Raw genomic sequence first — 114,675 nt, forward strand, 5'->3', positions numbered from 1 at the left:
CATGGTCAGGTCCCAACTTGCTCAATCAGGCTTGCGTGATAGCAAGAGGTTGGGGCCACCACAAGACAGCGGAGGCCGCAAACCAATCAGGTGTCAGTAAAGACCGCCAGTTGCCACATCGCCCTGGCTGGCGTTGGGTCCGACGGTGACGGTGTTCCCGGTCGAGGTTGTCACCTGACGACCCGAGCTGGCCTCTTCAAACAAAGGCAGATCCGATCCCATCGCAAATCCACCGTCATAGACACGGTCGATAAACCCATCGACACCATCGCGGAAATACTCGGCCACCACATAGTCACCGGTCGCCTCCGGTGGCAGGCGCGCGCCGCTGAACCGGTCAATCTTGATGAAATGACCACCCTCTGGAACCTCGAAAGGACCGCCGCCATATTTCTCGGTCGCGGTTTCCATAAAGCTTTGGAAAACCGGGCCGCACATGGTGCCGCCATAGGCTCCCCGCCCCATGGGACGCGGGCGGTCGTAACCGATATAGCAGCCCGCCACGATGTTCGAGGTAAAGCCGATAAACCACGCATCCTTCGAATCGTTGGTGGTGCCGGTCTTGCCGGCGGTCGGCACAGGCAGGTTCACAAAAGACGACGCCGTTCCACGATCCACCACACCCTTCATCATCGAGGTCAGCTGATAGGCGGTGATCGCATCCATGACCTGCCAACGGTCAGTGACGATGGTCGGCGACTCGTCCGGCTCCAACCAGGCCGAGTTGCAGTCCAGACATTCCCGGTCGTCGTGCCGGTAGATCGTCTTGCCGAACCGGTCCTGAATGCGGTCAACCAGAGTGGGTTCGACCCGCTCGCCGCCATTGGCAAACATCGCATAGGCTGCGACCATCTTATAGAGCGTCGTCTCTTCGGACCCCAGCGAGTTCGCAAGAAACGCCCCCATGCGGTCATAGACCCCGAACCGTTCGGCATAGCCCGCGACCACCGGCATCGTGACTTCTTGTGCCAGACGAATGGTCATCAGGTTCCGCGACTGTTCAATCCCGGTCCGCAAGGGCGTCGGACCGTAGAATTTGTTCGACGAGTTCTTGGGCCGCCACAGACCTTGCGGCGTGTTCACCTCAATTGGGGCATCCACAACGATGGTGGCAGGGCTATAGCCACTGTCCAGCGCCGCGGCATAGACAAAGGGTTTAAAGCTCGATCCCGGCTGGCGCTGTGCCTGCGTGGCGCGGTTGAACACCGAATCCTGATACGAGAACCCGCCCTGCATTGCCAGAACACGGCCCGAGTTTACGTCCATCGCAACAAAGCCACCCTGCACTTCGGGCACCTGACGGGCGGACCACTGGCCCTCTTCCCCGGCCATTACCAGAATGACGTCGCCGCGCTTGAAGTTGTCAAAGAAGTTACCTTGCATCCACTGGATGTCAGAGCGAGGAACGATGCCGTCAGCCGGGCCGTCCTCGATACCCACGGTCAGGGACTGATCGGCTACGTTCAGCACAACGGCCGGATACCATTGCGTCGGCAGTTCCACGTCGCGGGGGATTTCCATGATCGCCAGCGCCTCGCGCCATTGCGCTTCGTCTGCCAGGGCATCTTCGGTAATCACCTCACCCGTACCGCGCCATTTCCCACGTGATCGGTCGTATTTCTGCAGCGCCGTGCGCAGGGCCTTGGCGGCCTCGACTTGCATTTCCTCATCCACCGAGGCGCGGACGGTGAAGCCACCGGTAAAGAACTCACCCTCACCGAAATCCTCGCTCAGCTGACGACGGATTTCGTCGGTGAAATAGTCACGCGGCGGCAATGCGGTACGGAAGCTTTCGAAATCGCCGTTTTGGACCGATCGCAGCGGTTGCGCCACCTCGGCCTCATAGGTGGCCAAGTCGAGGTATCCGTTCTGATTCATCTCGCGCAGCACATAGTTGCGTCGCGCCAGCAGGCGCTCTTTCTCGCGCACCGGGTGGTAGTCTGAAGGCGCCTTGGGCATCGCCGCCAAGGTCGCCGCCTCATGCGGGGCCAGTTCCTGCAGTGTCTTGTTGAAATAGGTCTGCGCAGCCGCCGTCACACCATACGAGTTCTGCCCCAGAAAAATCTCGTTCATATAGAGTTCCAGGATCTGTTCCTTGTCCAGCGTATCCTCAAGTCGGGTGGCGAGGATAATCTCCTTGATCTTGCGCTCGGCGCGACGGTCGCCGGACAGCAGAAAGTTCTTCATCACCTGTTGGGTGATGGTCGACGCACCACGCACGTTTTCACCCTTGGATTTCACCGCCTCAACGCCAGCTGCGATGATCCCGCGCGGGTCATAGCCTTGGTGCGTGTAAAAGTTCTTGTCCTCGGCCGAGATAAAGGCCTGTTTCACCAGATCAGGGATTTCTTCTGAAGGCGTGAACAGGCGGCGTTCCTGCGCGAATTCGTCGATCAACTGACCCTCACCCGAATAGATCCGGCTAATCGTGGGTGGTTTATACTGCGCAAGTGATTCATGGCTGGGCAGGTCGCGCCCATACATCCAGAAGATCGCGCCAATCACCAGCGCGGCCATGAAAAACCCAAGGGTCACGAGGCTGAAGATCGCCCCAAAGATCGAAAATATGAAACGGATCACGTCACTGCCTTTTGCTCGCGGTGCCGCCTATATAGGGACGCCCGCGCGTTGGGTCAAAACACGATGCCCCATATTAGCCGTTTTGCGCCGTAGGGTCACTGGCCAATCAGGGATCGGCGGATCACATCCTGCTGACGCCAGACTTCAAGCCCGTCGCGGATGCCATGTGCCATACCCAAGCGCCACTCTGGATTATTGATGTTTTTCCAGTCTCTGGGACTGGACAGAAAGCCAAGCTCGATCAAAACCGAAGGGATGTCAGCTGCTTTGAGAACGGAAAACGAAGCGGTGCGGATCGGGTGGTTGTTCATCGGCCCGCCCTGCTGCGTCATGCCATTGGCCAGCGCTGCGGCCAGCGCATCGGTGCGCGGTTTGGTTTCCTGACGCGCCAGGTCCAGAAGAACATCGGCGACCTGATCGTCGGCCCCGCTAAGGTCGATGCCCGAGATCAGATCACCCCGGTCATGCCGCTCGGCCAGTTTGTGGCTGGCCACGTCCGAAGCCTCTTCCGACAGGGTATAGACCGCCGCCCCATGAGCGCGCCCTTCCGACAGGATATCTGCATGCAGTGAGATGAACACATCCACGCCCGCCCGGTGCGCCAGCGCGATACGGCGCTCCAGCGACACGAAATGATCATCGGTTCGAGTCAAAACGATCTCGTAGCCCCCCGTGCGCAAAAGAACTTCGCGTAATTCGCGGGCGAAGGTCAGCATCAGGGTCTTTTCGTCCAGCCCGTTTACCTCGGCACCCGGATCAATGCCGCCATGGCCGGGGTCCAGCATCACCCGCAGTGGGCGCAGGCCATCCGCCTCTTGATCTGGCGCGGACACCGAGGGTTCGGGCAAGTCCCACTCCGGTTGGCGGGGTGCTCCGGCGCTGGCGACAAACGTATCAAAGTCGGTTCCCTTCAAGTCAAGCGTCAGGGCCGCCGTCCCCGTTGCCTCTTCGATCCGCAAATCAGCGCTTTCGACCGCCAAGGGGGCGCCAAGGTCCAACACCATGCGCGACCATCCGGGGACATAGGCCCCGAATTGCACGCCACTGATCCGATCCGTCTGCAAGAAATCCGCATCTTTCAGCCCGGTCCAATCGACCTCCTGAAAGTCCAGAACCATCCGGTAGGGGTCGCGCAGCGTGAACACACGGTAGGGAACCCCTTGGCTGAGCCCAAGCTGCACCCGCACGCCCGAGCGCCCCTCATCCACGATGCGGCTTTCATCGGGCAACACACGGGCCAGCGCGCTAAGTTCATGCGCAACCGCAGCCCCCGTCAGCGCCCAGATCAGCACTATGGCGTAGAAAATCCTGCTCATGGCCTCAAGTTATCCCGAGATCGTTTGACCAGCAGACTAGCGCAGCCGCGCCGGTTTGTGAACGCTCTACCCCAAATTGCCCCGCTCGGTCATAAAGATGCGCAATCGGTCCAGCCCCTCACGGATATCAGAGGTGGAGCGGGCATAGGAAAAGCGCAAGGTGCCGTGGCCGCGTTCGGGATCGAAATCCAGACCGGGCGTGACGGCCACGCCGGCCTTGTCCAAAATCTCGGCCGCAAAGGCGCGGCTGTCGTCGGTTAGGTCGGATACATCGGCATAGACGTAAAACGCCCCGTCCGGTGGTGCGATATTGGTGAACCCGGCCTTGGGCAGACCTTCCAGCATCAAAGCGCGGTTCTGGCGGTAGACGTCCAGATTGGCTTGCAACTCATCCTCGCATTCCATCGCAGCCAGAGCCGCCACCTGACTGGCATGCGGCGCGCAAATGAACATGTTCTGGGCGATCCGCTCAACCACACGCACTTGATCCTCGGGCACGACCATCCAGCCGACACGCCAGCCGGTCATCGAGAAATACTTGGAAAACGAGTTGATCACATAGCATTCATCCGTCAGCTCCAGCGCGGTGACGGCTTTGGCCTCATATTCCAGCCCATGGTAAATCTCGTCGCTGATGAAGGATGCGCCCTGCCCCTGCGCCGCCTCGATCAGCGCGCCCATGGCCGCGTGGTTCAGCATGGTGCCGGTCGGGTTTGCAGGAGAGGCCACCATCAGCCCTTGCAGATCGAGCCCGGCGAAATCCGCAGGCACAGGCTGCAATCGGTTTTCAGGCGCGGTTGGCAAATCAACCGGAACCAAGCCCAGAGCCTTTAGGATCTGACGATAAGACGGGTAGCCCGGAGCGCCGATTCCGACGCGGTCGCCGCTGTCGAACAGGGCCGTGAACGCCAGCAGAAACGCGCCCGAAGAGCCCGGCGTCACGACAACTCGATTGGGATCTAGATCGACATTGTACCATTCACCATAAAGCTGCGCGATCCGCTGTCGCAGCGCGGGCATTCCAAGCGCCACAGTATAACCCAAAGGGCTGTCCTGCATGGCCTTCGCCAGTGCTTCGGTCGCGCCCTTGGGGGCTCCGGTTCCGGGCTGGCCGACCTCCATATGGATGATGTGGCGACCCGCCTCTTCGGCCTTTCGTGCGGCCTCCATCACGTCCATCACAATAAACGGATCGACGCCGGACCGGGTTGAGTTTCTCATGCCCATCTCCCATGTTGCTTGTATGGCTTTTGAGCGTGTATCCAGGCTGGCGTCAATCCCGGCCCTGTTTCTATGTGTGATGACTTGGTTCGTCAGCGCAGCTCAAACCAATGCGCAAAGCTTGATCCGCGACCCCGACATCGAAAACGGCCTACGTGAACTGGCCTTTCCTGTGCTGCGGGCCGCCGGACTGAACACCAATCGGGTGCAAATTCTGGTCGTTTATGACAGCACATTCAATGCCTTCGTCATCGACAACAACGCGATCTATCTGAACTACGGCCTGATCCTGTCCGTGGACACCCCTGAGATGCTGCAAGCGGTGATCGCGCATGAGGCCGCCCATATTGCCAACGGCCATCTCGCCCGCCGGTTCGAAAACCTGAAAGCCGCCAAACGCAATGCCGGGTTGGGAACAGCGCTTGCGCTGGCCGTTGCCGTCGCCGGAGGTGGTGAAGCAGCGGCAGGTATCGCTGCGGGCACCTCGAGCTCGGCTTTGCGCAGTTTTCTGGGGCACACACGGGCCGAGGAATCCTCGGCCGACCGCAGCGCAGCAAGCTATCTGCGATGGGCAGGTATTTCACCCAGCGGGATGGTTGCCCTGCACCAGAAATTCGTGGGTCAGGAGCTGCTGAGCGAGGCCAATCAGGACCCCTATATGCGCTCGCACCCCACCAACCGCGATCGTCTGCGCGCGGCCCAGACGTTTTTAGGGGAATTTGGCGCGTCTGCGGTCCCCAACGCGCAGGCAGAATATTGGTTTGCCCGCGTGAAAGGAAAGTTATCCGCCTTCCTGCGCGCGCCCTCGTGGACATTGCGACGCGCGAAAGAGGAAACCGCGCAAGACATTCGCCTGATGCGCGAGGCGGCGGCCCATCACCAGAACCGCAATCTTGCGGAGGCGAGGGGCGCCATTGACGGCGCCTTGGCCATTCGCCCCGACGATCCTTATTACTATGAACTGAAAGGCCAGATCCTGCTGGAAAACCGTCAGTTGCCCGAGGCCGTTGCGGCCTATGGTCACGCGATGGAGATGGCACCAAACAACGCCTTGATCCTTGCAGGCTTCGGTCGCGCGCTTTTAGCACAAGATCGGACGAAAGACGCCCTGCAAGTGCTTGAAAAGGCACGCGCCCGCGACCATCGCAACACTGGCTCTCTGCGAGATCTGAGCGTGGCATATGCGCGGGTCGGCAACACTGGCATGGCCTCAGTCGTTACGGCGGAAAGATATGCCTTGCAAGGCAAGCTTACCGATGCAGGTATTCACGCAAGACGCGCTCTCGGGCAACTACCCGAGGGTTCAACAGGTTGGCAACGGGCACAGGATGTGCTGATTGCCTCGGAAAACGCAAAGAAATCGAAAAGGAAACGGAAATGATCCTCAGACATGCTGCACCGGCCCTTCTGGGGCTTTCCCTGCTTGCCGCCCCGGCGCAGGCGTTGGACCTCAACACCATGAGCGATGCCGAGAGAGAGCAGTTCGGCGCGCAGGTACGTGCCTATCTTCTGGAAAACCCCGAGGTCATCATCGAAGCGATCAACATCCTTGAACAACGCAACGCTCAGGCCGAGGCCGCCGCGGATCAAGAACTGGTCGCAGTCAATGCCGACGAGTTGTTCAATGATGGCTACAGCTGGGTGGGTGGCAATCCCGATGGCGACATCACGCTGGTCGAATTCATGGACTACCGCTGCGGCTATTGCCGCCGGGCCGTCCCCGAAGTGGCCGAGCTGTTGTCCGAAGACGGCAATATCCGTCTGGTGATCAAGGAATTCCCGATCCTGGGCGAAGCCTCGGTGATCTCTTCGCGCTTTGCCGTGGCCACCAAGCATGTGGCGGGCGATGACGCTTATAAGCTGGTGCACGATGCTCTGCTGGACTTTGGTGGTGAGCCGAACGAGGTTTCTCTGCGCCGTTTGTCGGATGGTCTGGGGCTGGATAGCGATGCCATTTTGGCAGCGATGGACAGCGATCGTGTGACCGATGAGATCAACCAGACCCGCGAATTGGCGCGGCGGATGCAAATCCAAGGCACACCGTCCTTCGTTCTTGGCACCGAAATGCTGCGCGGCTATCTGACTGCCGACCAGATGCTGCAAATTGCAGACGCCGTGCGGGCTGAACAAGGCTAAGTTTAAACACAGGCGGCGCGCAATAGTGCGCCGCCCTATCCCTTACCGATCGGCTACAGCCATCGGAATTTCACGCAGCAATTTTCGCCGAAGGGCTGCGGCATAGTCCTCATACCCCGCCGCAATTTCCACAAAAGCGCCCTGCCCTGAAATGACGTGCTCGACGTAGTAGGCCAGCACCTCGGGCTCTGCCCCCTCGATCACCAGCGCATTCACGGTGACACCTTGCATCACCTGCATCTCGCGCGCGACATGGGGGCGAAAGCCGTTATTGTGTTTGCCGTCCCCTGACACATCTATGACGCGCCGACGGCAATCGGGCCCATAGTCGAACATCAACGCTCCGAACGCGACCGCCGGGCCTATGCCGGTTCCACCCGTTGCACTTCGAGGGGCCGCCAGAACCTCGGCAGCGATCGATTTCAACCCTGCCACCCCTTTGACCAGACGCCAGGCCGAAATCTGCGTCTGCTGGCGCGAGTCTGACCACTCATACACCATCAGGGCCACGCCACCGGGCTGGGCCGAAATCGCCGTTACAACGTCAGGGTCCAGCAAGGCAGCGGCGACGCCATCGCGTTGCAACTGATGTTCGGCCTCATCGACGCTGCCCGACACATCCAACGCAAAAGCCAATGCCAATTCACACGCGCGGGCCGCGCCGATGGAAGCGGTCCACATTAGTAGAACAAGGACGAGTGTAGCCTTCATAGGCCCGACTTGGCCCCAGAACGGCGGGACCTGTCAACACAGACCGGTTCACCCTGTCGAGAACACATCCCTCCCCTGAACCGCGCGCTTGTTGGGTTATTCCGCAGCCTCGGCCGCTGCGTCCAGTTCAGCCGCTTTCTTTTCGACCTGTTCAACGATGTGGTCGATCATCTGATCGTTGGACATCTTGTGGCTGGCCTTGCCCGCCAGATAGACCATACCCGAGCCCGCACCGCCGCCGGTAAAGCCAACGTCAGTCATCAGCGCCTCACCGGGGCCATTCACGACGCAGCCGATGATCGACAGGCTCATCGGCGTCTTGATATGCTCCAGTCGCTGCTCTAGCGCTTCGACCGTCTTAATCACGTCAAAGCCCTGCCGCGCGCAGGACGGGCATGAGATGATATTCACACCGCGATGGCGCAGGCCCAGTGATTTCAGGATCTCATAGCCCACCTTGACTTCTTCCACCGGGTCCGCGGATAGGCTGACGCGGATCGTATCGCCGATCCCCATCCACAGCAGATTGCCCAGCCCAATGGCGGATTTGATGGTGCCGCTGACCAGTCCTCCGGCCTCGGTGATACCCAAATGGATGGGAGCATCTGTGGCCTCGGCAATCCCCTGATAGGCCGCAGCCGACAGGAACACGTCACTGGCCTTCACGCTGATCTTGAAGTTGTGAAAGTCGTTGTCTTCTAGAATGCGGATATGTTCGAGCCCGCTTTCGACCATTGCCTCGGGGCATGGCTCACCATATTTCTCAAGCAGGTGCTTTTCCAGCGACCCCGCATTGACCCCGATCCGGATCGAGCAATTGTGGTCGCGGGCGGCCTTGATCACCTCCTGTACCCGCTTTTCGTCACCGATATTGCCCGGATTGATCCGCAGGCAGGCAGCGCCTGCCTCAGCAGCCTCGATGCCGCGTTTATAGTGGAAATGGATATCGGCCACGATCGGTACAGGGCTTTCGCGCACGATCTCTTTCAGTGCCTTTGACGACGCCTCATCCGGGACCGAGACCCGCACAATATCCGCCCCCGCCTCAGCTGCGGCCTGCACCTGCGCTACCGTCGCGGCCACATCCGTGGTCAGCGTGTTGGTCATGGTCTGAACTGCAATTGGCGCATCGCCCCCAATGGCAACGTCGCCAACCATGATCTGACGGGATTTGCGGCGATAGATGTTTCGCCACGGGCGCACGTGATTGAGGGACATGAGGGTCGGGTCCAAGACAGCCAGAGTTGCGCCTCTAGATAGTTTGCTTAACCCACTATCGCAATGGCTAGATCACTCGGACCCGGCAACGGGTTCCTGTGCCTGAAGCTCGGCAACCAAGCGTTTGAGCGCGCTGTTCTGCTCGGCCTCAAGATCGGCGACCGTGTAGTTTTCCGCCACGGCATCCTTGGACAAGACTACGCCTTTAGCCACGGTACCCGGCGCACCGACCGGGCCGAAATGTTCACCGTTCATCGAGAAATAGACCGACCCCGACGCGCCTGCGCGCAGTTGCGGTGGTTCTTCGGTCAGCGGAACCTCGAACGTGTTGCCTTGCTCGACCGTGCCCAGCGTGCCTTCGAAGATGACGCTGCCATCTGCGGCTGTCACGCGCATCCAAGACGGATTGACCGCGACGATCTTGAGCGTGGTGTCCAGTTGCTCGACCACTTGTGGCAGCACCGGGCGTTCAACAGTATGCACCTCGGCCACTTCAATCTGAGGCGGCTCGGGCGGCAGGAAAGTCCCTACCGTGCGCGGATCAAGGGTCGAGATCGGAGCATCACGCGCGACCAGAACCGGTACATCCAGCGCCTGTGGGCGATACAGACGATCCAGCGCCTCGACGCTGGGTGGTTCGATCTCAGCCGTGGTTTCAGTCGATATTGTTGCGCGGGCAACATCCAGAGGATCAAGATCGGACAAAACGACCGGCGCCTGTTCAACCGGGCTGACCTGAACCTGCTGTATTCTGTTCAGCACCGACCAGCCGCCATAGCCGATCCCGCAGATCACAGCCAGCAACACCAGCGATGAGCCGATGGCACGCGGATCGATCTGGCTGACCAGCGGTTCTTTTCCCGGAATATAGGGTGTATTTGGCGACATGAACGGATCATGGCCCATCGGGCCACGGGCAGGCAGCCCGCCTATAGGCTTGCGCACTACCGACGCTTGCGCAGACATGCCATGGGCCACTTCGAACCCACTTTCCTTGCAGAAGGCGGCAAAGGTTTCATCCGGGTTCATCCCCAGATAGCGTGCATAAGACCGCACATACCCGGCGATAAAGCCGGGTGTGTCAAAAGCGTCGGGGTTCGCTTCTTCAATCGCTGCGATGTAGGTGGCTTTGATCCGCAGTTCGCGTTGAACATCCAGAAGAGACTTGCCCATCGTCGCGCGTTCGCCGCGCATCATGTCGCCAAGTCGGACCTCATAATCGTCATAGCCTTTCGGCCGGACGTCACTGTCCTCATCCGATCCGCGCTGAGATCTGCGCCCAATCATTCCTGCTGCCCCATTCTGCCTACGCGTGTTTCACGCCAGAGCCGAATCATGCCTACCGATTCGTCTGCTACTTTTGTTAGCTTAAGCCTAACACGCTATGAACGCGTTGCACACTTTGGCGTGAGGTTAACCGGCGAGTTCGGCGCGATTTAGCGCACAATGTGACCAAAGTTCGTCCATCGCCTGCACCAGAGCGTTCATTTCATCCGGCCCGTGAACCGGCGATGGAGTGAACCGCAAACGCTCGGTTCCGCGCGGAACGGTCGGGAAATTGATCGGCTGAACGTAGATTCCATAGTCGTCCAGCAGCATATCGCTGAGCTTTTTGGTATGAACAGGATTGCCAACGATCACCGGCACAATATGGCTGCCATGGTCGATCAGCGGCAGGCCCAACCCTTTCAGTCGCAGCTTCAGGATTTTCGCCTGTGTTTGGTGCAGCTCACGCAGTTCCGGGGCAGTCTTCAGATAGGCAACCGAGGCCGCCGCACCCGCAGCAACGGCAGGCGGCAGCGACGTGGTAAAGATGAAGCCCGGCGCATAAGAGCGTACAGCGTCACACATTTTCGCACTTGCCGCGATATAGCCGCCCATCACACCAAAAGCCTTGGCCAATGTGCCGTTGATAATGTCGATCCGATGCGCAAGGCGATCCCGCTCGGTCACACCGCCACCGCGGGGGCCGTACATGCCAACCGCATGAACCTCATCAATGTAAGTCAGAGCACCAAATTCATCTGCCAGATCGCAAATTTCTTCGATCGGGCCGAAATCGCCATCCATCGAATAGACGGATTCAAACGCGATCAGCTTGGGAGCGGCCGGATCGTCAGCCTCCAGCAGTTCGCGCAGATGAGCGACGTCGTTATGACGGAAGATCCGCTTGGCGCCACCGTTGCGGCGCACGCCCTCGATCATCGAAGCGTGGTTCAGCGCATCCGAATAGATAATTAGACCAGGAAACAGTTTGGGCAGCGTGCTCAGCGTTGCGTCATTGGCAATATAGGCCGAGGTGAAGAGCAACGCCGCCTCTTTGCCATGCAGATCAGCCAGTTCAGCCTCAAGCTGCTTGTGGTAAACCGTCGTGCCCGAGATGTTGCGCGTGCCACCCGAACCGGCCCCTGCCGAATCCACAGCTTCGTGCATCGCGTTCAGGACAACCGGGTTCTGGCCCATGCCCAAGTAGTCATTGCCGCACCAGACGGTGATGTTCTGTGTGGACCCGTCCGGGCGCGTGTGTACCGCATGCGGGAAATGGCCGTTGCGACGTTCGATGTCGATGAAGGTCCGGTAGCGTCCTTCGTCGTGCAGCCTGGCAATCGCGGTATCGAGCTGAGCAGTATAGTCCACCGGTTTCTCCTTAAAAGCCCGGCCAATCCGCATTGACCGAACATCTTCCCCGACCCCGTTTTCATCCGACGCCGATATGGTCCCAAGTGATCGCACCATATAAGTGAGTCTGGGAATGCTTATTTGATTTGCATCAAATATCGCCTCACATCCTACCCGACAAGTAAACTTACGTCCAAGAAACGCGAGGAAACGACGCAGGGGGGCAGTCGCATGCGTCAGTTATTGCGCCTTTTTGACAGTAAACGGACTGGACGGCAAGGATCGCCCTGTTAGGGTGCCGCCAGAAATCCTTTTGGCCGGAGTCCCCCTCATGACGCTTGACGCAGTTCTCACCCGTATCGACGCCGATCTGCAAACCTCAATCGACCGGTTGATGGAATTGCTGCGCATCCCTTCGATTTCGACTGACCCGGCTTTTGACGCTCAAGTCAGCCAAGCTGCGGACTGGCTGGTGACCGACCTGAAAACCATCGGCATTCAGGCAGAAAAGCGCGAAACCACGGGCCACCCGATGGTCGTTGGGCATATCGGAGAAGATAACGACGCGCCGCATATACTGTTTTACGGGCACTATGATGTGCAGCCAGTGGACCCGCTGAACCTGTGGAACCGCGACCCGTTCGACCCGGCCATCGAAGACACCGACAACGGCCCCGTCATCCGGGGGCGGGGATCCTCGGATGATAAGGGACAGTTGATGACTTTTGTCGAGGCCTGCCGCGCCTGGAAAGCCGTTCACGGCACCCTGCCTTGCCGCATTACTTTTTTCTTCGAAGGCGAAGAGGAATCCGGTTCGCCCTCACTTGTGCCCTTCCTGCGCGAAAACGCGGCCGAGTTGAAAGCCGATCTGGCCCTGGTTTGCGATACCTCGATGGTGTCGCGTGGGGTGCCTTCAATCGCGTCTCAGCTGCGCGGGATGCTCAAGGACGAATTCACCATCGTCGGCCCCCGGATCGACCTGCACTCGGGCCACTACGGGGGACCGGGTCTGAACCCGCTGCGAGAATTGTCGAAGATTGTTGCCTCTTTCTATGATGACGAAACCGGTCGGGTTGCAGTCGACGGCTTTTATGATGGCGTCCACGAGGTTCCCGCTGACCAGTTGCGCCAATGGCAAGACTGCGGTTTCGACGAAGCTGACTATCTGAACTCCGTCGGCTATTCGCAACCGCATGGCGAAAAGGGCTATTCCACCCTTGAACAACAATGGGCGCGCCCGACACTCGAGGTCAACGGGCTTTGGGGCGGGTACAACGGTGCGGGGTCCAAAACGGTGATCCCCTCGCGCGCCCATTGCAAGATCACCTGCCGCCTTGTTGGCGATATGGACCCTGACGATCTGCGCAACAAAATCCGCAAACATGTGGAGGATCGCCTTTCGGCAGATGCAACGGTTGAATGGGATAACGACCTTGAAGGCGCCCCGGCATCGGTGATGAACCTGGATCGCCCCGAATTCGAGGCCGCACGCGGCGCGCTATCGGACGAATGGGGGCGCGAGGCTGTCTTCACCGGCATGGGAGGATCAATCCCGGTCGTCGGATATTTCAGCACCGAATTGGGGCTGGATTCCATGCTTGTCGGTTTTGCCAATGACGACGATGCGATTCATTCGCCGAACGAGAAATACGACGTAAAGAGCTTCCACAAAGGCATCCGGTCCTGGGCCCGTATCCTGGACGCACTGAGCAACTAGGGGTTAAGCGAGGCTCTGCCTCGCGCTCCGGGATATTTAAGGCCAGATGAATGAAGGATCCCCGCTTCATCTGGCTAAAAATATCCCGGGGGAGTCGCGGCTTGCCGCGGCGGGGGCAGAGCCCCCCCCTTCCCTTACATGTGGATCACGCGCCCATAGGCATCCAATACACTTTCATGCATCATCTCGGACAGCGTTGGGTGCGGGAAAACTGTGTTCATCAGATCTTCTTCCGTGGTCTCCAATTGACGACCGACTACATAGCCCTGAATCATTTCCGTCACTTCCGCGCCAACCATGTGCGCACCCAACAATTCGCCAGTTTTGGCATCAAAGATCGTTTTGATCATCCCCTCAGGCTCACCCAGGGCAATAGCCTTGCCGTTGCCGATGAAGGGGAAGCGGCCGACTTTGATGTCATAACCCAGTTCTTTGGCCTTGGCTTCTGTATACCCGACCGAAGCGACCTGCGGCTGACAATAGGTGCAACCCGCAATGCTCTCGGGCTTGACCGGGTGTGTGTGTTTACCTGCGATCAGTTCGGCGACCATCACGCCTTCATGACTGGCTTTATGCGCCAGCCAGGGCGCGCCGGCGATGTCCCCGATTGCATATAGCCCCTCGACACCGGTCCGGCAGAACTCATCTGTAACCACGTGGGTACGGTCGATTTTCACCCCTAAGGCCTCGAGCCCCAGATTCTCGACGTTACCGACAATACCAACAGCTGAGATGACCGTATCGAAATCGTGCTTTTCGACCTTGCCCTTCACCTCGATATGCGCGGTGACTTTGCCCTTGCCGCGATCAAGCTGCTTGACCATCGCTTTTTCCATGATGGTCATGCCCTGCTTGGTGAAGGCTTTTTTGGCAAAGGCGCTGATCTCGGCGTCCTCGACCGGCAGAACCCGATCCATCACCTCGACCACCGTCGTGTCCGCGCCCAGTGTATTGTAGAAGCTGGCAAATTCGATCCCAATTGCGCCTGACCCAATCACCAACAGCTTTTTCGGCATCCGGGGCGGTTGAAGTGCATGTTTGTAGGTCCAAACCAGATCGCCATCTGCCTCAAGACCAGGCAATTCGCGCGCACGCGCGCCCGTCGCTAGCACGATGTTCTTGGCCGTCAGGTCCTCGGTCCCTTTTTCGGTTTTGACCGAGACCTTGCCCTTGGCCGGGATCGTTGCCTCGCCCATCACAACGGTCACTTTGTTCTTTTTCAGCAGGTGACCAATGCCGCCTGACAATTGCGCCGCAACCCCGCGCGACCTTTTAACCACCGCATCCAGATCATACCCGATCTTGTCGGCCTTCAGACCAAAATCCTTGGCGCGTTCCATAAGGTGAAACACTTCTGAAGATCGCAGCAGCGCCTTTGTTGGAATACAGCCCCAGTTCAGGCAGATACCGCCCAGGTGCTCACGCTCGACAACGGCCGTTTTCAGACCGAGCTGCGATGCGCGAATTGCTGCTACATACCCGCCGGGCCCGGCGCCGATTACGATCAGATCAAAAGAGTGTGCTGCCATTGTTCCCTCTCGGCGCAGGTCGTTTCAGAGATTAGTTTACCATTAAACTAAATTCAAAAATGCATCAACAATATCGTCCCGCGGCAAAAGCGACGCAGGGTCAGCGCACAAGATACACGCTGTTTTCAGCCTATACCGCGCAAGACACAATGGCTAGAACATAGACGTCGGGCCCGCCCGGCACTCATTGATTGTATTGTATTGGAAGTTTCGACCATGGCCAGAACGCTGACTGACCTGTTGCTTGCCCTATTGAACGCGACCCTGATCCTGGTGGCCCTGTGCCTGTTTCTGGGGTGGAAGCTCGCCTCGACGGTTGACGATGTCACGACGACCCTCACGGAAAAGGTTCAAATCGTTGCTCCGCTGAAAGAAGAGGTGAAGGGAGTGCGTGGCGAATTGACCGCCCTGCGCAGTGAATTGTCGTCATTACAATCAGCGGCGGTTGTTGCAGACAGCGCCGTCGCCGCACAAATATCGTTGGCCTTGGCCAAGCTTGACCAGCTTGAAACCAAGCTGCAAACGTCACAGGCGCGTATCGCCGATCTCACTGAATCGCCGGACCACTTAATTAATACCGCCATAAACACGACGGCCGACGCAATCGCCGACCGCGTGATTGCCATTCGTGGCTGTGTGCCTTCGTCTTAGTTCGCGGCCTGCAATTCACGGACCGTTGCACCGTAGCCACCCATGTCCACATAGGCGGCTTCGGGCGCGGTCATGGGGCGCGACAAAGCCTCGTTCCGATAGGGGAAGCGACCGAACTGGCGGATCACTTCACGATGGGCCCGCGCGTGTAGCAGATTGCTGGAGTCCGAATTGATGTTCTGACACATCAACCGCACGCAGCGTTCCTGATCGCACAAGTTTTCCGAATGCATCATCGGTAGATAAAAGAATTGCCGTGCGGGTTCGTCGATCTTGAGGTCCCAACCCTTGTCCACCGCGCATTTCGCAGCCGTCAGAGCGGCGCGGTCCGATGCAAAAGCTTTAGCACTGCCTCGGAACATATTGCGTGGGAATTGATCCATCAGGATGATGTAAGCCAATGATCCGCTGGGATAGGTCAGCCATAGCGAGAATTTGCCCTCGCACGCCTGTTCCCATGTGGTCAGGAATTTTTCGCGGATTTCGGCATCAAGCGCCTCATCCTGCTCATACCACCCTTTGGGACCAACTTCATCCAACCAAAAACTCAGTACGTCTTCAGGCCCTGCCATTGCCCAATACTCCGTCTGTTCGCCTCCCCAGGGACGTAACGTCATTTAAGGGCGTTTTACAGATTTATGACAGTAACATATTGCAACATTTGCGCAATAATTCCGTGTTTCAGGCAACATCTTGCGTATCCTGATCGGCCTCGGCGGCTTCGATGGCCACTTCCTGCGCGACCTCGAACGCCACCGGAGAGGCGGTTGGATATAGCGGCGACATAGTGCCCGTCTCATCCACCGGAATAGCGGCGCGCTGTGTCATGCGGTACATGGCGTATCCGGCCAGGGCCACCAGCAGGGCGGCAATGATCAGGAAGAAGCCCGGAGGCCCAAAGATTGCGTCGCCCATCAGCCAACCGGTGATCAGCGGACCCGCGATTGCCCCCATACCGTTGATAAACACCAAACCGCCCGAAGCCGCTGCCATATCTTCATTGTCCAGAAAGTCATTCGCATGGGCAATCAGTAGCGAATAGAGCGGGTTCGACATGCCACCAATCACAAAGGCCGAGGCGAGCAGGATCGGAAAGACCGTCCCAAACAACATGGCCGTAACTGCGCCCCCCGCCCCGGTCAGAGCCACGAGCATGATCAGGAAGCGCCGGTCCATCCGATCTGAAAACCAACCCAGCGGATATTGCAGCAGCACGGCGCCCACGTAGAACGCGGCGACGAAGGTCGATATCTCGACCAGTGTCAGCCCGGCCCGTGCGCCGTAAACGGCCGCCATGCCGAACTGGGCCGAGAACACACCCCCCAGAAGGAACATGCCGATACAGCCCAGAGGTGAATTGCCCATCAACTCGCGCAGGGTCATTGGTTTGGTGCTGTCAAAAGCGGGCGTTGGAGAGATCGACAGCAAGATCGGAGCAAATGATACGGACACCAGGATCGAGGCGATGACAAAGGTTTCATAGCCTGACGGATCACCAATCAGAACCAGCCCCTGTGCAGCGATAATCCCCGTCATCTGCACAATCATGTAAAGTGACAGCGCTTGTCCTCGGTTCTCGTTATTGGCCGCATTGTTGAGCCAGCTTTCAGCGGTGACGTAAACGCCGGAAAAGCAGAACCCGATCACCATACGACCCAAAATCCATGCGATTTCATTGGTCAACAGCGGATACATGATCATCACCGCTGAAATGAAAGAGGCCAGCGCCGCAAAGACCCTTACATGGCCCACGCGGCGGATCATCTCGGGGGCAAGACGTGAGCCGCCCAGAAAACCCAGGAAATAGGCGGACATGACAAAGGACATCTCGAGGGTTGAAAACCCTTCGATCTCACCCCGCACGCCCAGAATTGTACCCTGCAGGCCGTTGCCAACCATCAGCAGGCCCATACCAAGAAGAAGCGCCCACGCGCTGGAAAGGACCTGAATCATTGGGGCCTCCGAGTTGAAGCGGTTTGACAGTTTCGATCAGTTTCAGATGAAAAGCGGCTTGGGTCGTGCTTGTCTACGACATTACCATGTTTTGATCCCGACACGCGACTTATTCCGGGATCAAAAGCGATGCATCGCCGTATGAGAAGAACCGATATTTCTGTTCAATTGCATGAGCATAAACATCGTGAATCCTGTCCTGCCCCATCAGTGCCGAGACCAGCATCAGCAAAGTGGATTTCGGCAGGTGGAAGTTTGTCATTAGCGCATCGGTGACGTGGAACTGGAAACCGGGATAGATGAAAATGTCGGTCTCGCCTTCCCACGGCGCGATTTCTCCGCTGCGCGCGGCGCTCTCGATCAGGCGCAAGGCGGTGGTACCCACCGGGATCACGCGGCCTCCGGCAGCCTTGGTGGCGCGTATCTGCTGCGCGGCCTCTTCGCTGACACGACCCCATTCGGCGTGCATCTTGTGGGTTGTCACATCCTCGACCTTGACCGGCAGGAAGGTGCCCGCGCCGACATGCAAAGTGACATGGCTGAACTCCACGCCACGCGCTTTAAGGGCCTGCATCAGCGCGGTGTCGAAGTGCAGTGATGCGGTCGGGGCTGCGACCGCGCCAGAATTACGCGCCCAGATGGTCTGGTAATCAGTCTTGTCCTGCTCATCCGCCGGGCGCTTGGCGGCGATATAGGGCGGCAAAGGCATCGCCCCGGCCAGTTCAAGCGCGGCATCAAAATCCTCACCCGTCAGGTTGAACCGCAGATAGGCCTGCCCCTCTTCGACCCGGTCCAGCGTCGCGCTGAGGTCGTCCGAGAACCGGATATCCTCGCCCGGTTTGACCTTTTTCAACGGTTTGATCAGCGCGGTCCACGTGCCATCCGCCTGCGGTTCCAACAAGGTGGCCTTGATCGCGGCCGAGACCGGCCCTTGCGCGCTGTTGCGGTGGCGGCGACCATTCAGCCGGGCGGGAATGACGCGGGTGTCGTTCAGGACAAGGCGATCCCCGGCCCGCAACCAGCCGGGAAGATCGAACACATGCGCATCCGAAATGGCATTGCCGTGCGCAACCAACAAACGCGCCGACGACCGAGGGGTCGCGGGCCGCGTGGCAATCAGGTCTTCGGGTAGATGGAAATCAAAATCGCTGAGTTTCATGCGGGCGCATTACAAGGCCCCGCTGGATTCAGCAACAACCCAATTTAGCGGTCCTCGCCGCGGGTCCCAGAGGCTGCTTTCGTGTTGTCCGATTTGACCGGCTGAGAATTCGGCCCGTCCGTCACTTTTGGCGGTGGTGGTCTAAGCAAATTACGCAAGAACAAAGGCGCAAGGCCCGACAAAGGGTTGACCGCAACCTTGGGCGCGGTGAGCGGACCGGTCAGGGAATAGTTGAACCCGATGACCCCTTCACCCTTTTTGGTCAACAGGCTGCCCACCGCGTTGACCAGGTATATTGGTGAAATCGCGCCGCGCAGGTTCAGCAGCCCATTCGCAAGGTCGACTGTTCCATCGAAGGACAGCCCCATTGAAGGACCAACCGCGCTGCCGCTGAGGACCTTGATCTCGGTCGGTGTGATGCGCATTCGGCTTTCAATTGTCGCAAAAAAGATCCCCTGCCCGGCCATTTCGTCAATCAACCCGACCAGGCTGATTGCGTTCAGCAGGGCCGCCATGGCGGGCGCATCGGTGATCCGCGTGTTCGAGATTTTCAAGTTGGCGTCATAGTCACTGCCGTTGCCGACCGGCTCCAGCGTCATGGTCAGTGTGCCGCCCCGCGCCTGTGTGATTACCCCGGCAGCGCGAAGCGCCTCGCCTGCATCATCCGAGATCAACTCGACCGCGCTGCGTGCACCGCGTGGAGTGATCGTCCCGCGTACCGGGGCACTGCCGTTGATCCGCGCAGTGAAGCCGCCCGTGACACCGCCCGTGGTACGGAAATCGCCCTTAAAGCCTGTCAATGCAATGCTTTCCGTCACTTGCAGCCGGTCCAGAACTACATCCAAGTTCGGCCCGTTCCCGGTCCCCCCGCTGCCGCTGCTACCGCCGCCGAAGGTGGCGCCACCCAGATTGACCACCCCGCCTTGCACCCGAATATCAGGCACCGAGGCGCCACGGCTGACCAACTCGGCCGGGACGGCAAGCCAATTGCCCAGATCGAACGAACTGAACTCGACTTTGTCGAATTCGCCATCCTCGCGGAATGAGATAGACGCGGTGCTGCGCAGCCCTGCCGCATCCAGTTTCAGCGTATTAACCCGCAGTTGATCGCCCAAGGTCGCGTCGAGCGTCATTTTGCCTTGAGCTTGCCGCCCCTTGCGCCAACCCAACTCGGGGATCGACAGCGCGACACCGACCAGATCCGAAGTCGCCGTCAGCGCGATCGGTTCACCCGCTCCAATTCCCAGATTGATATCGGCTGTACCCTGCCCGGTCAGCATCCCCTGAGGCAGGCCCGCCTTCAATTCGGTCATCAGTCGCGGGGACAGTTCAATCTCGCCCGACAGCTGACTGCGTTGCGGCTCGGTGCCACCGATGGGTTGGCGCCATGTTGCGTGCATGGGCACGTCGCCAAACAGACCATAGCCGCCAATTTCGACAGCAGTTTGATCGCCCGACAATGTCAATCGGTCGGCACTGACCGTAAAACCAGGAACCAGCCGGTCGCTTTTTAAATTGTCGATGTCACCGGTGAAATGAAACTCGGTATCTTCGAATTTCAGCCCTTTTATCAACGGCAAGGACAGCGTGCCCGACAGGCTGACATCACCCGCTGCTAAATCAACGGGCAAATTGGCCTTGCTTAGCAATTCCAGCGGCGGCAGGTCCAGAAGTGACAGCGCAGCAGTCGCCTTGCCCTTGGCTTTGATCCGGGCAATCGCAGGCGAATCCTTTTTGATCGACGTATCGGGGATGATGAAGGACGTCCCCGACGCATCGACCGCGCCCCCTTCGGGGGCCATTACCACCCCGCTTTCGGCCGAGGCGGTGAAGCGGTTTTCCAGGAGGCTTACCCGGCCTTGTGCGTCCTGAATGGGCGGCAGGGTCTTGGCAAATCTGATCTTCGCGTTGTCGAACCCGAAACCCAGATAGAGATCAGGTTTGGTTTCGGGACGGACCCGAAGCGAGAATTCGATGTCCGCGAAATCACCCTCATACAGGTTTTCAGACACCCATAGGCGGGGTTTGGGGGCCAAAATCTCGGGCCAGTAGTTCAAAAGCCGGTCCGAGGTCATCGTATCCAGATGCGCATCCAGAGACGCGACCCACCCGTCGGGTCGCCCAAGTAAGCGCCCCGAGGCCCGCAATGTGTGATCGGCATCCGTCAAGGTCAGTTGTCCCAAACGCAATTCGAACGGCAAAAGTTTCATCTGGAAATCCAGTTCGGCCCGTGCGGATTCCAACGATTCCGGAAACAGGCCGCCGGGATAGATGTCGATGCTGTTGAGCTGCAACTGAGCGGTCAGGCTTTCCAACGCACCGTCTTCGATGCCTTGCAGAAACGCCTTGCCCTCCGCCTGAATGGCTCCAAGGTCCGAGACCACGGACGCCTCGTTAAAATCCAGCACCTGCTGGCTTGGGTCATAGGTGAAATACGTCCGGGCAGACTCGAAGCGAATGGGTTTTGTCTCGGGCGTAGGCTGAACGGCCCCTGCGCCAAGGTTCAGGGTGGCAAACAGCGGGCCCAGCGCGGCTTGATCGTCGATGCTGCCCCGCAAGGACCCTGAAATCGGCGCTTTGAGCACTTGCAGCCAGGCTAGCGCAAGGCTTTGCCCAGCAATATCCTCGGAAGGTAAATCGGTGATCGAAAATCCGAATCTTGCCTGAGGACTACCCAGAAGACTGGTATAATTGGCCTCGATCGAGCTGGCATAGTCCCGCCCGGTCAGAACCGAAAAGCCGGTGGCAAGGCGCATTTCGTCACCGTCGCGTGTGACGGTAATGTGGCCGCCATCGAAAACCCAGGCCCTACCCAGTCGCAAATCCTGGTAGTCCAGCGTCAGCGATTGCAACTCGACCGACCGCAGACCCGACAGGATTGGCGACAGAAACACATCATCCGATTCCTCGATCAGTTCAGCTAGCGTCGGGGCCTGCTGCACCGGAGAGCTGCCGGACCCGACCGTCAGCGACAACGCCCCGTCCTTGTTGCGCGTCAGGGCTATCTGGGCATCTTGCAGGATGATGCGACGCGGGCGGATCTGGCCACGCAACAGGCCGCGCATAGACAGGCGCGTCCGCAAGTCGCCGACCTGCGCGATCTGCTGACCCGCCGCGTCACTGATCGTCACGTCACGTAACCTTAGCCGCGGAAGCCATTGTTCATTCACGAAAAACGTCGCATCACCGAACCGAACTTTCAGCCCGCCCAGCGTCTGATCCAGCCGTTTTTCAGCCTGCGTGCGCATCCATTGGGGCGCGTGTAACTGGTGACCGAACAGAAAGAACCAACCGGCGACAGCCAGCGCGCCAAGCATCAATGTAAAGCCAAGGGTCACATAGGCAACCAGCCGACGGCGCGACCTGCGACGCCGGGGTGTCTTGCTCTGGTCTGCACTTTTGTCGTCGTGCTGCACCAAATTGCTATCCACGCCTTTCAACCCGCTCGCACCGCCCTATGATCACGGGCAGCACTTAAAAACCTTTAGCGGAGTTTCCAATGCCCGACGTTACAGACATCGCCCCTGATTTCACTTTGCCTCGCGACGGCGGTGGCGAGGTCACGTTGTCAGACCTGCGCGGCGGTGCCGTCGTTTTGTTCTTTTACCCCCGCGATGATACGCCGGGCTGCACCAAGGAATCCATCGGTTTCTCGGAACAACTTCAGGCCTTTGCGGATGCGGGCGCTCACGTTTTCGGCATTTCGCGCGACAGCGTGGCCAAGCACGACAAATTCGTCGCCAAACACAGCTTGACCACGCCACTTTTGTCCGACGAAAGCTCGACCGTATGTGAGGATTATGGCGTGTGGGTTGAAAAGAACATGTATGGGCGCAAGTCGATGGGGATCGAACGATCCACTTTTTTGATCGACGCCGAGGGCAAGGTCGCCAAGGTCTGGCGCAAGGTCAAAGTACCCGGCCATGTGGATGAGGTGCTTGAGGCCGCCCGCGACCTCTGACCCCTTTTCTTGCGGTCGCCATCCGGTCTATGACGCAGTCCGATCAAGCGGAGAAAAACGGTGTCTAAAACCCTGACCCAGATGGCGACCGAAGTTCTGACGACCGCGGATGGACACGCAAAAACCGCGCTGTCCAAACGCTATGCCGCCGAATGGTTCGCCGCCCGCGGCGGGGATGCGCCCGCGATTGAAATCGGCACGGCGTCTCCGCCTTTGTCCCCCGCGCGCCCAGATAAGCCCGAGCTTCTGTCCCCGCGCGAGGTGCCCAAGCGCAAACCCGGCACCGAGGCGGGCCGGATCGCATTGTTGCATGCGGTTGCCCATATCGAACTGAACGCAGTGGATCTTCATTGGGACATCATCGCACGTTTCGGGCATGTCCCCATGCCCATCGGATTTTATGACGACTGGGTGAAATGCGCCAAAGAAGAATCGCGCCATTTCGAGATGGTCTGTGATTGTTTGGAACGCATGGGCAGCCACTATGGTGCCCTGCCTGCCCATGCCGGGATGTGGCGCGCCGCTGAAGACACCGCCGAGGACCTGATGGGCCGTCTGGCCGTCGTCCCCATGGTGCTCGAGGCGCGCGGGCTGGATGTCACACCGGGCATGATCGGCATCTTCCGCAAAGCTAAGGATGAGCACGCCATTGCCGCACTCGAGGTGATCTATGCCGAAGAGGTAGGACATGTGGCCTATGGCTCGAAATGGTTCCATTTATATGCCAACCATTTCGTTCCAGAGGAAGCTTCGAGCACCTAAATTCTTGTAAATTATTTAAAATATTCTCATCAGGTCAGGTTCTCTCTTCAAAAGACTTGCTCCATCACTTGGGATTACAGAACAAGTATTTTTCGGATGGAACTTTCGAAATGTGCCCATGTTCAAATATGCAGCGCCTATAAAAATATAATTTTCACAATGCTTTACAAGATTTGACGTTTTGGAAACAAAAATGACCGACAGCACTCAATGCCAATTAGTTAGGTGCTCGTTGCTGACTAGATTTGACTTACAGTCACGGACGGAGACTCAGATGGTCCCAACTACTTCAGGTGTCTTCATTTCTGGACTGCCAACGGCGGTATGTTTTCCGACCACTGGGAGGCGTAATACCCGGCCATTTCAGAGTGACTGGCACCTTGGCACGCGCGCTCTCCAAATAGCTGGCGTGTGCCGAGGTGCCTTGGTCCGTCAGGACCAATCGAAATTCCATTTCAAGAGTTGTCTTTGAGCTGATTTGCCTGCTCTGCGTCAAGCTATAGCTGTCATCGTTCACCTTAAGATTTCTGACATGATTGGTAAGCCTGCTGAGGCCGCTTGGACCCGTGCCTCCTAGTTGGTTTGGCTGTCGAGGTTGTTCCCTTCGATCACTTGCAGTTGCGGGCTCTCCGGTGATTCGCAGCGCTGGTCAAAACTGGCGCCGACAATGCTTAAAAAAGCGTTAGACCGGCAAAAAAATTTTAGGGGCTCATCGCCAAGAATAGACATTCGTAGGGCACTATCGCCTTTCTACTCTTATTTTATCCTTGGAACCAAGAACAGCCCTCTCATCTATCCATTAAGGAGCAAGAATAGTATAAGCGTCTGTTCTTGCTAAATATTTTAGACACCACCAAGCGCGAGAAAGTTGAAGATTGGCCCCCATTCGAGTATCGTTTGGAGACCATCCACTGCCTCGGAGAAACCCTTGAAGCCCATTTCAACAATAGGCCGACAACCTGTGAAAAAGACTCAAACTCGAGCTGGCGAAACCCGGTTTTCGATTTACCGTGAAGATGGCAGCATCGCTCTGTGGCCTTGGGCTTGGGTTGTCAGCGAGACACGTCAGCGGAACTACACCCCTGATACTATTTCCACTCGACTGTCTCACATCACCATTCTCGAACTTTGGGCAATTCACCGAGGTATCGACCTTTACACCATCATGCTAGATGGAGAATGCCTGAGCTTAGAGCAAGTCGCAGACTTAAACTACTTCCTGAATTTTCAAATCCAGGATTTGCGTAAGCTGGCGTGGGTTTTGCCCATGAATGAGCAAAAGTTTCTTACCAGGTGTCTGGAAGAGCGAAGCGTTCAAGCTGGCACAATAATCCAACGGCAGATTGGTATTGAAGAATACCTCCATTGGCTCGGCGAATATGGCAATCGCTTGCTTCGAAAAAAGCCAAGTCCAGGATCCGGACGGAAACTGTGCCGTCGCAAACAACTCTTGGAACCAGCGATCAAGCTAAGTGACGGCGGCTACCACACAGCGCCGGGGAGTTATGCGCATTACTTTCGAAAGGTTCGCAAAGGTATGCCACAAAGCCGCATCAAGGCATACGATCATGAGGAAGCTGCTGACCGCTTTTACCTATGGTTAGCGATATGCAATCCGTATGATGTTTGGCCTAAGAACCGAATTCGAGCACTACGAAACTACCTAATTTTATTGATGTTTGCCGAACTTGGTTTGCGCGCTGGCGAGTTGGGTCAAATGAAGACCGAAGATTATAAGAGCGAAGATGATTTGATCGAGGTCGTTCGCCGCCACAACGACCCAGAAGACCCTAGGAAACGTCAGCCAAACGCAAAGACCTTCGACCGAAAAATCAGTTTGACAGCGTCGCCGTTGCTGATCGAGACCCTCGATGAATGGATGGATGCGAGGGACGACATCGATTTTCAAAGCGGCCGAAACTCAAATTCCTTCATGTTTGTCAACTTGGCTCGTGATCCCGCTGAGTATGGCAAGCCCATGTCCAAGACCGCAATTGACGATGTGTTCAGAGACGCCTCCAAAGCAGCTGGAGTTCGAAAACTGACGCCGCACCCTATGCGACACAAGAAGGCTCGAGAAATGGCCAAGCATCTAAACGAACGTGGAACCAGCGGCGAAGAAGCTCGAAGGGTCTTCACCTATCACTTTGGATGGTCGCAAAAATCTCACATGATCTCTCGCTATCTCGGAGGAGAGTCCGACATTGGCGCGGCTAAAAGTATCCGAACGATCTGGGCGGAACAGGAAGCTCGAGCCGCTGCCAAAGACACGGAATCCCTCAACATAATTGGCTCAGAAACAAGTGAGTACATTAGCCTGCTCGTTCACCGCGAAAAGTTGGCCGAAGAAGCCGCGACCAAGAAGAAAGAAAAGAAATGAACAAGCACAAACCGTGCTCTCACGGCATTCCAGCACTGCGCCCAACCAATATCCGCCGAGCTGCCAATGGTGAAACTTTCGATATTACTTCCGATTACTGGGAGGTAAGTGCAACAGGGAGCATCGCTAAATTCAATTTTGAGTGGTGTACTGAGGTTTTGTCGCCGTTGATGAAAAACGCGCTCAAGGAGGTAGTAGCTTACCGGCTTGAGTCCAATCTTGCATCGACGATTAGTGGAGAGTTAACAGCCTTCAAACGGCCGTGCCTCTGGATTCAAGCGCAAGCAAACAGTCCAGTTGCCAATATCAGTTTAGAAGATGTGTTGGCGTATCGTTTGGACGGCGGAACTAAAAACGATTATTCGATGAGGAACCTTGTTGCCACGTGGCTCGATCTTGGGTTCACAGCCATAAAAAAGGAAGCGGCTGATTTTATTAATAAAATCCCTCCGCAGAGTAATGAGAAAACTCACATTCTAACTCTTGATCCGGTATCCGGACCATATCTGGATGGCGAAATCGCAATTGTGGATCGCGAACTGCAAGTCGCGTACGAAACGGGTGAAATCAACAATGCTCAGTATGTGTTGGTTCAGATGTTTCGACTTTATGGGCAGCGATCAAGCATGGTGGCGAACCTGAAACTCAGGGACGTTAAGACCCCGAAACACCATGGAGAGGAAACCTCGGTTAGATTTGAAATCCTGAAACAGAAAGGGAGCCAAGCCCAAAGGTTTGGCCCAAAGCGCCCTGCACCGATGCTGTTTACGCACGCATTAGAAGCTTATTTGGACGAATTGACAGGGGAAACTGCTGCTTCTGAGTGGGATGAAGATCAACCGTTATTTAGGGCAAAGACTGATGTCTTTTTGACCAGGAGACATGCAAACGACATACGACGGTCCACGAAGGTTAAAGGTCAAATTGCGGTGGGGTACAAAGCCCACATGACAGCCGAAAGAGCTAGAGCACGGTATCAAACTATCCTAGCCAGTTTGCGCATTATAAGCCCTCGCACGGGCGAGCCAATGGTGTTTAACCAGTTGAGGGAAAGGCACACAATCGCGACAATTATGGCGATGCGAGGATGTACGGCGGAAGAAATCGCGGCATGGCTACATCATACAAGCCCTGGAAGCTGCGAAGCCTACATCGAACTAGCCTCGCGGCATCATCAGCTCATGAGTAGTCTCCTTGACGGTAAGATGGTGCACGTCGCCGGTAGGTTCTTGGGCCAAGTGATCGAAGATAACCCTGATGACTTCGAGGTCGGTTCGGTTATCACAGCGACCGAAGCTGACGGCGCTCCTGATCTGGGTACATGCGCTTCTGGAGGTTGCAGCGCGTTGGATAGCCTCGCGGCGCCATATGCATGCTTTCTCTGCCGCCATTTCAATCTCTCAATTGAATCCGAGCTTGACCCGTTACTGCGCCTTCTAGCTGGCAGAAAGGCAGAAGCTAAAATGCATGGCGATGACGAATATTCTCGAGAACTTAATCGGCACATTGCTGCGATCTTCGCTGCTAAAAAATCGCAGCATCAGGCGCGCAAAGAAAGGGAGAGCACCGCATGACTTTTCATTTCAAGTCGAAACAACAGATTTCAGTTGAAGAATACATCGCAAAGGCCAAGAAACTGTCGATCCTTGACCCCCGTGTCGAGGGACATGTCGTTTGGGACAGTGCCACTTGGGACATCACTGCTTTTGTAAAACGGACAAGGAATTCCAAAAGAGAAACGATTGGTTTCCATCATGCGGATCGATTGCGGTCCCGCGCGAATGATCCCGAGTTCGCAATGAACTTGCCATTTGGTGACTTTGCAAAGGCATACTTCGCCTTTCAACTCAATGAAAACGCCACAAAAACAGGAAAATTTAGAAAATCCAATGTCTTTGGCCACAAAGTGAAGTTCTGCCGCATCTTAGACCGCGTTCTCGAAAGCCGAGGACTTCCCGGCCGCCTAGACCTTATAGCAAAGTCAGACCTGAACAAAGTCGTCGAGATAGCGAGTAAATCGCATAAGCGTAAGGCTGCGGAGACCATGCGATCTATTGCGAGAGTGTTGGAGGACGCGGGCATCGCGCATGACTTAAAGAGCTGGTGGCATCCAGAACTCCAGGACAAACGCTTTCGGAGCAGAGTGAATGAGGACTTTCTCCGAAAAAACTTGACCGAGGAGGAAGTGTCATGCTTGGGAGAAGCCTTTCACCGGGCAAAAACGCCGCGAGATCAAGTCGCTATGGGCATTGTCGCACTTTTGATGTGTGCCCCCTCTCGAAAAGAGGAAGTCTTCATTCTACCAGCCAAGGTTCAGGCTTTGGATAACCCGGGCGAAGGTTACGTCAACCCAGATGTGCCCTTCAACGAAGATTGTCGTTTCAAGGCTGGCCTCAGGTGGTGGCCAGTAAAAGGCGGCAAGCCTATGATAAAGTTTGTTCCGAAAGAAATGGTTCCGGTTGCTAAGTTGGCACTCGAAAGGATTTGTGAACATACTGAGAAAGCGCGCAAGTTAGCAAAGTGGATGATGGAGAACCATGGTAGGGTTTTTGTACCTGAGAATCTTCAACATGTTCGGGCCACCGGCGAAATCACACGTTCAGAGCTAGAAGAATTTCTTGGTGTCGATGGAAATTTTTGGCTTCAGTCCAGGCGCATCCTAGCAGCCAAGTATAGGACCGGCGAAAACGGAAAACCCATAGCTGTGTACGACTTCGCTCAGGTTGAAGAGAAGTGTTTGGCCGAAGCACCCGACGGTTTGCCAGTACTCAGCGAATTGTCTTCTGTAGAATACTCCGAGGCGCTGTGCGTCTGTTTGAAAAACCAATTTGCTTACAATGCTGAAGCACGGCCTTACATGATAGAAGCGTTAAGTAGTGATGTGGTCGACCTCGTCCTATCAGGCAGGCCAGAAAGATCTAAAAAGAGTGGCCAAACTCAACCTGCGGTTCCCTCCATTTTCGAGCGTTTCGATATCCGGTTAAAGAACGGTAAGTACCCCAAAATCACTACACACCAAATGCGCCATTACCTAAACACAATGGCTCAACGCGCCAACGTTCCCCAATCGCACATAGCCTACTGGAGTGGGCGTGCGAATGTAATGCAAAACCGAAATTACGACCACACAGACAAACTTTATCAAGTCGAACAAATAAAGCGCGGTGGCAAGGATGAGAACCTACCGGCAATCAGGGTCGTGGACGACTCGGATGTCGAAAATGCGGCCTACGAAACTGCAAACCTGAAGATGCATCTTCTTTCGACGTTATTCGGATATTGCAATCGTCGCTTCAATCAAGAGCCGTGCGACCGAGCTGGTGCCTGTAGAACATGCACTAGGCTGGTATGCCTAGGCGGTTCCAAAAGAGCCGCTGATCAGCTCCTTAGAGATGCGGAAAGAGATCAGAAATCTCTTGAGACCCTGCGTGCTCGCCAGGCTAAAGGAATGCGGGTCAATGAAAAAACCATAGAAGCTATCGAACATAGTCACGCTCGTAGCCAGGCTCTCGCTGAGGCCGTTATGGATCCGGCAAACGAAGGGACTCTGATCCGCAATACCGACCTCGGCCCATTGATCGAGTTCAGCCACGCTGAACGGATCATCGACAAAAAGCTGGCAGAGCTTGAAACCTCTCGAACCACGAGGAATTTGACGTGAAGCTTACGGCCGAAAAAGTGGATAAAATTTTGGTCCTGATTAGTCAAATGAGGGGCGAAATCACCCAATCCAAAATACATGTCAAAGTTGAATCCAAAGTTGTCAATATCTCACTTAAGCAGTTGTTCAAACACCCTCTCATCCATGCGGCCTACCTAGACAAAGCGGCAGCCTTCTCGCGCAAAAAAGAGACAGATAAAGGTAAGAAGACCCGAAAGGCACCAAAAAACGCCGCTGCAATAATGGAAGAACAGCAGAAAAAGATCGCTCGACTCGAAGAGAAATTAGACGTGATCTTGTCAAACGCGGTGGCACAAGGGGTTGATCCTCGCTTGATGAAGCAACCGCTTAACGTCTCTAGACTTGGGAATACCTACCCAGAGGGACGCAGAAAATGAGTCGCAGCATGGCCGATGCTGCGCGATGCCCCAAAGACTGCAATGCGCAGAATGCTGACTTTGCAAATTTACGAGAACGGCTCAAATGAAATTGCCTTTAACCAAGCAGCAACAAGTTGGGGGTGTCGTCTGGCAAACTTACCGTTCGCAATATCCCAACAGAATCTCTGAGCGGAACCCGAAATTGCTTTAAGGTTGCGTAAACAACGTTGGTTCCTCACTTTGAGAAAACGTAATCCATAGCAAGATTGAAAGAGAATTAAATGAAACGCCTGTTTCCATCTCTGCCGGAGAACGCGACACTTGGAAGTGTCTATCAAGCCTTTCCAGACAAGCTTTCTCCGCTGTGCGCGTACGAAAGTCTTGTGATGAGGGGCGAGAGCGATCTCTCGGTTGCTGAACGTGAACTAATCGCAGCTTATGTCTCTGGCTTGAATGCTTGTGCGTATTGCCATGGGGCGCACATCGTTTTCGCCAAAGCCTACGGTATTGAAGTCGAGACAATCGAGGCACTGATGGAAAACCGCGATACGGCTCCCGTCGAGGATCGTCTCAAACCGTTGCTGGCATACATCGAAAAGCTTACTGTCTCTCCATCCCGAATGACGGAAGCAGACGCCAAAGCGGTCTATGCGGCAGGCTGGTCGGAGAGTGCGTTGTTCGATGCTATCCAGGTCTGTGGTGTCTTTAATCTCGTGAACCGTTTCATAGAAGGAACCGGTGTTCAAAGCCCTGGCAACGACCCAAGACAAGCAGACGAAGCCACTTTGGATCGATACCGCAGCGACACTTTCTATACCGATTTTGGACGAGAGAACGGCCTCGACATCCCCTGAATTGATGTTGTTCTTACGTTCGAACGACGACAAAAAGCTGGTCCGATAAAACGGCAGATGCGTCCTTCGCTCTCGAGGTTATATCATTCGTCGGATCAAGTCGGCGCATTCATTTGATGTTGGTGGATCCATGCTCAAGACTCAACGATCCATCCTGCTTTTCGTAGATAACCCATTTTCTGATAAGGTTTGGAGACCTGTGGGCTTTGTAAGGGTGGAGAGTTGCTTAAGTTTGACGCTGAAACAACGAGATTACTAGAAACCGCCTATCAGGGAGCTGAATTGACGCGGCGACGACAAGCGTCATTTGATGCGCTGCGCCCTGCTCCCGGTGAAACTATTTTGGACATCGGTTGTGGCAACGGGATGTTAACAGCGGAGTTGGCCCGCGCAGTTGGCTCGGATGGCTATGTCATCGGGATCGATCCAAGCGAGGATATGACAGCAGCCGCAAGAGAACGATGCCGTGACTATGCAAACGTGGAGTTTCGTGCTGGTGCCGCGAATAGCTTGCCCATTGAGGATGAGAGTGTTGACAAGGCCGTCTCGGTACAGGTCTTTGAGTACATCGAAGACGTAGACGGTGCGTTGGCTGACACACTGCGGTGCGTCAAACCCGGCGGGCGGCTTGTAATCAGCGATCTGCACTTTGGCAGCTTGATTTGGTTCAGCGATGAGCCTAGCAGAATGCAAAAGATGCTGACGTCCTGGAACCAGCATTTTGTGAGTGGTTCCGTCCCAGAAAGACTGCCCGCGCTGATAAAGGCTCGCGGCAACCATGTGGAAGATGTCTTGTCGTTCACAATGACAGATCACCAGTTGAAGCCTGATGGCCTCGCAATCATGATGATGCACCTCATGAAGCAATACGCTGTCGCAAATGACCATGTTGATCCCGCAGTTGCGCAATCGTGGTTTGATGAGCAGCTCAGCCTTGCAAGGACTGGACGCTTCTTCTTTTCGATGACCCAATTTATCGTCGTGGTGCGCAAAAAGGGGTGATTGAGCGAAGTAAATCGGCCTAGGTTCTCTCGCGGGCTTCATGAAAGTCGCTATTCAAGAGACCCCCATTGGTGTCACAGTCGCCCCAACAGGTGCTGCGAGTCTTTTGTCCATACTTAATTGTCGTCAGAACCTGCCTGGATACAGATTCATCATGTTCTGTACGTCAAGCTCACTCGAAAACGCATCGGGATTACTCCAGATCACGTCATTAATATAGTCGCGTTCCGCGTGAAGATCGTTGGCTGTAGGCCTCGGCTTCCGGGTTTCGGGAAAGGCTCTTTCGGTCCAACTGAATAGTCCACCAAATACGGTCCAGATGCTGGGTGACATTGTATGAGAAGCCATCTCGTGGTCCTTTCCGAGTTACTTGCGCTGTCGCAACAACGGTAACTGTTCACTCGTTTTTCTGGTATCCGGCACAAAATTGTGCTGTTCTACAAAAATGAAGAGCGGGTTCCGAAATTGGTCGGATATTCGTGTGTTCCTCTCTGTCTTCAGAGAAGGGTCGACGCTTGCGGCCTCCAGAAAGCTAAAGGTCTCCCAACCGACGGTTGCACGACGCATTGATGTTCTCGAAAGAGAAACAGGCTTGACGCTTTTTGAGCGCGGTACGCACGGGTTCAAACCGACCCCAGAAGCCCTTCGCCTCGTTCCCCTCGCCGAAGCAATCGAGACTTCAGTCCTTGAATTTGCCGATTGCGCGAAAGAAATGACGTCGACACAACCCATCCGTATCACCGCTTACTCAGCAAACTTCTCTGCACGCATGATTGAAATCGTAAACGAGTTTTCGGCCGACAATCAGGATGTCGCATTCGAGTTTTTGTCCAGCGTTCGGGCGCTGGACCTGATGGCGGGCGAGGCCGACATTGCTTTGCGCCTTGCAAGAACCGATCCCGATCCTGACCTGATCTGCCGGAAGATCAGCACGGCCCGCTGGTCTTTGTTCGGCAGCAGAAATTACGCGGACAAATTTGGCTTACCGGGGTCAACTAATGATCTGGCCGGGCATCAGTTTGTTACCTTTCAGCGGGACGATGTACCAAATGTATTCCACGAATGGTTGACCAATCACGTGGAGCCGGACCAGATCGTCATGTCTTTCACTGAACTGGAGCTAATGCATGCGGCGATCAGGTCAGGGCAAGGTCTTGGGATCAGCAATGTCAAGCTGGTTGAAACAGACATGTCTTTTATCCGATGTTTCGACGAAATCCCTGAACTTGCGGTGCCGCACCTAATGCTCATTTCGCCGGAAGCCTATCGTCGGCCAGAGGTTAGAGCCTTCGTTAAGTTCTTCGCACCTCGCTATGCGGCAATCTACAAGTAGTTATTTAGGCAAAAAGGATTGAGAACACGCGAACAAGCTAGTTTGCATGTGCGCCAAGACCGCAATTGCGAATAGAAGCCTTATGCGACGAGCCCCAGGATACTCTTGGAGAAGACAATGGGAGGTCAAATTGATCGGCGCGCCCAAGTCGCTGCAAACTGCCTTAACTCCGATATGCCATCACGTGGTGCATGATCAGATTAAGAACTTCAACATCGTTCTGGTTAAATGTCTGGTATCGGAATTTGACCGTTCCCCGGTCGGGCTTCGAACGTGATGGTGTAATTGCCTCAACCGTGACGCGCACGCTGATCGTGTCACCGGAATACACAGGAGCCAGCCACCGCACCTCGTCCATACCATGTCCACCCAGATTGGTGCCGGTAAGTACACCAGTGTCGCGGAACAACCTGAAAGTAAGCGCTATTGTCTGAAATCCACTGGCTATGAGACCGCCGAAAATCGACTCTGCGGCAGCCACTTTGTTAACGTGGAAGGGCTGCGGGTCATGAACCAGTGCGAAGTCAATAATCGCTCCCTCGGTCAGCGTAACGCCTCCGGTTTCGAAGGTTTCGCCAACCGACAAATCGTCGATGTATTTTCCACTAGCCATGGCAAAAGTATAGTTTGATGCAGACTCAACCGTCAACGCGGAGCCAGGCTCGGCCGCCACTAATGCCGCATTGTCTTTCGACCATGGCAAAGATCGTAATGGAGAACTAAGTCAGTGGTCGTTGACCTATGCCGCGGCGACAAATAGGTGCGCTTCTTGCGGTACGTGCAATACGCCTTCTTTGTCATATCTAGACAAGGCGTCTGCAACCTCTTCCACGACCTTGTTGGTGACGTCAGCACCTGCATCCCTAAGATCGGTTTCGATTGGCAGCGCCATGATTTGCGCGCGAAGATCAATAAATCTTCGCTCAAGTACCAATGGCTCGTGACGAGCTATCTTGAAGCCTGCATCGACCAACAAGTTCGAAATAAGGTCCCCATCTCGAAACGAAAAAGGCGCTCTGGCTTTTACTGCGGCATCTGTTCCAACATGCCGTTCGAGAGCTTTTGCAAGCGCTCCATTGAAGGGCGACACTGCGCGCCAACATGTCAAAAATAGCTGACCGTCATTGCGTAAGATCCTATGAACTTCCTGCAAAGCGGCGGATTTGTCGGGGAAGAACTGAAGCCCCTGTTGTATGAAGGCATAGTCAAACGTAGCATTTTCGAAAGGTAACTCGGTTACATCTGCTGCATACCACTCGAGCACATGACGACAATCTGGCTGATTGGACTGCGCGACCTCAATCATGGTTTCGTTCAGATCTACGCCAACCACCCGCCCTTCGCCCGTCAGTTTCCTTGCAATCTCTCGCGTCAAAGCCCCGGTGCCGCATGCAATGTCGATGACACAAGTCCCGCTTCGAAGCTGAACCTTCTCCATGGTTGCTTCAGCCAATGGGCCGAACATCGCAGGCACACTATGGTTGTTGTACTTCTGCGCAGCTTCTTTGGTCAGCCGAAAATTGTCCGTCATCAAAAAATCCTCCTAGCAACGCGTCAAAAACGGACCACCCTCAGTGACCCGAAATCGTAGTCTCACGATGTTTCAACCGGCAGGCTCTCATCGGCGCTCCACTCAGCCCATGAACCATCATACAGGCGGGACTTTTCAAACCCCATTTGGCGCAGCGCAAGGAGCCCACAAGAAGCAGCTATGCCACGGCCGCAATAGGCGATGACCTCATCGTCAGTTTGAATTCCCTTGTCCTGATAGTGCTTGAGGAGCTTGGAATGATCCGCCAACTTGAATGACCCACGTTCCTTTAGTTTAGCTGCACGTTCGGATATGGGTGTGTGTGCCAAGTCCGGATCGATGTTCGATATCGCCGGTATGTTGACCGCACTGGGGATATGTCCCGAGCGACCTCCCCATGTGTGAACTCCGTCGCCTCGGAAGAGGTCGTTTGGTAGAAAGTCCACAATTCTGACCTCGGGCTTACCCATCGCATCCAAGACATCAGCTTTGCAGGCAATCCAATTGCTCTGCACTGTTGGTTCAAAGTCACCATGCTCAACGGTTGGATCGCCAGTTTCAGTGGGTCGACCTTCGAGTTTCCATTGCTGCAAGCCGCCGTCCAAGACCTGCACGTTTTTATGGCCATAGTGCGAAAGTGCCCACCAAAGACGCGCAGACGCCAACGGAAGCCCGGAGTCATCGTAGACCAAGACATGACTGTCGTTGGAAACACCCAACTCGCGCATCCTTTTCCCAAAATCCTCTGGCCCGAGCATCATGTCGGGAGTGTTCTGAGTGCTGTCTGCAAGCTCTGTCGACATGCCAACATACACGGCGCCAGGAATGTGCTCGGCTTGGAACTCGCTCCTATCGTCATAGGCCACGCCCTTGCCGTTTTCCTCCCTAAACTTCCAGCGCACATCAATGATGCGTAGTTTCGGGTTAGTCAGGTTATCTGCCAACCAAGCCGTATCAATGAGCGGGCGAGTTTGGGTTGTCATACCTAAGTTCTCCTCTAACCGGACGCGGGTCGAGCCGTATGGAATAATCCCCAAAATTGCTTTCGGAGTCCAATTTTGGAAAATCGGGATTTGATATAGCAAATATGGTTTAAACGGCATGTTGATGATTTAATGAGACTTCTGAAAGAAACGGATGCTGAAATCATGGCGCCTCGGAACGTCGATTTCCTTTGACTCGTTTATGGGTAGGCATGCTCATATAGCTCACTGACGGACAGGTTTGGTACAGATAGTGGAAGGTTTGGATGCTTGAAGATCGGTACGGAAGCCCGCTAACGACCACATCACAAACTGCGCGAGACGCCTACGTTGAAGGCATCGACCGATTTCTGGGTGCTTTTGATGATGTTGAAGAAGCTTACCGTTCTGCAATGCAGGCAGATGATAGCTTTGCCATGCCCCATGTTGGGCTTGCGCGCTACCTTGTTACTGTCGGGCGTGCACAAGATGCAAAGCGTGAAATAGCCGTCGCAAAGGAACTGTCGCATGGCGTCAGCCCGCGCGAAGCCGCCCAGATCGACATTATCAGCGATCTCATTGAGGGGCGTGCACCGCAGGCCTACAGGCGCATCCGAGATCACGTCACAGACCATCCGCGAGATATTTTGCTTGCTCAGACATGTACCAGCGTATTTGGCTTAATAGGGTTTTCAGGTCAGGCTGGACGCGAGGCGGAGCAGCTTGCGTACACAACCCTGTTGAAGCCACACTATGGCGACGACTGGTGGTTTCTCTGCCAGCATGCATTTGCCCAGATGGAGGCCGGACAGATCGGCCCGGCCGCGGAAAACATCGAGCGCGCGCTTGAGTTGAAGCCAGACAGCGCACACAGTGCACATGTCAGGGCCCATCTCTACTATGAGAACGGGGAGACGGACGCTGGCTACGCTTATCTGCGCGAATTCTGGCAAGACTATCCCTTCACAGCGTATCTGCACTGCCATCTCAGCTGGCACGTCGCTCTGTGGGCGCTTGAGAGCGGCGATGTGGCAGGTATGTGGAAGCTGTTCGATGATTATGTTTCCCCCGACCGACCTCCTGCGCCACCACTGAACGTTCTGACTGATAGTGTGGCAATTGTTCACCGCGCCTTTTTGACTGGCGAGCAAATTCCTCAGGAGCGTTGGCAACAACTCAGCGACTATGCTGTTCAGTTCTTTCCTTCACCTGGCTTGGCTTTTGCGGATGTTCACGCTGCTCTTGCGCATGCGATGGCTGGAAACAGAGAGCGTCTGGAAACAACCATTGACGGCGCAAAGGGACCCGCGGGCCCCACCGTTGCTTCGGTCGCAGGCGCATTCCGTGCGTTGGCGGATGGAAATGCGGATGAAGCGATTGAGAAATTCGTCAGGGTCATGTCTGAGCACGAACGCCTTGGTGGTAGCCGGGCGCAACGCGACATTATTGAGTTTTCATTGGCCCATGCTCTGGCAATTTCAGGACAATCGAATGAAGCTCGACGCATTCTCAACATGCATCGACCGCATACCTCTCACGACCATGCAGTTGCCACGCTAGAAGGATAGGGTGCCCGCATTTTTGACGCCCGCAATGAGCGCAAATTACACGTTTTCAACGCCACTTAGAACGGAGGCTGTCGCACGACGTTACCAAGCCCCAAAAGTGATAGTTGGCGGAAAAGACCAATCTGACTGCTAACATCAGCTTTCTCAAAAGCCCGTCTTAGGATTGTGCGAGCGGTGTTTGTGGTCTTGTCGGTGGGCTACTGTGGAGGGATTGGACGGCGCGTCACTCACGCGGCCAACAAGCTGATCAGTCGCCCAGAAGAGTGCTTCGATCTAATGGAACTCAAATAAGACGGGTCTATGCCTTGGATCGGCTTTGATGTCGCTAGTATCGAGAAACAACCCATTGTGGTAATCTCCTACCTTTAATTTGGGGGTTATTGTGATGGAATACTATGATCTCGGTAGCTACAGCCGAAAGATCACAACCTCGTCGGACGAAGCCCAGCTTTGGTTTGATCGTGGTTTGGCTTGGACTTACGCGTACAACCACGAAGAAGCGATTGTTTGCTTTCAGAATGCCGTGGCTGCGGATCCAAATTGCGCAATGGCGCACTGGGGCATCGCGTATTGTATTGGGCCGAACTACAACAAGCCCTGGGAAACATTCGAAGAAGACGAGAAGCCTGACTGTATCGCCTTGGCGAAAGCGTCAATCCAGGCTGCTGCGTCGTTAAAGGACCGGCTGACGCCTGTTGAACGCGCGCTAATCGATGCCATTCCAGCGCGTTATCCATCCTCATCGGATATTGAGGATTTCAGCCCGTGGAATGATGCCTTCGCTGATGCGATGCGAAAGGTTCACTCCGAATTCGATCAGGACCTGGACGTGTCTGCGATTCTGGCCGAGTCGCTCATGAACCGGACACCTTGGCAGCTTTGGGATTTGCCGACCGGAAAGCCCGCCGAAGGGGCCGATACGCTCGAGGCAATATCCGTGCTCGAAAATGCGTTCGATACACTTTACGGAGCATGGGAGCACGCAGGACTATTGCACATGTACATTCACCTGATGGAAATGTCGCCCCATCCCGAACGGGCACTGCGTCACGGCGATGTGCTCAGCACGCTGGTGCCCGAGGCCGGGCATTTGTTGCACATGCCGACCCATATCGACGTGTTGTGCGGAGACTACATGAACGTGGTACTGCGCAATCACAAAGCCATATTGGCAGATCGCAAGTTTCTGAAGCGCGAAGGCCCTGACAATTTCTATTCCGTCTATCGGTGCCACAACTATCACTTTAAAATATACGGTGCGATGTTCTTGGGGCAACCATCGGCAGCAATCGAAGCCGCCGATGAGCTGATCGACACCTTGCCGTCAGACACTCTTCGGCCGATGGCGGACTGGTTTGAAGGCTTCATACCAATGAAGCAACATGTGCTGATCAGGTTTGGTCGCTGGCAGGATATTCTCAATCAGGATCTGCCAGAGGATGAAGAGCTTTACAGCGTGACCATTGCCATGATGCGGTACGCAAGGACGGTTGCCTTGGCCAACCTACACAGGGTCGCCGAAGCCGAGAGTGAAAAAGCCATGTTCTATGATGCTCTGGCCAGAGTTCCTGAGACCCGAATGCTGTTCAACAACACATGCCAGGACATTCTGAAGGTCGCTGAGCAAATGATGCTGGGTGAGCTGGCCTATCACGCAGGAGAGTATGAGACGGCCTTTGACCATCTGCGAAAGTCAGTCGAGATCGACGACAACTTGCCATACGACGAGCCCTGGGGCTGGATGCAACCCACCCGTCATGCGCTGGGTGCTCTTCTTCTTGAACAGGGCCAGATGGAGGAAGCCGAAGCTGTTTACCGTGCAGACCTTGGCCTGGATGCAACGCTTAGTCGGGCCTGTCAGCATCCGGGTAACGTCTGGAGCCTGCATGGCCTGCACGAATGTCTCACCAGGCGCGGTGAAACGGTCGAAGCCGCCCACATCAAGCTACAACTGGACAAGGCCACTGCCCGCGCCGAGGTGCCGATCAAGGCATCGTGTTATTGCAGGCAGAAGGCTTTGGCCGCCGAGTAATCACTGATCAACAGCAATGGCCGGGCTATTTGCGAGGCCCGCTTCTGCCCTAGACCGGGACTCGTTTAACTTCGTTGATGGCAACCGTCTGGGCGACCACAAGACTGCCAAGCATCGCTTGGATGCCGTTTTGCGGTAAATCAACCGCATGGTAGCATTGCGTAAGATTTGCAGTCGGGGGGCAACATGGTCTTAACATTCGCACAAATGGAAGCTCAGGAAATATCCAAAGCAAATCCGATTTCAGCAACTGACGCGCTGGCAGTACTGATCGAAGACCCCAACGCACTTGTGGTGGACGTGAGGGATAGCGCTGAAATGGCGGCCACAGGTATCAGCCCCAGAGCAATTCCGGCTCCTGGTCGCGCCGTCGCTTGGATGGCAGACCTTGAAAGTGAATACAGATCTCAAGAGTTACAGGATCGTGGAAGGCGAATTTTCACCACCTGTGGCGGCGCTCCTAGTTACCGAGGCGCGGCAGCGGCAAATGTATTGACTGCGATGGGTTTTCAAAACGTGCAGTTCATCGATGGAGGGATGGCGGCTCTGATCGCAGCGGGCTCCTCTACAAAGCAGCCTTAAAAAAGGCGAAACCAACGGTGTTGAGCAAACAGAGCAGAGGGGTAAATAGATACGTCTCAGCTTCCAGAGTTGTGTCTCGATACGACTTGCGACTGAGATTTAAGCCAGTTGACGAACACCTTAGCCTCTGGGCGCTGAAATTCTGCTTGAGTCTGGATGTAGTAGACGCCGAAGAGTGGCTCAGAGAACAATTCAATCATCCGACCAGATGAAAGATCTTCCTCAAAAAAAGCTCTGGCAGAATACGTGATTCCGTCACCCCGGCGAACCGCAGTCATGATAAGGTTCCCCGGCATGTGATTTATGGTCAATGGCTCGGCAGGAACAACCCCGTGATAGGTGAACCAGTCAGCCGCCTCGTTGGTGCCTAGTTCCTGCAACCAGGGCAGCTTCGTTAAAGAGGCCGGGTCACGCAGATCTTGGCCTTCCACCAATGAAGGTGCTCCGATCACGACCATGTCGGTGACAAGGACAGTATCCTCTTTTTTTCTTGGCATGCGTCTGTCGTGATACCGAATGGCGACATCTATACCGCCGGGGCGTATCTGAACCAGTTCCGAAGTTGGGTTCAGCATCAAAGTGATCTCTGGGTGTTCACGTTGAAAGTCTGCCATCCTCGGCAATAGCCACTCCACCGCAAATGCTGGTGACATGGTCACTTGAACGGGACGCTTTGCTGTGTGTTCTGCCAGTCGTTCGACACCCCTTCCAATGATTTCAAAGCCGATACCCAGTTCACGTGCAAGCATGATGCCTGGCTCGGTCAGCTCAATGCTGCGCCCACGTTTAGCAACGAGAGCTACACCCAAATACCTTTCCAACGATTTCACCTGCTGGCTGACAGCCGCTTGGGTCACGTTCAAGCGTTCAGCCGCCACGGTGTAACTCCCTGCTTCCGCAACCGCTGAGAAAGCGCGCAAAGCGTTCATCGGGGGAAGGTGCAGCCAATCCATACTATAGTTTTTCTAAAATATCCTCAGACTATTTGCTTCGCATGATATCGGTTTTCTTGACAATATTCACAGTGAAATCTGTTTTTGTGTTGGGGAAAAGGCGAACGCTTCAACGCTGATGTTTACAGAGCCGCACGTCAGGAGAGTTTGATACGATGGAAAAACTTCAAGGTGGATGTTACTGTGGTGCCGTTCGGTTTCAGATAGCGACCCCGCCAGTTTGGTCGGGTCATTGCCATTGCCGTTCGTGCCAAATGGCCCTTGGCGGTGCCTTTGTAACTTGGGCTAAAGTGGCCGCCGAAGACTTTGAAGTGATCAAAGGCGAAATCCAACACATTGAGAAAACTCCGGGCATTCGCCGAGGGTTTTGTCGGGAATGTGGAACGACGTTGACCTATGCCGCCCTAAATGAAGTTGAGGGCCAAGACTGGAGCGCTGACGCTTGGTTTTCTGCTGTGACGTTGGATGACCCATCGATTGCGCAACCCAAGGCCCACGTCTTCGTATCACGTCAGCAGCCATGGATAAAACTCGACGACGGTCTCCCGACGTTTCCTGAGTTTTGATCAACTTTCCCGTCCAGAAAGAGGAGAAAATGATGAACACCGCATTTTCATATGCCTGCAAGGATTGCGAGGGCATGGAGGCCTGCCCAGGCAAAGTGATCGCAGCGACCAAAGATGAAGTATGGAAACTCATGGAACTCCACGCGGTGGTCGCTCATGGAGAGGACCCCAGCTCTTGGGATGCCGACACTCGAGAATATCTGGAAACACTGATAAAGCCCGCGTGATCAAATAAATTAAGCTTCAAGTTCCTACGGGTAATCGGCCAAAATTATCAACTTGGTTTGTTTAACCGCGAAGGGCAGCTTTCCTCCGCAGCTGGGAAATTGCTAGGCCCATTTGTGAGTATCCGGTTTGGGCTGCGGCCTACCGCCAAGGCGCCTAGAAGCGCAAGGCCATCACGAACCCAAATCGGAAACGTCTGAGATTGGTTTCCATCACAAACCATCCTGCTACAGCGAAACCCTGCTTCTATTCAGGCAAACCGGCTAGTCGCAAAGACGCACAGTCTTTCTCCAGCCTTTTTCTGTCAGAGAAAAGTTGAGTATTCGCCCAGTCCGATATGGAAAACTGAGGGCGGTATTTCATCACATTCCGTGCTTCATCGCGAGCGGCCTCAAGGTTCTCCGTCTCTACATGGACGATTACGAGGTCGAGGTGACCAAAGCCTTCAACCCTTTGACCATATTCGGTGAATGCTTTCTTGGCTTCCTCGTATTGACCGTCGAGTCGAAGGGCTAAACCCAGAACGCCTGCGTACCAACCTGGATAGTGAGGGTTCAGGGTAATGGCTTGTTGTGCGACTTGGATCGCTTCATTTGCCTGGCCATTGAAAGCTAGGGTGATTGACAGTCTGGCAGCCACGTCAGCGTGGTTTGGATTCAGCGCTAGTGCCTCGTTGAACTTCTCGATAGCCGAAACCAGCTTGCCATCGATTGCATCCGCAAAACCCGCAATAGCGTGAGCCTCTGGGTTGTAGCTGTCTATTTCCAGAGCCCGCTGAGCGCAGTCACGAGCCTCCGCTAGCGCGGCACGCCGGTCAGCAACAAATCCATGTCGTGCTTCGACAGTGCAAATGAATCCCAAAGTACAATACGGAGCCGAGTAACCCGGGTCGAGTGCAATTGCCTGTTGTGCAAATCGGCGAGCGTCGGCCTGAGCTTTCCTGGTAATTCTGCGCGAAGCCTCAACGGCCTTTAGTTGAGCAGTCCACGCGCCTAGGTTATTTGTGCCGGATCCTCTGAAACGAGCCATTTCTCCCGCCAACAGTTCGACTTGAAGCTCGGTTGCAATCCTAAGTGCGATTTCATCCTGAACTTCGAATACATCTTCAATGAGGCGATCATAGCGGTCTGCCCAAATATGCATGCCGGACTTTGCATCGATTAGCTGTGCTGTGATCCTCACCCGGTTACCGCTTTGACGGACACTTCCCTCAAGAACAAGATCGACACCCTGCTCCAGACCGACCTGTTTCACGTCAACGGAGCGACCTTTGTAGACGAATGTAGAGTTACGCGCGACAAGCAGTAAATTCGGGAGTTTTGATAAAGTGGTGATGATCTCTTCGGTAATTCCATCTGCAAAAAACTCCTGATCGGGGTCAGAAGAAAGATTATCGAAAGGTAAGACGCCGATTAGCAGAGACTTTGTATGGCTAGCCGGAGTTACTCGCGGTGGGGCAGAACCTGGCGGCGACCATTGGAAAACTTCTATTGGTGACGGCGCGTTCTTAAACTGTCGCTCTCCAGCGCGATAAAATTGCTCAGCGAGGCGCTCGTCAAGGCTGCGATGGACGACATCTGAAATTAACACAGCCCCTTCGTTGGAAGCCTCTTGTAGACGTGCAGACAGATTGATGCCATCGCCGAAAATGTCATCGTCGTCGAATACGACATCTCCAAGATGCACGCCCACTCGTAGTTTCAATGAGGACTGAGTTGACACCTGGCTTTGAAGATCAAGGGCGCATCGTACTGCATCAGATACCGAGTTAAACTCGACTATCCATCCATCACCCATCCTCTTAACGACATTACCTCGATGATCGCTAACCAAAGGATCAAATAACTCTCGACGTAGAACACGAAGTTCGCTGAGAGTCCTATTTTCATCTGCCTTAATCTGGCCTGAGTAGTTTACTACATCGGCCGAGAGTACTGCGGAAAGTCTGCGGTCTCCATTCATGTCTATTGGTAGCGCAAATTACGCTGCTTGGAAAAGACAACATGATTTTCTGAACGTCGCGCATGTCCTAGTGAATGGCTTAGTGCAAAACTGAAAAGCGTGACTGTGAATGTCTGCTTCGGGCTGAGAGCGGTCATCGATTGGTCGGGCTCTCTACTAAATTAGACAAAATCATCCCCACACGACTTATCCACAGGACACACTGTCCGGGAATTATGGGCACAGTGACATTTGTAGAAGCGCTTATCTTGTTTTTTGCGCCTTGCAAGAAAGAACACCCCCGCGCAGTGCGTCGCCATAGACTTGTCCTTTCGGCCCTATAAAGACCAGACGCGTGTGTGGACCTGTCTCTGTCCAACAGTCGCCCTCTCGCATGCTCCATCTGGAACCGACTCTTTGGAAGATCAAACGCTGATCCGGCTTTTGGGCAATGAAAACAAATCCCTTTGCCCTGAGTATCGTATCAGGCAGATCAGAGAAGAACTGCTGCAAAGCTTTTTCGTCGAGCGCGTCGTTGGTTTCCACACTGATGGTTTCAAAACCGTGTTCGGCTTCGGGCACAGGGGATTCATAATCGGAGACGTCTTGTTTTGTGTCAATGCCAAGCGCCACATCTGTCGGTATCCGGCCTTCAATAGCCTCAAGTATTGGCGTATCCGCATACAGAGCCCCGACGCGCGACTTTGCTCGAGCGCGGCTTTCATCGGAAAGCAAATCAAGTTTGCTCAGCAAAATCATGTCCGCTGACACGAGTTGGGCGTTGAATAATTCGCGTGTCGCAGGGTCGCTCGCACGTGCTTCAAGTGTTTCCGCGTCGACAACTGTGATGATACCGTCAAGCCGGATCGCTTCATTTGCAAGCGCGATCTGAGCAATCGAGCCGGGTTCGGAAATGCCGCTACATTCCAGAACGATGGCATCTGGGCGATCTCTACGCTGGGCAATGTCGACGAGTGATTTGGACAGGTCACTCGCAACAGCACAACAGGCGCACCCGTTGGTCAAAGTAATCGTGTCGTCGGTTTGTTCGGCAATAAGTTCCGCATCGATGTTGATCTTGCCGAAGTCGTTCACCAAAACAACGATTTTGCGGCCTTGCGGGTCCGCCAGTAACCGATTGAGTAGAGTGGTTTTCCCCGCGCCGAGAAATCCTCCGATGATTGTTAAAGGCAGCGACCTTGCAGGGGCCGCCAATTCGCGAGGCATCGACATGGCGGCAAAGATCAAGCCAGCAATTGTTTGCCTCTGGTCAAGCGCTCGCATGAATTGATCATGCCGCGACGCGGTGTTTTGAGCATGCGGGCGCTCAGTCATTCGGCGCCTCAATAACGCGTCCACCCAAGACTGTGCCCCAAATACCAATGTCTTTGATTTTCTCTGGTTCGACTTCCATCGGGTCTTCCTCCAAGACGCAAAAATCCGCGAACTTGCCAACTTCAAGGCTTCCAATTTCGTTTTCGAGATTGAGAATGTAGGCGGCATCAATAGTAACAGCGCGCAATGCCCGCTCCACACTGATCCGCTCGCCAGGTGCGACGACTGTCTTTTCGTCTTCGGCCAGACGAGTGACGGCTGCATACACGGCAGTCAAAGGATGCATTGGCACGACGACCTGCGGGTAATCGGAGTGCAGCGCAAAAATCACGCCCTCTTTTTCCAAACTTCCAAGGCGGGCTTCGGTCTGCGCGCGGTCTGGGCCATAGGCATTTTCAGAATGCAGGAGAGCGCGGAAATGCGAGAAGTAATTGTTCACACTGGCGTTACCGCCTAGGGCCTTAAGGCGGCGCGCCTGCATCGGGTTGCTCATGGCATAGTGCTCGATGGTAAACCGATGATCGAACCGAGGATGTTCTGCCTGTAATCGAGCAAGTAAGTCCAAAGTAAAGTCTACCGCCTGATCGCCATTGGCATGGCAGTGGATCTGGTGGCCACCTTTCCAAAACGGCACCATGCCTTCATAAGTGGCGTCGCCCGGGAAACCATTTCCACCGTCCAGGTAGCCGGGAAAGTTCAACAGCGCTCCCATGAGTGGGAACGACCCGTCGCTCAGGAATTTAACACCGCCAATAAACAGGTTGTCCTTTTCGTGCTTGGCGAGCTCCCAAACAACGTCCGATGCCTTGTCCCCATGCGCCCCCACAAAGGACATGGCATGCGGTTTCAGACAGAACCGGATAGGCAGGTTCGGGTCTTCTGTTGCAGTTTCGTGGTCATTCAGTTCGGCGTCAATGTTCATCACGCCGAACATAAGGTCGGCGACTGTCGTAATGCCTGCCTTTAGAGCAATTTGACCAAAAAACTTCAAGCCGTCCACGCCACCCAATTGGGCGATAATTGGCATGATCGGGGCGATGCCAATCGAAACACCTTCCACCTCCGTGAAAACGCCGTTCAAGCGCCCGTCCGGATACTGCAAAATGTGGGTCGGGTTTGCACCATCCGCCACGTTGGCCATTTCGATGGCAGCTGAGTTCAGATAGGCGAAATGCGGTGCAAAACCCAAAATGTAAATGGGCCGCGTGGCCGTGATCTTGTCGAGCGTGTCACGATCAATCGACCCGCCTTGGTTCGCAGGGTCAAAGCCCCATGCGATGATGGGTTCACCTTCCTTTTTCGTCTCGTGGAGTTCGCCAAGATATTCGATCACATCGTCAAAGTGCGGATGCGCAGGGTTCATGCCCTCGCGTCCCGGCCAAGGCAGCGGCCCGATGTAGTCGACCGCCATGAAGCCTGCGGACATCCAGCAATGCGAATGCGGCTCGATCAAGCCTGGCAAGACGATTTTGTCTTTCAGAGTTTCATCGACCGTCACGTCGTAGCGCGACAGCCAAGGCTGCATCTGATCTATCGTTCCGAGCGAAAGGATACGGCCGTTCAAAACCGCGACGGCATCAGCCTCAGGTCGGCCCGGGTCCATCGTGCGAAATTTCTTAGCGATGAAAACCGTGACTTTTTCCTTGGTCATCCCAAACTCCTAAAATATCTCCATAACAAGGTTAATGCTCGGGATCGGGCAATCAAAGTAAATTGTGGAGAGTCGGACAATGCACACAACCGCAATCCTCGCCTAAAACGAAAAATAAGCATTTTGAGTTACGTGAGTGGGAGGATCCGTGTCAGCATCGTGTATGAGACTGGACACAGATTCTTATGAGCCACTTCGGGCTTATCCCTCGTGATTATGGAAACAAGAATTCTAAAATGTCGTTTTGGACACTTCTCATGATAAAAGTGCCTGCGGAGAAGGCAAAGCAAACCGCAGAAGCATTCATTCACCGCAACATTATCGAGGAATGCGCCGATGCCATTCCAGGCTTTCGCCACGGCGAGTTGATGGTGTCGCATGAAGGCGATGGGCAGCTTTGCGTTATGTGCAACTGGACGGATAAAGCCGCCTACGAGCAATGGGTCGCAAGCCCCATTCGTGACAAGCAAAATGTGGACGCCCTCGGCTTCCTAACAGAAAAAGGTTACGAAGCGACTGACATGCATACACTCATGTTCGACAGTCTGCACACCGTCGCACAAAAATAGCAACAAAATCGCTTTTGCTTCTTGGCTTTTCCCTGCGCCTGAGGGCAGACGCAGGACTCCGTTTTTAGTGCGTCATTTGTAAGACTGCGCCGCCGGGCAGCGATGCTGGCTCTTTCGATGGTTTGAACCGATGCACAATTTCGCCACTGGCCGGCACCCCGTCACACCCGGCGGGTTTTTTGTTTTTAGCTCCAATCATTTATTGGCTTGAGAGAGCTTTGACTGATACCGCCCTGCCCTTCTCAGATAGCATAAGTCCATTTTTCATTGGCATCTCACATATGCATTTGTATGAAAAGTTTTTTAATCATGCAGTTAGCCGCATAGTCGCCAAAGTTTCAACGCGTTCCAGAAAGCGACCCCAAGACGGAAAATTTTCGGCCCTCTAAGTTGAGGTTCGCCGCTGCGGTAGTTCGCTGGGTTCGGAACCATAGGACTCTTCCGCGGTCACGGAATCTGGGATTTCATCCCGCTTGAACTTTGTAATTCCAATACCAATCAAAACGACGGGTGTGATCCAGAGCAGGACGGCGTAAGGCGCTATCGAAAGAACGCCTATGCCCATTGTGCCCGCCACAAAGGCGCCATGAACGTTCCACGGAATCAATGGTGAAAAAATGGACCCTGATCCCGCTATTGCTGCTGAGGCGACATATGGTTCCAGACGAGCCTTTATATAGCGTTCTCGATAGGTCGCTGAATTTAGTATTATCGACATGTAAGGATCTGCCGTAGCCGCGTTCAAGCCAATTCCAGTTACTGCTGTAGCGACAATCAGACGTGCGCCTCCAGTGGCCCATGCCAGCAGCGGAGCAAGCAAGCGCCTAAGCATCCCGGAAAACTCGACCAGCGCTCCAAATGCAGCCGCAACGAGTATCAACCAAATAGTCGGCAACATGGACACAACGCCACCGCCTACGAATGTGGAGTCGAGTGTTTCACTCCCGCTGTTTAGTGAAAAACCGTTGCCCAATACTTCAAGTGAAAGCTTACCCCAGCCTCCTAACGTTCCAAGGCCCTCGTCGATCATTAACGCGTCAATCAGATCCTGCTGTGTAAATGCAGCGAGTACTGCCGCAGTTATTGCTCCTGCCATTAGCGACAAGAACGCGGTCGTCCGCGCCGACAGCACGAGAACCAAGATGAGTGGCAAGAATGAGATGAAAGACACGGTAAAATGCTCTTCAATAGCCTGGAGTATTTGAGCACTGTCATAGTTGTCAGACATACCGTGTCGCCAACCAAGAAAAAGGAAAAGCACTGCGCTAGCAATCCAGCCAGGCGCAAGGACAGTACGTAGCGCGCGTGCGTGGTCCTTAGCTTCGGCACCCACCACCGATGCCGTGAGAATGAAGGTATCCGAAATTCGACCTAGGCTGTCCCCCGTAAACGCTCCACAAACGGCAGCGGCTGCTGTGACCAGTGGAGAAACATGCATAGCTGGTGCGAGAGCTACAAACGGCAAACCCACAGCGGCTATCGTGGTGAATGAACTTCCAATTGCATACGAAAGACCAGATGCGACCACAAAGACGATTATGTACAGAAAGCGCGGCGAACCGTATTGAGCTCCGAAATAAATCACTGAAGCAATCGTCCCAGACATAAAAAGTGCTCCAATTAGAGCACCCACCGCAATCAGCACAAAAATTGTTCCCAGAGCTGAATTGATACTATCGGACATGACCGCCGCGAGGTCTTCGGCGGAATTGCCAGTCGTGATGGCGATCACAAGTGCAAGTGTGAGACCAAGCGTCATGGCAATCTGTAATGGACCATCTTCGGCTTTTTCACCGAACAGCAAAACTGATGCGAATATCAGTGACACCATTCCACCGACGGTTACGAGCGAGGCGATCAAAGAACTGGTAGCGCGAGATTCCACTTCATCGTTCATAACATCAATCCCCTGAGCCGATTATTTTAAGGTTCAATTGGTTTGCAACCTGGCGTTGCTTCCATATTGATATCGAAACGTGTTTCCGTACCGCAGACTGCAACAAAGCATACTTGGTCGTATCTTTCTAGTTTCCGGTTGTTTGCGGCCAAGTTCCTAAAACCAAGTGGGGGTTTGAAGGTGGGACTTTCCACGGCTTTCGTTCATGAGGGTTTGTCTTCTCGAGATTGACGGAGCGGGCTGTTTTCTTCATCGTTCGGTGTACTTTCCTCGCTCTTGCTTGTTTCTTCAGCCTCAGGCTCCTCAACCGACAACGGTTCCTCAACACTGCTTTTCTCATCGTCCGGGCCATCAAATTCCGGAGATCCTCTTGGGGGATAACGTAACGTGCCCTCAAGCCTGTCGCGTTCGGCAGTTGCAAAATCCGGGAATGGAAGTTCACGCCGGCGGCGCCACTGTTCAACCTGTTCGACGGCATGCTTTGACTTTGCAGCATCAAGCCCTCCGTCCTGAGACATGTAAACCGTTTGGCTGGGAAACGCGAAGCCAGTACCCGAAGCTTCGACAATTTCCTTCATTCTGAACAAGACATCTTCCTGAATAGCATAAAAAGCGTTCCACTCGCGGGTTTGAGCGTAAACACGGATTTCAATATTCAGAGATGAGTCTCCATACCCTATAAACCTCACCCGCGCTGTATCTGAAGTGATACGTGGGTGTGCGTACATCATTGAACGAGTTTCGGCGAGAACATACCTCAACTGGTCAGTATCCGTTTCAAGTCGCAAGCCAAGCGTTGTCCGGATCATCATTTCATCACAACGGGCCCAGTTGACGAGCTCCATATTCACAAACTTTGAATTCGGAATGGCTATCGTGGTTCGGTCCAATCCACGAACATGGGTTGATCGTACTCCAATGCTTTCAATTGTTCCTTCCTTGTCGAGGAACGAACAATAATCACCAACCTTCACAGCCTTTTCCATATAGATCACAAAGCCGCTGATCAGGTTCTCAAGGGTCGGGCGGATCGCGAGCGCGACTGCAAGACCGCCAACGCCAAGTCCTGCTATAATGCTTAAGAGCGGGAATCCTAGGGTTTGCGCACCGTAGGCGAGAATCCATGTGGCTCCAACAAGAGCGATAATATGGTTGAGCAAACGCATCATACTTTCATCATACTGACGCACAATGGACGTTTTTTTCTCGGCTACCCTGTCGCTTAAGAGCGACATAAATCGCCAGAAGGTTACAGCCGCAGCTGCATAGATCGCGATTGTTGCAAAGAACGTCTCCGTTAGAGCCAAAGAACCTGTCAAAAAGAGTTGGTTGTTAAAGAAATTGTTGAGCGCGAGTAAGATCAAAAGCCCTGCGCTGGCAAAAACGAACTTCCTTGTCGACTCTGGCATTTGTCCCGAAGCAACGCGACGGTTAAGCAGAAACCTAAGCCCGTAAAGAAGTGCCAGAGAGACAATTAAGAAGAAGACAGTGAAACAAATCTTCCAAATTGGAGTTCCCCAAAAGATTTTACGGGAGGCGGGGGGAAGGGCGTTTTCGACAAACAAAGGGATAAACGGTCCACTCAGTTGAAGAAAACGAGTGCTCCATAACTCGCCGATGCGATGCGGTGACTGCATTGCAATTTCACGCAAGTAGCGTGGAGCGATTTGCGACGAACTCGCCGAGAAAAGAAACTCACCCTCCCGGTTTCCCGCGTTGACCCTTTGGATTATTAGTGGGGTATTGGGCACCAAAAAAGTAGTTCGATCCTCCAAGTACACCGTCTCATCGTCGGGTAGAGCTTCCGCTTCTTCCGTTCCAACTTCACCAATGATGTCGATGAGAGCCAGGGCAGTTCTAATGCTCGCATCACGTCTCTCCGCAACGTTTTCTTCCGTTAGATCAAGAAGTGAAATGAGCGCATCACCGATTAGAACCAGTTGCTCCCATTGTTGAGCTGATTTCCCAACCTGGTATTCCAAGTAGATACCAATGAGTGCATCGCGCAAATTTTCCAATGACTGCAACGTGTCTCGTGGCGAATGCGTCAAAACTGGCGGCAGGCTTTCGAATGGCTCAATATCTTCCGTAATTGCCTGCGCAATCACTTGCTGACCGATAAATATCCAGCAAAGAAATGCGGCGATGACCTTTGTCCAGCGGCGTAAACCAAGAACACTCAGCACTGACGTGCCAAAAGAACATCTTTTTGCAGCACACTTCGCGCAAAAATCTTCTTGCTTTCGGGTGACGCGTAGCTCGTGTTCTTGGCTTGCTGGAAGGTTGATCATGCGCTCATTTTTTCCTCAAACCCCCTGATCCAATGCTTCCCGGAGATCATTCGTCCAATCAGCATCCCTAGGCCAATCGCGAGGAGATTACCAAACAGCGGCATGAGGTCTGCAATACCTGTCATCTCACCATGAGAAATCCACGTTTCGATTTCACGAACACCGTGAGATCCCGGCGACAACGCAAAAACGACCGGCACCATCAGCACAAACGTCGGAACAGCGCGTGGTTTTTGTGAAATCCACAAGCTTACGTACATACACACTGCTGCTGAAACCAACGTCCCAAAGATACCATTTGTGCCTATCGCTACGGCCTGCGCTGTTGCCGTGGAGAGCAGCAAGACGCCCAGTGCAGTCAGGAAATGGTCTTTGTCCATCTGAAACGCCCACATGATACCAAGAAGGAATGGAATTCGAGCAAAATAGATGGCCCACCACGGAAACTCCTCGCCGTCAGGCGCAACAGGGAGAAGAGCTGAGACCGGTGTCGAAGTAACAACCGCAGCGAAGTATGCACCAGAAGCCAACAGCACCAGTATGAAGACACTGTAGAAAAATCGATCTACCGCAGGCGACCACCTACCCTGCGCCAGCTCGTAAGCCTGCATACTGATGGAGTCTCCTGGGATGAAGACAAAAGTGGATGCGATCAGCAAAAGTCCCGGTGCAGCTAAGGCATAACCCGTTTGCCAACCGACCATAGCAATCAGGCCACTCGCAAATGCTGCAATTAAGGGACCAAGCCTCGCCAAAGCCGGGTTCTTGTCCACGGCCAAAAACACAGCACCAGTTGCCATGCCCGTCAAAATACCGAAAAAGATACCTTCCCACGTACCGACGACTTCAACAGCAAAAGCCGCCGACACCGAGACGACGCCAAGCCAAACGAGCAATGGCGAATAAGGAGGTTTACTCGACTTCAGATCAGAAAGATTTTTGCAGGCTTCTTCCGGAGTCAGCTTGCCTTCAAAGACATCTGCGAGGTGGTTCTTTAGTTTTTGAGTGTTCGTGAGCGCCGGGAACCCAGGCATATCTACCTTCACGAGAACCGTCTGACCTTTGTACTCCAATATTGCAGACTCTGCACCATAGACGACCGTGACATCCTTTACACCAAAAGAGGCCGCAGCCTTTTCTACGACTTCCTCATGGCCTACGACGCCTTCCCAACTCCACGATAGAAGGAGCTGCATTAGATCGACCAAGTATTCCCTGATTTGTGCGTCGGGTTTCGCCGGGTCTGGTGTTTTGTTAGTCACTCGTTTTCCCTCTCATACGCTGGTCAAAGAAATCGTGTTGCACGCTTGGCCTACTATTCCATCTCCAGGAATTCGACTGTGATGCCGTCTGAGTTACGGACCCAAGCAACGGCATTAACCGGGCTGGAAAAATGATCGCTGTCCACCTCAATGAAGTCACCCAGAAGCGCAAAGCCGTGCCCGGTGGCTTTGGCAACCGCAGCCTTGGCATCATCAACGTAAACTCCGATGTGGACGGACCCCGTATCTACTGGCGTTGAGGAAATGACCGTGCGATTGGGCGGCGACTGGTAACAAAGCAACTCGATACGACTTCCGTTACCGGTCAGAAAAGCCTGCTCTGCCGTCGCATCTGCCACACCGATAAGGCGTCCGATCACCTCCGGCACCTGCTGCCGGAGCTCTACTTGGTAACCGAGACATTCCTCGAAAAACTGAATAGTCTTTCCAATATCGGTGACCGTAAAGCATGTATGATTCAGACTAACACAGTCGCTTTGTTCCACGAGCCTCTATCTCCGGTCCTAGAATAGTGCGATGTGGGCCGCGCGAAAGCATACGAGCGGCCCATCGATATTCAACCGCCTGCCAACTGCTTTGCCGCTGCGCGCATATAGCCGGGGTTGAGGTCCGGCGCGAGATTGACAGGCGACGTCGAGAAGAACACGCCCACGACATCGCGAGCCGGATCGGTGTAAATGCCCTGATACAAGTTACCGTGCTTGAAAAGCGCTCCGTCTTCCCACACTGCATCCCACTGGTGCGAGTTGAAGATTGGCATATCATTACCAAAGCACATCTTTACCCACGAATGGTCGGTAAAATCACCCGCCAGGTAGGCCTCTTTGCTGCTGGCGGTCTGCATCTTGCGCAGCACATCCGGCGACACTACGGGCTCTGCCGAAACCTTGCGCCAGCTTGGCGTAAATATCAGCGCATAGCGCGCTAGGTCTTCAAGCGTGGAATTCAATAAACCATAGCCAATGGCCAAACCGGCAGGAGAAATATTGATCGCCAATGGCGACCGCGCGCCGATTTTCGACCAGATACGCTCGCCAAGATAGGCGGTGTAGGTTTGTCCGGTCACGCTTTCCACTGCTGCGCACAATACTTTGGTGATAACGGAGCTATAGCGCGCAACTTTGCCCGGCGACTCGCCTGCTATGGGGGCTACGTCGCGCAGCACCTCATATTCATCTTCCTTTACCCCATCCGCATTCGGGATCCCAAAATCAGCCGCCAGCATCCGTTGAAACACAGAATGGGGGTCCATCGTGGCCTTGGCATCCTCGGAGATATCGAGACCTGACGCCATGTTCATCGCATCGATGAGCGCGACCTTGTCCCACTCGGACCCTTTTAGCATAGCCGCAAAATCAGTAACTGGCTTGGATGTGTCGACCTTGCCTTCAAGCTCTAGCATCGTAAGCAGAGTGCCCACGGCCGACTTAGCGACTGAAGCCCAGATGTGCATCTGTTCAGGATGCATGCCCGGAAAGGCTTCGTAGACGACCTCGCCTTTGTGCAGGATCATCACGCCTTGAAGCCTCGTGTCAAAATCCGCGATGTGGTCATCCAAGGTTGCACTTTCACTGCCGTCACCCAGCATGTAGGTTAAGTCCCCCAGCGATGGGTTTGGTCGACGAGCTAGTTCACTGACCGGACCTTTGGAATAGGTAAAGGCAGCCGGCACGAATTCGGTCATGTTTGTGGTGTAATACAGCGCGTGGTCGCCACCCAACTGCATGTGCGTGTTGCTAAAGTTTTTTCGGGCTGCGGCGACGAACTCGAGGTCGAACCCATCGTGTACGGCACCTACTGGCAGCGTTACTTTAGCGCCTGGTACGCTCATTGGATCGTCTGGTGCATGAACAATACGATGGCCTAAGGGCAGAAAAATACCAGAAATCTCTGACAGGGGCGTTCGTGGTTTCAATTCAGTTTCTCCTTTTCACAGTGCATTAGTTTTGCTCAGTCAAAAAGCCCCGACGTCGCGATGTGCCTCAGGTATTGCATGATCGAATCGTCCGCCGCGTTCACCGAAAAATGCACGATAACCAAATCGCGAGACGACGACGCATAGATTGCCTGCCGTTGGAAGCCAGCCTTGAACATGTCGCCGTCCGGCCAGAGTGATTGTGCCGAAATTCTTGGGTTCAGTCGCGATTTTACCGATTTCCGGGTTGATGGGCTTCGGCAGGGCAGCTGGTGGCAACAGGTTCGGGGCGGGACCACTGGTCATAATTGCTTACTCCTATTGAAAAATCAGATCGGAGGAGGCAGAATCTTCTCACCTTTTTGGCTATTCACAATTCGGCTGGGTTGAGCACTGATCCGCCGCGCAACCACGCCAGTTCTTTTGATGGATTGAAACAGTCCGAAACCTCTCCCGTTGCTCGAATGTCCTTCTTAAGATCGAACATTACGACCGGCGCTCCGTCGCTCAGGTTGAGCTTGTGCAAATCTATCCAAGCGACTGTCGGATTCTGAGTGAACTCGAAATAATACCTTCCATTGGTCAGATCACTGATCGTGCGCCAGCGGGTGGGAGAGACGTTGGGCCGGGTTGGATCACTAATACCCCAAGGCGTTGACATGTTCCGAATGACGGCCAGTACATTTGCGACAGCCTCATGGTAGTCAGCCGGCTCCTCAGGCAGCGCACTGAGATAATAGGCGCCGCGCACAAAACGTTCGTCGGCCTGCGAGCCGCCCGGAAGCGGTTGATCCCCGCCAAGACCAACATACTTCTTCATGTTTTCAAGCTGTTGTTCGTATGGTGGCGAGTTCGTCATGATTGTGACATCACGGCCTTTGTGAACGCTGAACTTTCCGTCCAACACCTCGATTACCGCCGAGTTGCCGGTCTTGTCGGCAATTGAGTAGTGGAAGGGTGACTGCACCTTGTCATCAAAATGCATCATGTAGATCGGCACGATCTGAATGCTGTCTAGTGCAGCGAGCACTTCGTCCACCGTCGCGAAGTTGTCGAGCATCCATTGCGCAAAAATCGAAACTGACAGACCGCCCTTTGAGGTATCGCGAGGGCCAAAGTCCGACTCCGCGAGATACAACAGGTTGGCGTTCAATCCCGCTTCGTTCATGCCATCAGTAATTGCCGCTCCGTAGCAGGCCCCAACTATACTTCCGTACTTCGATGTCCAGGTCTCAGGATTGTCGTCTACCGCGCCGTCACGCTTCATCCCTTTGGGAAACGCGTAAACTTTGGTTTGCAAGCTCTCGAACCAATCCTCATTCCGGCCTACCAGCATTGGTTGGCCATCCTTGTTGAAAAAAATGCGCGAACACATGGTCTTCTCCCTGTCTCAGACTCTACTGTTGATCTTGGCCTGACTGTCGCTTCAAAACTTTGAAGGTTACCTAGGCAGCGGATTACCGTTGATTGCCCGAACGATAGCACGCGCCATGCCTTCTTCCTGGTTTTCCCCATCACTGGTGCTGAAGAATGCCACGACGGTGTCGGTCTCGGGTGAGATGTAAATCCCCTGCCCGCCCACTCCGGCCTTGAACAGGTCGCCGTCTGAAAAGACAGCATCCCACTGGTAACGGTTAGAGATCGCGCCGGCATCATCCCAGAAGGTGATGCTGTTCTTCTTGCCGATCCAGCCCTTGTCGTACATGTCGAGATACGTCCGGTCATAGATCTTGGCCATGACCGCGTCAGGGATCAGTTGCTCACCAGCCAGCTTCGCGCAGCTTGGCGAAAAGGCCATGCCGAACCTGGCCAGATCGCGCAGCGTAGAGTTCATGCCGAAAAAACCGAGTGTATTTCCGGTCGGGCTGACCACGTAAAAAGCGTCATGCTCCATGCCAAGCTTAGACCACAACCGTTCTGAGAACTGCGCGTAGAGCGGTTTGTCGGCGATCCGCTCATTAATCCGGTTCATGACAAAGGTGTCGATGGAGTTGTATTCAAACTTCTGATGCGGTGGAGAATGCCGCTCCATATCGCGCAAGACATCAACCCATGTTTCATTGCGACCGCGCACATCGGGCAACATGCCGACCGCGCTCGTCGCCGCCCAGCGAAACCAGATTTGGTCAGGATCGGTGCGCGAGTTTGGCTCCGGCTCATCGTGCTCTGTGCCGTTGAGGCCCGTGGCCATGTCCATGGCTTCGACGACTTTCACCGTGTCCCATACCGATCCTTGCAATTCTGTCAGGTAGGAACTGACCGGCGCGTCCACATCGACATTCCCCTCATGTTCATGCATCGCCATCATGGTTGACCCGGTGACTTTGGTGACGGACATCCACAGATGCTTCTCATGCGGTTTCATCGTGCGATAGCGTTCGTAAACGATCTCACCACCTTTCACGACCATCATGGCGTCGATTGGTTTGGTGGCAAAATGTTCATCCACGCTGACCCAGTCACCATGCTTGTTCCGGTATTCGATATTCCCGATTGACGGGTCGACTGCGTAGGGCAGGTCGACCACGGGTCCACCGCGCATTACCTGCGCCGTTGGTCTGATTTTTGAGAAGTTCACATAGGAGTACTGCGTTTCAGGAGATGGAAACTGTACCTTGACCATATTCTCCGGCGCGTTGAGATAGGCGCTGATCTCGAGAACGCGGTCAAGCGGCACGTTTGTACTGAGATCTTCGGGTTTCGCGAGGATAGGTCCATCGGTCGATGTATTCGCCATTTTTTTGCTCCCAGCTGTAATGAAACTTGCGTTTGTCCAATATCACAATGAAATCAAACAAGATCATGAATCGAGATAGATGCAACTGTTTTCTGGTCAAACTTGTGGGTCATTCGCTTGGCGCCCCTATCTTGACCAAAGGTGCCTTACCAAAGACGTGGAAAGTAACCTTCCCCCGGTCTTTCGCGTGATGGGATACAGCCCGCCAGACCGGATCAAAGTCGGTGAATTCCTTGGTATCGAGGCGGAAGCCTAAAGTTACCCCTGAAGCTTGCGAGTCGCCGTTGAAAAAAGCTGCCCACAAGTAGGCACTTCGACAGATTTTTCTTTTTTCGCACTTTCACCAGTCGAGAGATGCACGTGCACCTCGCGACCTGTTTGATCAACAGCAAGACAATACACAATCGATTGAGAAACCGATCCAGTGGCGGCAAGAAGTCTTTTCAGGGCACTATGGCCAGAATGACGAGTCCGACGACGATAAATGTCAAGCTGGATACAGCGCCTGGTAAGCCAAAGGCAACAGCCGGTGCGGAACTCTTGGCATCCTTGCAGACCTCAGCGATTGCGACGCCTGTCATGACGCCAGTCGTGGCACCGGCGTTCTCAGCAACGTTCAACCTCATGATGAAGTGCCCGAACAAGAAACAAGAAATCGTGCAAACCGTCGTCACAAATGCTCCGGCAATCAGAAGGTTTACCCCAAAAGCCTGCATGGTCGAAATCAACGAACCACCTGCGCCAATTGCGACAGCCGCGATAAAGAGTGACAACCCTAGGTCAGAGAGCGCCGTTGCCGCGGGCGCGGATACCGACCCCATGCTGGGGCTGCGGGTCCTTAACCAACCGAGAATAGCCCCGCCAAACATGGCACCCATTGCGGACCCCCCGAGGGGTGGAATTTCAATCCCGGCTACGGTCACTGAAATCGTACCCAAGGCCGCAAATATGGCGATGAAAAATGAAGTATTCATCAAATCAGTCGTCATCTGGTTTGTGACCTCGTAACCGACTTCGTCGGCAAATATCGACACACACCGTGCTGAACCAAACACAAACAGCACGTCCCCAGCGATCAGTTCAAAATCCTCGTCGTCTATTGGCATTTCTGTACCGAGCCGCACTACGCGCTCCAGGCTGACACCGTAGCCATGCTCGTTTAGCAGTTCCGAGAGTCTTCTGCCGACGTGTGCATTGTTGGTGAGAACGAGTTCTGCCGATGCCATATCCACGGCCAAAGCGTCATTATCCGCAACTTCCGGCCCCAGCGTCTCATTACCCCTCAAGAGCAAATGGCTGGGCGCAAGGAAGGTCAAGATATCATCTTTTGCAAGGACCAGATCATCGGTGACGGTCAAACGTTCTCCATTGCGAATTACCTGCTCAAGTGAAGGTAAAGCTCCTTCTTCTCGCCGCTTTTCAACGTTTTTGACAAGCTCGCCAGTTGTACTTCCGATGTACTTCGGTAATTCCAGCCTCCAGGCCCGGACGGATGGCGCTACGCGCTTCTGGGGCACACTCCCGACTGCGTCAAGTTTCGCCGCTTCTTTAGCTATGTCTGCTCCCACAAGCGTTGGGCACAATTTAATAAGGATAATTAGTCCAAATGTGCCATACAGATAAGTGATGGCGTAGGCGCTGGCGAGGATATTGCCCGCATCTGACGGCGCCATACCCTCTGGAAGCTGGACCGATCCGGAAAACACAGCGCCTTGAGCGGCGGCTAGGACCGCAGATGTTGTGACCGCGCCGGCAGTCAGCCCACCGGCGACAATGTTGTTCAAGCCAAACACCAAAGCCATGAGATAAACCGAGACCCCAGCGACCACGGCAGTAAAAACGCACATTACCAAGTATTTGAAAGCCGACTTACTTGTTAAAACACGCACCAGGCCAGGTCCAACCATCGTTCCCAGAACAAAAAGGTAAATTGTAAACGTCAACCCTTTGATTATTTCCGGAACTTCGATTTGTGCCAATCCGATAACCAACCCGACAATCAGTATTCCTGTAGTTGGTCCAAGCCCGATACCGGCAATCTTCAGCTTGCCGACCAGATACCCCAATCCGATGACAACAAAGAGAAGAATGACAACATTTTCTCGAGCATAAGAAATCAAAGCTTCCACGCGTCTCTCCCGATCAGGCTAGTTCCTCAACTGCAATATTGCGGCACACCAATCGATGTCCAAGGCCAAGTATTCTGTTTCAAACACCACCGTCTCTGGCTGCTTTAGGCAAGTTATTCAGCAAGATGTGACTTGTCATCAAGCGTTTTCAACAGCTTCACAATGTAGGCAACCATTCTGTGACACAGGGCTGTCGCACGGGGCAAGGCTAGCCAAGGAGGAGAGTGAACGCGCCATTTCAGCCTGTTTAGGATTGCAATTGGAAAACTCATAAGATCAAGATACATCTCGATTAATGCATTATTGTGATCTCATCAAACAATGCCATGACCATGGACTCGTTGCGCCTTAAATCTGCTATCAAGTTAGCGTTGGCTTTGGTGCTCGCGTATTGGATAGCCTTGTCGATGGATTGGGCCAAGCCTTACTGGGCCGGTCTCTCAATAGTTGCATGTTCGTTGACAACATTTGGCGAGTCCTTTCACAAAGGACTACTCCGGCTGGGTGGCACATTCTTGGCAATTGTCGTTGCGATTGCTCTACTGTCGCTGTTCCCGCAGGATCGTTGGCTATTTATCGCAGCGCTCAGTTTATGGCTGGCATTCTGTTGCTTCAATATGTTCCGAACGTCTCGTTCATACTTCTGGATGACTGCCGGATTTGTGGTGCCCATATTGGTCATTGGAGGCGGCGAAAACCCAGTCAATGATTTTACTGTTGTGGTTCTTCGAGCTCAGCAAACCGTTCTTGGTATTGTATGCTTCAGTGTCGTCTACTCACTGTTATGGCCCTACAGCAGTCGGGAACAGTTCGAAGAAGAAGTACGCAAAGCGCTTACTTTGAAACGACGTCTTCTGATGGCGACATTGGACATCTTGACTGGAAATGAGCGCAAGGAAGACCTGCCAAAGCTTCGGATGCAGATCGCTCAATTGCACTCTACTGTCGAGAGGCTTTTGGATGCCGCAATTGTCGATAGTTATGATGTCTGGGATAGACGCATTGTCTGGCGTCAATTCGTGGCAAATATGGCGTCACTGGACCGAGAGCTTCAGCGCCTATATTTGAACGCAAGAGACTTGGAAGACTCCCGTGACACAGCCCAAGTCCAATCGCTTTGTTCTGCGATACTGAGTACCGAGCAATATCTTATTGAAGCAGAGAAAACTCTCTCCGGAACAGCATCGCAAGTTGGGGATCACACCGAAAACCAGATTACCCAAGAAATGGTCAATAGCGGGCAAGGACACTTCCAGCTTGCTGCCATGACTGCTACCCGTCACAATGTCCAACGGTCGCTAGAATACAGTCGGTCTTTGTCAGAACTGATGGCCGACATCAAAGATGCAGGCCGGAAGGCAAACACACGGCGTTTCGCCTCATCCCAACAACCTGAACCCACATCCGAAATCCTAGATCGGGATATGTGGAGCGCGCTAATCCGTGTTCAGGTAATATTTCTTGCGACAGTGGCATGTGTCCTGTTTGTTCCAGGCTTTCCCAATCCGGCTCTTGTAATCTGCATAGGCGTTTCTCTCGCTCTGAACCTTGCTTTACATCCGCAGGCATCTGTCTCCATCGCGCTGCCTTTCGCAGCGATTCTACTGTTGATCGTTGGAACTGTTCACCTTCTTCTATTACCGCTATTGGCCACCTTCTGGCAGTTGGCCTTATTAATCTTCGGCACCACAGTCCTGGTGGCTTACTTAACTTCCCGCCCGGAACAAATGATTGTTCGAAGTTTTTTCCTGAACTTGTTTCTGGTCGGCCTTCAGATCGATAATCAGCAGCAATACAGTTTCCTCTTCTTTGCAACCATGTTCATCGGTTTGTTCTGTGTAATTGTGATCATCGAATGCACTCGTTTTTTCCCGGTTTCTTTAAGGCCGGAAGTCCGTGTGGAAGCTCTGATAAAGCGTTTCTTTTCTAGCGCGGATTATGTGGTCCGACACAGCCTCACCGACCAAAGTGAGCAACCAAACTGGTTTAATCGGATGCGCCTTTCGCTACATGTCAGCGAGATAGATAGTATTCCGACCAAACTTGTTCCTTGGCTATCTGCATTGTCGGAACCAGCACTGGGCAATACCAAAAGGACGGATGCGCTTCAAATCGCGGCAAGTTTAGAAGCGCTGAGCAGCAAGTTAATTGAATTTGCCGCAACCCGAAGACTGTCACAGGCAGCTTCAATGAGAGAAGGCGGTGGCGAAGCAATGAAGCAGTGGCGCTTGGCCGTTGCGGATGTAATGTTGGATATTGAACGCGACCCAGGGCGGATTGACCCTGAATATCTGCAAAACAGGCTTCAAAGCGCTACTGTAGCTCTTGAGAAGACTGTAGAAGTCCTAATTAACAAAGAGCCTAATTCAAATTTGAATACCGCTGACTACGAAAACATGTACCGTCTTCTTGGCGCGTATCGAGGTCTTGCGGAGGGTGTTTTGGGGTACACCGGCCGAGCGGCATTCATTGATTGGCCCGCACTACGAGAGTCCCGTTTTTGAGGTCGAAGAAAAAATGCTACCTGTTCCAAGCGAATTCGACTTTTTTGGCATCTACCTCTCACCACTTTTCGTATCTTCCCTACTGGCAGTCGTTCTAACTATGATGACGGCGCGTGTTTTGAACCGTTTCCGAATGTCGCGTTTCATCTCTCATCCGGCGTTGGTTTTTGTTGCACTTGTAGCAATCTATACGTCCGTCATCGGAACCTTTCTTATCCCGGCATAGTCAAATGAACCGAAACATCAAGTTGATCGTCACAGTTGCAATCGTACTCGTCGCTCTGGGCACCGTGTTCTTGAAATACGCCAATTACGTGTCCAACCCTTGGACGCGCAATGGGCAGGTCCGCGCAAATGTTCTGGAAGTTGCACCTCGTGTTTCCGGGCCAATTGTCAACCTTCCGATACGAGACAACCAATTTGTAAAGGCTGGGGATCTTCTCTTCGAAATCGATCCGCGCACTTTCGAAGCCGCACTGTCGCAAGCACAAGCGAGATTCGACAAAACCGTCGAAGATCTGGCTTCGTTGGATAAGCAAATTGAGGCCGCCCGTGCGAGTGTTCAGCAATATGAATCGTCCATCCAACAAGCCGAGTCTCAATTGTCATCCGCAAAAGCCCAGCAGACAGAGGCACAACGTCAATTTGACCGGGCCTCTGTTTTGGTAAGCGACGGTCGCATCCCCGAGTCACAATTCGACGAACTACAAAGAGATTTGGACGTTGCTCAAGCAAACACCGCCAGAGCACAAGGCGGAGTGGTTCAAGCCAAAGCCGCGCTCGCCCAAGCGCAGGCTTCGCTGGAGGGCTCAATTGCAAGCCGCGGCGTAACTGGTGAGGAAAACTCAAGCCTCCGCGAGGCTAAAGCTGCTCTAGAAGCTGCGCGCCTCAACCTTGAATTCACTAAAGTACATGCCTCAGTTGACGGATATGTTGCAAATCTGACATTGCGTCTCGGCAGCCAGGCTGTCGCTAATCAACCGATCCTTGCACTCATTGATGCCCAAAGCTTTTGGGTCGACGCTTATTTCCGCGAAAACTATGTGGGCGATATATCCCCTGGTAACCGCGCCGCCATAACGCTCATGTCTAACCCCGATATCGTAATTCCTGGGGTGGTAGATAGCATCGGGCGAGGAATCGCAAAAAGTGATGGGAGTGTTGGGGTCAATCTCTTGCCAAACGTGAGTCCAACGTTTGAATGGATCCGGCTGGCACAGCGAATTCCGGTAAGAATAGAAATTGACCAACTCCCCGAGGGAGTCGAATTGCTTGTAGGCACAACGGCGTCGGTTCTTGTGATGACTAATACGGATTCAACCGATGTAAATGAAGCGTTACCACCGCCGGCGCCGACAATTCTACAATAGTCGGTTCAATAGGTTCGGTACTCGCGAGGCCTACAAGACGACTGGTTGGTGATACGTGAGTGGTTGGAAGCGCACGGTGTCGCTGCCCCTGATCGCGTCTTTTCTAAAGTGCCTGAGTTGGCGGGCAACATGTCCGATTGGCGCCCTATGTCAAAGCATGGCGCACAAGACTAGTGACGAGACGCCAGTTCTGCTGGCCACCAGTTGTAGTGCTGCAATCCTAGTAATAACAACGCTTTGTCAGTATGGAGATGCGCAAAATGAGCAGACGACACCCCATTTGGTATGGCGTAGGCGTTACTATAATCCCCTTAGTCGTTCTGATTGCCGGGTACTTTAATATCCACCCAGAAATCTATCGAGGAATCCCGCAGGGATTTGGATCAGAGCGAGACTCTTCGCGATCTGGTATCGCGTGGGATGAAGATGAAAAGGAAGATCCGCCCTTGGAGTATGTGTCTGATTCTTTTGAGGGACTGTACATTTCAACCGAACGGGCGTCCGTGACTAGCTTTTGGAGCCTTTGGAACGCACCAAGCTCAGAAATCGAGTATGAATGGCGATACCGAGTTAAGAACCTGACTGATGATGACCTACGAGTTTCTGTCGAATATGAACTCGTTGGAAAACATGATCGGGTTTTTGCCACGTCTGACGGCTACGAAGATGCCAAACCCGGCGAAACGGTGGAAATCACCGGCAAGGGCCGTATCGACTATTTCGACGCCAGACAGGTTTTGGGTTCAAGTTGGGGAATTCGTCGAAGGCCAGTTCCTGGATCGTAGCACCGAGAGATTACAACGAACACAGGGTTTGCCGCAAAACAAGGACTCAGGCACAGTGTCCGCACGGGGGTAACCAGATAGGATTGTGCCCGCGGACACACCTAAGTGTGGCATGAGAGGCACTTCACAACTGTGACGTCTTGAGCTATTCCTAAGTTATGACTTGCTGCCTACACCAATTGAGCACCCGAATAACTCGCTGATTCAGTGAGCCTTTGGGAGTGCCATGGTGGGCCGGGAGTCTTATAAGCTCTTTACGCCAGATTAGCGTCGACGGTGAGGGATCATGCCCCTCCACTCCTACCATTTAGGAGGAGTCTGTCATGTCGGATAGCAATAGCGGTGTCGTCGATTATGACGACATCAAGAATTCAGTTGAGGAAGAGCTGGGCCACACGCCCGACGGCTGGGCAGGTCTGGTCACGGATCTTTTCCAGAAGATCAAGGAGCACTGCGACAAGCAGGAGATCGAGTATCCTGTGGTGTCTCAGATCAAGCAAAAGTTTGGCCAGTTGCGTATCTATTTCGGGACTGTGGTTAAGGATGAGCGGATCGACAGCTTGATTCAAGCGACTATCGAGCGAGCCAATCACAGCTGCGAAAAGTGCAGTAACGCAGCCCAGGTGCAGCTCGTAGAGGGCTTTGTCGCAACGCTGTGCTGTTGGTGTGCGCATGAGCTCGTGTCGTCCAGGCGTCCGCAGAGTAAGCGCCTATTCGGAGATGGGCGGCCTGTGAAGGATGGGATGGCCTGCAATGTGTGTGGCTATAGGGGTCAGATCGACCGGACTGATGAGCACGGACGTTGCCCTGCTTGCGTGAAGAAGAATTGGTGAAACATGCTCAAAGTCATTGTCTTTGTGAATGAGAGAGAGGTTGCCAGGGCTCACTTGAGCAACATCAGCGACCTCTCTGATATCTCCGACTATGAAGTCCAGATGAACGAAAGAGAATGCGCCAAGCTCGGTATTGCAGAGCGAGGCATCAAGGGCGAGATCCTGAGCCACAAGCGCAAGCAGACCGTCTGGGCTTTGGTCGAGAAGGCCGCAACGCTCTGGATGCGGAAAACAGGTGAGCGAGGTGATGAACTGACCAGGGCATTCCTGGCGAGGAGAAAGGCCGAGTTTATCGCCGGGCGACTGCCGCTGTCTGATCCGATCACCGCAGAAGAGATCAGGGCGCGCAAAGTGTATGATGAGAATGACGATGAGAGTGATTGAGCCGGTTTACACCGAGACTGAAGATCCGCGTTTTAGCGGATGACACTTGCTGTCAGAGACGACGAAAGCGGCCGGTGGTTTCCCATCGGACCAAAGGATCGCGCAGACCTGACTTATGAAGAGATGGCGGAAAAGCGGAGCTCTGAGATCATCGACGCGAAGGCGGAGTAGCTGAAAGGAGGGCGAAATGAACGGAATCCATTTGAGGCCTGAAGAAATCGCCTATGGCTGGGCCGCATGGCGAGAGCAGATGGTCCTTCAACTCGAAGACGATGATGCGCCTGAGTATATCAAGCGAACCGTTAGGGAGTGGTTTTTCGAGGAATACGAGAAAGCCACCCTCCGCGGCATGGAGATGCCCTGCCCTGATTTCTTCGACATCCGGTGGACCGGCAATGATGGACTTATCACGCAACATGAGGACACGCCCATGGCAGACATCCTGGCATCGACGCTGCGAACGAAGCTCCAAGCCAACGTCATTCAGATCGAGAAGTTCATTGATCGGTGGCAGTTGTGACTATCGTCAGAGTTGTTTTCTGCGATAGATTCAATGTCCAGAGGTGTACCGAGAGAAATCGCTAGATTCTACTCAGCTTCTTCTTCAATTTCGGATACCAATCTGGTCAAAGATAGACCAAGTGCGCCACTGAGAAGTTGTAGCGTTCCGAGAGTTGGTTGGTGGTGGCCGGATTCCAGAAGTGAGATGTATTGCATGCTTCGGTTAGCCTGCGTGGCGAGCTCTAGTTGCGATAACTTCTTGGCGAGTCTGTGGCGACGCAAAACTCTTGAAAATGCCAATAGCAGAGGGTCGTTTTTTGCGTTCGCCATATTTTGACAAATCGCCCACGTAACGCTAGTCGTCTATACAGTATACTTTGAATCTCGGGGTAAATTTCAACTGCACAAAGGTTTGGCAAAAAGCGGGGGCCGTTAAATGGCGGAAAGAGTTCATCTGACAGAAACCCAGATGATTGAAATACTGAACAGACTGGAAATGCGCTTTTTGGAGCGATTGGCTCTCGAAAATGAACACAAGATTTTTGTCAAACCGCACCTTGCATCAGGTGAAAAACCAACTCGAACAGGTAGAAGGCCAAGGTCTCAATACGTTGGGCAACTGCATCTCTCGATTTTGGAGGAAGATGAAGCTTGGTTCAAAAAGACTGCACAAGCCAACAACCTTCAATACGGAAAGTTCTTCACCTGCTTACGCCAAATTTTCGAGCGACACGGTTAGGTTCGTAATGAAAGAAGGTCAAAAGCCAAACAGCTTTATGCTTAGCAAAGGCGCGAAAGTATAAACGGGATTTGAATCCAAATACCTGGTGGGGGTTCTCAAGGGCTACCGCACCGCAATCTAGGGCTGCGATGATTAAGGTCGCCGCCCCAGATAGCAGTGCTGTATCCCGCTTCGTCTAGTTTACCAGCCCCGCTCACCGATCCGTTCGCCAGTATCCCGAGTTAAAGGGCTGGCTCATCAACCGTCCGATCTTCTAATGAACCGGTCACTCAATATGCGCTCTCACGGACACACAGCCGTTGAATCGGGAGCGCATGATGGTTCAGACCACGCAGCAACCTGAAATCTGGACGCAGGCTGCGCCCTATAGTAGGCGTAGCGGGCAACCTTAAAAAGTTTGTTGCACCATTTGGTTAAAAGCCAAGCTCTGCTAATTCTACCGACCCGGGAGCAAGTTACCCATTGTCTAGCCGTACTGAAAAAGATGCTGAAACGCAGCATCCGACTACGCTAACTGCGATGGCAGTCGACGTGCTCTCCACGAAGGATGGTCACGCAAAAACAGCCAAATCACGAGCTTACGCTTCTGTTTGGAAAACTGCGCGGACTACAGGTGAAGTCATTGAAATCGGACGTTCTATTCCACCAGATCATCCTGCCCGCCCGCGGCAACCAGAGTTGCTCAGCCCCCGCAACGTACCAAAGCGCAAGCCGGGATCTCCGGCAGGAAGAATAGCGCTCCTGCATGCAGTCGCTCATATCGAACTCAATGCAGTCGATCTGCACTGGGATATTATCTCACGTTTCGCCCACGTACCGATGCCGATGGGATTTTATGACGATTGGGTGAAAGCCGCAGACGACGAAGCAAAACACTTCAATCTAATCTGTGATTGCCTGGAAACGATGGGAAGCTACTACGGAGCGCTGCCCGCTCATGATGGAATGTGGCGTGCGGCATCAGATACTGCAAATGACCTGCAAGGGCGGTTAGCTATCGTTCCAATGGTATTGGAGGCACGAGGGCTAGATGTAACGCCAGGAATGATAGAAATTTTCGAGAAAGCCGGCGAGACCGCGGCCGTTGAAAGCCTCAAAACCATCTACAGCGAGGAAGTCAGCCACGTAGCGTATGGGGCGAAATGGTTTAACTTCGGCTGTGGCAGAGACAATAGTGATCCAAAAGAAGTATTCCATGCGCTAGTAAAGCGCTATTTCAAAGGAGGTTTGAAGCCTCCGTTCAACGAAGAAAAACGCGCAGATGCCGGATTGCCACCTGACTTTTATTGGCCGCTCGCTGAGGAGCTTCCTGCTTATGTTCGCTGAGAAAATTGGCATTTGACCGCGCCATTGAAGCATTTTCCTTTGCGGACCTCGTGCTTCAAGTAATCACCCTGCGCGCTGATACACAAGGCGACAGTTACAACTCATCAAGGGCGAGACCGTTTCAACAAACGGGATCATTCTGTGTTTTCTTCCTCTTGCTCCGCTTCCAGAATTAGCTGGCTCAAGGGCGGTCTCAGAGCACGACTTAATCGGATTAATGTATCCAGGGTCGGTTGATGATGGCAGCTTTCCAGCAAGGAAATATAACGCATGCTTCTTTCGGTTCTGTGTGCGAGCTCCTCTTGGTTGCAGAAGAAGTTGGCTTGTGATGATGTAATGATATGGCCACGAAAAATATTTCTGAAAATCTCGATGTGTTTCCTATTTCTTCGAAACGTCCAAAACGAAAACATCAATGAAGCCTCTAATTTCTAATGAGATTTTGGCTTCTAGGTCGCGCTTTAGCTCCACCGGTTTTTTGATGCCGTGTTTCTTCTTTCCTGCAACTTTTTCTTTTTCGCCGAACCAAAGGACAAGATAGATACCTTGTTTCTCTGCGTCTGGATGGATTGCATACAAGTTATTCAATTGTTCAGTGGCAGCCTCGTAAAGCTTTGGATGCCATTGCCCTTTGACCTCGGTTACAAGCAGACGTCTTTCGCTGCCTAATAGCTTTCCAGCCGTGAAATCGCAGCGCTTATCATGCTTTAGATGGTGTTCTGGCGTGATTGTAATGCTTTGAGGCCGCAGTATCAGGTCCAGCCGTTCAGCAATGATCTTGGTGCACGGTTCTTCGTCTAGCCTCTTATCTCCAGCGTAGAACAGAGATGCCGTATCGAATTCTCCACCGTCTATTGCGCCTTGAAGTTTGAATAGCTCGTGCAGCACGAGTTTTCTTAACCCATCGACGGTAACAACTGCGCCGTGGTCTAGCATTTCCACAATTTGCAGTGGTGTCGGTGGGGTGAAATCTGCAAGAGCTTTCTTTCTGGTCTGTGCGGAGCGTATGCTTTTGAGGTCTTTGACCATATCAGCGCAACGGCTATCCGAGATCAGGCGTTTCAACACGGGTATTGCCGCGTCAGGGTGATCGCTGGAAATTGACCACACCAGTTCAGTGAGGCAGCGATAAGCCTTTTCTCCATTTGGGCTTTCCGATCCGTGGCTAATGGGCAAAGGTACTTTTGGCCATACTCCTATGAATACATCAAGGATGGCCTCGACTTTGCAAGAGGACAGGCTTGCTCGCTTTGGAAGATCGCAAGCTGCTGCGGTCTGACCAAGAAAGACTCGCTTGGGCCATGCGGAACTTTGCGTGATCCGAGCAGGCCCAGCTTGCACCAATGTGTAACCGCCTGAGCCTTCCAACCTATCCTAGTGAAGCAGAAGGATTACCCAAGCCAAACCTAGTGCTCTTCCCGTTCGCCGTTTCTGTCCTCGTTTCGATCAAGATTGGAACTCAAGTACATGGGACTTTTGATCGGGTTTTGAGGCGAAAAAGTTCCACAATGTACGTGGAACTTTTTGAAGTGGAAGTATCTCGGTTCGATGTATTGATTGTTTTCAAGGGGATTGCACTGATGAATACAATGATAAAACGATTTTAGTTGGTATAACGAATCCCTTTGCGGGCGCGAGAATGCCGACCCCAAGGATGTGTTCCACTCCTTGGTGCGGCGCTACTTCCACGGTGTGCTGAAACCACCCTTCAACGAAGAAAAACGCGCCGAGGCCGGATTGCCCCCCGATTTCTACTGGCCCCTGACCGAGGACCTACCTGCGCCCGGTCAAGCGCGTTAAACCTGAACAAGTTGACGTTATCGGCAACTTCCCGCCTAAAATGGGCGGGAAAAAACCGGTTCGTTGTGTGAACTGGTTAACAAACTTGCCCAAATCGCACGTCCCCTCTATGCAGTTGGCCCAAGGGACGGAGACAACTCACAACCGGTCCCGAATTGGGGATGGACAGAGGGAAGACGCGTGCGAACACGTCTGGCAATTAAACTACATTCACTGCTCGAGCGGCACCTACCAGAACGCCGGGTATTTCTGAAATCCGACAATGATACACGGTTCATCCGTCTCAGCTCCGAGACGCAGGTGGCAGCTGTTGCTGGGGTCGCGCTGATCGTCGGCTGGACCGCCGTGGCAACCGCGATCCTGTTGATGGACAGTATCGGATCGGGCAATTTCCGCGATCAGGCGAAAAGGGATCAGGCGACCTACCAAGAACGTCTAAACGTCCTGTCAGCGGAACGTGACATGCGCGCCGCCGAGGCGTTGTTGGCGCAGGACCGGTTCAACGCGGCACTTCAGCAGATTTCGGCCATGCAATCCGAATTGCTAGCTTCGGAAAACCGCCGCCGCGAGCTGGAAACGGGCATTGAGGTCATTCAGACCACCCTGCGCGCGACGATGAAACAGCGCGAAGACGCGCGTCTGGAGCTGGCTCAGCTCAAGCAGGAAGGCGGCGCGGACGAGGCCTATATGGCCAGCGCAAGCGACCCCGCCCAGATGGATTTCATGACCCAAGCGCTGGCCCGTACGGCGCTGGAACGGGACCAGATCGCAGCTAATGCCAAGGATGCGCTGGAAGAACGTGACGATCTTGAGCTGGAAATCCGGCTCATGCAGGAACGCAGTGACGAGATTTTCCGTCAACTGGAAGAGGCAATGGTCATCTCGGTCGAACCGCTCGACAAGATGTTCCGTCAGGCAGGAATGCCCACAGACCGCATCATCGAAGAAGTGCGGCGTGGTTACAGCGGCATGGGTGGCCCCCTGACCCCCATATCCTTCAGCACGCGCGGTGAGGAACTGACCCCCGACGAAATCCGCGCCAACACTCTGCTACAGCAGATGGACCAGCTGAACCTGTACCGTATCGCTGCCGAGAAGGCGCCGTTTGCCAGCCCCGTGAACGCGGTTGTGCGTTACACCAGTGGCTTCGGCACCCGCCGGGACCCCAAAACCGGTGGCCGGCGCATGCACAACGGTGCAGACTTCGCTGGTGCGCACGGGACGGATATCTTTGCGACCGCCGATGGTGTGGTCACCCATGCTGGCTGGCAGTCCGGGTTCGGACGGCTGGTGAAAATCAAGCACGCCTTCGGAATTGAGACACTTTACGCTCATAACACCAAGATACGTGTAAAGGTTGGTCAAAGGGTCTCGCGCGGGGATCATATTGCTGATATGGGTAGCACCGGACGGTCGACCGGCACGCATCTTCACTATGAGGTGCGCGTGAACGGAAAACCTGTTAACCCAATGACTTACATTAAGGCTGCGAGAAATGTTTTCTAAGAGCAAAATCAACGAGCCCGCATCCAATGCGTCCGAGGCGGCAAAGCCTGCGGCTCCGGCCACACCGGCGGCACCTACCCCGTCTGAAACCAAGGCCAGCACTGCACCCAAGCCCAAGCCTCCGGCGTCGGTTCTGTCTGCGGACCTACACATCACCGGCAACCTGAAAACCTCGGGCGATATCCAGGTCGAAGGCACGGTCGAAGGCGACATCCGCGCCCACCTGCTGACCATCGGCGAAACCGCCACCATCAAGGGCGAAGTGACCGCCGATGACGTGGTGATCAATGGCCGTATCGTAGGCCGGGTGCGTGGTCTGAAAGTCCGTCTGACGTCGACCGCACGGGTCGAAGGCGACATCATTCACAAGACCATCGCTATCGAAAGCGGCGCGCATTTCGAAGGTTCGGTGCAGCGTCAGGACGACCCGCTGAACCCTGGTCGCGGCGGCAAAGGCGGCGCGAACCCGGCTGCTGAAGTCAAGCAGTAAAGCCGACACGCAATCAATTCTATCAACGCCGCAGGGAAACCTGCGGCGTTTTTGGTTTCACACCGCCATTGTCCCTTGTAGTCTTTGCAAATGTTGATTTTTTTCTCGGTTCTTTTGCTGATCGTTGGGTTTTTCGCCTATCGTCATTGGTCCAAAATCCAAGCACGCAATGCGCTTTTGGCAGCTCCTCTGACCAAGCATCAGCGTCGGGTCATCGACGCACAGGTTCCGCTGTTGCGCCGCCTGCCCGTCGGCCTGCGGGACAAGCTGGATGGCAAAATCAACCTATTCCTGGATCAGGTACAATTCCACGGCTGCGACGGACTGGACGTCACCCAGGAGATGAAGCTAGCCATTGCTGCGCAGGCCTCTTTGCTGCTGGTCAACCGTGACATCTGGTACGACAACCTGACCACCATTCTGATCTATCCCAACGCCTTCAAGTCGCGTCAGCGCAGGCAAGACGGCTATGTGATCAGCGAGAAAGAGATCGTGCGCACCGGCGAAAGCTGGGATCGCGGCCCTGTCATCCTGTCGTGGCGCCACAGCCAGCAAGGCGCGTTGGACGACCGGGATGGGCAAAACGTCGTGTTGCACGAATTCGCGCATCAGGTCGATGATCTGTCCGGCGGCACCAACGGCGTCCCGATCCTGAGCGACGGGCAGAGTTTCGCAGAATGGGAACGGGTTTTTCTGACCGCCTATGACACCCATGTTCACGCCGTGGAACATGGCCGCCCCACGGTCATCGACCCCTATGGCGCCACCGGACACGAGGAATTCTTTGCCGTCTCTGTCGAGGTCTTTTTCGAGCGGCCCAAAGCCCTGAAAGCCGATGCGCCCGAGGTCTACGACCAGCTTTCCAAGCTGTTCCAACTGAACCCGGCAAACTGGGAATAACCTAAACATTTAACAAAAATGAATTTTTGAATTACGCTAAGCCTATTGATTTTCGGAGGGCTTTTCATGTCATCAAAACTTCTGGCCGAGTTTTTCGGCACGTTCTGGCTGGTGCTGGGCGGGTGCGGCAGTGCAGTATTGGCAGCCGGAGTGGCCGATGTGGGTATCGGCTGGCTGGGCGTTTCATTTGCCTTTGGTCTGACGGTTCTCACCATGGCCTATGCGGTCGGTCACATCTCGGGCGGGCATTTCAATCCGGCGGTCAGCCTTGGTCTGATGATCGGCGGACGGTTTGACGCCAAGGATCTGATTCCCTACTGGATCGCGCAGGTGATAGGCGCGGTCGCAGCAGCAGCTGTGTTGTATCTGATCGTCAGCGGCGCGCCGGGGTTTGAAGGCGCAGGCGGGTTTGCCTCAAACGGGTATGGTGAGGCCTCACCGGAAGGCTATTCGATGCTATCCGCGCTGGTGATCGAGATCGTGATGACCGCGTTCTTTCTGATCATCATCCTTGGTGCGACATCGAATTTTGCACCCGAAGGCTTTGCGCCGATCGCCATTGGCCTGGGCCTGACGCTGATCCACCTGATCTCGATCCCCGTGACGAATACATCGGTAAACCCAGCGCGCTCGACCGGCGTTGCCCTCTTTGCAGACGGTCCTGCGATGGCGCAGCTTTGGCTGTTCTGGGTCGCACCGCTGATTGGGGCCGCAATCGGCGCGCTGATCTGGAAAGCAATGGGTGACGACTGAAGCAAAAAGCCCCGATGCGGTGCATCGGGGCTTTTTCTGATTATTCCGTGACTGTAACTTTTTTCATCACATCCGGCTGTCCGATCACCGCGCCGTTGGGCCCGTCGCCGCGCTTGATCGAATCCACCACGTCCATACCGCCGGTCACTTGACCGACAACCGTATACTGACCGTTCAGGAACGGACCGGGTGCAAACATGATAAAGAACTGCGAGTTGGCGCTGTTGGGGTCTTGCGCCCGCGCCATGCCCACAACACCCCGATCATAGTTATAGTCCGAGAACTCGGCAGGCAGGTCCGGGCGATCCGACCCGCCGGTGCCCGCGCGGCGCAGATCACTGCCCAGACGGCCATGCTCTACATCCCCGGTCTGCGCCATGAAGCCTTCAATCACGCGGTGAAAGACCACCCCGTCATACTTACCTTCGGCAGCCAGAGTGCTGATCTGTTCCACATGTTTCGGGGCCAGATCGTCAAACAGATCAACGGTCACGGTGCCATTGGCACCCTCACCCTCGATCTCAATCTCAAGGCCTGTGGCAAGCGCAGGGCTAGCCAGCAAGGCAAATGCAGCGGCCAGCTTATACATCGGCGGCCACCTTGACGCTGATCATGCGGTCAGGGCTCATCGGCGGTTCACCTCGGGTGATGGCATCGACATGCTCCATCCCTTCGATGACACGACCGTAGACGGTGTATTGGCCGTTCAGGAAGTGATTGTCCTTGAAGTTGATGAAGAACTGCGAATTGGCCGAATCCGGATTCTGCGAGCGTGCCGCGCCCAGCGTGCCCCGGTCGTGCGGCAGTTTCGAGAACTCTGCCGGAACGTTCGGCAGCGACGAGCCGCCTGTACCCGCCATACGGATGTTGAACCCGTCTTCCATGTCGCCGTGCTGCACATCGCCGGTCTGCGCCATGAAGCCGTCGATCACACGGTGGAAGGCCACGTTGTCATACTCGCCACCACGGGCCAGCTCTTTCATCCGGGTCGAGTGCTGAGGGGCCACGTCAGGCAGCAGTTCGATGACGACATTGCCGTCTTTCAGCTCGATGATGATGGTGTTTTCGGGATCCTTGATCTCGGCCATGTGGCCCTCCTGTCGTTTATCTTGCGCAAATACCTATGCGGCATGGGCGTGAATGCCAAGTGACGCATTGACCTGAGGGCAAAATGCAGGAAAAGAACCGCCTAAATCGGTTGTAACGACAAGGACAGAGTGATGGGCTGGAAAACACTGGACGATATGGACCTGAACGGCAAACGCGTGCTGGTGCGCGTCGATATCAACGTGCCGGTCGTTGACGGTGTTGTGACCGACGCCACCCGCATTCAGCGCATCGTGCCCACCGTGCGCGATATCCTTGCGGCAGGCGGCAAACCGATCCTACTGGCGCATTTCGGCCGCCCGGGTGGCGAGCGACGTGAGAACCTGTCGCTGAAACAGCTGATCCCCACCCTGACCACTGCCTTTGGCGCAGAGGTGCTGTTTGCCGCCGATTGCGTCGGCACCGAGGCCGAGCTGGCCGCCGAGCAGCTGCAGCCCGGCCAGGTTCTGTTGCTGGAAAACACCCGCTTCCACGCTGCTGAAACCAAGAATGACGCTGATCTGGCCGCTGGAATGGCCAAACTCGGCGAAGTCTATTGCAACGACGCTTTCTCGGCCGCGCACCGCGCACACAGTTCGACCGAGGCCATTGCCCGCCTTCTGCCCGCCTGCGCCGGTCGCCTGATGCAAGCCGAGCTCGAGGCCCTTGAGGGCGCTCTGGGCGCGCCAAAACGCCCGGTGACGGCGGTTGTGGGCGGAGCCAAAGTGTCCACCAAGCTGGAGCTGCTGGGCAATCTGATCGAAAAAGTGGACTATCTGATCATCGGCGGCGGAATGGCCAACACTTTCCTCGTTGCCAAAGGCCTGAATGTCGGCAAGTCGCTTGCGGAAACCGCCATGAAGGACACCGCAGCCGAAATCATGGCCAAAGCGGAAAACTCGGGCTGCAAGATCGTTCTGCCAACGGATGTCGTTGTGGCCGACAAGTTCGAGGCAGGTGCCCCACATCAGGTTCTGCCCGTGGATCAATGCACCAATGACGGCATGATCCTAGACGCCGGCCCTGACAGTGTTGCCGCAATTTCCCAGATCTTCGCAGAAAGCAAAACGCTGATTTGGAACGGCCCGCTGGGCGCATTTGAGATCGAGCCCTTTGACGCTGCCACCAACGCCGCAGCCTTGAAAGCCGCCGCTTTGACCCGCTCGGGCCAGTTGGTGTCCGTCGCCGGCGGCGGCGACACGGTTGCGGCGCTGAACGCATCCGGCGCGGCCAAGGATTTCTCGTATATCTCGACGGCAGGCGGCGCGTTTTTGGAGTGGATGGAAGGCAAGACCCTGCCGGGCGTCGCCGCGCTCGAGCAATAAAAAACGCAGCCCCTGACGCTTTTTTGCGAATCAGGGGATTCACAACCCGAATCACCTGTGACATAGTGCTTTCAGAGGCCCGGAAAGGGCCCGTTATTGAGGCGTTTCATACGGCGGTAAACAGAGTGTCCCGTTCCAATCGGCCCGGTTTGGGCGCAGTCGTTTTCTTCATGGTGGCGTTTATGCTGGGTGTTTATTTCACCTTCGCTGCCGTGCAGGGGGACTATGGCCTGTTCCGACGGGTCGAGATTGCAGCGGAACGGGACGCCCTGTCGCGCGATCTGGAAAAGCTGGAAGCCAAGATCGCCCAGATGGAGAACCTGACCCGTCGCCTCTCGGACACTTATCTGGATCTGGATCTGCTGGATCAACAGGCACGCTCGGTACTGGGCATGATCCGCTCGGACGAAATTGTTATCCGCTAAGCCAGGCCAAGATTTTTCGACGAAAAATCTCTGACGTCGCACCCTTTGATACCTGAGCTTGCAGGGTCAGTGTCGCCGCATATTTTCCCTCGCCAGAGCATCGGAAATGCTTTATGAAATAGTTTAACGCTAAACTATCTTGCCGAGAGGGGGAGATCGCCAATATGGCTGCGCGAAAAACCACAAAGAAACCAAATGTTTCTGCTGAAGAACTCACCACATATTACCGGGAAATGCTGCTGATCCGCCGATTCGAGGAGAAGGCCGGCCAGCTTTATGGAATGGGCCTGATTGGCGGCTTCTGCCACCTCTATATCGGTCAGGAAGCCGTTGTTGTGGGTCTCGAGGCCGCAGCGAAAGAGGGTGACAAGCGAATTACCTCTTACCGCGACCATGGCCACATGCTGGCCTGCGGCATGGATCCGGGCGGCGTGATGGCCGAACTGACCGGACGTATTGGCGGCCTGTCCAAGGGCAAGGGTGGCTCGATGCACATGTTCTCGAAAGAGAAGAATTTCTATGGCGGCCACGGCATCGTTGGCGCGCAGGTTCCATTGGGTGCAGGTCTGGCGTTTGCAGATAAGTATAAAGAAAACGGCGGAGTCACCTTTACCTATTTTGGCGATGGTGCTGCGAACCAGGGTCAGGTTTACGAGACGTTTAACATGGCGGCCCTGTGGGACCTTCCCGTGGTTTTCGTGATCGAGAACAACCAATACGCAATGGGAACATCACAGGCACGCTCGACCTCGACCAAAGATATCTACCATCGTGGCGAGGCTTTCGGCATCCCCGGCGAGATCGTGAACGGCATGGATGTGCTTGCGGTCAAAGCTGCCGGTGAAAAAGCCGTCGCCCACTGCCGCGCGGGTAAAGGCCCATATATCCTTGAGGTCAAAACCTACCGCTACCGCGGCCACTCGATGTCCGACCCGGCCAAATACCGCACCCGCGAAGAGGTTCAGAAGGTCCGCGAACAAAGCGACCCGATCGAACATGTGCGTGAGCTGCTACTGACCGGCAAACACGCGAGCGAAGATGACCTGAAGGCGATCGACAAAGAGATCAAAGAGATCGTCAACCAGGCCGCCGAATTCTCGAAAGAAAGCCCCGAGCCTTCCGTGGAAGAGCTCTGGACAGATATCTACGCCTGAGAGGACGATTAAGACATGGCAACCGAAATTCTCATGCCCGCCCTTTCGCCCACTATGGAAGAGGGCACGCTGGCCAAATGGCTGATCAAAGAAGGCGACACTGTATCATCCGGCGATATCATGGCCGAGATCGAAACCGACAAGGCGACGATGGAGTTCGAAGCTGTCGATGAAGGTATCGTTGGCAAGATCCTGATCGCGGAAGGCACGGAAGGGGTCAAGGTGAATACCCCCATAGCCGTGCTTGTGGACGAAGGCGAAGACGCCTCCGCCCTGCCCGCGGCTGCGCCCGCAGCCGCAGCGGTGACCGAGGCCGCCCCTGCGGCGGTTGAGGCCCCCGCTCCCGCCGCCGCACCGGCGGCTCCGGTCGTCGATCTGTCGCCGGATTGGCCAGCCGATGCCGAGATGAAATCCGAAACCGTCCGCGAGGCCCTACGCGATGCGATGGCCGAGGAAATGCGCGGTGACGACGACGTCTACCTGATGGGCGAAGAGGTTGCCGAGTATCAGGGCGCATACAAGATCAGCCAAGGTCTGCTGGATGAATTCGGCCCCAAACGCGTGATCGACACGCCGATCACCGAACATGGTTTTGCCGGTATCGCAGTTGGTTCTGCCTTTGGCGGCCTGAAACCCATCGTTGAGTTCATGACCTTCAACTTCGCCATGCAGGCGATTGACCAGATCATCAACTCCGCCGCCAAGACGCTCTATATGTCCGGCGGTCAAATGGGCTGTCCCATCGTGTTCCGTGGCCCCAACGGTGCCGCCGCCCGCGTTGCCGCGCAGCACAGCCAGGATTACGCGGCGTGGTATATGCAAATCCCCGGCCTGAAAGTCGTCATGCCCTATTCGGCAGCCGACGCCAAAGGTCTGCTGAAATCGGCCATTCGCGACCCCAACCCGGTGATTTTCCTGGAAAACGAAATCCTCTATGGCCGGTCTTTCGACGTGCCCCAAGTGGACGATCTGACCATCCCGCTGGGCAAAGCGCGTATCTGGCGCGAAGGCACGGATGTGACCATCGTCAGCTTCGGCATCGGGATGCAATACGCGCTAGAAGCCGCCGATAAGCTGGCCGAAGAAGGTATCAGCGCCGAGGTCATCGACCTGCGCACCATCCGCCCGATGGACACTGGCGCGATCATCAACTCGGTGATGAAAACCAACCGTCTTGTGACCGTCGAGGAAGGCTGGCCGCAAGGCTCGGTCGGCAGCTATATCAGCTCGGTCGTGATGCAGGAGGCGTTCGACTATCTCGACGCGCCGGTCATCAACTGCACCGGCAAGGACGTTCCGATGCCTTACGCCGCGAACCTCGAAAAGCTGGCCCTTATCACCACTGATGAGGTCATCGCCGCCGTCAAACAAGTGACCTACCGGTAAGGAATAGTCATGCGGCCGCTCGCCCCTCCAGAAGATGTAGAAACCAATGAAACGGCCCACGAGATGGTTCGTTTCTGGATAGCTGATGAAGAGCATCAACTAACATTGAATATCGGGCTATTTGACCCCGATGAGGAGCCCCGACTTTGGGGCTCCATCTTGACCGATATCGCACAACACGCTGTTAACGGAATGCTGCAAGACCGCCCAGACGCAGGTTCCTCAGACCTACTTCTGGCTCAAATCGAAGCAGGGTTTGCAAATCGTTTGAATCAATACCCGGAATTTTCGGGATCGCTCCAGGGGAGTAAGCACTAATGCCCACAGAAATTCTGATGCCCGCCCTGTCGCCGACTATGGAAGAAGGCACGCTTGCCAAATGGCTGGTCAAAGAGGGCGATACCGTGTCGTCTGGCGACCTGCTGGCCGAGATTGAAACCGACAAGGCGACGATGGAATTCGAGGCCGTTGACGAAGGCACCATTGGCAAAATCCTGATCCCGGAAGGCTCCGAAGGCGTGAAGGTCAACACGGCCATCGCGATCCTGCTGGAAGATGGTGAAAGCGCCGATGATATCAGCGCAACGCCCGCAGCAGCGCCCGCGGCTGCCCCGGCAGTCGCCGCGGGTAACGAGGCCGCCCCTGCGGCGTCCGAGGCGCCCGCCCCTGCCCCGGCTGCTCCGGTCAAGGCCGATGGCGGTCGTATCTTTGCCTCGCCTCTGGCCCGCCGGATCGCCGCGCAAAAGGGCCTTGATCTGGCGCAGATCACCGGCTCGGGTCCGCATGGACGTATCGTCAAAGCGGATGTGGAAGGCGCAACGGCGACGGCCCCAGCGGCAGCGCCCGCACCTGCAGCAGCGGCTCCGGCGGCGGCAGCTCCGGCTGGCCCCTCGGCAGACGCAGTTGCCAAGATGTACGAGGGCCGCGACTACGAGGAAATCAAGCTCGACGGCATGCGCAAGACCATCGCCGCGCGCCTGTCCGAGGCCAAGCAGACCATCCCGCATTTCTACCTGCGCCGCGATATCAAACTGGACGCGCTGCTCAAGTTCCGCAGCCAGTTGAACAAGCAGCTGGAAGGCCGTGGCGTGAAGCTCAGCGTCAACGACTTCATCATCAAAGCTGTCGCCAACGCGCTGCAACAAGTTCCAGCCTGTAACGCGGTTTGGGCCGGTGATCGGGTGCTGCAACTGAAACCCTCGGACGTGGCCGTGGCCGTCGCGATCGAGGGCGGGTTGTTCACCCCGGTGCTGCAGGATGCCGACACCAAGTCGCTGTCTGCGCTGTCGACCGAGATGAAGGACTTGGCGGGTCGCGCGCGTGAACGCAAACTGGCACCGCATGAATATCAGGGCGGTACCTTTGCGATCTCGAATCTGGGCATGTTTGGCATCGACAATTTCGACGCTATCGTGAACCCGCCGCACGCTGGAATTCTGGCTGTGGGCACCGGTGTCAAGAAACCGGTTGTAGGCGATGATGGAGAGCTGACCGCAGCAACCGTGATGTCCGTCACCATGTCCGTCGATCATCGGGTTATCGATGGTGCGCTTGGGGCAGAACTGCTGCAAGCTATCGTGGAAAACCTTGAAAACCCGATGGTTATGCTGGCCTAACATCTAATAACACAAAACAGCCGCGCCCGATTTTCCGGCGCGGCTTTTTGGTGCCCTGACGGGATGTGAGCAAGCGTGATCTGCCCGACTGTTGCTAGGTTCTGCGCAGCACACCAAATTGAGTGCAGATCAGAAACGAATGCACAGGTGCCCCATGACCTTCACGCGAATTACTCGAACAGGATTGGTTTTGCTGATGCTGGCTGCGATCGCACCCGCCGACGCCTATGCCAAGCCCAATAGCTATCCCGGCGAAAACTCGAAATACAATTCAAAAAGCGCGGTTGCCAAATGGGAAGCAGAACGTTCCAAACGAATTGAAGAGCGTAAGAAACGGCGGGAAGAACGGCGGCTCAAGCGGTTGAACGAAAAGAACAACCGCTCGAACTAATACTCACTTACTGATCCTTTCCCAGCATGTGATCCATCGAGATCGAGGGCTGATCGCACCCTGCTTCGCCCACGATCTTGGCCGGAATGCCCGCCACTGTTTTGCACGCGGGCACTTCCTGTAACACAACCGAGCCCGCAGCGATCCGGCTGCAATGACCCACTTCGATATTGCCCAGAACCTTGGCCCCGGCCCCGATCAGAACACCGTTGCCAATCTTGGGATGACGCTGCTCTTCTTCCTTACCGGTCCCGCCCAGCGTCACTGAATGCAGCATCGAGACATTGTCCCCCACCACAGCAGTTTCGCCAATCACTATGGAATGGGCATGGTCGATCATGATCCCTTTGCCGATTTTCGCGGCGGGGTGAATGTCGATCCCGAAAATCTCGGACGAGCGCATCTGGAAGAAATAGGCCAGATCGTAGCGTTTCTTCTGCCACAGCCAATGCGCCACACGGTAGGCCTGCATCGCCTGATAACCTTTGAAGTACAGGATCGGCTGCAGCAGGCGGTGGCAGGCTGGATCGCGTTCGTAGACCGCCATAAGGTCAGCGCGAGCCGCCTCGATCAATGACGGATCGTCGGCATAGGCTTCGTCCACAATCTCGCGCAGCACCATCATCGACATCTCGTTCGAGCACAGCTTGGCCGCTACACGATACGACAACGCGCGCTCAAGACTGCGGTGATGCAGGATACAGGCATGCACCAGCCCGCCCATCAGGGGCTCATTTTCAACGGCCGCTTCGGCCTCGGTCGTGATGCGGTCCCAGACGGGGTCGACGGGGGTCACAAGACTGCGCTTTTCCAACATGGCTTTTCATCCTTTGCTGCGCCTAGAATGCCATTTAGTGGCAAAAACGCCAAACGCAAACCCGTGATCTGCAAGGCAACGAAAATGAATGCATCGCAACTGGCAGAATTCGAAGCCAAAATTCGAGCGCGGTTGGAAGAACTGGCGGAGGATTCAGCCGCTGGACAGGACGCGCAAGCGGTTGTCGAGCTGGACCAGCAAGCCGTCGGTCGCCTGAGCCGAATGGACGCTTTGCAAAATCAGGCCATGGCCAAGGCGCAGCAAGCAAACAGGAATCTGGAAATGCGTAGGTTGCAATCCGCATTGCAGCGTATGGAGGACTGGGAATACGGGTTTTGCGAGGATTGTGGAGAGGATATCCCCGCTGGCCGCCTGAATTTGGACCTGGCGGCCAGCAAATGCGTCAGTTGCGCATCCGGTTGATCCAGGTGTCGATCAGGTGGCGCAGCACCAGTTCAAAGCACTGACAATATCGCAGATCGTCAAAGCTGGGCTCATCCGCCAGCTTCCTGTTCCGCGCCGCCGCCATCAGCGAACCATTTCCGAACAGCGGATGCATGCGCCCGGTCTGACCGACATAGGCGTCGGCCAACTGTGCTTCGTGGATCATCCGTTGGCACAGGCGGTCCCGGTCCGGCGGGTCAACGCACAACAGCACCCGCGCGGCGGCACTGACGTCGCCATGAAGCACCGGGCGCATCGTCAGCCCTGCCCGACCGACAGTCGCGCAAACAGACCAGGTCCAAAGCTGGCGGAAACCTGCGCGACCTGTACGTCGTACCCAACTGAGACACCGTCGCTTAGCTTCATCGCCGCGCTATAGATCCAACGCGGCTCGGTGGTGATCTCTTCTCGGATCAAGGACCCACTCGACCTGACCTGCACCAGGTAGGTCTCGGTTTCTTCCGACAGTGGGACGTCCAACCCCTCCCAGTCGTCGCCATCCAGACGGGAGCGGCGAATCCAACTGATCTGGTCCTCGGACGCAGCGCGATGCGCGCGCAGATGAACCGGAGCATAAGGCCGCAAGCCATTGCCATTGAACGCCAGAACCTGATGCACATAGGACGGATCATCGTATCCTCGCGCTGCTGGACCGATGCGATAGTGCTTGGCGACACGACGCTCGGACCTCAGAAGGTTGGTCTGAGCGATCCGTTGATCCAGCAAGACAAAGGTCGAACCCTCGGGCCAGACATCCGGTATGGCGGCATCGCTGCCCAACTGACCACGCAGGCGGCCAGACAACGCGTAAGTGCCGGGGCTTTCCAACGTTGCTTGGGCGAACTGAAACACCTCCCAGTTGTCGGGCGATCCGTCGCCAATGGCAGCCAGATTGGCACCGTTCAGCAGGGCGTCTCGCGGTCGGGATTCCAATAGCCCTGCGATCAACTCGACACGCAAGGGCGCACCATTGTCCCATACACCGGCACTTGCACGCCGCAGAGGTGTTTGCGTGAAGCCGATCACCGCCTGCCGGGAAATCACGTCTTGCAAGCTGTAATCCTCATCACTGCCAGAGGAATAGACGGCGGCCCCACCGGGCCACGGATCGGCCGACACCGCGATGTAGGGCGCATGGGGCGCCTCGGCCCCTGTGATCAACGGCAGGTCCAGAAACACGGGCAGTACTGGAACCGGAGCAACAAAGGGCCGTTCGGGTATGGCATCTTCGGGCAAGTCCGAGGCGCTATAGACGCCCGGCTCAACCCGGACCGCGTCCGCCAATTGCATCTCTGCCTGTTCCAGACGGTCGATGCGATAACGCGCACCCTGTTCATCGCCTGACAGGCTGATCACATCACCCGCGCCGATATTCAGCATCGAAGGTGGCAAGGCAAAGCGGACAGTTTCACGCGACACCCGCGCCTCGCTGAGCCAACGCTCGACCGTTTGGCGCCCTTCGGTGCGGGTCATCGACAGGGGCATCTCGTTGACCGAGACGGAATGTGTCTGATCGTCTGGTAGAACGGCCTCCTCCGAGACGATGTCGTGATCGGCATCCGATTGCACGAAACGCAACCGCACGCGCCCCGTCATCTCGGCTTCGGCTTCGCGTCTGTGTTCGATAGTGCTTTCGACATCCGGGCTGATGGCCAGTTGCTCGGGGTCAATCACCTGTGGCGTCTTCGCTGCCCGCATCCGAAAGATCAGAACGCCATCGCGTTCAATGGAATCGAATCCATAGCGCAGCATCAAAGGCTGCAAAGCCGCCCGCGCGTCCGAGACCTGCTCGATCACATAACCACGGACAACACCATAAAGCTGCGTGGTGTCGATATTTGTCACTCCGGCTCGGTGGCAGATTTCTGTCACCACGGACGCCAGACTGCGCGCGCCCGAGCGTCCATTCAACCAATGACCACGGGCATAGTTTTCGCCGTCGCTCCACTGGCTGCGCAGGTTCGGGAAAGCTGGATATGGCCGTGCGTCCCAGGCCCAGACATAGGCGTTGGACATGTCAATCATTGGCGCGTTATAGACATTCGATACCGGGTTCAGGGTCGGGTCGGACCAGTACCCCAGCACCGCGCGCAGATATTGAAGCTGCATGAAGTCATCACGCAATCCATTGGAATAGGCGGGTAGGCTGGATTCCGAGGACTTTGGGTCCAGAAATTTGTTCGGCTGGTTCGTGCCTTTGTCGATGGCCGCACAGCCAAGCTCTGTGAACCAGATCGGTTTCGACCCCGGAACCCATGCTGTTTGGTTCGTCTGTCGCATTCCGCCGATGCGTTCGTGATGCGGGTTGGACCACCAATTGCGCAGGTCCTTGTAGCGCCAGATCCACGGCTCGTTGTGTTGCGCGTCTTCAATGGGCGCGCGGATTTGCGCCTCGGCCTCTTCGGGCGAGGCATAGAACCAGTCATAGCCCTCGCCGCCTTCGATATTGCTGCGCAGGTAGTCCAGATCGTGGATCGCATTCGCGCCGGCCTTCAGGTCCGCGTGATCCTCGCCATCCCGCCAATCCGACAGTGGCATGTAGTTGTCGATGCCGACGAAGTCGATATTTTCATCCGCCCACAGTGGGTCGAGGTGAAAGTACCGATCCCCGCTGCCATCCGCAGGCTGATAACCGAAGTATTCGCTCCAATCCGCTGCATAGCCGATCTTGGTGTCAGGCCCCAAAATTGTGCGCACTTCGGCCGCGAGAGTGCGCATCTGAGTAACGGCCGAAAAACCCGAAGCCCCTCGGATCTGCGTCAGACCACGCATCTCGGACGCGATGCAGAAGGACTCGACCCCACCTGCGGCCTTACATAGCGCGGCATAGTGCAGAATAAAGCGGAACATCCCCCAGTCCTGCGGGCCGGTATAGGTCACTGCACCATCGGCGATGGCAAAATCCGACGCCCGCGCCTGACCGAAGAATGCATTGACCTGCGCATCGGCCTGAGCGGTGCCATCCGGCGAGCCCGCGCGTCCCGGTGCGGTGCTAAGCGTGATCCGTCCGCGCCACGGAAGATGGGGCTGACCGGTTCCGCCCGACCAGGGGTCTGGCAGGTTATTGCCGCTGAGTTGGTCCATCAGAATGAACGGGTAGAACATCACCCGTTTGCCCGATTGCTTCAGGTGCTGGATGGCCTGCACGACCGACGCATCGGCCGAGGTCGCCCCATAGACCGGTCGGTCATTTTCATGCTGTACAAGCTGCGCCTCGGCACGAGACACGCCCGCAACCGTCCAGGGCATATTTTCGCCCTCATATTCCTTGTGCAAAACCTTGGGCTGCAACTGACACTCGCCGCAACGCAGGTCATTCCCGAACCACGACACGATCAGCGAGGCCGCGTCGCAGGACGGCAGTTCCGTTTCCAGCGCGCGGGTCGAGGTTATAAGATCAGGCACACCAGACGCCGAGTTCACATTGGCCGCCCAGCTTTGCCCCCGTCCCTTGGTGTAATTCACCTGAGTGCTCGCCAGCGCGTATTCGCCGGTGCCCGGCATCAGGGCCACGCCCCGCACGATACTGGACAGTGCATTCGGTGTCTCTGGCAGGTCGGGTTGATCCGGACGCACCACCTCGAACGAGAATTGCGGCACCCTGCTGCCGAAGGCCGCCAGCTGCAAATCTTCGATCACTACATAGGCTGTGCCCCGGTAGGCCGGAACACTACCCGCCCCCTCAATCGCTTCGATCAAGGGATCAGGCAATTGCTCGTGATCCCCTGGGTAGACCCGCATGTTCAGGCCCGCGCGTTCTAGCTCCTCGCCGTCGGCCCAGACCCGGGACACATCGGCGATCTGTCCCGCCCCGACTGCAATCGCCAACGAGATCGAATAACTGTAGCTGTGAGTGGTGGTCGTGACCTCGGGTGCTTTCGGGCTTCCTTTGCCGCCGCCGCCCGACTGCGTGGTTGTGCTGGTACTGAGCGTTTCCAGAAAATCCGAGGCCCAGATGACCTGCCCACCAACCCGCATCCGCCCGAATAAGGTAGCGACCGAGGCACCTTCACCCGTTTCTGTCAGTCGGAACCGGTCCAGCCGTCCGGTTTCAACGACCTCGCTGCCACTGCCCATGACCGATTGGCTCATCAGCCGCTGGTCGATTACACGACCCAGCGACGCCCCGATGGCGCGCCCTATGACCGCCGTAGACAACCCCGCGACCGTGCCCCCAATCGCGCCGCCAATCGCGGCACCGGCCGCAGAAAGTACAATCGTCGCCATTTACATATCCTTCCGCGGAAAACAGAAACAGGCGACCACGCGGCGGCTCCAGGGATCGCTCAGGGTATTCTCGACAACGCCATGGCCGGAATATGCATGAATAAACTGCGGTAATGGTTTGATTTGGCTTACAAATCCGACATGCTTAGCCACGCGTCCGTCACGCATCCGAAACAGCAAAACATCTCCGACTGCCGCCTCCTTAACTGGCTTTGCGATCAGGTGGCGGCGGGCAGCATCCCACATCCGTTCCTCACCCTGCGGTTCAGACCAATCCATAGAGTACGAGGGCACCGCCTCCGGCTCGGCCCCCATGACCGCGCGCCAGACACCACGCAGCAAGCCCAGACAATCCGCGCCCGCCCCTTTGGTCGAGGCCTGATGAACATAGGGCGTGCCCAGCCAACTTCGCGCCTCGCTCACGATATCCTGCCTTTCTTCGGTCATCGTCTGCTTCCCCCTGCGTTCGGATTGCTTTTCTTGGGTACGGCCATCACCCAATCCTCGCTCGGAAGATCAGGAAATCCTTGGAAGTTTATGAGATTGCTAAATTTTAATCGACAGGTCTCCATGCGCTTATCGCAACCTGCGGTCAGGCGAACGTGGTCTCCAGCGGCCAGACCACCGCTTATCCCGGACCACAACGTGATGCGACGACCACCCGAGATCGGCTCATCCTGCTTGACCGACGCCCATAGGCCCTCGGCCTGCCCCGACAAAACGTCAACGCGGCCTCGTTCGAACCACGCGGCTAAAGCGGCTTCAGCACCCGTGACCTCAAGCACACTACCAGCAGTCAAACGAGCAATCTGGGCTTCGGCATGGAACCCCGGTGCTCCAACGTCGAACCGACAACTTCGGTCGCCCAGAACCGCCGTACAAGGTTTTTGATAGATCCGCCCCAGAGGCCGGTTCAACAGATCCGTCAGGCCCCGTAGTTCAGCATGAAACGCCCCACCCGCACGACGTATCTCGCCAATAGAGCCGCGAAATTGCAGGTTACGCTGTTCTGGCTGCGCCCAGTTCACCAACCAGGCTTTAACCTCAGCCCCATCGAAACGACCCGCCTCAATATCCTGTTCCCGAACCGCTGCATCGGACAACGCGCCCATCGCCTCGGAATTATCGATGGACAGGCCCGTAGCTTGTTCAACCGCAGCGGCGGTCAAGCCGGTGCTGGCCTTGAAGGTCAGTCCCTCGAACTGCAATTCCAGATCATGATCCGTGAACCCATATACCTGCCCATCCGGTCGCATGATGGCCCAGCATCGACACGTCGTCGTCAGCCCGGTTTGCAGGTGCGCTTGCAAGCTTTCCCGATCCCCGCTCATCAGATACGCACCTCGACAACCGGTACATTGGGAACGTCACCAGCCTGAAAGCTGGCAACGCTGGTTTGGATCTTGTCGGTGTCAAAACGCACGGGCACGTCAAACTCGAACCCCGCGGTGATCTCGACATTCTCGGGCGGCGGGTCGGCGAACATCACTTGCCCGCGCAGCAGATCGACCTCGAAATCCACCCCTTCGCGCATTTCATCCTGTTCTAGGCCCAACCGCACCGTACCCAGAACCGGCTTGGTGATAGGGCGCACATATTGGAACCCGCCCGAACTGTAGGTTTTAACAAGCTGAAATTCGGTCTTCACACCGTCCCCGCGCGCGATGACCTGATCGCCTTTGTCCACGTCAGCGGTTGCTGCACCGGATTTGTAGTCGGACCAGTCCTTCCAGCGGAAACCGAACATTTGGCCCTGCCGCGCCTCGAAAAACGAGATCAAAGTCTCGATATCATCCAGCGACCGCATCCCGAACCCAGCGTCATACCGCCTGCGCGAATGAGCCCAAGGAGTGTTGCGTTCTTCGAAACCATTGGCCAGCGTCACGATGTCCGTGCGCCGTTCCGGGCCGCCGACCGAGCCGAAACTCAGGCTGGCGGGAAATCTCACCTCGTGGAAATTCATGACCTGCTCCGTGATTTACCTATTGCGATTGCCGCGACCCAAGGCGCGGCTCATCTGTGCGGCGATCTGGCTTTGACTGCGTCGAAAGCCCTGCACGTCAGGTGTGGTGATGTTCATCACCACATTCACCGCTCCACCTCCGCCCGATGTGCGAACACCCAGCTTGCCATCTGGTCCGCGCGCCAGAGGCATAATCGCCTCAGGGCCAGCCTCACCCATCAGGCCGGTCGCGCCGCGCATCGGGAAAGTCGTCGGGCCGGTGATCACCCCGCCATTGGCAAAGGGCATTACCCGGCCCTGGCTAAAACTGCCGCCGTCTGCAAAGGGCAGAATACCTTGGACAAAACTGCCGACCCCGTTTGCCAGCAGGCCACCGAAATGATCCGTTACCGGTTTGATCGCCGCCGAATAAGCCGTGCGGATCATCGAGTTCTTCAACACATCCAGCGCATCCGATAGGTTCATCCCATCCAGCACAACGCCATCAAAAGCCTTGCGTAGACCACCAGACATACTACGCTCGAGCGTAGCGACGTCCTTGCCGGTTTCCTCAAACGCCGCGCTGATCCGTTTCATCTGGCTGTCAAATGCCGCTGCCATCGACGCAGCAACGCCTAGCGCGTCGCCCAGCGCTTCGCCCCGCTCCTGAAGGTCGTCCAACCCATCACGATCCGTCGTCATCACGCTCTCCTTGTTTCTTGTCCGGGTAGGCTGCCAGCAAAGCGTCCAGCCCCTTGCGGTTCATCGCAGGCATCCCTGCGCCCTGCCCCAGCATCAGCCGCAGCTCTGCCGGGGTCAGACGCCAGAACTGGTCCGGCGTCAGACGCAAGCCGGTCATCCCGGCCCGCATCAGGGTGGGCCAGTCGAACCCGCTCAACGATCCGGCACCATGAAGGCGCGGGCCAACAACTCAGCCGCCGCGCGGGCCCCTTCCATGGGGCCGCCCGCGATCTCGGCGCGCAACATGTCGGCGCGGGTCACATCCGCCCCGCCCCCCCGCAGCCCCGCCACGATCAGCGCCAAAACATCGCCGCTGGAGTAGGCCCCGCCTTCGAACCGCTGCACCAGTTCCACCAACGTCCCGGTGCCGATTTCCTGTTCCAGTTCCGCCAAAGCACCCAGCGTCAGCTTGAGCACCCGTCGCTGCCCATCGATGGTCAATGCCACCTCACCCGTCCACGGATTGGCCATCGGCTTACAGCGCCGTAAAGGTCAGAGCCCCGGCGCTGGCCAGGCTCATCTCATAGGTGGCCTCGCCGTTATGCGAGCCCGCATACTCGATGCCAGTCACCTGAAACGCGCCTTCGACAATGCCGAAATCGGGGATGATCACCTGGAAATCTGGCGTCTCACCGTCAAAGAACAACTGACGCGCACGTTCATCGGTACCTTCGTCCTTGAACACACCCGAGCCCGAGATCGAGGCCGATTTGACCCCAGCCCCCGACAGCAGCTCGCGCCATCCGCCCTGGCTTTCAAGGCTGGTGACATCCACACTTTCCGCGTTGAAACTGACCCGCGTGGCGCGCAGGCCCGCGATGGTCTCGAACAGGCCCGAGCCGTTCATATCCACTTTGACCAACAGGTCTTTTCCGTTCTGGGCAGCCATATGCTCTCTCCGTTGATTGCTTAGTCGTCTTCCACGCGGGCGCGGAATCTCAGGTCGATCTGGCGGATCGCGCCGCCCGTTCCCGTGCGCCGGGCGCTGGCGCGTTCGAACCACAGCCCCACAAGGCGGCCCCGATCCAAGCTGAGTGCTGCGCCTTCCAGCGCGTCGCACACCGCGCCCGCCAACGTCTTGGCCGTTCCAAAGCCTGCGGCCTCGGACACCACCGACACAGTGAACCGATGCACGGCCCCCGTGCCCGACCGGTCTGAGGCATCGCGCACCTCTTCCGGGCCCAACGTCACATAGGTTTGGGGCACCGCACCCGCCGGAACCGCGTCATAGATCGCGCCGCCTGACAGCGTACTGACCTGAGCGTCACCGGACAGCTTTTGAAACACCGCCGCCTGCAATGCGGCCGAAACGCCATAACTCATGCTGCCACCTCTTCATCTGCAAAACAGGTCAGGTACTGGCCGCGTGGGTCGCGCTCGGCCACGGCGCGGATTACGAACCGGCGCGAGCCCTCAGAGAACCGCTGATCAGGGCTTGGGCGCATCGACGATCCCTGAGGCGCGCCGCGCACCACGATGCGATAGCCAACGCGCGAGATCGGAACGCCCGCAACAGACCGCTCGGACCCACTTCGCGCGGTGACCTCGGCCCAGACCGTGCCCAGGGCAGCCCATGTCTCGGTATAGCCACCCGCCCCGTCGGCACTGCGTACCGGCGCTTCAAGCACCAGTTTTCTGTTCAACCGGGGCGTCTTCATTGCGCCACCCCGGCACCAAAGCGCACAAACCGGTAGCGTTGGATCAGGCTGGTGACGCCAAAGGGCATACAGCCCGCGCCCAGCGCCGTCTCATCGCGGTATTCATAGTAATGCGCCGCCAGCAGCAGCACCGCCTGCCCCAGATCAGCGGGCAGAGCCCCCCAATCCGCAGCCATCCCGGCGGTAAATGCAATCTTGACCGACCCACCCGTGGGAATGGTCGGCAGGCTTGCTCCGGCAGGACGCAGACGCGGGCGTTGGCTGTCTTGGGCCAGACGATACCGGCCACTGTCCACCACCGTGTCGGTGCCGGTTGCGTCGGTCACAGTCACCGCGCTGATCGCCGTGACCGGGGCCACCGGCAACACCTCAACCACCGTATCGCGCCAGCTGTTCAGATCCCATGAAAACCCGCGCGAGATCAGCACCTTTCCAGTGCGCGCTTCAATCGCTGCAATCGCCGCCCGCAGAAAGCTTTTCAACACTTCATCTTGCACACTGTCTTCGGTGAAACCCGTTCCCAGCCGCAGATGAGCCTTCAACTGGTCCACCGGCAGCGCCGCATCCGCGATGGCGGTTTCTTCGATCAACATCATCCATTCACTCCGCAATCTCGGACCCCACCGGGGCCGTAACTTCAGGAATTGACGGGCACGCGCCGCCCCACGTTGCTCGGACGGAGGGGAGCAGCTAGACAACGCAAGGGATCTCACCCCGGCACGCACCCGCCGCCCCGGGGGGCCAATGGCCCCCCGAGGATTCAGCCCGCTTTAGGCGGTGCCGAATTTCACCAGCTTGATCGCGGCAAAGTCGCTCACGTCGCCGCCGACGCGCTTGGTCGCGTAGAACAGGACATGCGGTTTGGCGCTGAACGGGTCGCGCAACACGCGCAGGTCGGGACGCTCGGCAATGGTGTAACCCGCCTGAAAATCACCAAACGCGATCGAGAAACTGTCGGTGCCCGCATCCGGCATGTCCTCGGCGATCAGCACCGGATAACCCATCAGGCGCGCAGGCTCACCCGCCGCCAGACCGTCCGACCACAGGAAACGGCCATCGCTGTCCTTCAGCTTGCGGATCAGACCCGCGGTTTTCGAGTTCATCACGAATGTGCCGTTCACGCGGTACTGCGCACCCAGCGCGTAAACCACATCGACAATCGCATCCGCATCAACACCGCCGTCGATGCCGGTGGGCACGTAGCCAATGTTGCCCCAGTCCCAAACGTCATTGTCGACCTTGGTGTGGCTCAGGATACCTTTGGGCTTGTCTGCCCCATCACCGTTGATAAAGGCCGAGGCTTCGGCGCGGGCGAACTTGTCTGCAATGCGGCCTGCCAGCCAGCCTTCGACGTCAAAGGCGCTGTCATCCAGCAAACGCTGCGAGGCTTTGGGCAGCGCGCTCAGCTCGTGCAGCGAGATCGAGATACGGTCAATCGACGGGGTCGCGGTCTCACTCGCAGCGGTGTTCTCATCGGCCCAGCCCGCGCCTACATCGGTATGGTCGATCAGCACATCGAACGAGTTCGCCTCGACATTCACCACAGACGCGATCGAGCGGATCGAGGCGGTGGATTTCAGCACCGACTTGATTATTTCAGCGGTCTGCGGATCAACCAGATAGCCGCCATCGCTGTTCACAGCGCTGGACAGGGATTTCGATTCCATATCAAGCCCGCGCAGGCCGTCATCCTCGCCCGAACGCACATAGGCGTCAAAGGCCTTCTGGTGCGGTGCGCCGTCCTCGATCGAGGCCGCAAGGTGCGGACGCGCCGCGATGGTTGATTTACGATCCAGCATGGTCAGTCGCTCTTCTGTCTGTTGCAGTTGGGTTTTCACTTCTGCCTTGAGGCCCTTGAATTCATTCACGAAGCCAGCCATCGCCTGCTTCACCTCCTGAACCAGGGGCGCACCCTCTCCGGTCAAGGCCGGGGTTTCGGTCTTGCTCATCAGCACTTCCATTTCTTGGGTGGGGGTTGAGGCGCGCTAGGTCCGCGCCAGCTCCTGCCGGGCGGTGTTGAACACCTCGGCAATACTGCGCCAGGTGTCTTGCGCGTCAGGCTCAACGCCCTTCGCCGCCACCCGCGCACTGGGCAGCATCGGGAACGTCACCAAGGACACCTCCCACAGCTCCAGTTCGATGAGGACCCGCTGGCCCTTGTCATTCTTTACGGCCCGTTTGGTGCGATAGCCAATCGACAGGCCATCCAAGGCCCCCGCGCGGATCAGCTCGGCCGCCTCACGGCCCTTTTGCGTGGCCTCTAGCAGACGCCCTTTGACCCAAAGGCCCCGGTCATCCTCGCGCACCTCGTCCCAGACGCCGATGGGTTGCGCCGGATCATGCTGCCACAGCATCTTGACCCGCTGACCAGCTTTCGCCAGACCGTCAAGCGAGCCGCGATACGCCCCGCGTTGCACGACGTCGCTGCCCTGATCGACCTGTCCGAATAGGCTGGCATAACCCTCGATCACCGCATCATCCGTTACCGAAAGCCCGTCTCCGAACCGTGCGAATTTGTGTTCCAAATCCATGAACACCTCCTCGTAAACCTTTGATTTTACGGCGCCGCCGCAAGGAATGACTGAAACACCTGCGCCAGGATCACTGCCGCGACGCCATAGACCGTCAGCCACAACCGTTTCTCCAGCCGTTCCATCATTTCTTCGATCTGATCCAGCCTGCGGCACAAATGGTCGTGCTGGATCTCGGCCACCCTCTCATGCGCGGCCAGACGCAGGCCCGGCGCGCAATCGAACGGGGGATACCCCTCAGCCATCCGCGCGCTCCGGCAGCCCCAGCAAGGCGCGCTTTTCAGCGTCGGACAGGAAGTCGGTGCCATTGACCCGCGCCCATTGCGCATCGCGTTCCTCCGACAGCGCAGGCACCTGATCCAGATCGGGCTTCAGCACCAGATCCTCGCCGGTGTACCCCACCAGCCACTCCGAAACCGCCGCCGCCACCCGCGTCACCAGAGGCAGCACGGTCAGGCGGTAAAACGCCCGATTGGCCTCTTGATAGTTCGAATAGGTCGCGTCCCCTTGTATCCCCAGCAACATCGGCGGGACACCGAAGGCCAGCGCGATCTCGCGGGCGGCGGCTTCCTTGGTCTTTTGAAACTCCATATCGGACGGCGAAAAGCCCATCGGCTTCCAATCCAGCCCCCCTTCCAGAACCATCGGACGACCTGCATTGCGCGCCCCGCGATAGTTCTGCTCGATCTCATCCGACAATCGCCGGAACTGATCCTCGGCCATCACCCCATGGCCATCGCCCTTCCACACCAAAGCCCCCGAAGGCCGCGCCGCGTTGTCGAGCAGCGATTTTGACCACCGCGACGCGCTGTTATGCACATCAATCGCCATCGCCGCCGCCTGCATGGGCGAAAAGCCATAATGGTCATCCTGAGGGTGGAAAGATTTGATGTGACAGATCGCATCCGCAGGGAAGCGGTGTGTCTTGCCGCCCGCCGTGTAATCATACGCCTTGGGCCAACCATCCGCACCCGGCACCACGCTCATCCGGTCAGAACGCAGGACGTGCAGCTCAAGCGGCAAGCCTTCTTCGGCCTGCACGGCCTCGACATAGGCATTGCCCGACAGCAACAACTGCCCGAACAAAGCCTCCATCAACTCCGCCCGCCCCTGCGCCGCGTTAGGGCGACGCATCAACGACAGGATCGGATGCGCATCATAGCGCTGCGCCTGATCCTGCAGGACCAGAGGCAGCGCCGCCGCCGCCTCGGCAATCAGCTTGACCGACCGAAACCCCACCGGGTTGCCCGAAAACCCCGTGCGGGTCAACGACACCGCGTCCCGAGGGCTCCACGCCACGCGCCCGCCTGTCTGCCACGCCACCACGGGACCCGCCGCGCTGGCCTTCGCATCGGGCGCTTCGCCCGCCGATCCACGACGCAAGAAATCGAATACCATCTGTGCTCCTTTCTGCCGCTGCTCTGCCCGGCTTGTTGAAAGGAGTTATGCAGGAAAGAAGTTTAAGCCTTGGGAATGGGGCGTACGGGGGTTGGGCAACGGTGGCATTATCGTGTGGTTACGACGTTTTACCTGCCATGATAAAAACACGTGACATGAATGTCAGAAAATCTGTATCAACCTAACATGTTGATTGAGTTCTTTAAAAAAGTTGGCAGTTCGAAATGGTTGCCGTGGATCGGGTTAACTCCAATCCTGATTTTCTTAGTTTGCGCGATTATTGTCGGAGAAGGTCTCCTTGGTATCGCAGGTGTAGCCTTTTTAGCCAGCATGCCTTTGGGTGTCGCGGTGGGTGGGTTTGCCGCGCATCGTTTGAGCAGGAAATTGTTCCCACGTAAGCCCGAGATCGAACAAAGGCTTACCCAATCGCTTTCGGCACTCGGGTTTCTTTCGTTGCCTTCTTTCGTCGGATGGGCGGCCAATTCTTACTTGGATGCAGGAATCGACATGTATTCTCTGAAAACACATTTGTTTTGGGCTTGCGTCGTAAGTGGCGGCTTTTTTTTGATCAATCCAAGTTCATCAAAGACTTAGCTTGTCGTTCGTTAAAAAAAATAAAGCTGACAAATCCGAACGCCTCGCCTAGTCAAGCTGTGACGAACCAGACTTTCCAAAAGCCTTCACAAACTCCGCACCCTAGGCCTCCGATACCCCCCCGCAGGCCCCACAACCAACTCATGCAGCGCCCAGACCAGCGCGTCGACCCGGTCAGGCGAGCCCGGCCCCTCATACCCGCGCGCAGTCATCTGGCACATCTGCTCCTCCAGCGCGTCCAGACCGGCCACATGGCGCACCCGCCCCTGTTCATACAAAGCCGCCACAGGCTCGGCCCGCGCGACCTTGCCGCGTGACGCCCGTACCGCCCGATAAGGTACCAGAGGGTCCACCTGCCGCACGACCTCTTCCACCAGTTGCCCGCCCTGATTGACCTCGGCCACCAGCCGCTCGGCCCCGAATTCATCCATCGCGTCAATCGCCGCGTGCGCCCAGCCCGCCGGGCCAAAGCCCTGCACCGTCCGGTCGGCCAGCACATAGGCCCGCCAGTCCTCGGGCGCGCCCTGTAGCTGAGCCCCCACGACCACAATCCCGCAAGCATCCGCGTCCGCCCCCGCCGTCACCGCCGGGTCCAGCGCCACGACGATGCGATCCAACGCAGGCACCCGCGCGCACCGCGCCGCCTCCAGCATCGAACCGGTCCACAGCGCGCCCTCAGCATCCGACAGCAGCACCCCGTCCAACTCCTGCCGCCCCAGCCGCGTCCCCGCATAGCGCGCGCGCACCTCGTCCAAAAACGAATCCGCCAGATTGGCCCGGTTCGCCTCGGTCGGTGCATGGGTCTGCACGGTGGAGGGCGACGCCAATAAATTCTTCAAAACCTTCACATTACGCGGTGTGGTGGTCACGCAGACCCGAGGCCGATCCCCCAACCGCAGCGCAAACTGCAACATATCCCAGGTCTCGCCCGCCTTCTTCCACTTGGCCAGCTCATCCACCCAGGCCGCATCGAACTGCGGTCCGCGCAACCCCTCGGGATCATGCGCCGAAAACGCCTGCGCCTCGGCCCCGTTTGGCCAGATCAGCTTGCGCTCCGACGCTTTCCACACCGGCCGACGATCCGGGGGCGAGCATTGCAATATGCCGCTATCGCCAAAGATCATCACATCGCGCACCTGATCAAAGGTCTCCCCAACCAGCGCCACCCGGCTAGCCTCGCCCTTGTCCAGCGGCTTGGACCCTTCGACCATCGACCGCACCCATTCTGACCCCGCCCGCGTCTTGCCCGCGCCACGCCCGCCCATGATCACCCAGGACCGCCAGTCACCCTCGGGCGGTAGTTGATGCGGCAGCGCCCAGAATTCAAACAGGAAAGGGAGGGCACACAGCCCCCCCTCCCCGATCTCACTCAGAAATCTGTCCCTCACCGCAGCATCGGCGGAGGCGAGCCAGCCTGCACCCGATTTCAAATCGAGCGCGCTCAAGGTCGAGCGCGTATCCCCCTTGGGCAATTCCGGCTTGTCTGTGATGTTGTTCGACAAAGCTTGTCTCCACTTTCTGACAACTTCGGATCAGCCCCTCTAACTGACCCAGTTGTTTTGCCGTTCCGGCAAGATCTGCATCCTCCCCGGTTCCGATTTGCCTGCGCAGTTCTTCTGCTGCTTGGCGCAAACCGCGAATAGATGTTTCCAGCGACTGCAACAGTTCCGCCGTCTGGGACATCCGCTCTTCCGGGGTAATTAAAGTCATGTGTGCCTGTGACCTCATGCGTGAGTTTTCTCCGCACGAGAGAAACGAAAAAACGACCGCCGGGTTGCCCCGCGGCCGTTGCTCATTTCTTCTAGCATGACACAATCAATACGACAAAAAGCACGCAAAGTCAATATGTTGCGCAACACCCATGCAACAGGAACCGCACTGCCTGTTAAGACTGTTGGCGTTTGATCTGTCTATCCAGCGGTAAACTCGCTCAACCCCGAGCGATCTCCAGCACGGCGGCACTCACAATCAGTACCGCCCCAGTTGCCTCGCGCAGCCCAAAGGGCTCGCCCGAAAAAACAGCCGCCGAAACTAGGCCGACCACAACCTCGCTCATCAATAACAACCCCACCCGAGCCGGTGTCAATAAGGTCGCGGGCCAGATCGTCAGAAAGATCATCGGCAGAGTGTACAGCACCGACAGTATCGCAATGGGCAACACACCGACAACAATCGCGCTTTGCTCTTGCACCCCGCCTGCGCTGAACACCAGGCTGATCAGCGACAGCAGCAGAGCCCCAGTAATAAACGCAAACACCTGCCCCGGAACCGAAATGCCCGAGGAGCGATACAAACCCAGGGTGCCCACCGCCCAAGCCATGCCGGATACCAGCGCCGCCCAATCTCCGACATTGCTGGGCCAAGGGATGCCGTGGCCGCTGCCAAGGACGATCGCCATTCCGCCAAGGCCGGATATCAACCCCAAAACGCGGGCTCTGGTCAGACGCTCGCCAAGAAAAACCCGGCCTAAGATCGTGCCCCAAACCGGCGTCAGGTAGAACAGCAGGATGGCTCGAACGACATCCGTATAGACCAGACTGATCGTGAACAGACCAAAGGCCGCACCCGTGAACATGCCGCTGAACATCAAATCCTGCCAGCGCCGTGCCAAACCATGCCGGTCGCGCCACAAAAGCGGCAAAAGGAAAAGCAGCGCTGCCGAATACATCACGATCCCCGGCCAAGCCCCTTCCAACCCCTGATCCACGAAGTAGCGGACAGGGATCCAGTACAGTCCCCACATCATACCGCCAAGAACCAGGGCACCACTGGCGAGCTTGAGGCTATGGCCCTGCTGTGCACTTCCCGTCATTCCCAACCCCAAACTTCGCCTCGCAATGTTACGACGCGCTGAACCGCCACTCGGAAATCGATGGCTCAAACTGATTGAGAACGCCAGCAGAATTTAGAACTCCGACCGCCAGTCCATCAGACAAATACTTGACAATGCTCGCGCCAACGCTCATGTGCCGTCCATCAGCGCCGCCGCGTGAGCATCCGGGCCTTTGCCCCCACGGCGCACCATATCTCTCCTGGTTCCCCTTCACGCAGGGTTCTTGATGCGATGGCCGGATGGCGCAGGATACGCCTGTGCGTCCCGAGGTCTCGCTAAACCCTGCCTGCCGCGCTTTTGCGCGGTCACACGCATCCGCGCGCAAAGTTGCGGATATCAAAGGATTATTACGTGTTCGACTTCGACATGCTGGGTCTTGCCCCGGCTTTGAATGACGCCCTGAAACGGGCAAACTTTACTCAACCCACACCGATCCAAAACCAGGCCATCCCAATGGCGCTGAATGGACATGACATTCTTGGGCTGGCCCAGACCGGCACTGGTAAAACGCTGGCCTTTGGTCTGCCGCTGATTGATCACCTTCTGGCGCAACCGGCCAAACCTGCCCCCAAGACAGTCAAGGCGCTGATCCTTGCCCCGACGCGCGAACTGGTGAACCAAATCGCTGACAGCCTGCGTACCCTCACGCAAAAGACAAAACTACGCGTCGCCACCGTTGTTGGTGGGCAATCAATCGGCAAGCAGATTTCGTTCCTATCGCGCGGCACCGATATTTTGGTCGCCACCCCGGGACGACTGATCGACCTGATGGAGCGTGGAGCCGTCGATCTTGGTTCTGTGCGCCATCTGGTGCTGGACGAGGCTGATCAAATGCTGGACATGGGCTTTATCCACGCGCTCCGCAAAATCGCGCCCGCTTTGGGCACGCCGCGCCAGACGATGCTGTTCTCGGCCACTATGCCCAAGCAGATGGAGGAGCTAAGCCAGTCCTACCTCACCAACCCGCAGCGCATACAGGTGTCGCCTCCTGGCAAGGCGGCGGACAAGATCACTCAGTCCGTGCACTTCCTGTCCCGCGCGGACAAGCCCCGCAAGTTGCGTGAAATCCTCTCGGCCGACTTGGACGCTCTGACGCTAGTCTTCGCCCGCACGAAACACGGGGCTGAGCGGTTGATGAAGGACCTCGTTCGGGATGGCTTCAATGCAGCCTCGATCCACGGAAACAAAAGCCAAGGTCAGCGGGATCGCGCCATCAAGGCGTTCCGCGCTGGCGAGATCAACATCCTCGTCGCGACAGACGTTGCTGCGCGTGGCATCGACATCCCCGGCGTAGCCTATGTGATCAACTATGACCTGCCCGAGGTGCCCGATAATTATGTCCACCGCATCGGTCGCACTGCCCGCGCAGGGCGCGAGGGTGAAGGCATCGCCTTCTGCGCCCCGGATGAACTGGACCAACTGAAGCAAATCCAGAAGCTGATGAAGATCGACATTCCGGTCGCCAGCGGCACCATGCCCGAATTCGCCGAGCCCAAAAAGCCGCGCAAACAGGGCGGTTTTCGGGCGCGTAGGCCACAGGGGGGCAACACATCTTCCAAGCCTTCGGCGTCTAAACGGCGGCGTCCGCGCAGACGCCCCGCTGCGTAAAAAAGAAAGGGCCGCGATTTCGACGCGGCCCTTTTTTTCTTAGTTGCCCGAACTGTTTCTCTCGGCCTCAATCTCGCGCCACTTGGCGACGTTTCGATTGTGCTCGTCCAGCGTTTCGGCAAAAGCGTGCCCACCAGTTCCATCCGCGACGAAGAACACAAAGTTTGTCTCCTCCGGTGCCACGGCGGCCTCAAGACTGGCCAGCCCCGGATTGGCAATCGGGGTCGGTGGTAGACCGTCAATCACATAGGTATTCCAAGGTGTTGCGCGGCGCAGTTCACTGCGGCGCAAGCCACGCCCCAGCGTGCCCTTGCCCTCGGTCACGCCATAGATAACCGTCGGGTCCGTTTGCAGTTTCATACCCCGCTCCAACCGGTTCACGAAGACGCTGGCCACTTGCCCACGCTCATGCGGGACGCCGGTTTCCTTTTCGATGATCGAAGCCAGGATCAACATCTCTTCGGGGTTCGAGATCGGCAGATCATCCTGACGGCTTTCCCAGATCGCGTTGATCCGAAGTTGCTGCTTGTCCTGCATCCCCCTCAGCACGGCCGTCCGGTCGGCTCCGCGCGCGATGTCGTAGCTGTCAGGCGCCAACATCCCCTCGGCGGGTATCTCAGCCACCTCGCCCGTCAACGCGTCGATCTGCTTCAGCCCTTCGACCACCTGCCACGAGGTCACACCCTCGGCCACCGAAACACGATAGCGCGTATCCGCATCTTCGCGTTTCTCGACATAGGCGGCAGGCACCTCGTCCGAGGTCACATCAAAAGTCGCAATCTCATCAAAATCCAGCGTCGCCGGGTTCAGCTCGCGCACGCGGGTCTGAATTCGGGTGACGCCGATGCGATATTCGATCTCCGACCCGCAGGTGCTGGCACCGCTGCTGGTGATCTCATCTATGATCTGTTCCATCGACGCACCTTCGCGCACCAGAAAGCTGCCAGCCTTAAGCTGCGGCGCCTTGTCGGTGTAGTCTGCCGCCATCCGAAACAGCACGGCGCTGGTGATGGCGCCTTGCTCCTGCAGCTGTTGGCTGACCGCACCCATGTTCGAACCGCGCTGGACCTGAAGACAGATCGCAGTTTCAAGCGGGCCCGCGTTTTTGTAACGGGATTGCCCCCACAAGATCAGACCACCCATCAGGAACAAGCCAACCACCAAAACGGTCAGCATGTTCGATGCAAGGGCCCGCCACATTTAACTGACCTTTCCGAAGATCACGCTGGCATTGGTGCCACCGAACCCGAACGAATTCGACAGGGCCACGTTGATCTCACGCTCGCGCTTGGCGTTAGGGGCCAGGTCAATCGGCGTCTCGACAGCCGGGTTATCTAGGTTGATCGTAGGCGGTGCAACCTGATCGCGGATTGCCAGGATCGAGAAGATCGCCTCGATCGCGCCCGCCGCGCCCAGCAGGTGGCCGGTCGCCGATTTGGTCGAGGTCATGGTCGCATTCGCCGCGTGATCGCCCAGCAGGCGTTCGACCGCGCCCAGTTCGATCGTATCCGCCATGGTCGAAGTGCCATGCGCGTTGATATAGTCCAGATCTTTCGGCTCCAGCCCGGCGCTGCGTAGCGCGGCTTTCATCGAGCGCTCGGCCCCGTCACCATCCTCGGATGGAGCCGTGATGTGATAGGCGTCACCGGACATGCCATAGCCCAGCACCTCGGCGTAAATCTTCGCCCCCCGCGCCTTGGCGTGTTCATATTCTTCCAGCACGACAATGCCCGCACCTTCGCCCATGACGAAGCCGTCGCGGTCGATGTCATAAGGGCGGCTGGCTTTCTTGGGATCATCGGCATATTTGGTCGACAATGCCTTGCACGCGTTGAACCCGGCAATTCCGATCTCACAGATGCAGCCTTCGCCGCCGCCCGCAACCATGACATCCGCATCACCTGCACGAATGATACGGCTTGCATCGCCAATTGCATGGGCACCGGTCGAACAAGCAGTCACGACCGAATGGTTCGGCCCTTTGAACCCGCGACGGATCGACACCTGACCCGAGGCCAGATTGATCAGCGCGCCAGGAATAAAGAAGGGCGAAACACGGCGCGGGCCCTTGTCACGGATCAGATTCGCGGTATCCGCGATAGACCCAAGCCCACCAATACCCGAGCCTATCAGAACACCTGTGCTCAAGCGCGCTTCTTCGTCTTCGGGCATCCAGCCAGCATCTTCGCAGGCCATATCGGCAGCCGCAATCGAGTACAGGATAAAGTCCTCAATCTTGCGCTGTTCTTTCGGCGACATCCAATCGTCGGGGTTGAACGTTCCGTTCGTGCCATCACCGCGTGGAACCTCGCAGGCATAGGTCGTCGTGACCCCACTGCCTTCGGCATCAAACTGAGTGATCGGGCCCGCACCGGATTCTCCGTCCAACAGCCGCGACCAGGTTTCCTCGACCCCGCTGGCCAACGGAGTGACCAATCCCAGACCGGTTACAACGACTCTGCGCATGAAATGCCTCTTGCCTGCTTCGTGTTTAAGAAACGCTCATACCCCGGCGTAGGGGCCGGGGGCAAGAGCAAGGGCGCATTCAGCCCAGAACCAGTTATCATCATGTGCGTCGCATAGACACCGAAAAACAAAAACCGCCCCCTCAGGTCGTTTGAGAGGGCGGCAAATTCATGATGGAACCGATTTTACTGGAATTCGGCCACCGGCTCATGTGCGGTCGAGGCCACAGCCAGTGCATCCGACAGCTCCAGCGTCTTGCGGAACAACGCCCGCCCTACAATCGCTCCCGAAATGTTTGGGATATAGGCCAGGCGCGAGATATCGTCGGCCGTGCGCACAACACCGCTGGCGATGACAGGCGTGCGCGATTTCTCGGCAACCCCCGAGATCAAACCCAACTGCGCCTCGACATCTTCCATGTCGCTGTCGATATCTGTCACCAGAATTGCGGCAAACGGAGTATCGGCGAAGGCTTCGATATAAGCTTCGGCGGTAAATGCGCTTTGACTGCGCCAACCTTCGGTCATCACGTGACCTTGCCAGATATCGACCGCCAGAACGATCTGGTCCGGATACAGCTTTGCCAGCTCTTTAACCAGATTAGGATCCCAGGCGGCCAATGTACCGATGACGATCCGACCCGCGCCCTTGTCGATCCAATGTTCGACCTGCTCACGGGTGCGCATGCCGCCCGCCAACTGCACCGGGATCTCGGCCGAGCGGATGATCTCTTCGACCAGTTCCGCATTAGTATCACGCCCTTCGATGGCGTCGAAGTCCGTCAGGTGCATCCATTCCGCCCCTGCGGCAGCCCAGCTACGGGCTGTTTCGGCAGGGTTCACATGCCAGATCATAGCTTCGTCCAGGCGGCCCTTGTCCAGTGTGACACACCGGCCGTTCTGCAATTCCATCGTGGGGTAAATCCTCATGAGCCTGATCCTCCGCTCAATCCTTGTGCTATACCCCAGTATCATAGCCGAAGAAATTACCCGTGCGGCAACCAGTTTCGGCAAACCACGGGCATTTTGCGGCATCGCAGCACGGGGATCAGTGACGTGTCGGTGGACCTGTCCGGCGCAGCAATTTGACCGACGTTCCTTGATAATCGCAGTCGCGCAGAGGCTGGTACCCCAGTTTTTCCGCCAATCTTTGCGAAGTCTCATTTTCGGAATTTATCATTGCAACCAATGGCCCCGGCATGATGCGGTCAAACCATTCATGCGCGGCCTGAGCGGCCTCAAGCCCCATGCCCTGTCCCTGCGCCTCGGGGGCCAGAACCCAACCTGCCTCGGGAAAACTGTCGAAATCCTCGCCCAACGCACGGTTGCCATAGAAAAAGCCGGCCTGCCCGATCATCTGCCGATTCGATTGCTGAATCACCGCCCACTGACCAAACCCGGCCATCTGCCAATGCCCGGCATTGCGCAAAAAGGAATCCCACGCTTCGCCACGCGATCGCGGTTTGCCGCCAATATGCCGCACGACACACGGGTTACGCCAGATCTCGGCGAACCGGTTGAAATCCTCGGGCCGCATGGCGCAAAGCGTCAAGCGTGCCGTGTTTATCATCGGGGTGGATCGTATCATGCCCTGCCCGCTCTGAAATTTTTGCCTCAGCTGAAAGCGTGCGTGCGAAATGGACATCTGACAAGCCTGAATACGCGTCAGGCAACAAAAAACGGCGCCTCCGTTGCCCGGAAGCGCCGCTTTCATAAGATTTCGAAGGTCTTAGGACGCTTCAGATATGAATTTGACGGCGTCGCCAAAGGTCTGGATGGTCTCGGCTGCGTCATCAGGGATCTCGATGCCGAACTCTTCTTCGAAGGCCATAACCAGCTCAACGGTGTCCAGGCTGTCTGCGCCCAGATCGTCGATGAAGGAAGCGTTTTCCGCTACTTTGTCTTCTTCAACACCCAGGTGCTCAACAACGATCTTCTTAACGCGATCTGCGACGTCGCTCATGTCTATTCCTCATTCCATTTCAGGGCATAGTGCCCGGTTCTGCCCTTGCCCGCTCAGGCTGGCCTTGATGTGCCCGTCTGGGCGGTTTGGGTTCCCGATTGCCGGGAAACTAGAAGGCCGACCCTATGGCCGACCCCCGAATTGATGCGCCGCCTATAGCACAGACAACGCCCAAGGCAAACGCTTTCGCGCCTGCCCCGACAGGTGGTCACAACATGGCCATACCGCCGTTTACATGCAAGGTGGTTCCGGTCACATATCCGGCCTCGGGGCTGGCAAGGTACAGAACTGCCGCAGCAATTTCCGATGCATCCCCCATACGTCCGGCCGGGACCTGACCCAGAATGCCCGACTTCTGATCGTCGGTCAGCTTGTCGGTCATCGCCGTAGTGATAAAGCCCGGAGCCACCGCATTGGCCGTGATTCCGCGACTTGCAACCTCGTATGCCAGCGACTTGGTCATCCCGACCATCCCCGCTTTGGACGCCGCATAATTCGCCTGACCGGGGTTGCCCGTCGCGCCCACCACGGACGAGATGTTGATGATCCGACCCCAACGCGCCTTCATCATGCCGCGCAGCACGCCTTTGCAAAGTTTCGCGGTCGAGGTCATGTTGACGTCGATTACGCTCTGCCATTCGTCATCCGACATACGCATGAACAGGTTGTCGCGGGTGATACCCGCGTTGTTGACCAGAATATCGACCGACCCCATCGCATCCGCCGCCTGCTTGGGCAGTGCGGCCACAGCCTCAGGGTCGCTCAGGTTACAGGGCAGCACGTGGGCACGGTCGCCCAACTCAGCGGCCAGCGCCTCAAGCGGTTCAATCCGTGTGCCGGAAAGCGCCACCGTAGCACCGGCAGCGTGCAGAGAGCGCGCGATCTCACCACCGATCCCGCCCGAGGCACCGGTGATCAGTGCGTTCTTACCTGTCAAATCAAACATTCTCTTATCCTTTAGCTACGCGCCACGCGGCGCGCGGTGTCTTACGATTCGGCTTGTGTCACATTCTGCACGTCATCCGGCGTGCCGACAGCTTTACCCGCGATCGAACGGTCGATTTTGCGGATCATCCCGGACAGAGCTTTCCCTGCCCCGATCTCCCACGTCTCGGTCACGCCCTGCGCGGCCATATACTGCACGCTTTCGCGCCAGCGGACCGAGCCGGTGACCTGCTCGACCAGCAACTGTCGGATCAGATCGGGGTCACTGACTGCTTCGGCGCGTACATTGGCAATCAGCGGCACGGCAGGCGCTTTGATTTCAACCCCTGCCAAAGCTTCGGCCATCACGTCGGCAGCAGGCTGCATCAGCGCACAATGGAAAGGCGCGCTGACAGGCAGCATGACGGCCCGCTTGGCGCCCTTTTCCTTGGCAATCTCGGCCGCACGTTCCACAGCAGCATTCGCGCCCGAGACCACAACCTGCGTAGGGTCATTGTCGTTTGCAGCCTGACAAACCTCACCTTGCGCGGCCTCGTCCGCCACGGCGCGCACGGCCTCAAGGTTCAACCCAAGGATCGCCGCCATCGCACCTTCGCCCACCGGCACGGCGCCTTGCATCGCCTGACCACGGGTGCGCAGAAGACGCGCAGTATCTGCAACCGACAGCGCACCAGAAGCGGCCAGCGCGGAATATTCCCCCAGCGAATGCCCGGCCACAAAGGCTGCATCGGTGACTGAGACGCCCTCGGCCTCTAGCGCCCTCATTGCCGCCATTGACGTTGCCATCAACGCAGGTTGTGCGTTTTGGGTCAGGGTCAATTCAGCAATATCGCCGTCCCAAATCAGGCCGCTCAGCTTTTCGCCCAGGGCTTCGTCCACTTCGTCGAACACCGCCTGAGCAGCGGGGTAAGCCTCGGCCAGAGCTTTGCCCATTCCGATGGTCTGGGCGCCCTGCCCCGGGAAAACAAATGCGCGTGTCATTGCAACCTCTTGGATGACGTTAGGTTGCGGCGGGGTGTAAACTGTGTGATCGCGCGGCACAAGCATTGCCTGATCTCTGCACAAAGGCACCGTATCTGTGCGCCCTGCGCCCTTGAGTCCTGCCCTCACGGCGATAGGTTGAACCCAACCATCTTTTCGCCGGAGCACCCGATGCCCTCGACCAACACGTTTTCCAGCTATGGCAGCGTCACCAAGACCTTCCACTGGCTGACCGCCCTGCTGATCTTCACCGCCTTTCCGCTGGGCTATTTCGCCAATGATCTGGCGCAGGCCATATATGACCCGAACATCCCGACGACCGAGGATGACATCACCCGCGCGGCGCGCCTATTCTCACTGCACAAAACATTGGGCGTTGCCGTCTTTTTCGTAGCCCTTGCTCGCATTCTCTGGGCCCTGACCCAAACCAAACCCGGCCTACTGAACGCCGACAATAAGCCCGAGGCCTTTGCTGCCGAAACCGTGCATTGGCTGCTTTACGGCTCGTTGGTGCTGGCACCGCTGACCGGCTGGATACACCACGCCGCAGCCGAAGGGTTCGCGCCGATCCTTTGGCCCTTTGGTCAAAACCTGCCGCTAGTCCCCAAATCCCAGCATCTGGCCGAATTCACCGCCAGCCTGCACTGGCTGTTCATCTGGACCCTAGGTGGCGCGCTTGTGCTGCATATTGCCGGGGCGCTGAAACACCACGTCATCGACAAAGACAGCACATTGCGGCGTATGCTGCCTGGCTCAACCCAGGCCCCCGAGCCCCCGGCCCAACACCATTCGAAGACACCCGCGCTTGCCGCGCTCGTCGTCTGGGGTGCGGTTTTGGTCGGCGGCTGGGGCATCGGCGCGTTCAGCCATCACTCTTACGCTCAGGGCGAAGCCACGGCACTGGCCGAAGTCCAATCGGACTGGCAGGTTCAGGAAGGAACTCTGGGCCTTACCATCAACCAGCTGGGCAGCCCAGTCACCGGTAGCTTCCAGGACTGGACGGCCGCCATAGCCTTTGATGAGCCCGCCGAGCCCGGTTTGGCCGGTTCGGTCGAGGTGACGATCTCAATCCCGTCGCTCAGCCTAGGCACGGTCAGTGATCAAGCTATGGGCGCGGATTTTTTCGACGGCGCACAATATCCCACGGCGCTGTTTAAGGCAGATCTATTCAAAACCGAAACCGGGTATGAGGCACGCGGCCCCTTGACCATCCGCGACAAGTCCTTGGACGTTGTGCTGCCGTTCACTCTGGATTTGCAAGGCGACACCGCGACGGTTTCTGGTGAATTGGAGTTGAACCGCATGGATTTCGATGTGGGCACATCGCAACCCACCGAAGCTTCACTGGGCTTCGCAGTCACTGTAAGCGTCGAGCTGACTGCTACGCGCGGTGAATAGCAGCGAACAAACGAAAACCGCCGGGGCAAAAAGCTCCGGCGGTTTCGATTCTAGAATAGTAGCCTTATTTACTCGGCTTTCTGCGCCTCGACCGAGATCTGAACATTAACCTCGTCACCCACGAAGGGTGCGAACTGACCCAGATCGAAATCGCTGCGGATCAGAGTGGTCGTCGCGTCGAAGCCAGCCCACGGCTTGCCTGCCATCGGATGCTCACCCGCCTGGTTCAGCTTGGCGTCCAGTACGACCGATTTGGTTACACCATTCATGGTCAAATCGCCGGTGATATTGGCGGTGTTCTCGCCTGTCACTTCGATGCTGGTGGACGTGAAGGTGACAAGATCGCCTTCAGCGGCACCGAAAAAGTCTTCGGTCATGAAGTGATCTTCGCGCGGTTTCCAGCCCGTGAACATCTCGATAACGGGCATCGAAACCGTCACGCTGGACGCAGCCGGGTTTTCCTTGTCGAACAGGATCTCGCCTTCAAAGCCCGAGAACATGCCATAGGTGGTCGAAAAACCAAGGTGGTTATAGTTGAAAATGACCTGGCTGTGGCTTGGGTCCAGAACGTATTTCTCGGCACTTGCAAACGCCGAAGTCGCCGACACGGCCAGTGCAGCAGCAAGAAGGATGGGTTTCATGACAAACTCCGCAATGTTGTGGATGCAAACCTGTTGGGTTGCTCGGTAACGAAAATGTGCCGCCAAGGGGCGGCACACAAGCTTTATTCGCTCACAACTTCTGTTCCTATATGAACAGAATAAAATTCAGGCGAAGATTGTTACACTTCCACTCAATTGACCCTTGAGCGCTCGGCTGACATCCGCCGACTGCAGGGGCAGCTTCATCAGCAGGCTGCCATCGACATCAAACAGTTCGACTTGATCATCGCTGAATTTGGCACCGCCTAGCGTGTCATAGCTGCGGCGCAGAACCGTTTGCGGGCGGCCGTTTTCGTTCTTTTGCAGAACGCGGACTTCGCGACGGATCGGGTCAAAATAGGCATCGGGACGCGAGTCCAGCATCTGAATGGTCAGCAGACTGACACCAACGATCAGGAAAGCAAGCGACGCTGCCATCTTGATCGGCCAAACTTCGGCGGCCATGGCCGAACCCGGTGCCAGCCACATGGAAAAGGACATCACGATCAGAAAGGCACCAACCATGCGCGCCAAAATCATGCGCACTTTCCAGTTCGGAGCGAATGTGATCAGAACTGGAACGGATTTCTCAAAACGCGCGCCGGTCGCCGACTGTTCAAGTGTATTCGTATTCATCGCGGTCATTTCTCTCACCCTGTTTCTCAGGTTGCCGTCGTGGGTCCGGTGTGTCCGGTCTGTCCCCGGTATGAAATTCAAGATCGACTTGAAAAGCGTCAGGAATTGGGCGGTGCAAAGGAAATAGCAGGACTTCACCAAGGCACGTGTGTCAGGTCTTGCCCCGCCGCCATAAACGTGTATACGGGGCCATCCTTCGCTAATCACATGAATCGCGCAGCCTCTCGTGGCAGGGTCGCGAAGGACCAAACGGCCCCGCCTATGAAATGCGCCTTGATATAAACAGGAGTGCACATGCCACTGTATGAGCATGTAATGATCGCGCGTCAGGATCTGTCCAACGCGCAGGCAGAAAGCCTTGTCGAACATTTCGGCACTGTTCTGGCTGACAACGGCGGCAACGTCGTCGAAAGCGAGTACTGGGGTGTCAAGACGATGGCCTACAAGATCAACAAAAACCGCAAAGGCCACTATGCCTTCCTGAAAACCGACTCGCCTGCTGGCGCGGTTCAGGAAATGGAGCGCCTGATGCGCCTGCACGAAGACGTCATGCGCGTTCTGACCATCAAGGTCGACGAACATGCCGAGGGCCCCTCGGTCCAGATGCAGAAGCGCGACGAGCGCGAAGGCCGCCGCGAGCGCCGCTGATCAACGCCTGACGAAAGGACATAAACCATGGCCGCAAAACCATTTTTCCGCCGCCGCAAGGTCTGCCCGTTCTCGGGCGAGAACGCGCCGAAGATCGACTATAAAGACACTCGTCTGCTGCAGCGCTACATCTCTGAGCGTGGCAAGATCGTTCCCTCGCGCATCACCGCCGTTTCGGCGAAAAAGCAGCGTGAACTGGCCCGTGCTATCAAGCGCGCCCGCTTCCTCGCCCTGCTGCCCTACGCCGTGAAGTAAGGAGAGACTGATATGCAAGTTATCCTGCTGGAACGCGTTGCGAAACTGGGTCAGATGGGCGACGTCGTTGACGTCAAGCCCGGCTACGCCCGCAACTTCCTGCTGCCCCAAGGCAAAGCTCTGAGCGCGTCCGAGTCGAACATCGCCTCGTTCGAAGCCCGCAAGGCGCAGCTTGAAGCGCACAACCTGGAAACCAAGAAAGAAGCTGAAGCACTGGCTGAAAAGCTGGACGGTCAGCAGTTCATCGTGATTCGCTCGGCGTCGGATGCCGGTGCTCTGTACGGCTCGGTCACTCCGCGTGACGCTGCAGAGGCCGCGACCGAAGCTGGCTTCACCGTCGACAAGAAACAGATCGCCCTGATCGCACCGATCAAGGAGCTGGGTCTGCATTCGCTGGCAGTCAGACTGCACCCCGAGGTCGAAGTTGAAATCAAGATGAACGTCGCCCGTTCGGAAGAAGAAGCCGAACTGCAAGCTTCGGGTAAATCGATCCAGGAACTGGCCGCTGAAGAAGAAGCCGCCGCTGAATTCGAAATCGCCGAGCTGTTCGACGATATCGGTTCCGCCGCGTCTGACGACGAAGACCTGATTGCCGAAGAAGCACCGGCTGCGGAAGAAGACGACGCGAAAGCGTAACCTTCAACCTGTGAACTTCGAAAAGGCCGCGCCATTTTGGGCGGCCTTTTTTCATGCACGAACTGGGCGGCATAATTCAGCCTGAATTTCCAGCTACCCTTGCGGCCAGAGACAAGTTTCCTAGTATTTCGTCCAAAATTCCGGAGCCCTTGATGACTCAGATCCCGCGCCGCAGTGTCTTAGCCCTTCTTCTTGCCGCACCGCTGGTGGCTTGCGGCACCCCCGACACACCGACGCGTGCGGCCTTTGATCCCCCGCTTTACCCGAACGAAACGCCCGAGCTGCGGGCATCGATCAATAAATGGGCCGATCACTACGAATTGCCGCGCGAGCTGGTGCACAAACTGGCTATTCGCGAAAGTACGCATCGCCCCTGGGCCGTGAACCGACCCTATTACGGGCTGCTGCAAATCCTTCCGGCCACTGCACGGTCCATGGGCTACCAGGGCGATCCGCAGGGGCTCCTCGACGCCGACACCAATTTGGAATTTGCCGGCAAGTACCTGCGCGGCGCATGGCTGCTGTCCGACGGCGATCAGCAACGCGCGATCTTTCTCTATGCCAAAGGCTACTGGCCCGAGGCAAAAGCACGCGGATTGTTGGTTGAAACAGGGTTGGTTCCCGAATAGCCCTCCGAGGCTGCCGAAAACCTTGTATTAATGCGTTATGACGTCGCGAATGGCGGATAATAACACTACACATGTGAACAAACTGCTTGCGCGCTGCCTTACGCCTCGTAAGATTTACTGAACATTAACGCCGTTAACCTCTGAACCGAGGTTAACCTCCGTAAAGGTTGAAAAGTTGAAGCTGATCGACTTGGCCGCTATCGACCACGAGGAAAAGTCAGCCGCTGACATAATTGACGCGGTTTGTTCCGAGCTTGGCTTTGATTACGCATCCTATGCGACATTCAACCCCGTTAAGGGAGATGTTCAAGGCTACGCGAACTATCCTGACGAATGGAAGATTCACTATGGTACGCAGGGTTTTCATAAATTTGACCCGACTTTGTATCAATCCGTGCTCAGTATCGCCCCCGTAGACTGGGGTCGCTTTAACCATGATGACAAGTTCCACACCGTGTTTCGGGACGCCCATGACTTTGGCATCACGACCCGAGGCCTTTCGGTTCCGGTGCGCGGCCCTTACGGCGAATGCGGGCTGCTGAACGTAACGCGTGACTGCTCGGACGACGAATGGGACAAGCTCAAGCGGCACGTGATGGGGGACCTGCAACTTGCCGCCGTGCACGCCCATGACACGGTCATGCAGTCGGGTTTGTTGGGCAAAGCACTATACCTACCTGCCCTGTCAACGCGCGAGAAAGAGATCCTTCAATGGGCGGCCGTGGGTAAATCTCAGCAGGATATCGGTGATATCCTGTCCATCTCGCACCGGACCGTCGAAGTGCATATGCGGTCAGGGCGGGAAAAACTAGGCGCATTGACCACGCCGCAGGCGATCGGACGGGCCGTTAGTCTCGGCCTGATAGCTCCCGGTTAACAAAAAAACTAAAATTCTACGGGAATCCCCTAATAGTCTCAGATCACAACTTTGTTAATCCTCTGTTCACGGTAACCAATCTGTAGGGGGATGGAACATGATCATCGTGATTGATGGGATGAACCAACACAAATTCAAAGACATCTTGGATGAGATGTATCAACTGCGCGCACGCGTCTTCGGCGACCGCTTGGGATGGGACGTAACCATCCAGGACGGGCGAGAGATCGACAGGTTCGATACGCTCAATCCTGCACACGTGGTCAGTCTGAACGACGAGGGGAACGTCGTTGGCTGTATGCGTCTGCTGCAGACCACAGGGCCTCATATGCTGGCCGATGTGTTTAACGCGATCCTGGATGGCGAGCCGCCTGTGCGCAGCGCCCAGATTTGGGAGGCAACCCGGTTTTGTGTCGACACTAAAAAGTTGGGGCGCGGGAGGGGTGAGAATTCGGTCTCCTATGTCACCAGCGAGGTCATGATCGGTTCGTTCGAATACGCCAAGACAGCCGGAGTGCTGGACTCGATCGCTGTTATAGACCCGGTGATGAACCGCGTCCTGCAACGATCCGGGAACGCGCCTTATGACTATCTGGGCACCGCGAAACCCATGGGGAAAGTGGTGGCGATGGCCGCCCTCATGGATTTCTCGGACGAGCGTATTTCAGGAATTCGCGACTATGCTGGCATCGCCCATGACGTGTTTCTGACCGACGAACAAGCGCTCCAGCTTTTCGCCAAGTCCAACGTCAAACCACAACCCAAACCCGCAAACTTCGATCACAAGCCACTGAGTCAAATGGAAAAATACTTCGTAGAACAAATGAGCGCCGCAACCACCCAGGAAGAGGTCAATGCCGTATTGCGCTTGATAGAAGAACTCTCGGACAAGTTCACGCCCGAGCAGAAGATAGCCCTGATGCGTTCCCCCCGTGCTCTAGCTCATGGGGCCTGACCCCCTCACCTCAGAAGTTAGAGCCACTTAGTCGGAGCCGCCTTTATCAGGCGGCTCCGTATTCTTTTGCCCGGCTACGCGGGCGACAAGGGATTATTCCTCGTCCAGCGCCTCAACGGCTTTTTGCAAGTCGTCTTTGCTGACTTCCTTGTCAGCAACCTGAGCCAGCTCGACGATATAGTCGATGACTTTGTCCTCGAAGATCGGCGCGCGCAGTTGCTGCTGCATCTGGGCATTCTGCTGCACGAACTCAAAGAACTGACGTTCTTGACCAGGGTACTGACGCGCCTGATTCATGATCGCCTGTGTCATCTCGGCATCGGTGACTTCAACCTCGGCCTTCTGGCCCAGCTCCGCCAACAGCAGACCCAGACGCACGCGGCGCTCGGCCAGTTTGTTGTGCTCGTCGGTGGGCTCGATCGGGTCGTGATCGTGGCCTTCGACATCGGGGTTTTCCTCGTGCCACAGCTGGTGCGCGATTTGCTTGGCTTCAGCTTCTACCAGCGACGGCGGCAGGTCGAACGACACCTTCTCATCCAGCACGTCCAGCAGAGCGCGCTTCATCACGGCCCGCGATGCGCCGTTATATTCGGCTTCAAGACGCTCCGAAATCTGACCCTTCAGCGCATCCAGATCTTCGGCACCGAATTTGGTGGCCAACTCGTCGTTGATCTCGGCGGCGACAGGCTCTTTCACTTCTTTGACGGTGCAGGTGAAAACAGCTTCCTTACCGGCCAGATGCTCGGCACCGTATTCGGTCGGGAAAGTGACGTTGACGTCTTTTTCCTCTTCGGCTTTCACACCAACCAGCTGTTCTTCAAAGCCGGGGATGAAGCTATTCGAGCCCAGAACCAGCGGGTAGTCCTCGGCCGAACCGCCTTCGAATTCTTCGCCGTCTACTTTGCCAACGAAGTCGATCACGACCTGATCACCGTCCTTGGCTTTCGAACCTTTACGGCGCGCTTTGAAATCCTGCGCGGTTTCAGCCAGGTTGTTCAACGCTTCTTCGATCGCCGCGTCGTCGGCTTTGACGACCAGCTTTTCCAGTTCGACCGATTTCAGGTCAACTTCAGGAATGGCAGGCAGCGCCTCATAGGACATCTCGACATGGACGTCGTCGCCTTCTTTCCAGTCCTCGTTGGTCATCTTGACCTCGGGCTGCAGCGCAGGACGGTCACCGCTATCCTCAAAGTGCTTATTCATCGCACCGTCGATGCTTTCCTGCATCGCTTCACCCAGCAGGCGCTGGCCGAACTGCTTTTTCAGCAGCGCCATCGGCACTTTGCCTTTGCGGAAACCTTTCATTTCGATTTCCGGCTGTGCCTCGACCAGTTTTTCATTCACTTTGTCGTCCAGCTCAGTTGCGGAAACGACAATATTGTAACCGCGTTTCAGACCTTCGTTCAGCGTCTCGGTAACCTGCATTATGGTAGTCCCCATAGGATTCGGGGCGCGCAAAACGGCGCGCCGGGCAAATTTGAGGCCTTCTATTTGCCCTGCCCCCAACGTGCAAGGGGCAACTGCCCGATCAGCCTTGTTTTGCCGCGGATTTGAAGAAAAAACGCCCCGGACTGGGCCGGAGCGTTTGTTGTTGGCTGCAACTGTCGTCTCAGAACCGCCAGCGCGCGCCCAGAGCCCAGGCTTCGTTCTCGTCGAAATCGACCATATCGTCAAAATCGTGGCGGCGGTATTTCAGATATGCATCCGTGTTGATGCTGTCGATCCGCTGCACAACCGCGATGCCCCAGGATTTGGTGCTTGATCCTTCATTCTGGAAATCGGATCCGTCGAAATAGTCGATCCCGATACCGGTTTGCCCCCAAGACACCCAATCGGTCTCATAGGCGATCTTTGTGTACCAATAATCCGGATCGCTAGCCCCGTCAGAGGTATTGTCCCGCGTCCCCAGAGCCGCTGTGAAACTGAACCCGCTCGGCAGCAGCACCGAGGCCGATCCGATCGTATCCCGACGTTCACCTGACCCATCATCAAAGTCGCGCACCGCATAGGCGATTGTGGCCGCAAACTCGATCCCATTTGTGAAGGTGTTTCCGTAAGATACTGCAATATCGTAATAATCGTCGTCGTCACTGCTGGACAAAATATTCTGACCATAGGCGATAGCGCCCGAGAACCCATTGTAACTAGGCGTGTCATAACGGATACGCCCGCGCCGCGCCCCGTCAAAGTTGTCGGCGGAATCTCCAACCGTGATGTCGCTCAGTATCCCGTCGGGCTGGCGATAGAAAAAGGCACCGTTCTCGTC

At 56.1% G+C, this 114,675-nt stretch carries 112 protein-coding genes and 1 pseudogene (2 of these 113 only partly in view); 50 read left to right on the forward strand and 63 right to left on the reverse strand.

Features of this window, described 5'->3' with window-relative positions:
• The 4 genes from prfB to GOV79_RS04660 form a co-directional block, all read right to left on the reverse strand.
• On the reverse strand, window positions 1-3 hold the beginning of the coding sequence (prfB, locus tag GOV79_RS04645; protein WP_170774573.1) for a peptide chain release factor 2. Its footprint begins 1,122 nt before the window's first position; the window shows 3 of its 1,125 coding nt (coding positions 1-3); it begins with the start codon at window positions 1-3; the stop codon falls past the left edge of the window.
• Window positions 4-93: 90 nt separating this feature from the next.
• Window positions 94-2,580 carry a penicillin-binding protein 1A gene (locus GOV79_RS04650; RefSeq protein WP_170788768.1) on the reverse strand — a complete coding sequence of 829 codons (2,487 nt, stop codon included), beginning with the start codon at window positions 2,578-2,580 and terminating at the stop codon, window positions 94-96.
• A 95-nt stretch (window positions 2,581-2,675) separates the two neighbouring features.
• Window positions 2,676-3,896 (reverse strand): N-acetylmuramoyl-L-alanine amidase, encoded by a 1,221-nt coding sequence (locus GOV79_RS04655; RefSeq protein WP_170788769.1) that lies wholly within the window; start codon window positions 3,894-3,896, stop codon window positions 2,676-2,678.
• Window positions 3,897-3,962: 66 nt separating this feature from the next.
• Window positions 3,963-5,117, reverse strand: a complete 1,155-nt coding sequence (locus GOV79_RS04660) for a pyridoxal phosphate-dependent aminotransferase (protein ID WP_170788770.1) — start codon at window positions 5,115-5,117, stop codon at window positions 3,963-3,965.
• Here GOV79_RS04660 and GOV79_RS04665 point away from each other — a divergent pair.
• Complete coding sequence (locus GOV79_RS04665; RefSeq protein WP_170788771.1) at window positions 5,116-6,498, forward strand: M48 family metalloprotease; 1,383 nt, start codon at window positions 5,116-5,118, stop codon at window positions 6,496-6,498. The two genes, GOV79_RS04660 and GOV79_RS04665, sit on opposite strands and share 2 nt — an antisense overlap.
• A complete protein-coding gene (locus tag GOV79_RS04670) occupies window positions 6,495-7,253 on the forward strand; it encodes a DsbA family protein (protein ID WP_170788772.1) in 759 nt (252 codons plus the stop codon). The genes GOV79_RS04665 and GOV79_RS04670 overlap by 4 nt, the downstream gene beginning before the upstream one ends.
• Before the next feature lie 42 nt (window positions 7,254-7,295).
• Here GOV79_RS04670 and GOV79_RS04675 read toward each other — a convergent pair whose 3' ends face one another.
• The 4 genes from GOV79_RS04675 to hemA all read right to left on the reverse strand — a co-directional run bounded on the left by GOV79_RS04675 (window position 7,296) and on the right by hemA (window position 11,819).
• Window positions 7,296-7,964: a DUF1194 domain-containing protein gene (locus tag GOV79_RS04675; protein WP_170788773.1), complete on the reverse strand. Its 669-nt coding sequence runs from the start codon at window positions 7,962-7,964 to the stop codon at window positions 7,296-7,298.
• Window positions 7,965-8,060: 96 nt separating this feature from the next.
• On the reverse strand, window positions 8,061-9,182 hold the full coding sequence (gene ispG / locus GOV79_RS04680) for a flavodoxin-dependent (E)-4-hydroxy-3-methylbut-2-enyl-diphosphate synthase (protein ID WP_170782593.1): 1,122 nt from the start codon (window positions 9,180-9,182) through the stop codon (window positions 8,061-8,063).
• 72 nt (window positions 9,183-9,254) lie between these two features.
• A complete protein-coding gene (locus tag GOV79_RS04685) occupies window positions 9,255-10,469 on the reverse strand; it encodes a helix-turn-helix domain-containing protein (RefSeq protein WP_170788774.1) in 1,215 nt (404 codons plus the stop codon).
• A 126-nt stretch (window positions 10,470-10,595) separates the two neighbouring features.
• A complete protein-coding gene (gene hemA, locus GOV79_RS04690; RefSeq protein WP_170788775.1) occupies window positions 10,596-11,819 on the reverse strand; it encodes a 5-aminolevulinate synthase in 1,224 nt (407 codons plus the stop codon).
• A 313-nt stretch (window positions 11,820-12,132) separates the two neighbouring features.
• Here hemA and GOV79_RS04695 point away from each other — a divergent pair, with 313 nt between their 5' ends.
• Window positions 12,133-13,518 (forward strand): dipeptidase, encoded by a 1,386-nt coding sequence (locus GOV79_RS04695; protein ID WP_170788776.1) that lies wholly within the window; start codon window positions 12,133-12,135, stop codon window positions 13,516-13,518.
• Between the two features lie 134 nt (window positions 13,519-13,652).
• On the opposite strand, the gene lpdA is transcribed toward GOV79_RS04695, so the two are convergent.
• A complete protein-coding gene (gene lpdA / locus GOV79_RS04700) occupies window positions 13,653-15,047 on the reverse strand; it encodes a dihydrolipoyl dehydrogenase (protein ID WP_170788777.1) in 1,395 nt (464 codons plus the stop codon).
• A 216-nt stretch (window positions 15,048-15,263) separates the two neighbouring features.
• On the opposite strand from lpdA, the gene GOV79_RS04705 reads away from it, so the two are divergent.
• A complete protein-coding gene (locus tag GOV79_RS04705) occupies window positions 15,264-15,698 on the forward strand; it encodes a hypothetical protein (RefSeq protein WP_170782598.1) in 435 nt (144 codons plus the stop codon).
• Here the strand turns inward: GOV79_RS04705 and GOV79_RS04710 are convergent.
• The 4 genes from GOV79_RS04710 to GOV79_RS04725 all read right to left on the reverse strand — a co-directional run bounded on the left by GOV79_RS04710 (window position 15,695) and on the right by GOV79_RS04725 (window position 22,241).
• On the reverse strand, window positions 15,695-16,270 hold the full coding sequence (locus GOV79_RS04710) for a DUF924 family protein (protein ID WP_170782599.1): 576 nt from the start codon (window positions 16,268-16,270) through the stop codon (window positions 15,695-15,697). The genes GOV79_RS04705 and GOV79_RS04710 overlap by 4 nt on opposite strands.
• A 109-nt stretch (window positions 16,271-16,379) precedes the next feature.
• A complete protein-coding gene (locus GOV79_RS04715) occupies window positions 16,380-17,651 on the reverse strand; it encodes an MFS transporter (RefSeq protein WP_170788778.1) in 1,272 nt (423 codons plus the stop codon).
• A 109-nt stretch (window positions 17,652-17,760) separates the two neighbouring features.
• Complete coding sequence (gene queA / locus GOV79_RS04720; RefSeq protein ID WP_170788779.1) at window positions 17,761-18,810, reverse strand: tRNA preQ1(34) S-adenosylmethionine ribosyltransferase-isomerase QueA; 1,050 nt, start codon at window positions 18,808-18,810, stop codon at window positions 17,761-17,763.
• A gap of 44 nt (window positions 18,811-18,854) precedes the next feature.
• The gene (locus GOV79_RS04725; RefSeq protein ID WP_331252332.1) at window positions 18,855-22,241 is read right to left on the reverse strand and encodes a YhdP family protein; all 3,387 of its coding nucleotides are present in this window, start codon (window positions 22,239-22,241) and stop codon (window positions 18,855-18,857) included.
• 68 nt (window positions 22,242-22,309) lie between these two features.
• Here GOV79_RS04725 and GOV79_RS04730 point away from each other — a divergent pair, with 68 nt between their 5' ends.
• The 9 genes from GOV79_RS04730 (at window position 22,310) to GOV79_RS04770 (ending at window position 33,143) form a co-directional block, all read left to right on the forward strand.
• On the forward strand, window positions 22,310-22,771 hold the full coding sequence (locus GOV79_RS04730; RefSeq protein ID WP_170788781.1) for a peroxiredoxin: 462 nt from the start codon (window positions 22,310-22,312) through the stop codon (window positions 22,769-22,771).
• 81 nt (window positions 22,772-22,852) lie between these two features.
• Window positions 22,853-23,533 carry a ferritin-like domain-containing protein gene (locus GOV79_RS04735; protein ID WP_170788994.1) on the forward strand — a complete coding sequence of 227 codons (681 nt, stop codon included), beginning with the start codon at window positions 22,853-22,855 and terminating at the stop codon, window positions 23,531-23,533.
• 928 nt (window positions 23,534-24,461) lie between these two features.
• A complete protein-coding gene (locus GOV79_RS04740) occupies window positions 24,462-25,913 on the forward strand; it encodes a tyrosine-type recombinase/integrase (protein ID WP_170788782.1) in 1,452 nt (483 codons plus the stop codon).
• A complete protein-coding gene (locus tag GOV79_RS04745; RefSeq protein ID WP_170788783.1) occupies window positions 25,910-27,487 on the forward strand; it encodes a site-specific integrase in 1,578 nt (525 codons plus the stop codon). The genes GOV79_RS04740 and GOV79_RS04745 overlap by 4 nt, the downstream gene beginning before the upstream one ends.
• A complete protein-coding gene (locus GOV79_RS04750; protein WP_170788784.1) occupies window positions 27,484-29,574 on the forward strand; it encodes a hypothetical protein in 2,091 nt (696 codons plus the stop codon). The genes GOV79_RS04745 and GOV79_RS04750 overlap by 4 nt, the downstream gene beginning before the upstream one ends.
• Window positions 29,571-29,972 (forward strand): hypothetical protein, encoded by a 402-nt coding sequence (locus GOV79_RS04755; RefSeq protein WP_170724860.1) that lies wholly within the window; start codon window positions 29,571-29,573, stop codon window positions 29,970-29,972. Before GOV79_RS04750 ends, GOV79_RS04755 begins: the two co-directional genes overlap by 4 nt.
• A gap of 263 nt (window positions 29,973-30,235) precedes the next feature.
• Window positions 30,236-30,808, forward strand: coding sequence for a carboxymuconolactone decarboxylase family protein (locus GOV79_RS04760; protein WP_170724859.1), 573 nt, complete (start codon window positions 30,236-30,238; stop codon window positions 30,806-30,808).
• A gap of 222 nt (window positions 30,809-31,030) precedes the next feature.
• Window positions 31,031-31,810, forward strand: coding sequence for a methyltransferase domain-containing protein (locus tag GOV79_RS04765; protein WP_170788785.1), 780 nt, complete (start codon window positions 31,031-31,033; stop codon window positions 31,808-31,810).
• Window positions 31,811-32,255: 445 nt separating this feature from the next.
• The gene (locus GOV79_RS04770) at window positions 32,256-33,143 is read left to right on the forward strand and encodes a LysR family transcriptional regulator (RefSeq protein WP_170724481.1); all 888 of its coding nucleotides are present in this window, start codon (window positions 32,256-32,258) and stop codon (window positions 33,141-33,143) included.
• A gap of 163 nt (window positions 33,144-33,306) precedes the next feature.
• Here the strand turns inward: GOV79_RS04770 and GOV79_RS04775 are convergent, their stop codons facing one another.
• From GOV79_RS04775 to GOV79_RS04785, 3 genes are all read right to left on the reverse strand, one after another.
• A complete protein-coding gene (locus GOV79_RS04775; RefSeq protein ID WP_214648111.1) occupies window positions 33,307-33,816 on the reverse strand; it encodes a MaoC family dehydratase in 510 nt (169 codons plus the stop codon).
• Window positions 33,817-33,882: 66 nt separating this feature from the next.
• A complete protein-coding gene (locus GOV79_RS04780; RefSeq protein WP_170788787.1) occupies window positions 33,883-34,674 on the reverse strand; it encodes a class I SAM-dependent methyltransferase in 792 nt (263 codons plus the stop codon).
• Window positions 34,675-34,736: 62 nt separating this feature from the next.
• A complete protein-coding gene (locus GOV79_RS04785; protein WP_170788788.1) occupies window positions 34,737-35,657 on the reverse strand; it encodes a sulfurtransferase in 921 nt (306 codons plus the stop codon).
• 266 nt (window positions 35,658-35,923) lie between these two features.
• On the opposite strand from GOV79_RS04785, the gene GOV79_RS04790 reads away from it, so the two are divergent.
• From GOV79_RS04790 to GOV79_RS04800, 3 genes are all read left to right on the forward strand, one after another.
• A complete protein-coding gene (locus GOV79_RS04790; protein ID WP_170352231.1) occupies window positions 35,924-37,204 on the forward strand; it encodes a tetratricopeptide repeat protein in 1,281 nt (426 codons plus the stop codon).
• Window positions 37,205-37,589: 385 nt separating this feature from the next.
• Window positions 37,590-39,236: a tetratricopeptide repeat protein gene (locus GOV79_RS04795; protein WP_170594472.1), complete on the forward strand. Its 1,647-nt coding sequence runs from the start codon at window positions 37,590-37,592 to the stop codon at window positions 39,234-39,236.
• A 186-nt stretch (window positions 39,237-39,422) separates the two neighbouring features.
• Window positions 39,423-39,818, forward strand: a complete 396-nt coding sequence (locus GOV79_RS04800; protein ID WP_170594474.1) for a rhodanese-like domain-containing protein — start codon at window positions 39,423-39,425, stop codon at window positions 39,816-39,818.
• Window positions 39,819-39,874: 56 nt separating this feature from the next.
• Here the strand turns inward: GOV79_RS04800 and GOV79_RS04805 are convergent, their stop codons facing one another.
• Window positions 39,875-40,771, reverse strand: a complete 897-nt coding sequence (locus GOV79_RS04805) for a LysR family transcriptional regulator (RefSeq protein WP_170724478.1) — start codon at window positions 40,769-40,771, stop codon at window positions 39,875-39,877.
• A 155-nt stretch (window positions 40,772-40,926) separates the two neighbouring features.
• Between GOV79_RS04805 and GOV79_RS04810 the strand changes: the two genes are divergently transcribed.
• Both GOV79_RS04810 and GOV79_RS04815 read left to right on the forward strand, forming a co-directional pair.
• Window positions 40,927-41,337, forward strand: a complete 411-nt coding sequence (locus GOV79_RS04810; protein WP_170788789.1) for a GFA family protein — start codon at window positions 40,927-40,929, stop codon at window positions 41,335-41,337.
• Window positions 41,338-41,369: 32 nt separating this feature from the next.
• Window positions 41,370-41,564, forward strand: coding sequence for a DUF1059 domain-containing protein (locus tag GOV79_RS04815; protein ID WP_170724476.1), 195 nt, complete (start codon window positions 41,370-41,372; stop codon window positions 41,562-41,564).
• 244 nt (window positions 41,565-41,808) lie between these two features.
• Here the strand turns inward: GOV79_RS04815 and GOV79_RS04820 are convergent, their stop codons facing one another.
• From GOV79_RS04820 to GOV79_RS04830, 3 genes are all read right to left on the reverse strand, one after another.
• Window positions 41,809-43,524, reverse strand: a complete 1,716-nt coding sequence (locus GOV79_RS04820) for an adenylate/guanylate cyclase domain-containing protein (RefSeq protein ID WP_331252338.1) — start codon at window positions 43,522-43,524, stop codon at window positions 41,809-41,811.
• Between the two features lie 243 nt (window positions 43,525-43,767).
• Window positions 43,768-44,838: a CobW family GTP-binding protein gene (locus GOV79_RS04825; RefSeq protein WP_170788790.1), complete on the reverse strand. Its 1,071-nt coding sequence runs from the start codon at window positions 44,836-44,838 to the stop codon at window positions 43,768-43,770.
• The gene (locus tag GOV79_RS04830) at window positions 44,831-46,336 is read right to left on the reverse strand and encodes an amidohydrolase (RefSeq protein WP_214648112.1); all 1,506 of its coding nucleotides are present in this window, start codon (window positions 46,334-46,336) and stop codon (window positions 44,831-44,833) included. The genes GOV79_RS04825 and GOV79_RS04830 overlap by 8 nt, the downstream gene beginning before the upstream one ends.
• A gap of 338 nt (window positions 46,337-46,674) precedes the next feature.
• Here GOV79_RS04830 and GOV79_RS04835 point away from each other — a divergent pair, with 338 nt between their 5' ends.
• A complete protein-coding gene (locus tag GOV79_RS04835) occupies window positions 46,675-47,058 on the forward strand; it encodes an antibiotic biosynthesis monooxygenase family protein (protein ID WP_170724474.1) in 384 nt (127 codons plus the stop codon).
• Window positions 47,059-47,443: 385 nt separating this feature from the next.
• On the opposite strand, the gene GOV79_RS04840 is transcribed toward GOV79_RS04835, so the two are convergent.
• The 9 genes from GOV79_RS04840 to GOV79_RS04880 all read right to left on the reverse strand — a co-directional run bounded on the left by GOV79_RS04840 (window position 47,444) and on the right by GOV79_RS04880 (window position 59,310).
• Complete coding sequence (locus tag GOV79_RS04840; RefSeq protein ID WP_170724473.1) at window positions 47,444-48,955, reverse strand: Na+/H+ antiporter NhaC family protein; 1,512 nt, start codon at window positions 48,953-48,955, stop codon at window positions 47,444-47,446.
• Window positions 48,956-49,158: 203 nt separating this feature from the next.
• Entirely contained in the window at window positions 49,159-51,246 is a 2,088-nt protein-coding gene (locus GOV79_RS04845; protein ID WP_170724472.1) for a mechanosensitive ion channel family protein, read from the reverse strand.
• The gene (locus GOV79_RS04850; protein ID WP_170724471.1) at window positions 51,243-52,508 is read right to left on the reverse strand and encodes a threonine/serine exporter family protein; all 1,266 of its coding nucleotides are present in this window, start codon (window positions 52,506-52,508) and stop codon (window positions 51,243-51,245) included. Before GOV79_RS04850 ends, GOV79_RS04845 begins: the two co-directional genes overlap by 4 nt.
• A gap of 53 nt (window positions 52,509-52,561) precedes the next feature.
• Window positions 52,562-53,014: a VOC family protein gene (locus GOV79_RS04855; protein ID WP_170724470.1), complete on the reverse strand. Its 453-nt coding sequence runs from the start codon at window positions 53,012-53,014 to the stop codon at window positions 52,562-52,564.
• A 71-nt stretch (window positions 53,015-53,085) separates the two neighbouring features.
• Entirely contained in the window at window positions 53,086-54,444 is a 1,359-nt protein-coding gene (locus GOV79_RS04860; RefSeq protein WP_170724469.1) for a serine hydrolase domain-containing protein, read from the reverse strand.
• A 39-nt stretch (window positions 54,445-54,483) separates the two neighbouring features.
• Entirely contained in the window at window positions 54,484-54,750 is a 267-nt protein-coding gene (locus GOV79_RS04865) for a hypothetical protein (RefSeq protein ID WP_170621461.1), read from the reverse strand.
• Window positions 54,751-54,814: 64 nt separating this feature from the next.
• Window positions 54,815-55,819 (reverse strand): linear amide C-N hydrolase, encoded by a 1,005-nt coding sequence (locus GOV79_RS04870; RefSeq protein WP_170621463.1) that lies wholly within the window; start codon window positions 55,817-55,819, stop codon window positions 54,815-54,817.
• A gap of 66 nt (window positions 55,820-55,885) precedes the next feature.
• A complete protein-coding gene (locus GOV79_RS04875; RefSeq protein WP_170724468.1) occupies window positions 55,886-57,181 on the reverse strand; it encodes a serine hydrolase domain-containing protein in 1,296 nt (431 codons plus the stop codon).
• A 443-nt stretch (window positions 57,182-57,624) separates the two neighbouring features.
• Window positions 57,625-59,310, reverse strand: coding sequence for an aspartate-alanine antiporter-like transporter (locus tag GOV79_RS04880; RefSeq protein WP_170788792.1), 1,686 nt, complete (start codon window positions 59,308-59,310; stop codon window positions 57,625-57,627).
• A 326-nt stretch (window positions 59,311-59,636) separates the two neighbouring features.
• Here GOV79_RS04880 and GOV79_RS04885 point away from each other — a divergent pair, with 326 nt between their 5' ends.
• The 7 genes from GOV79_RS04885 (at window position 59,637) to GOV79_RS04915 (ending at window position 65,706) form a co-directional block, all read left to right on the forward strand.
• Window positions 59,637-61,814, forward strand: a complete 2,178-nt coding sequence (locus GOV79_RS04885; RefSeq protein ID WP_170621469.1) for an FUSC family protein — start codon at window positions 59,637-59,639, stop codon at window positions 61,812-61,814.
• A 13-nt stretch (window positions 61,815-61,827) separates the two neighbouring features.
• A complete protein-coding gene (locus GOV79_RS22625) occupies window positions 61,828-62,040 on the forward strand; it encodes a DUF1656 domain-containing protein (RefSeq protein WP_170621470.1) in 213 nt (70 codons plus the stop codon).
• 4 nt (window positions 62,041-62,044) lie between these two features.
• Window positions 62,045-63,184 (forward strand): HlyD family secretion protein, encoded by a 1,140-nt coding sequence (locus tag GOV79_RS04895; RefSeq protein WP_170724466.1) that lies wholly within the window; start codon window positions 62,045-62,047, stop codon window positions 63,182-63,184.
• Between the two features lie 260 nt (window positions 63,185-63,444).
• Window positions 63,445-63,969 carry a hypothetical protein gene (locus GOV79_RS04900; protein WP_170788793.1) on the forward strand — a complete coding sequence of 175 codons (525 nt, stop codon included), beginning with the start codon at window positions 63,445-63,447 and terminating at the stop codon, window positions 63,967-63,969.
• A gap of 323 nt (window positions 63,970-64,292) precedes the next feature.
• Window positions 64,293-64,802, forward strand: a complete 510-nt coding sequence (locus tag GOV79_RS04905; RefSeq protein ID WP_170724464.1) for a hypothetical protein — start codon at window positions 64,293-64,295, stop codon at window positions 64,800-64,802.
• A gap of 3 nt (window positions 64,803-64,805) precedes the next feature.
• Entirely contained in the window at window positions 64,806-65,186 is a 381-nt protein-coding gene (locus tag GOV79_RS04910; RefSeq protein ID WP_170724463.1) for a hypothetical protein, read from the forward strand.
• A 187-nt stretch (window positions 65,187-65,373) separates the two neighbouring features.
• Window positions 65,374-65,706, forward strand: coding sequence for a hypothetical protein (locus tag GOV79_RS04915; RefSeq protein ID WP_170724462.1), 333 nt, complete (start codon window positions 65,374-65,376; stop codon window positions 65,704-65,706).
• A gap of 68 nt (window positions 65,707-65,774) precedes the next feature.
• Here GOV79_RS04915 and GOV79_RS04920 read toward each other — a convergent pair whose 3' ends face one another.
• Window positions 65,775-66,017 carry a helix-turn-helix domain-containing protein gene (locus GOV79_RS04920; RefSeq protein WP_170676400.1) on the reverse strand — a complete coding sequence of 81 codons (243 nt, stop codon included), beginning with the start codon at window positions 66,015-66,017 and terminating at the stop codon, window positions 65,775-65,777.
• A gap of 106 nt (window positions 66,018-66,123) precedes the next feature.
• Here GOV79_RS04920 and GOV79_RS04925 point away from each other — a divergent pair, with 106 nt between their 5' ends.
• Both GOV79_RS04925 and GOV79_RS04930 read left to right on the forward strand, forming a co-directional pair.
• On the forward strand, window positions 66,124-66,426 hold the full coding sequence (locus tag GOV79_RS04925; protein WP_170724461.1) for a hypothetical protein: 303 nt from the start codon (window positions 66,124-66,126) through the stop codon (window positions 66,424-66,426).
• Between the two features lie 522 nt (window positions 66,427-66,948).
• A complete protein-coding gene (locus tag GOV79_RS04930) occupies window positions 66,949-67,755 on the forward strand; it encodes a ferritin-like domain-containing protein (RefSeq protein ID WP_170724460.1) in 807 nt (268 codons plus the stop codon).
• Between the two features lie 381 nt (window positions 67,756-68,136).
• On the opposite strand, the gene GOV79_RS04935 is transcribed toward GOV79_RS04930, so the two are convergent.
• On the reverse strand, window positions 68,137-69,123 hold the full coding sequence (locus GOV79_RS04935; RefSeq protein WP_170724459.1) for a DUF8371 domain-containing protein: 987 nt from the start codon (window positions 69,121-69,123) through the stop codon (window positions 68,137-68,139).
• A 240-nt stretch (window positions 69,124-69,363) separates the two neighbouring features.
• On the opposite strand from GOV79_RS04935, the pseudogene GOV79_RS04940 reads away from it, so the two are divergent.
• The 5 genes and pseudogenes from GOV79_RS04940 to aqpZ form a co-directional block, all read left to right on the forward strand.
• A pseudogene (locus tag GOV79_RS04940) lies at window positions 69,364-69,555 on the forward strand (DUF455 family protein); the annotation flags it as partial.
• 180 nt (window positions 69,556-69,735) lie between these two features.
• Window positions 69,736-71,061, forward strand: a complete 1,326-nt coding sequence (locus GOV79_RS04945) for a DUF5930 domain-containing protein (protein ID WP_170788794.1) — start codon at window positions 69,736-69,738, stop codon at window positions 71,059-71,061.
• Complete coding sequence (locus GOV79_RS04950) at window positions 71,051-71,551, forward strand: bactofilin family protein (protein WP_170788795.1); 501 nt, start codon at window positions 71,051-71,053, stop codon at window positions 71,549-71,551. The genes GOV79_RS04945 and GOV79_RS04950 overlap by 11 nt, the downstream gene beginning before the upstream one ends.
• Before the next feature lie 90 nt (window positions 71,552-71,641).
• Window positions 71,642-72,451 (forward strand): M90 family metallopeptidase, encoded by an 810-nt coding sequence (locus tag GOV79_RS04955; RefSeq protein WP_170788796.1) that lies wholly within the window; start codon window positions 71,642-71,644, stop codon window positions 72,449-72,451.
• Window positions 72,452-72,517: 66 nt separating this feature from the next.
• Window positions 72,518-73,204, forward strand: a complete 687-nt coding sequence (gene aqpZ / locus GOV79_RS04960) for an aquaporin Z (protein ID WP_170770562.1) — start codon at window positions 72,518-72,520, stop codon at window positions 73,202-73,204.
• 40 nt (window positions 73,205-73,244) lie between these two features.
• Here aqpZ and GOV79_RS04965 read toward each other — a convergent pair whose 3' ends face one another.
• Both GOV79_RS04965 and GOV79_RS04970 read right to left on the reverse strand, forming a co-directional pair.
• Window positions 73,245-73,793 (reverse strand): peptidylprolyl isomerase, encoded by a 549-nt coding sequence (locus tag GOV79_RS04965; RefSeq protein ID WP_170788797.1) that lies wholly within the window; start codon window positions 73,791-73,793, stop codon window positions 73,245-73,247.
• Window positions 73,786-74,292, reverse strand: coding sequence for a peptidylprolyl isomerase (locus GOV79_RS04970; protein ID WP_170788798.1), 507 nt, complete (start codon window positions 74,290-74,292; stop codon window positions 73,786-73,788). Before GOV79_RS04970 ends, GOV79_RS04965 begins: the two co-directional genes overlap by 8 nt.
• Before the next feature lie 132 nt (window positions 74,293-74,424).
• On the opposite strand from GOV79_RS04970, the gene GOV79_RS04975 reads away from it, so the two are divergent.
• The 7 genes from GOV79_RS04975 to GOV79_RS05005 all read left to right on the forward strand — a co-directional run bounded on the left by GOV79_RS04975 (window position 74,425) and on the right by GOV79_RS05005 (window position 80,587).
• Window positions 74,425-75,615, forward strand: a complete 1,191-nt coding sequence (locus GOV79_RS04975) for a phosphoglycerate kinase (protein ID WP_170788799.1) — start codon at window positions 74,425-74,427, stop codon at window positions 75,613-75,615.
• A gap of 125 nt (window positions 75,616-75,740) precedes the next feature.
• The gene (locus GOV79_RS04980) at window positions 75,741-76,040 is read left to right on the forward strand and encodes an FtsB family cell division protein (RefSeq protein WP_170770553.1); all 300 of its coding nucleotides are present in this window, start codon (window positions 75,741-75,743) and stop codon (window positions 76,038-76,040) included.
• Between the two features lie 164 nt (window positions 76,041-76,204).
• Window positions 76,205-77,194 carry a pyruvate dehydrogenase (acetyl-transferring) E1 component subunit alpha gene (gene pdhA, locus GOV79_RS04985; protein WP_170788800.1) on the forward strand — a complete coding sequence of 330 codons (990 nt, stop codon included), beginning with the start codon at window positions 76,205-76,207 and terminating at the stop codon, window positions 77,192-77,194.
• Between the two features lie 15 nt (window positions 77,195-77,209).
• Window positions 77,210-78,580 carry a pyruvate dehydrogenase complex E1 component subunit beta gene (locus GOV79_RS04990; protein WP_170788801.1) on the forward strand — a complete coding sequence of 457 codons (1,371 nt, stop codon included), beginning with the start codon at window positions 77,210-77,212 and terminating at the stop codon, window positions 78,578-78,580.
• Window positions 78,581-78,589: 9 nt separating this feature from the next.
• Complete coding sequence (locus GOV79_RS04995; RefSeq protein ID WP_170788802.1) at window positions 78,590-78,898, forward strand: DUF5076 domain-containing protein; 309 nt, start codon at window positions 78,590-78,592, stop codon at window positions 78,896-78,898.
• Window positions 78,898-80,196: a pyruvate dehydrogenase complex dihydrolipoamide acetyltransferase gene (locus GOV79_RS05000; protein WP_170788803.1), complete on the forward strand. Its 1,299-nt coding sequence runs from the start codon at window positions 78,898-78,900 to the stop codon at window positions 80,194-80,196. Before GOV79_RS04995 ends, GOV79_RS05000 begins: the two co-directional genes overlap by 1 nt.
• Window positions 80,197-80,350: 154 nt before the next feature.
• A complete protein-coding gene (locus tag GOV79_RS05005; RefSeq protein WP_170770544.1) occupies window positions 80,351-80,587 on the forward strand; it encodes a hypothetical protein in 237 nt (78 codons plus the stop codon).
• A gap of 7 nt (window positions 80,588-80,594) precedes the next feature.
• Here GOV79_RS05005 and cysE read toward each other — a convergent pair whose 3' ends face one another.
• The gene (gene cysE, locus GOV79_RS05010; protein ID WP_170770542.1) at window positions 80,595-81,404 is read right to left on the reverse strand and encodes a serine O-acetyltransferase; all 810 of its coding nucleotides are present in this window, start codon (window positions 81,402-81,404) and stop codon (window positions 80,595-80,597) included.
• Between the two features lie 84 nt (window positions 81,405-81,488).
• On the opposite strand from cysE, the gene GOV79_RS05015 reads away from it, so the two are divergent.
• A complete protein-coding gene (locus GOV79_RS05015; protein WP_170770540.1) occupies window positions 81,489-81,827 on the forward strand; it encodes a TraR/DksA family transcriptional regulator in 339 nt (112 codons plus the stop codon).
• Here GOV79_RS05015 and GOV79_RS05020 read toward each other — a convergent pair.
• The 16 genes from GOV79_RS05020 to GOV79_RS05095 form a co-directional block, all read right to left on the reverse strand.
• Window positions 81,808-82,104, reverse strand: coding sequence for a DUF7742 family protein (locus GOV79_RS05020; protein ID WP_170788804.1), 297 nt, complete (start codon window positions 82,102-82,104; stop codon window positions 81,808-81,810). The genes GOV79_RS05015 and GOV79_RS05020 overlap by 20 nt on opposite strands.
• A gap of 2 nt (window positions 82,105-82,106) precedes the next feature.
• On the reverse strand, window positions 82,107-86,075 hold the full coding sequence (locus GOV79_RS05025) for a baseplate multidomain protein megatron (protein ID WP_170788805.1): 3,969 nt from the start codon (window positions 86,073-86,075) through the stop codon (window positions 82,107-82,109).
• Window positions 86,076-86,522, reverse strand: coding sequence for an NlpC/P60 family protein (locus tag GOV79_RS05030; protein WP_170788806.1), 447 nt, complete (start codon window positions 86,520-86,522; stop codon window positions 86,076-86,078).
• On the reverse strand, window positions 86,519-87,406 hold the full coding sequence (locus GOV79_RS05035; protein WP_170788807.1) for a phage/gene transfer agent baseplate hub protein: 888 nt from the start codon (window positions 87,404-87,406) through the stop codon (window positions 86,519-86,521). The genes GOV79_RS05030 and GOV79_RS05035 overlap by 4 nt, the downstream gene beginning before the upstream one ends.
• Complete coding sequence (locus GOV79_RS05040) at window positions 87,406-88,038, reverse strand: DUF2460 domain-containing protein (RefSeq protein WP_170788808.1); 633 nt, start codon at window positions 88,036-88,038, stop codon at window positions 87,406-87,408. Before GOV79_RS05040 ends, GOV79_RS05035 begins: the two co-directional genes overlap by 1 nt.
• Window positions 88,039-88,053: 15 nt before the next feature.
• Entirely contained in the window at window positions 88,054-88,719 is a 666-nt protein-coding gene (locus GOV79_RS05045) for an RcGTA-type gene transfer agent tail tape measure protein (RefSeq protein WP_170788809.1), read from the reverse strand.
• On the reverse strand, window positions 88,703-88,915 hold the full coding sequence (locus GOV79_RS05050) for a rcc01693 family protein (protein ID WP_170788810.1): 213 nt from the start codon (window positions 88,913-88,915) through the stop codon (window positions 88,703-88,705). The genes GOV79_RS05045 and GOV79_RS05050 overlap by 17 nt, the downstream gene beginning before the upstream one ends.
• Window positions 88,912-89,229: a gene transfer agent family protein gene (locus GOV79_RS05055; RefSeq protein WP_170788811.1), complete on the reverse strand. Its 318-nt coding sequence runs from the start codon at window positions 89,227-89,229 to the stop codon at window positions 88,912-88,914. Before GOV79_RS05055 ends, GOV79_RS05050 begins: the two co-directional genes overlap by 4 nt.
• A gap of 4 nt (window positions 89,230-89,233) precedes the next feature.
• A complete protein-coding gene (locus tag GOV79_RS05060; protein ID WP_170788812.1) occupies window positions 89,234-89,647 on the reverse strand; it encodes a phage major tail protein, TP901-1 family in 414 nt (137 codons plus the stop codon).
• A 20-nt stretch (window positions 89,648-89,667) separates the two neighbouring features.
• Window positions 89,668-90,081: a DUF3168 domain-containing protein gene (locus tag GOV79_RS05065; protein ID WP_170782620.1), complete on the reverse strand. Its 414-nt coding sequence runs from the start codon at window positions 90,079-90,081 to the stop codon at window positions 89,668-89,670.
• Window positions 90,078-90,416, reverse strand: coding sequence for a phage head closure protein (locus GOV79_RS05070; protein ID WP_170782621.1), 339 nt, complete (start codon window positions 90,414-90,416; stop codon window positions 90,078-90,080). The genes GOV79_RS05065 and GOV79_RS05070 overlap by 4 nt, the downstream gene beginning before the upstream one ends.
• Window positions 90,413-91,012: a head-tail connector protein gene (locus GOV79_RS05075; protein WP_170788813.1), complete on the reverse strand. Its 600-nt coding sequence runs from the start codon at window positions 91,010-91,012 to the stop codon at window positions 90,413-90,415. Before GOV79_RS05075 ends, GOV79_RS05070 begins: the two co-directional genes overlap by 4 nt.
• Window positions 91,013-91,186: 174 nt before the next feature.
• A complete protein-coding gene (locus GOV79_RS05080; protein WP_170788814.1) occupies window positions 91,187-92,365 on the reverse strand; it encodes a phage major capsid protein in 1,179 nt (392 codons plus the stop codon).
• A 36-nt stretch (window positions 92,366-92,401) separates the two neighbouring features.
• Window positions 92,402-92,947, reverse strand: coding sequence for an HK97 family phage prohead protease (locus tag GOV79_RS05085; protein ID WP_170788815.1), 546 nt, complete (start codon window positions 92,945-92,947; stop codon window positions 92,402-92,404).
• Window positions 92,948-92,973: 26 nt separating this feature from the next.
• Window positions 92,974-93,192, reverse strand: coding sequence for a GTA head formation protein, RCAP_rcc01685 family (locus tag GOV79_RS05090; RefSeq protein ID WP_170788816.1), 219 nt, complete (start codon window positions 93,190-93,192; stop codon window positions 92,974-92,976).
• Window positions 93,185-94,345, reverse strand: coding sequence for a phage portal protein (locus tag GOV79_RS05095; RefSeq protein WP_170788817.1), 1,161 nt, complete (start codon window positions 94,343-94,345; stop codon window positions 93,185-93,187). The genes GOV79_RS05090 and GOV79_RS05095 overlap by 8 nt, the downstream gene beginning before the upstream one ends.
• Before the next feature lie 159 nt (window positions 94,346-94,504).
• On the opposite strand from GOV79_RS05095, the gene GOV79_RS05100 reads away from it, so the two are divergent.
• On the forward strand, window positions 94,505-94,939 hold the full coding sequence (locus GOV79_RS05100) for a hypothetical protein (RefSeq protein WP_170788818.1): 435 nt from the start codon (window positions 94,505-94,507) through the stop codon (window positions 94,937-94,939).
• Between the two features lie 86 nt (window positions 94,940-95,025).
• On the opposite strand, the gene GOV79_RS05105 is transcribed toward GOV79_RS05100, so the two are convergent.
• Together GOV79_RS05105 and GOV79_RS05110 are read right to left on the reverse strand one after the other, a co-directional pair.
• Entirely contained in the window at window positions 95,026-96,327 is a 1,302-nt protein-coding gene (locus GOV79_RS05105) for a DNA-packaging protein (RefSeq protein WP_456239029.1), read from the reverse strand.
• A 542-nt stretch (window positions 96,328-96,869) separates the two neighbouring features.
• Window positions 96,870-97,751, reverse strand: a complete 882-nt coding sequence (locus GOV79_RS05110; protein WP_170788819.1) for a DMT family transporter — start codon at window positions 97,749-97,751, stop codon at window positions 96,870-96,872.
• Between the two features lie 372 nt (window positions 97,752-98,123).
• On the opposite strand from GOV79_RS05110, the gene GOV79_RS05115 reads away from it, so the two are divergent.
• A complete protein-coding gene (locus GOV79_RS05115) occupies window positions 98,124-99,380 on the forward strand; it encodes a DEAD/DEAH box helicase (protein ID WP_170788820.1) in 1,257 nt (418 codons plus the stop codon).
• 39 nt (window positions 99,381-99,419) lie between these two features.
• Here the strand turns inward: GOV79_RS05115 and mltG are convergent, their stop codons facing one another.
• The 7 genes from mltG to fabD form a co-directional block, all read right to left on the reverse strand.
• Window positions 99,420-100,580, reverse strand: coding sequence for an endolytic transglycosylase MltG (gene mltG, locus GOV79_RS05120; protein WP_170770500.1), 1,161 nt, complete (start codon window positions 100,578-100,580; stop codon window positions 99,420-99,422).
• On the reverse strand, window positions 100,581-101,846 hold the full coding sequence (fabF, locus tag GOV79_RS05125; RefSeq protein ID WP_170770498.1) for a beta-ketoacyl-ACP synthase II: 1,266 nt from the start codon (window positions 101,844-101,846) through the stop codon (window positions 100,581-100,583). It lies immediately after the preceding gene.
• 185 nt (window positions 101,847-102,031) lie between these two features.
• The gene (locus GOV79_RS05130; RefSeq protein WP_170770496.1) at window positions 102,032-102,775 is read right to left on the reverse strand and encodes a 1-(5-phosphoribosyl)-5-[(5-phosphoribosylamino)methylideneamino]imidazole-4-carboxamide isomerase; all 744 of its coding nucleotides are present in this window, start codon (window positions 102,773-102,775) and stop codon (window positions 102,032-102,034) included.
• Between the two features lie 118 nt (window positions 102,776-102,893).
• Complete coding sequence (locus tag GOV79_RS05135) at window positions 102,894-103,433, reverse strand: GNAT family N-acetyltransferase (protein ID WP_170782628.1); 540 nt, start codon at window positions 103,431-103,433, stop codon at window positions 102,894-102,896.
• Window positions 103,434-103,574: 141 nt separating this feature from the next.
• Window positions 103,575-103,808: an acyl carrier protein gene (locus GOV79_RS05140; protein WP_008756330.1), complete on the reverse strand. Its 234-nt coding sequence runs from the start codon at window positions 103,806-103,808 to the stop codon at window positions 103,575-103,577.
• A 208-nt stretch (window positions 103,809-104,016) separates the two neighbouring features.
• On the reverse strand, window positions 104,017-104,754 hold the full coding sequence (gene fabG / locus GOV79_RS05145) for a 3-oxoacyl-[acyl-carrier-protein] reductase (protein WP_170788821.1): 738 nt from the start codon (window positions 104,752-104,754) through the stop codon (window positions 104,017-104,019).
• A gap of 41 nt (window positions 104,755-104,795) precedes the next feature.
• Window positions 104,796-105,734: an ACP S-malonyltransferase gene (fabD, locus tag GOV79_RS05150; protein ID WP_170788822.1), complete on the reverse strand. Its 939-nt coding sequence runs from the start codon at window positions 105,732-105,734 to the stop codon at window positions 104,796-104,798.
• Window positions 105,735-105,905: 171 nt separating this feature from the next.
• Between fabD and GOV79_RS05155 the strand changes: the two genes are divergently transcribed.
• Window positions 105,906-107,132: a cytochrome b/b6 domain-containing protein gene (locus GOV79_RS05155; protein WP_170788823.1), complete on the forward strand. Its 1,227-nt coding sequence runs from the start codon at window positions 105,906-105,908 to the stop codon at window positions 107,130-107,132.
• A 68-nt stretch (window positions 107,133-107,200) separates the two neighbouring features.
• Here GOV79_RS05155 and GOV79_RS05160 read toward each other — a convergent pair whose 3' ends face one another.
• Both GOV79_RS05160 and GOV79_RS05165 read right to left on the reverse strand, forming a co-directional pair.
• Window positions 107,201-107,773: a YceI family protein gene (locus GOV79_RS05160; RefSeq protein WP_170770485.1), complete on the reverse strand. Its 573-nt coding sequence runs from the start codon at window positions 107,771-107,773 to the stop codon at window positions 107,201-107,203.
• A 126-nt stretch (window positions 107,774-107,899) separates the two neighbouring features.
• On the reverse strand, window positions 107,900-108,418 hold the full coding sequence (locus GOV79_RS05165; protein ID WP_170770483.1) for a hypothetical protein: 519 nt from the start codon (window positions 108,416-108,418) through the stop codon (window positions 107,900-107,902).
• 285 nt (window positions 108,419-108,703) lie between these two features.
• Between GOV79_RS05165 and rpsF the strand changes: the two genes are divergently transcribed.
• From rpsF to GOV79_RS05195, 6 genes are all read left to right on the forward strand, one after another.
• Window positions 108,704-109,057: a 30S ribosomal protein S6 gene (rpsF, locus tag GOV79_RS05170; RefSeq protein ID WP_170354526.1), complete on the forward strand. Its 354-nt coding sequence runs from the start codon at window positions 108,704-108,706 to the stop codon at window positions 109,055-109,057.
• Between the two features lie 27 nt (window positions 109,058-109,084).
• On the forward strand, window positions 109,085-109,312 hold the full coding sequence (rpsR, locus tag GOV79_RS05175) for a 30S ribosomal protein S18 (protein ID WP_005608650.1): 228 nt from the start codon (window positions 109,085-109,087) through the stop codon (window positions 109,310-109,312).
• A 12-nt stretch (window positions 109,313-109,324) separates the two neighbouring features.
• Window positions 109,325-109,948: a 50S ribosomal protein L9 gene (rplI, locus tag GOV79_RS05180; RefSeq protein WP_170788824.1), complete on the forward strand. Its 624-nt coding sequence runs from the start codon at window positions 109,325-109,327 to the stop codon at window positions 109,946-109,948.
• A 152-nt stretch (window positions 109,949-110,100) separates the two neighbouring features.
• Complete coding sequence (locus GOV79_RS05185; RefSeq protein ID WP_170770479.1) at window positions 110,101-110,577, forward strand: transglycosylase SLT domain-containing protein; 477 nt, start codon at window positions 110,101-110,103, stop codon at window positions 110,575-110,577.
• 175 nt (window positions 110,578-110,752) lie between these two features.
• Window positions 110,753-111,454, forward strand: a complete 702-nt coding sequence (locus GOV79_RS05190; RefSeq protein ID WP_170782633.1) for a LuxR family transcriptional regulator — start codon at window positions 110,753-110,755, stop codon at window positions 111,452-111,454.
• A 97-nt stretch (window positions 111,455-111,551) separates the two neighbouring features.
• A complete protein-coding gene (locus tag GOV79_RS05195; RefSeq protein WP_170788825.1) occupies window positions 111,552-112,409 on the forward strand; it encodes an acyl-homoserine-lactone synthase in 858 nt (285 codons plus the stop codon).
• Between the two features lie 93 nt (window positions 112,410-112,502).
• On the opposite strand, the gene tig is transcribed toward GOV79_RS05195, so the two are convergent.
• Both tig and GOV79_RS05205 read right to left on the reverse strand, forming a co-directional pair.
• Entirely contained in the window at window positions 112,503-113,834 is a 1,332-nt protein-coding gene (tig, locus tag GOV79_RS05200; protein WP_170788826.1) for a trigger factor, read from the reverse strand.
• 184 nt (window positions 113,835-114,018) lie between these two features.
• Window positions 114,019-114,675 carry the 3' portion of a porin gene (locus GOV79_RS05205; RefSeq protein ID WP_170788827.1) on the reverse strand. 468 nt of this gene lie beyond the right edge of the window, so only the last 657 of its 1,125 coding nucleotides appear in the window; its start codon lies beyond the right edge, outside the window — the gene reads right to left on this strand; the stop codon is at window positions 114,019-114,021.

Origin of the sequence: Ruegeria lacuscaerulensis, from assembly GCF_013034745.1 — a bacterium.
GTDB classification, from domain to species: domain Bacteria; phylum Pseudomonadota; class Alphaproteobacteria; order Rhodobacterales; family Rhodobacteraceae; genus Ruegeria; species Ruegeria lacuscaerulensis_B.

What these genes read in the sequence shown, in the direction of transcription:
- GOV79_RS04655 (WP_170788769.1), bottom strand. Translation starts at nt 3,896, where the DNA reads ATGAGCAGGATTTTCTACGCCATAGTGCTGATCTGGGCGCTGACGGGG.
- GOV79_RS04665 (WP_170788771.1), top strand. Translation starts at nt 5,116, where the DNA reads ATGCCCATCTCCCATGTTGCTTGTATGGCTTTTGAGCGTGTATCCAGG.
- GOV79_RS04660 (WP_170788770.1), bottom strand. Translation starts at nt 5,117, where the DNA reads ATGAGAAACTCAACCCGGTCCGGCGTCGATCCGTTTATTGTGATGGAC.
- GOV79_RS04670 (WP_170788772.1), top strand. Translation starts at nt 6,495, where the DNA reads ATGATCCTCAGACATGCTGCACCGGCCCTTCTGGGGCTTTCCCTGCTT.
- GOV79_RS04675 (WP_170788773.1), bottom strand. Translation starts at nt 7,964, where the DNA reads ATGAAGGCTACACTCGTCCTTGTTCTACTAATGTGGACCGCTTCCATC.
- ispG (WP_170782593.1), bottom strand. Translation starts at nt 9,182, where the DNA reads ATGTCCCTCAATCACGTGCGCCCGTGGCGAAACATCTATCGCCGCAAA.
- GOV79_RS04685 (WP_170788774.1), bottom strand. Translation starts at nt 10,469, where the DNA reads ATGATTGGGCGCAGATCTCAGCGCGGATCGGATGAGGACAGTGACGTC.
- GOV79_RS04695 (WP_170788776.1), top strand. Translation starts at nt 12,133, where the DNA reads ATGACGCTTGACGCAGTTCTCACCCGTATCGACGCCGATCTGCAAACC.
- lpdA (WP_170788777.1), bottom strand. Translation starts at nt 15,047, where the DNA reads ATGGCAGCACACTCTTTTGATCTGATCGTAATCGGCGCCGGGCCCGGC.
- GOV79_RS04705 (WP_170782598.1), top strand. Translation starts at nt 15,264, where the DNA reads ATGGCCAGAACGCTGACTGACCTGTTGCTTGCCCTATTGAACGCGACC.
- GOV79_RS04710 (WP_170782599.1), bottom strand. Translation starts at nt 16,270, where the DNA reads ATGGCAGGGCCTGAAGACGTACTGAGTTTTTGGTTGGATGAAGTTGGT.
- GOV79_RS04715 (WP_170788778.1), bottom strand. Translation starts at nt 17,651, where the DNA reads ATGATTCAGGTCCTTTCCAGCGCGTGGGCGCTTCTTCTTGGTATGGGC.
- queA (WP_170788779.1), bottom strand. Translation starts at nt 18,810, where the DNA reads ATGAAACTCAGCGATTTTGATTTCCATCTACCCGAAGACCTGATTGCC.
- GOV79_RS04730 (WP_170788781.1), top strand. Translation starts at nt 22,310, where the DNA reads ATGCCCGACGTTACAGACATCGCCCCTGATTTCACTTTGCCTCGCGAC.
- GOV79_RS04735 (WP_170788994.1), top strand. Translation starts at nt 22,853, where the DNA reads ATGGCGACCGAAGTTCTGACGACCGCGGATGGACACGCAAAAACCGCG.
- GOV79_RS04745 (WP_170788783.1), top strand. Translation starts at nt 25,910, where the DNA reads ATGAACAAGCACAAACCGTGCTCTCACGGCATTCCAGCACTGCGCCCA.
- GOV79_RS04750 (WP_170788784.1), top strand. Translation starts at nt 27,484, where the DNA reads ATGACTTTTCATTTCAAGTCGAAACAACAGATTTCAGTTGAAGAATAC.
- GOV79_RS04760 (WP_170724859.1), top strand. Translation starts at nt 30,236, where the DNA reads ATGAAACGCCTGTTTCCATCTCTGCCGGAGAACGCGACACTTGGAAGT.
- GOV79_RS04770 (WP_170724481.1), top strand. Translation starts at nt 32,256, where the DNA reads ATGAAGAGCGGGTTCCGAAATTGGTCGGATATTCGTGTGTTCCTCTCT.
- GOV79_RS04780 (WP_170788787.1), bottom strand. Translation starts at nt 34,674, where the DNA reads ATGACGGACAATTTTCGGCTGACCAAAGAAGCTGCGCAGAAGTACAAC.
- GOV79_RS04785 (WP_170788788.1), bottom strand. Translation starts at nt 35,657, where the DNA reads ATGACAACCCAAACTCGCCCGCTCATTGATACGGCTTGGTTGGCAGAT.
- GOV79_RS04790 (WP_170352231.1), top strand. Translation starts at nt 35,924, where the DNA reads ATGCTTGAAGATCGGTACGGAAGCCCGCTAACGACCACATCACAAACT.
- GOV79_RS04795 (WP_170594472.1), top strand. Translation starts at nt 37,590, where the DNA reads ATGGAATACTATGATCTCGGTAGCTACAGCCGAAAGATCACAACCTCG.
- GOV79_RS04800 (WP_170594474.1), top strand. Translation starts at nt 39,423, where the DNA reads ATGGTCTTAACATTCGCACAAATGGAAGCTCAGGAAATATCCAAAGCA.
- GOV79_RS04805 (WP_170724478.1), bottom strand. Translation starts at nt 40,771, where the DNA reads ATGGATTGGCTGCACCTTCCCCCGATGAACGCTTTGCGCGCTTTCTCA.
- GOV79_RS04810 (WP_170788789.1), top strand. Translation starts at nt 40,927, where the DNA reads ATGGAAAAACTTCAAGGTGGATGTTACTGTGGTGCCGTTCGGTTTCAG.
- GOV79_RS04815 (WP_170724476.1), top strand. Translation starts at nt 41,370, where the DNA reads ATGAACACCGCATTTTCATATGCCTGCAAGGATTGCGAGGGCATGGAG.
- GOV79_RS04820 (WP_331252338.1), bottom strand. Translation starts at nt 43,524, where the DNA reads ATGAATGGAGACCGCAGACTTTCCGCAGTACTCTCGGCCGATGTAGTA.
- GOV79_RS04825 (WP_170788790.1), bottom strand. Translation starts at nt 44,838, where the DNA reads ATGACTGAGCGCCCGCATGCTCAAAACACCGCGTCGCGGCATGATCAA.
- GOV79_RS04835 (WP_170724474.1), top strand. Translation starts at nt 46,675, where the DNA reads ATGAGCCACTTCGGGCTTATCCCTCGTGATTATGGAAACAAGAATTCT.
- GOV79_RS04840 (WP_170724473.1), bottom strand. Translation starts at nt 48,955, where the DNA reads ATGAACGATGAAGTGGAATCTCGCGCTACCAGTTCTTTGATCGCCTCG.
- GOV79_RS04845 (WP_170724472.1), bottom strand. Translation starts at nt 51,246, where the DNA reads ATGATCAACCTTCCAGCAAGCCAAGAACACGAGCTACGCGTCACCCGA.
- GOV79_RS04865 (WP_170621461.1), bottom strand. Translation starts at nt 54,750, where the DNA reads ATGACCAGTGGTCCCGCCCCGAACCTGTTGCCACCAGCTGCCCTGCCG.
- GOV79_RS04870 (WP_170621463.1), bottom strand. Translation starts at nt 55,819, where the DNA reads ATGTGTTCGCGCATTTTTTTCAACAAGGATGGCCAACCAATGCTGGTA.
- GOV79_RS04875 (WP_170724468.1), bottom strand. Translation starts at nt 57,181, where the DNA reads ATGGCGAATACATCGACCGATGGACCTATCCTCGCGAAACCCGAAGAT.
- GOV79_RS04885 (WP_170621469.1), top strand. Translation starts at nt 59,637, where the DNA reads ATGACCATGGACTCGTTGCGCCTTAAATCTGCTATCAAGTTAGCGTTG.
- GOV79_RS22625 (WP_170621470.1), top strand. Translation starts at nt 61,828, where the DNA reads ATGCTACCTGTTCCAAGCGAATTCGACTTTTTTGGCATCTACCTCTCA.
- GOV79_RS04895 (WP_170724466.1), top strand. Translation starts at nt 62,045, where the DNA reads ATGAACCGAAACATCAAGTTGATCGTCACAGTTGCAATCGTACTCGTC.
- GOV79_RS04900 (WP_170788793.1), top strand. Translation starts at nt 63,445, where the DNA reads ATGAGCAGACGACACCCCATTTGGTATGGCGTAGGCGTTACTATAATC.
- GOV79_RS04905 (WP_170724464.1), top strand. Translation starts at nt 64,293, where the DNA reads ATGTCGGATAGCAATAGCGGTGTCGTCGATTATGACGACATCAAGAAT.
- GOV79_RS04910 (WP_170724463.1), top strand. Translation starts at nt 64,806, where the DNA reads ATGCTCAAAGTCATTGTCTTTGTGAATGAGAGAGAGGTTGCCAGGGCT.
- GOV79_RS04915 (WP_170724462.1), top strand. Translation starts at nt 65,374, where the DNA reads ATGAACGGAATCCATTTGAGGCCTGAAGAAATCGCCTATGGCTGGGCC.
- GOV79_RS04920 (WP_170676400.1), bottom strand. Translation starts at nt 66,017, where the DNA reads ATGGCGAACGCAAAAAACGACCCTCTGCTATTGGCATTTTCAAGAGTT.
- GOV79_RS04925 (WP_170724461.1), top strand. Translation starts at nt 66,124, where the DNA reads ATGGCGGAAAGAGTTCATCTGACAGAAACCCAGATGATTGAAATACTG.
- GOV79_RS04930 (WP_170724460.1), top strand. Translation starts at nt 66,949, where the DNA reads ATGGCAGTCGACGTGCTCTCCACGAAGGATGGTCACGCAAAAACAGCC.
- GOV79_RS04950 (WP_170788795.1), top strand. Translation starts at nt 71,051, where the DNA reads ATGTTTTCTAAGAGCAAAATCAACGAGCCCGCATCCAATGCGTCCGAG.
- GOV79_RS04955 (WP_170788796.1), top strand. Translation starts at nt 71,642, where the DNA reads ATGTTGATTTTTTTCTCGGTTCTTTTGCTGATCGTTGGGTTTTTCGCC.
- aqpZ (WP_170770562.1), top strand. Translation starts at nt 72,518, where the DNA reads ATGTCATCAAAACTTCTGGCCGAGTTTTTCGGCACGTTCTGGCTGGTG.
- GOV79_RS04965 (WP_170788797.1), bottom strand. Translation starts at nt 73,793, where the DNA reads ATGTATAAGCTGGCCGCTGCATTTGCCTTGCTGGCTAGCCCTGCGCTT.
- GOV79_RS04970 (WP_170788798.1), bottom strand. Translation starts at nt 74,292, where the DNA reads ATGGCCGAGATCAAGGATCCCGAAAACACCATCATCATCGAGCTGAAA.
- GOV79_RS04975 (WP_170788799.1), top strand. Translation starts at nt 74,425, where the DNA reads ATGGGCTGGAAAACACTGGACGATATGGACCTGAACGGCAAACGCGTG.
- pdhA (WP_170788800.1), top strand. Translation starts at nt 76,205, where the DNA reads ATGGCTGCGCGAAAAACCACAAAGAAACCAAATGTTTCTGCTGAAGAA.
- GOV79_RS04990 (WP_170788801.1), top strand. Translation starts at nt 77,210, where the DNA reads ATGGCAACCGAAATTCTCATGCCCGCCCTTTCGCCCACTATGGAAGAG.
- GOV79_RS04995 (WP_170788802.1), top strand. Translation starts at nt 78,590, where the DNA reads ATGCGGCCGCTCGCCCCTCCAGAAGATGTAGAAACCAATGAAACGGCC.
- GOV79_RS05000 (WP_170788803.1), top strand. Translation starts at nt 78,898, where the DNA reads ATGCCCACAGAAATTCTGATGCCCGCCCTGTCGCCGACTATGGAAGAA.
- GOV79_RS05005 (WP_170770544.1), top strand. Translation starts at nt 80,351, where the DNA reads ATGACCTTCACGCGAATTACTCGAACAGGATTGGTTTTGCTGATGCTG.
- cysE (WP_170770542.1), bottom strand. Translation starts at nt 81,404, where the DNA reads ATGTTGGAAAAGCGCAGTCTTGTGACCCCCGTCGACCCCGTCTGGGAC.
- GOV79_RS05015 (WP_170770540.1), top strand. Translation starts at nt 81,489, where the DNA reads ATGAATGCATCGCAACTGGCAGAATTCGAAGCCAAAATTCGAGCGCGG.
- GOV79_RS05020 (WP_170788804.1), bottom strand. Translation starts at nt 82,104, where the DNA reads ATGCGCCCGGTGCTTCATGGCGACGTCAGTGCCGCCGCGCGGGTGCTG.
- GOV79_RS05025 (WP_170788805.1), bottom strand. Translation starts at nt 86,075, where the DNA reads ATGGCGACGATTGTACTTTCTGCGGCCGGTGCCGCGATTGGCGGCGCG.
- GOV79_RS05030 (WP_170788806.1), bottom strand. Translation starts at nt 86,522, where the DNA reads ATGACCGAAGAAAGGCAGGATATCGTGAGCGAGGCGCGAAGTTGGCTG.
- GOV79_RS05035 (WP_170788807.1), bottom strand. Translation starts at nt 87,406, where the DNA reads ATGAGCGGGGATCGGGAAAGCTTGCAAGCGCACCTGCAAACCGGGCTG.
- GOV79_RS05040 (WP_170788808.1), bottom strand. Translation starts at nt 88,038, where the DNA reads ATGAATTTCCACGAGGTGAGATTTCCCGCCAGCCTGAGTTTCGGCTCG.
- GOV79_RS05045 (WP_170788809.1), bottom strand. Translation starts at nt 88,719, where the DNA reads ATGACGACGGATCGTGATGGGTTGGACGACCTTCAGGAGCGGGGCGAA.
- GOV79_RS05055 (WP_170788811.1), bottom strand. Translation starts at nt 89,229, where the DNA reads ATGGCCAATCCGTGGACGGGTGAGGTGGCATTGACCATCGATGGGCAG.
- GOV79_RS05060 (WP_170788812.1), bottom strand. Translation starts at nt 89,647, where the DNA reads ATGGCTGCCCAGAACGGAAAAGACCTGTTGGTCAAAGTGGATATGAAC.
- GOV79_RS05065 (WP_170782620.1), bottom strand. Translation starts at nt 90,081, where the DNA reads ATGAGTTATGGCGTTTCGGCCGCATTGCAGGCGGCGGTGTTTCAAAAG.
- GOV79_RS05070 (WP_170782621.1), bottom strand. Translation starts at nt 90,416, where the DNA reads ATGAAGACGCCCCGGTTGAACAGAAAACTGGTGCTTGAAGCGCCGGTA.
- GOV79_RS05075 (WP_170788813.1), bottom strand. Translation starts at nt 91,012, where the DNA reads ATGATGTTGATCGAAGAAACCGCCATCGCGGATGCGGCGCTGCCGGTG.
- GOV79_RS05080 (WP_170788814.1), bottom strand. Translation starts at nt 92,365, where the DNA reads ATGAGCAAGACCGAAACCCCGGCCTTGACCGGAGAGGGTGCGCCCCTG.
- GOV79_RS05085 (WP_170788815.1), bottom strand. Translation starts at nt 92,947, where the DNA reads ATGGATTTGGAACACAAATTCGCACGGTTCGGAGACGGGCTTTCGGTA.
- GOV79_RS05090 (WP_170788816.1), bottom strand. Translation starts at nt 93,192, where the DNA reads ATGGCTGAGGGGTATCCCCCGTTCGATTGCGCGCCGGGCCTGCGTCTG.
- GOV79_RS05095 (WP_170788817.1), bottom strand. Translation starts at nt 94,345, where the DNA reads ATGGTATTCGATTTCTTGCGTCGTGGATCGGCGGGCGAAGCGCCCGAT.
- GOV79_RS05100 (WP_170788818.1), top strand. Translation starts at nt 94,505, where the DNA reads ATGTCAGAAAATCTGTATCAACCTAACATGTTGATTGAGTTCTTTAAA.
- GOV79_RS05110 (WP_170788819.1), bottom strand. Translation starts at nt 97,751, where the DNA reads ATGACGGGAAGTGCACAGCAGGGCCATAGCCTCAAGCTCGCCAGTGGT.
- mltG (WP_170770500.1), bottom strand. Translation starts at nt 100,580, where the DNA reads ATGTGGCGGGCCCTTGCATCGAACATGCTGACCGTTTTGGTGGTTGGC.
- fabF (WP_170770498.1), bottom strand. Translation starts at nt 101,846, where the DNA reads ATGCGCAGAGTCGTTGTAACCGGTCTGGGATTGGTCACTCCGTTGGCC.
- GOV79_RS05130 (WP_170770496.1), bottom strand. Translation starts at nt 102,775, where the DNA reads ATGAGGATTTACCCCACGATGGAATTGCAGAACGGCCGGTGTGTCACA.
- GOV79_RS05135 (WP_170782628.1), bottom strand. Translation starts at nt 103,433, where the DNA reads ATGATACGATCCACCCCGATGATAAACACGGCACGCTTGACGCTTTGC.
- GOV79_RS05140 (WP_008756330.1), bottom strand. Translation starts at nt 103,808, where the DNA reads ATGAGCGACGTCGCAGATCGCGTTAAGAAGATCGTTGTTGAGCACCTG.
- fabG (WP_170788821.1), bottom strand. Translation starts at nt 104,754, where the DNA reads ATGTTTGATTTGACAGGTAAGAACGCACTGATCACCGGTGCCTCGGGC.
- fabD (WP_170788822.1), bottom strand. Translation starts at nt 105,734, where the DNA reads ATGACACGCGCATTTGTTTTCCCGGGGCAGGGCGCCCAGACCATCGGA.
- GOV79_RS05155 (WP_170788823.1), top strand. Translation starts at nt 105,906, where the DNA reads ATGCCCTCGACCAACACGTTTTCCAGCTATGGCAGCGTCACCAAGACC.
- GOV79_RS05160 (WP_170770485.1), bottom strand. Translation starts at nt 107,773, where the DNA reads ATGAAACCCATCCTTCTTGCTGCTGCACTGGCCGTGTCGGCGACTTCG.
- GOV79_RS05165 (WP_170770483.1), bottom strand. Translation starts at nt 108,418, where the DNA reads ATGACCGCGATGAATACGAATACACTTGAACAGTCGGCGACCGGCGCG.
- rpsF (WP_170354526.1), top strand. Translation starts at nt 108,704, where the DNA reads ATGCCACTGTATGAGCATGTAATGATCGCGCGTCAGGATCTGTCCAAC.
- rpsR (WP_005608650.1), top strand. Translation starts at nt 109,085, where the DNA reads ATGGCCGCAAAACCATTTTTCCGCCGCCGCAAGGTCTGCCCGTTCTCG.
- rplI (WP_170788824.1), top strand. Translation starts at nt 109,325, where the DNA reads ATGCAAGTTATCCTGCTGGAACGCGTTGCGAAACTGGGTCAGATGGGC.
- GOV79_RS05185 (WP_170770479.1), top strand. Translation starts at nt 110,101, where the DNA reads ATGACTCAGATCCCGCGCCGCAGTGTCTTAGCCCTTCTTCTTGCCGCA.
- GOV79_RS05195 (WP_170788825.1), top strand. Translation starts at nt 111,552, where the DNA reads ATGATCATCGTGATTGATGGGATGAACCAACACAAATTCAAAGACATC.
- tig (WP_170788826.1), bottom strand. Translation starts at nt 113,834, where the DNA reads ATGCAGGTTACCGAGACGCTGAACGAAGGTCTGAAACGCGGTTACAAT.